This is a genomic window from Sphingomonas sp. T1 (assembly GCF_902506585.1).
Taxonomy (GTDB): Bacteria; Pseudomonadota; Alphaproteobacteria; order Sphingomonadales; family Sphingomonadaceae; genus Sphingomonas; species Sphingomonas aerolata.
Window position 1 is genome coordinate 407889 of record NZ_LR733875.1, and the last position, 112271, is coordinate 520159.

General features: G+C 66.3%; 110 protein-coding genes and 2 tRNA genes (1 of these 112 only partly in view). 50 read left to right on the forward strand and 62 right to left on the reverse strand.

Translation table 11 applies throughout. The annotated features are described in order from the left end of the window. Positions 1–854: 854 nt before the first annotated feature. From lpdA to sdhC, 16 genes are all read right to left on the reverse strand, one after another. On the reverse strand, positions 855–2249 hold the full coding sequence (gene lpdA, locus GV027_RS01750; protein WP_031394829.1) for a dihydrolipoyl dehydrogenase: 1395 nt from the start codon (positions 2247–2249) through the stop codon (positions 855–857). A gap of 127 nt (positions 2250–2376) precedes the next feature. After that, a complete protein-coding gene (gene odhB / locus GV027_RS01755) occupies positions 2377–3621 on the reverse strand; it encodes a 2-oxoglutarate dehydrogenase complex dihydrolipoyllysine-residue succinyltransferase (RefSeq protein WP_159510772.1) in 1245 nt (414 codons plus the stop codon). A gap of 80 nt (positions 3622–3701) precedes the next feature. Beyond that, positions 3702–6641: a 2-oxoglutarate dehydrogenase E1 component gene (locus GV027_RS01760; protein WP_159510773.1), complete on the reverse strand. Its 2940-nt coding sequence runs from the start codon at positions 6639–6641 to the stop codon at positions 3702–3704. 160 nt (positions 6642–6801) lie between these two features. Continuing rightward, positions 6802–7686: a succinate--CoA ligase subunit alpha gene (sucD, locus tag GV027_RS01765; RefSeq protein ID WP_031395407.1), complete on the reverse strand. Its 885-nt coding sequence runs from the start codon at positions 7684–7686 to the stop codon at positions 6802–6804. A 76-nt stretch (positions 7687–7762) separates the two neighbouring features. After that, positions 7763–8053: a GIY-YIG nuclease family protein gene (locus tag GV027_RS01770; RefSeq protein WP_159510774.1), complete on the reverse strand. Its 291-nt coding sequence runs from the start codon at positions 8051–8053 to the stop codon at positions 7763–7765. 87 nt (positions 8054–8140) lie between these two features. Beyond that, positions 8141–9103 (reverse strand): malate dehydrogenase, encoded by a 963-nt coding sequence (gene mdh, locus GV027_RS01775; RefSeq protein ID WP_159510775.1) that lies wholly within the window; start codon positions 9101–9103, stop codon positions 8141–8143. Positions 9104–9352: 249 nt separating this feature from the next. Further along, positions 9353–10444, reverse strand: a complete 1092-nt coding sequence (zapE, locus tag GV027_RS01780) for a cell division protein ZapE (protein ID WP_159510776.1) — start codon at positions 10442–10444, stop codon at positions 9353–9355. Between the two features lie 129 nt (positions 10445–10573). Continuing rightward, on the reverse strand, positions 10574–11044 hold the full coding sequence (locus tag GV027_RS01785) for a PaaI family thioesterase (protein ID WP_201302557.1): 471 nt from the start codon (positions 11042–11044) through the stop codon (positions 10574–10576). Positions 11045–11416: 372 nt separating this feature from the next. Then, positions 11417–12211, reverse strand: coding sequence for a succinate dehydrogenase iron-sulfur subunit (locus GV027_RS01790; protein WP_159510778.1), 795 nt, complete (start codon positions 12209–12211; stop codon positions 11417–11419). Between the two features lie 134 nt (positions 12212–12345). Continuing rightward, on the reverse strand, positions 12346–12927 hold the full coding sequence (locus GV027_RS01795; protein WP_159510779.1) for a ClpP family protease: 582 nt from the start codon (positions 12925–12927) through the stop codon (positions 12346–12348). A gap of 59 nt (positions 12928–12986) precedes the next feature. After that, positions 12987–13184, reverse strand: coding sequence for a type II toxin-antitoxin system HicA family toxin (locus tag GV027_RS01800; RefSeq protein WP_159510780.1), 198 nt, complete (start codon positions 13182–13184; stop codon positions 12987–12989). A 6-nt stretch (positions 13185–13190) separates the two neighbouring features. Beyond that, positions 13191–13439 (reverse strand): DUF1902 domain-containing protein, encoded by a 249-nt coding sequence (locus tag GV027_RS01805; protein ID WP_159510781.1) that lies wholly within the window; start codon positions 13437–13439, stop codon positions 13191–13193. Between the two features lie 112 nt (positions 13440–13551). Further along, entirely contained in the window at positions 13552–13827 is a 276-nt protein-coding gene (locus tag GV027_RS01810) for a hypothetical protein (RefSeq protein WP_159510782.1), read from the reverse strand. Beyond that, positions 13827–15629: a succinate dehydrogenase flavoprotein subunit gene (sdhA, locus tag GV027_RS01815; RefSeq protein ID WP_031440116.1), complete on the reverse strand. Its 1803-nt coding sequence runs from the start codon at positions 15627–15629 to the stop codon at positions 13827–13829. Before sdhA ends, GV027_RS01810 begins: the two co-directional genes overlap by 1 nt. Next, entirely contained in the window at positions 15629–16015 is a 387-nt protein-coding gene (gene sdhD / locus GV027_RS01820) for a succinate dehydrogenase, hydrophobic membrane anchor protein (protein ID WP_031440117.1), read from the reverse strand. The genes sdhA and sdhD overlap by 1 nt, the downstream gene beginning before the upstream one ends. Next, positions 16015–16359 (reverse strand): succinate dehydrogenase, cytochrome b556 subunit, encoded by a 345-nt coding sequence (gene sdhC, locus GV027_RS01825; protein ID WP_031393660.1) that lies wholly within the window; start codon positions 16357–16359, stop codon positions 16015–16017. The genes sdhD and sdhC overlap by 1 nt, the downstream gene beginning before the upstream one ends. Positions 16360–16680: 321 nt before the next feature. On the opposite strand from sdhC, the gene GV027_RS21765 reads away from it, so the two are divergent. The 4 genes from GV027_RS21765 to GV027_RS01845 all read left to right on the forward strand — a co-directional run bounded on the left by GV027_RS21765 (position 16681) and on the right by GV027_RS01845 (position 21147). After that, complete coding sequence (locus GV027_RS21765) at positions 16681–18024, forward strand: methyl-accepting chemotaxis protein (protein WP_031393659.1); 1344 nt, start codon at positions 16681–16683, stop codon at positions 18022–18024. Between the two features lie 21 nt (positions 18025–18045). Continuing rightward, positions 18046–19437, forward strand: a complete 1392-nt coding sequence (locus tag GV027_RS01835; RefSeq protein WP_201302558.1) for a methyl-accepting chemotaxis protein — start codon at positions 18046–18048, stop codon at positions 19435–19437. A 65-nt stretch (positions 19438–19502) separates the two neighbouring features. Continuing rightward, positions 19503–20207 (forward strand): SDR family NAD(P)-dependent oxidoreductase, encoded by a 705-nt coding sequence (locus GV027_RS01840; protein WP_159510783.1) that lies wholly within the window; start codon positions 19503–19505, stop codon positions 20205–20207. Further along, the gene (locus GV027_RS01845) at positions 20197–21147 is read left to right on the forward strand and encodes a 50S ribosomal protein L11 methyltransferase (RefSeq protein WP_159510784.1); all 951 of its coding nucleotides are present in this window, start codon (positions 20197–20199) and stop codon (positions 21145–21147) included. The genes GV027_RS01840 and GV027_RS01845 overlap by 11 nt, the downstream gene beginning before the upstream one ends. Positions 21148–21571: 424 nt before the next feature. Here GV027_RS01845 and phhA read toward each other — a convergent pair whose 3' ends face one another. Beyond that, positions 21572–22447 carry a phenylalanine 4-monooxygenase gene (phhA, locus tag GV027_RS01850; protein WP_159510785.1) on the reverse strand — a complete coding sequence of 292 codons (876 nt, stop codon included), beginning with the start codon at positions 22445–22447 and terminating at the stop codon, positions 21572–21574. Positions 22448–22469: 22 nt separating this feature from the next. Between phhA and GV027_RS01855 the strand changes: the two genes are divergently transcribed. Then, complete coding sequence (locus GV027_RS01855; RefSeq protein WP_159510786.1) at positions 22470–23135, forward strand: TIGR02117 family protein; 666 nt, start codon at positions 22470–22472, stop codon at positions 23133–23135. Positions 23136–23282: 147 nt separating this feature from the next. Here GV027_RS01855 and GV027_RS01860 read toward each other — a convergent pair whose 3' ends face one another. Together GV027_RS01860 and GV027_RS01865 are read right to left on the reverse strand one after the other, a co-directional pair. Beyond that, positions 23283–23561: a hypothetical protein gene (locus GV027_RS01860; RefSeq protein WP_159510787.1), complete on the reverse strand. Its 279-nt coding sequence runs from the start codon at positions 23559–23561 to the stop codon at positions 23283–23285. Continuing rightward, positions 23562–24566 carry a glycerophosphodiester phosphodiesterase gene (locus tag GV027_RS01865; RefSeq protein WP_159510788.1) on the reverse strand — a complete coding sequence of 335 codons (1005 nt, stop codon included), beginning with the start codon at positions 24564–24566 and terminating at the stop codon, positions 23562–23564. A gap of 129 nt (positions 24567–24695) precedes the next feature. On the opposite strand from GV027_RS01865, the gene GV027_RS01870 reads away from it, so the two are divergent. The 6 genes from GV027_RS01870 to GV027_RS01895 all read left to right on the forward strand — a co-directional run bounded on the left by GV027_RS01870 (position 24696) and on the right by GV027_RS01895 (position 32616). Further along, positions 24696–25259 (forward strand): 2Fe-2S iron-sulfur cluster-binding protein, encoded by a 564-nt coding sequence (locus GV027_RS01870; protein ID WP_081874216.1) that lies wholly within the window; start codon positions 24696–24698, stop codon positions 25257–25259. Continuing rightward, positions 25256–26236 carry an FAD binding domain-containing protein gene (locus GV027_RS01875; protein WP_159510789.1) on the forward strand — a complete coding sequence of 327 codons (981 nt, stop codon included), beginning with the start codon at positions 25256–25258 and terminating at the stop codon, positions 26234–26236. The genes GV027_RS01870 and GV027_RS01875 overlap by 4 nt, the downstream gene beginning before the upstream one ends. A gap of 2 nt (positions 26237–26238) precedes the next feature. Next, entirely contained in the window at positions 26239–28470 is a 2232-nt protein-coding gene (locus GV027_RS01880) for a xanthine dehydrogenase family protein molybdopterin-binding subunit (protein ID WP_056679786.1), read from the forward strand. A gap of 367 nt (positions 28471–28837) precedes the next feature. Continuing rightward, positions 28838–31042 (forward strand): xanthine dehydrogenase family protein molybdopterin-binding subunit, encoded by a 2205-nt coding sequence (locus tag GV027_RS01885; RefSeq protein ID WP_159510790.1) that lies wholly within the window; start codon positions 28838–28840, stop codon positions 31040–31042. A 46-nt stretch (positions 31043–31088) separates the two neighbouring features. Continuing rightward, on the forward strand, positions 31089–32012 hold the full coding sequence (locus GV027_RS01890; RefSeq protein ID WP_107932007.1) for an XdhC family protein: 924 nt from the start codon (positions 31089–31091) through the stop codon (positions 32010–32012). Next, positions 31999–32616, forward strand: coding sequence for a nucleotidyltransferase family protein (locus tag GV027_RS01895; RefSeq protein WP_037530012.1), 618 nt, complete (start codon positions 31999–32001; stop codon positions 32614–32616). The genes GV027_RS01890 and GV027_RS01895 overlap by 14 nt, the downstream gene beginning before the upstream one ends. On the opposite strand, the gene GV027_RS01900 is transcribed toward GV027_RS01895, so the two are convergent. From GV027_RS01900 to GV027_RS01920, 5 genes are all read right to left on the reverse strand, one after another. Next, positions 32591–33799, reverse strand: coding sequence for an ABC transporter permease (locus GV027_RS01900; RefSeq protein ID WP_031440131.1), 1209 nt, complete (start codon positions 33797–33799; stop codon positions 32591–32593). The genes GV027_RS01895 and GV027_RS01900 overlap by 26 nt on opposite strands. Positions 33800–33802: 3 nt before the next feature. Continuing rightward, the gene (locus GV027_RS01905) at positions 33803–34225 is read right to left on the reverse strand and encodes an endonuclease domain-containing protein (RefSeq protein ID WP_236559000.1); all 423 of its coding nucleotides are present in this window, start codon (positions 34223–34225) and stop codon (positions 33803–33805) included. A gap of 80 nt (positions 34226–34305) precedes the next feature. After that, complete coding sequence (locus GV027_RS01910) at positions 34306–34962, reverse strand: ABC transporter ATP-binding protein (RefSeq protein WP_081874217.1); 657 nt, start codon at positions 34960–34962, stop codon at positions 34306–34308. A 55-nt stretch (positions 34963–35017) separates the two neighbouring features. Beyond that, a complete protein-coding gene (locus GV027_RS01915) occupies positions 35018–36403 on the reverse strand; it encodes an efflux RND transporter periplasmic adaptor subunit (RefSeq protein WP_031440132.1) in 1386 nt (461 codons plus the stop codon). Then, positions 36403–37836 carry an efflux transporter outer membrane subunit gene (locus tag GV027_RS01920; RefSeq protein ID WP_236559001.1) on the reverse strand — a complete coding sequence of 478 codons (1434 nt, stop codon included), beginning with the start codon at positions 37834–37836 and terminating at the stop codon, positions 36403–36405. The genes GV027_RS01915 and GV027_RS01920 overlap by 1 nt, the downstream gene beginning before the upstream one ends. 430 nt (positions 37837–38266) lie before the next feature. Here GV027_RS01920 and otsB point away from each other — a divergent pair, with 430 nt between their 5' ends. From otsB to GV027_RS01935, 3 genes are read left to right on the forward strand one after another with little or no spacing between them, the layout of a single operon-like run. After that, complete coding sequence (otsB, locus tag GV027_RS01925; RefSeq protein ID WP_159510792.1) at positions 38267–39025, forward strand: trehalose-phosphatase; 759 nt, start codon at positions 38267–38269, stop codon at positions 39023–39025. Then, a complete protein-coding gene (locus GV027_RS01930) occupies positions 39025–40848 on the forward strand; it encodes a glycoside hydrolase family 15 protein (protein ID WP_236559002.1) in 1824 nt (607 codons plus the stop codon). The genes otsB and GV027_RS01930 overlap by 1 nt, the downstream gene beginning before the upstream one ends. Then, positions 40845–42233: an alpha,alpha-trehalose-phosphate synthase (UDP-forming) gene (locus GV027_RS01935; protein ID WP_031394052.1), complete on the forward strand. Its 1389-nt coding sequence runs from the start codon at positions 40845–40847 to the stop codon at positions 42231–42233. Before GV027_RS01930 ends, GV027_RS01935 begins: the two co-directional genes overlap by 4 nt. Positions 42234–42440: 207 nt before the next feature. Here GV027_RS01935 and GV027_RS01940 read toward each other — a convergent pair whose 3' ends face one another. After that, positions 42441–43526 (reverse strand): mechanosensitive ion channel family protein, encoded by a 1086-nt coding sequence (locus GV027_RS01940; RefSeq protein ID WP_159510793.1) that lies wholly within the window; start codon positions 43524–43526, stop codon positions 42441–42443. 258 nt (positions 43527–43784) lie between these two features. Between GV027_RS01940 and GV027_RS01945 the strand changes: the two genes are divergently transcribed. Both GV027_RS01945 and GV027_RS01950 read left to right on the forward strand, forming a co-directional pair. Next, positions 43785–45443, forward strand: coding sequence for an MFS transporter (locus GV027_RS01945; RefSeq protein ID WP_159510794.1), 1659 nt, complete (start codon positions 43785–43787; stop codon positions 45441–45443). After that, on the forward strand, positions 45440–46627 hold the full coding sequence (locus GV027_RS01950; RefSeq protein WP_159510795.1) for an HlyD family secretion protein: 1188 nt from the start codon (positions 45440–45442) through the stop codon (positions 46625–46627). Before GV027_RS01945 ends, GV027_RS01950 begins: the two co-directional genes overlap by 4 nt. A gap of 795 nt (positions 46628–47422) precedes the next feature. On the opposite strand, the gene GV027_RS01955 is transcribed toward GV027_RS01950, so the two are convergent. The 6 genes from GV027_RS01955 to GV027_RS01980 all read right to left on the reverse strand — a co-directional run bounded on the left by GV027_RS01955 (position 47423) and on the right by GV027_RS01980 (position 53975). Then, on the reverse strand, positions 47423–48187 hold the full coding sequence (locus GV027_RS01955; RefSeq protein ID WP_159510796.1) for an MBL fold metallo-hydrolase: 765 nt from the start codon (positions 48185–48187) through the stop codon (positions 47423–47425). Next, positions 48184–48990, reverse strand: a complete 807-nt coding sequence (locus tag GV027_RS01960; RefSeq protein WP_159510797.1) for a TatD family hydrolase — start codon at positions 48988–48990, stop codon at positions 48184–48186. The genes GV027_RS01955 and GV027_RS01960 overlap by 4 nt, the downstream gene beginning before the upstream one ends. Beyond that, a complete protein-coding gene (metG, locus tag GV027_RS01965) occupies positions 48990–50552 on the reverse strand; it encodes a methionine--tRNA ligase (protein WP_159510798.1) in 1563 nt (520 codons plus the stop codon). Before metG ends, GV027_RS01960 begins: the two co-directional genes overlap by 1 nt. Positions 50553–50607: 55 nt before the next feature. Beyond that, a complete protein-coding gene (locus GV027_RS01970) occupies positions 50608–51585 on the reverse strand; it encodes an AAA family ATPase (RefSeq protein ID WP_159510799.1) in 978 nt (325 codons plus the stop codon). 52 nt (positions 51586–51637) lie between these two features. Further along, positions 51638–52807 carry a D-alanyl-D-alanine carboxypeptidase family protein gene (locus GV027_RS01975; RefSeq protein WP_159512679.1) on the reverse strand — a complete coding sequence of 390 codons (1170 nt, stop codon included), beginning with the start codon at positions 52805–52807 and terminating at the stop codon, positions 51638–51640. A 166-nt stretch (positions 52808–52973) separates the two neighbouring features. Continuing rightward, positions 52974–53975 carry a lytic murein transglycosylase gene (locus tag GV027_RS01980; RefSeq protein WP_236559003.1) on the reverse strand — a complete coding sequence of 334 codons (1002 nt, stop codon included), beginning with the start codon at positions 53973–53975 and terminating at the stop codon, positions 52974–52976. A 258-nt stretch (positions 53976–54233) separates the two neighbouring features. On the opposite strand from GV027_RS01980, the gene GV027_RS01985 reads away from it, so the two are divergent. Continuing rightward, positions 54234–54310, forward strand: a tRNA-Pro gene (locus GV027_RS01985). 37 nt (positions 54311–54347) lie between these two features. On the opposite strand, the gene GV027_RS01990 is transcribed toward GV027_RS01985, so the two are convergent. Continuing rightward, on the reverse strand, positions 54348–55052 hold the full coding sequence (locus tag GV027_RS01990; RefSeq protein ID WP_107934277.1) for a DUF4893 domain-containing protein: 705 nt from the start codon (positions 55050–55052) through the stop codon (positions 54348–54350). Beyond that, positions 55049–55834, reverse strand: a complete 786-nt coding sequence (locus GV027_RS01995) for a 3-hydroxybutyrate dehydrogenase (protein ID WP_031393357.1) — start codon at positions 55832–55834, stop codon at positions 55049–55051. The genes GV027_RS01990 and GV027_RS01995 overlap by 4 nt, the downstream gene beginning before the upstream one ends. A 169-nt stretch (positions 55835–56003) precedes the next feature. Here GV027_RS01995 and ypfJ point away from each other — a divergent pair, with 169 nt between their 5' ends. Continuing rightward, positions 56004–56936 (forward strand): KPN_02809 family neutral zinc metallopeptidase, encoded by a 933-nt coding sequence (gene ypfJ, locus GV027_RS02000; RefSeq protein WP_031393356.1) that lies wholly within the window; start codon positions 56004–56006, stop codon positions 56934–56936. 41 nt (positions 56937–56977) lie between these two features. Here the strand turns inward: ypfJ and GV027_RS02005 are convergent, their stop codons facing one another. After that, complete coding sequence (locus GV027_RS02005; protein ID WP_159510801.1) at positions 56978–57979, reverse strand: NADP-dependent oxidoreductase; 1002 nt, start codon at positions 57977–57979, stop codon at positions 56978–56980. 282 nt (positions 57980–58261) lie between these two features. On the opposite strand from GV027_RS02005, the gene GV027_RS02010 reads away from it, so the two are divergent. Then, positions 58262–58337 (forward strand) — tRNA-Ala (locus GV027_RS02010). An 81-nt stretch (positions 58338–58418) separates the two neighbouring features. On the opposite strand, the gene GV027_RS21770 is transcribed toward GV027_RS02010, so the two are convergent. Both GV027_RS21770 and GV027_RS21775 read right to left on the reverse strand, forming a co-directional pair. Continuing rightward, positions 58419–58901 carry a DUF4153 domain-containing protein gene (locus GV027_RS21770; RefSeq protein WP_328799350.1) on the reverse strand — a complete coding sequence of 161 codons (483 nt, stop codon included), beginning with the start codon at positions 58899–58901 and terminating at the stop codon, positions 58419–58421. After that, complete coding sequence (locus tag GV027_RS21775) at positions 58880–59356, reverse strand: DUF4153 domain-containing protein (protein ID WP_328799351.1); 477 nt, start codon at positions 59354–59356, stop codon at positions 58880–58882. Before GV027_RS21775 ends, GV027_RS21770 begins: the two co-directional genes overlap by 22 nt. A gap of 588 nt (positions 59357–59944) precedes the next feature. On the opposite strand from GV027_RS21775, the gene GV027_RS02020 reads away from it, so the two are divergent. The 3 genes from GV027_RS02020 to GV027_RS02030 all read left to right on the forward strand — a co-directional run bounded on the left by GV027_RS02020 (position 59945) and on the right by GV027_RS02030 (position 62952). Further along, complete coding sequence (locus GV027_RS02020) at positions 59945–60562, forward strand: OB-fold-containig protein (protein WP_159510802.1); 618 nt, start codon at positions 59945–59947, stop codon at positions 60560–60562. 26 nt (positions 60563–60588) lie between these two features. Then, entirely contained in the window at positions 60589–62325 is a 1737-nt protein-coding gene (locus GV027_RS02025; protein WP_236559004.1) for a flotillin family protein, read from the forward strand. 300 nt (positions 62326–62625) lie between these two features. Next, entirely contained in the window at positions 62626–62952 is a 327-nt protein-coding gene (locus tag GV027_RS02030; protein ID WP_159510803.1) for a hypothetical protein, read from the forward strand. Positions 62953–62969: 17 nt separating this feature from the next. Here the strand turns inward: GV027_RS02030 and GV027_RS02035 are convergent, their stop codons facing one another. Beyond that, positions 62970–63182, reverse strand: coding sequence for a hypothetical protein (locus tag GV027_RS02035; protein WP_159510804.1), 213 nt, complete (start codon positions 63180–63182; stop codon positions 62970–62972). Positions 63183–63417: 235 nt separating this feature from the next. Between GV027_RS02035 and GV027_RS02040 the strand changes: the two genes are divergently transcribed. From GV027_RS02040 to GV027_RS02050, 3 genes are all read left to right on the forward strand, one after another. Next, on the forward strand, positions 63418–63711 hold the full coding sequence (locus GV027_RS02040; protein ID WP_042466279.1) for a hypothetical protein: 294 nt from the start codon (positions 63418–63420) through the stop codon (positions 63709–63711). A 48-nt stretch (positions 63712–63759) separates the two neighbouring features. Beyond that, complete coding sequence (locus tag GV027_RS02045; RefSeq protein ID WP_159510805.1) at positions 63760–64176, forward strand: secondary thiamine-phosphate synthase enzyme YjbQ; 417 nt, start codon at positions 63760–63762, stop codon at positions 64174–64176. 154 nt (positions 64177–64330) lie between these two features. Next, positions 64331–64951, forward strand: coding sequence for a CC0125/CC1285 family lipoprotein (locus tag GV027_RS02050; RefSeq protein WP_183937588.1), 621 nt, complete (start codon positions 64331–64333; stop codon positions 64949–64951). 139 nt (positions 64952–65090) lie between these two features. On the opposite strand, the gene secA is transcribed toward GV027_RS02050, so the two are convergent. Both secA and GV027_RS02060 read right to left on the reverse strand, forming a co-directional pair. Beyond that, positions 65091–67829 (reverse strand): preprotein translocase subunit SecA, encoded by a 2739-nt coding sequence (gene secA / locus GV027_RS02055; protein ID WP_159510806.1) that lies wholly within the window; start codon positions 67827–67829, stop codon positions 65091–65093. Positions 67830–67926: 97 nt separating this feature from the next. Then, complete coding sequence (locus GV027_RS02060) at positions 67927–68178, reverse strand: hypothetical protein (protein ID WP_159510807.1); 252 nt, start codon at positions 68176–68178, stop codon at positions 67927–67929. 256 nt (positions 68179–68434) lie between these two features. Here GV027_RS02060 and argJ point away from each other — a divergent pair, with 256 nt between their 5' ends. Next, positions 68435–69655: a bifunctional glutamate N-acetyltransferase/amino-acid acetyltransferase ArgJ gene (gene argJ, locus GV027_RS02065; RefSeq protein WP_159510808.1), complete on the forward strand. Its 1221-nt coding sequence runs from the start codon at positions 68435–68437 to the stop codon at positions 69653–69655. 58 nt (positions 69656–69713) lie between these two features. On the opposite strand, the gene trxA is transcribed toward argJ, so the two are convergent. The 7 genes from trxA to GV027_RS02100 form a co-directional block, all read right to left on the reverse strand. Next, entirely contained in the window at positions 69714–70037 is a 324-nt protein-coding gene (gene trxA / locus GV027_RS02070; protein ID WP_031393340.1) for a thioredoxin TrxA, read from the reverse strand. A gap of 65 nt (positions 70038–70102) precedes the next feature. Beyond that, complete coding sequence (gene addA / locus GV027_RS02075) at positions 70103–73531, reverse strand: double-strand break repair helicase AddA (protein WP_201302559.1); 3429 nt, start codon at positions 73529–73531, stop codon at positions 70103–70105. After that, complete coding sequence (addB, locus tag GV027_RS02080) at positions 73518–76460, reverse strand: double-strand break repair protein AddB (protein ID WP_159510809.1); 2943 nt, start codon at positions 76458–76460, stop codon at positions 73518–73520. The genes addA and addB overlap by 14 nt, the downstream gene beginning before the upstream one ends. Further along, complete coding sequence (locus GV027_RS02085) at positions 76453–77208, reverse strand: nucleotidyltransferase family protein (protein ID WP_159510810.1); 756 nt, start codon at positions 77206–77208, stop codon at positions 76453–76455. The genes addB and GV027_RS02085 overlap by 8 nt, the downstream gene beginning before the upstream one ends. Continuing rightward, a complete protein-coding gene (locus GV027_RS02090; RefSeq protein WP_201302653.1) occupies positions 77205–78173 on the reverse strand; it encodes an aminoglycoside phosphotransferase family protein in 969 nt (322 codons plus the stop codon). The genes GV027_RS02085 and GV027_RS02090 overlap by 4 nt, the downstream gene beginning before the upstream one ends. Then, positions 78170–78619 carry a tRNA (adenosine(37)-N6)-threonylcarbamoyltransferase complex ATPase subunit type 1 TsaE gene (tsaE, locus tag GV027_RS02095; RefSeq protein WP_052148991.1) on the reverse strand — a complete coding sequence of 150 codons (450 nt, stop codon included), beginning with the start codon at positions 78617–78619 and terminating at the stop codon, positions 78170–78172. Before tsaE ends, GV027_RS02090 begins: the two co-directional genes overlap by 4 nt. Positions 78620–78662: 43 nt before the next feature. After that, complete coding sequence (locus tag GV027_RS02100; protein ID WP_107045841.1) at positions 78663–81023, reverse strand: PAS domain-containing sensor histidine kinase; 2361 nt, start codon at positions 81021–81023, stop codon at positions 78663–78665. A gap of 337 nt (positions 81024–81360) precedes the next feature. Here GV027_RS02100 and GV027_RS02105 point away from each other — a divergent pair, with 337 nt between their 5' ends. Then, positions 81361–84390 (forward strand): TonB-dependent receptor plug domain-containing protein, encoded by a 3030-nt coding sequence (locus tag GV027_RS02105; RefSeq protein ID WP_056675644.1) that lies wholly within the window; start codon positions 81361–81363, stop codon positions 84388–84390. A gap of 138 nt (positions 84391–84528) precedes the next feature. On the opposite strand, the gene GV027_RS02110 is transcribed toward GV027_RS02105, so the two are convergent. Genes GV027_RS02110 through hisI form a run of 4 tightly spaced genes read right to left on the reverse strand, consistent with a single transcriptional unit; the run spans position 84529 to position 87682 of the window. Continuing rightward, entirely contained in the window at positions 84529–86331 is a 1803-nt protein-coding gene (locus GV027_RS02110) for an acyl-CoA dehydrogenase C-terminal domain-containing protein (protein WP_159510812.1), read from the reverse strand. 3 nt (positions 86332–86334) lie between these two features. Continuing rightward, entirely contained in the window at positions 86335–86787 is a 453-nt protein-coding gene (locus GV027_RS02115) for a MerR family transcriptional regulator (protein WP_031396539.1), read from the reverse strand. Positions 86788–86819: 32 nt separating this feature from the next. Next, the gene (locus tag GV027_RS02120) at positions 86820–87323 is read right to left on the reverse strand and encodes a hypothetical protein (protein ID WP_236559005.1); all 504 of its coding nucleotides are present in this window, start codon (positions 87321–87323) and stop codon (positions 86820–86822) included. Further along, positions 87320–87682, reverse strand: coding sequence for a phosphoribosyl-AMP cyclohydrolase (gene hisI / locus GV027_RS02125; RefSeq protein ID WP_031396541.1), 363 nt, complete (start codon positions 87680–87682; stop codon positions 87320–87322). The genes GV027_RS02120 and hisI overlap by 4 nt, the downstream gene beginning before the upstream one ends. 133 nt (positions 87683–87815) lie before the next feature. Here hisI and purF point away from each other — a divergent pair, with 133 nt between their 5' ends. Beyond that, positions 87816–89273: an amidophosphoribosyltransferase gene (gene purF, locus GV027_RS02130; protein ID WP_037527979.1), complete on the forward strand. Its 1458-nt coding sequence runs from the start codon at positions 87816–87818 to the stop codon at positions 89271–89273. 17 nt (positions 89274–89290) lie between these two features. Next, positions 89291–90001, forward strand: coding sequence for an SDR family NAD(P)-dependent oxidoreductase (locus GV027_RS02135; protein ID WP_159510813.1), 711 nt, complete (start codon positions 89291–89293; stop codon positions 89999–90001). 25 nt (positions 90002–90026) lie between these two features. Here GV027_RS02135 and GV027_RS02140 read toward each other — a convergent pair whose 3' ends face one another. Genes GV027_RS02140 through GV027_RS02150 form a run of 3 tightly spaced genes read right to left on the reverse strand, consistent with a single transcriptional unit; the run spans position 90027 to position 93635 of the window. Further along, complete coding sequence (locus GV027_RS02140) at positions 90027–91274, reverse strand: SAM-dependent methyltransferase (RefSeq protein ID WP_159510814.1); 1248 nt, start codon at positions 91272–91274, stop codon at positions 90027–90029. A 57-nt stretch (positions 91275–91331) separates the two neighbouring features. Next, positions 91332–92696, reverse strand: coding sequence for a cryptochrome/photolyase family protein (locus GV027_RS02145; protein ID WP_159510815.1), 1365 nt, complete (start codon positions 92694–92696; stop codon positions 91332–91334). A gap of 9 nt (positions 92697–92705) precedes the next feature. Next, on the reverse strand, positions 92706–93635 hold the full coding sequence (locus GV027_RS02150) for a histone deacetylase family protein (RefSeq protein ID WP_159512681.1): 930 nt from the start codon (positions 93633–93635) through the stop codon (positions 92706–92708). A 215-nt stretch (positions 93636–93850) separates the two neighbouring features. Between GV027_RS02150 and GV027_RS02155 the strand changes: the two genes are divergently transcribed. From GV027_RS02155 to GV027_RS02175, 5 genes are all read left to right on the forward strand, one after another. Beyond that, positions 93851–94345, forward strand: coding sequence for an RNA pyrophosphohydrolase (locus tag GV027_RS02155; RefSeq protein WP_159512682.1), 495 nt, complete (start codon positions 93851–93853; stop codon positions 94343–94345). A gap of 122 nt (positions 94346–94467) precedes the next feature. After that, a complete protein-coding gene (locus tag GV027_RS02160; RefSeq protein ID WP_236559006.1) occupies positions 94468–95343 on the forward strand; it encodes a DUF481 domain-containing protein in 876 nt (291 codons plus the stop codon). Between the two features lie 38 nt (positions 95344–95381). Continuing rightward, a complete protein-coding gene (locus GV027_RS02165; protein WP_159510817.1) occupies positions 95382–96587 on the forward strand; it encodes a hydrolase in 1206 nt (401 codons plus the stop codon). A 10-nt stretch (positions 96588–96597) separates the two neighbouring features. Continuing rightward, positions 96598–97641, forward strand: coding sequence for an arginine N-succinyltransferase (locus tag GV027_RS02170; RefSeq protein ID WP_159510818.1), 1044 nt, complete (start codon positions 96598–96600; stop codon positions 97639–97641). Then, the gene (locus tag GV027_RS02175; RefSeq protein WP_159510819.1) at positions 97641–98903 is read left to right on the forward strand and encodes an N-succinylarginine dihydrolase; all 1263 of its coding nucleotides are present in this window, start codon (positions 97641–97643) and stop codon (positions 98901–98903) included. The genes GV027_RS02170 and GV027_RS02175 overlap by 1 nt, the downstream gene beginning before the upstream one ends. 55 nt (positions 98904–98958) lie before the next feature. Here GV027_RS02175 and GV027_RS02180 read toward each other — a convergent pair whose 3' ends face one another. Together GV027_RS02180 and GV027_RS02185 are read right to left on the reverse strand one after the other, a co-directional pair. After that, entirely contained in the window at positions 98959–99930 is a 972-nt protein-coding gene (locus GV027_RS02180; RefSeq protein ID WP_159510820.1) for a site-specific integrase, read from the reverse strand. A gap of 22 nt (positions 99931–99952) precedes the next feature. Next, positions 99953–100183 carry a hypothetical protein gene (locus GV027_RS02185; protein ID WP_159510821.1) on the reverse strand — a complete coding sequence of 77 codons (231 nt, stop codon included), beginning with the start codon at positions 100181–100183 and terminating at the stop codon, positions 99953–99955. Between the two features lie 251 nt (positions 100184–100434). Here GV027_RS02185 and GV027_RS02190 point away from each other — a divergent pair, with 251 nt between their 5' ends. Beyond that, entirely contained in the window at positions 100435–100656 is a 222-nt protein-coding gene (locus GV027_RS02190) for a hypothetical protein (RefSeq protein ID WP_146163707.1), read from the forward strand. Positions 100657–100891: 235 nt separating this feature from the next. On the opposite strand, the gene GV027_RS02195 is transcribed toward GV027_RS02190, so the two are convergent. The 7 genes from GV027_RS02195 to GV027_RS02220 form a co-directional block, all read right to left on the reverse strand. After that, positions 100892–101083: a hypothetical protein gene (locus GV027_RS02195; protein WP_159510822.1), complete on the reverse strand. Its 192-nt coding sequence runs from the start codon at positions 101081–101083 to the stop codon at positions 100892–100894. Then, on the reverse strand, positions 101080–101334 hold the full coding sequence (locus GV027_RS02200; protein WP_159510823.1) for a hypothetical protein: 255 nt from the start codon (positions 101332–101334) through the stop codon (positions 101080–101082). The genes GV027_RS02195 and GV027_RS02200 overlap by 4 nt, the downstream gene beginning before the upstream one ends. Further along, positions 101331–101465, reverse strand: a complete 135-nt coding sequence (locus GV027_RS21645) for a hypothetical protein (RefSeq protein WP_268893532.1) — start codon at positions 101463–101465, stop codon at positions 101331–101333. The genes GV027_RS02200 and GV027_RS21645 overlap by 4 nt, the downstream gene beginning before the upstream one ends. After that, positions 101462–101887, reverse strand: coding sequence for a hypothetical protein (locus GV027_RS02205; protein WP_159510824.1), 426 nt, complete (start codon positions 101885–101887; stop codon positions 101462–101464). The genes GV027_RS21645 and GV027_RS02205 overlap by 4 nt, the downstream gene beginning before the upstream one ends. Continuing rightward, on the reverse strand, positions 101884–102345 hold the full coding sequence (locus GV027_RS02210) for a hypothetical protein (RefSeq protein ID WP_159510825.1): 462 nt from the start codon (positions 102343–102345) through the stop codon (positions 101884–101886). Before GV027_RS02210 ends, GV027_RS02205 begins: the two co-directional genes overlap by 4 nt. Then, entirely contained in the window at positions 102342–102695 is a 354-nt protein-coding gene (locus tag GV027_RS02215; RefSeq protein WP_443029548.1) for a DUF968 domain-containing protein, read from the reverse strand. The genes GV027_RS02210 and GV027_RS02215 overlap by 4 nt, the downstream gene beginning before the upstream one ends. A 526-nt stretch (positions 102696–103221) precedes the next feature. Then, positions 103222–104016: a hypothetical protein gene (locus GV027_RS02220; protein WP_159510827.1), complete on the reverse strand. Its 795-nt coding sequence runs from the start codon at positions 104014–104016 to the stop codon at positions 103222–103224. A 134-nt stretch (positions 104017–104150) separates the two neighbouring features. Here GV027_RS02220 and GV027_RS02225 point away from each other — a divergent pair, with 134 nt between their 5' ends. From GV027_RS02225 to GV027_RS21650, 15 genes are all read left to right on the forward strand, one after another. Then, positions 104151–104354, forward strand: a complete 204-nt coding sequence (locus GV027_RS02225) for a hypothetical protein (protein ID WP_159510828.1) — start codon at positions 104151–104153, stop codon at positions 104352–104354. Then, the gene (locus GV027_RS02230) at positions 104338–104781 is read left to right on the forward strand and encodes a hypothetical protein (RefSeq protein ID WP_159510829.1); all 444 of its coding nucleotides are present in this window, start codon (positions 104338–104340) and stop codon (positions 104779–104781) included. Before GV027_RS02225 ends, GV027_RS02230 begins: the two co-directional genes overlap by 17 nt. 53 nt (positions 104782–104834) lie before the next feature. Then, positions 104835–105497, forward strand: a complete 663-nt coding sequence (locus GV027_RS02235) for a hypothetical protein (protein WP_159510830.1) — start codon at positions 104835–104837, stop codon at positions 105495–105497. Continuing rightward, entirely contained in the window at positions 105497–105934 is a 438-nt protein-coding gene (locus tag GV027_RS02240) for a hypothetical protein (RefSeq protein ID WP_159510831.1), read from the forward strand. Before GV027_RS02235 ends, GV027_RS02240 begins: the two co-directional genes overlap by 1 nt. Beyond that, entirely contained in the window at positions 105931–106617 is a 687-nt protein-coding gene (locus tag GV027_RS02245; RefSeq protein WP_159510832.1) for a hypothetical protein, read from the forward strand. Before GV027_RS02240 ends, GV027_RS02245 begins: the two co-directional genes overlap by 4 nt. A 1-nt stretch (position 106618) precedes the next feature. Next, positions 106619–107020, forward strand: a complete 402-nt coding sequence (locus GV027_RS02250) for a hypothetical protein (protein WP_159510833.1) — start codon at positions 106619–106621, stop codon at positions 107018–107020. Then, complete coding sequence (locus tag GV027_RS02255) at positions 107020–107160, forward strand: hypothetical protein (protein ID WP_159510834.1); 141 nt, start codon at positions 107020–107022, stop codon at positions 107158–107160. Before GV027_RS02250 ends, GV027_RS02255 begins: the two co-directional genes overlap by 1 nt. After that, on the forward strand, positions 107157–107918 hold the full coding sequence (locus GV027_RS02260; protein ID WP_159510835.1) for a helix-turn-helix domain-containing protein: 762 nt from the start codon (positions 107157–107159) through the stop codon (positions 107916–107918). Before GV027_RS02255 ends, GV027_RS02260 begins: the two co-directional genes overlap by 4 nt. After that, positions 107902–108402, forward strand: coding sequence for a hypothetical protein (locus GV027_RS02265; protein WP_159510836.1), 501 nt, complete (start codon positions 107902–107904; stop codon positions 108400–108402). The genes GV027_RS02260 and GV027_RS02265 overlap by 17 nt, the downstream gene beginning before the upstream one ends. Before the next feature lie 30 nt (positions 108403–108432). Further along, the gene (locus GV027_RS02270) at positions 108433–109005 is read left to right on the forward strand and encodes a hypothetical protein (protein ID WP_159510837.1); all 573 of its coding nucleotides are present in this window, start codon (positions 108433–108435) and stop codon (positions 109003–109005) included. Between the two features lie 66 nt (positions 109006–109071). Further along, positions 109072–110259 (forward strand): ImmA/IrrE family metallo-endopeptidase, encoded by a 1188-nt coding sequence (locus tag GV027_RS02275; RefSeq protein WP_159510838.1) that lies wholly within the window; start codon positions 109072–109074, stop codon positions 110257–110259. Further along, positions 110259–110693 (forward strand): DUF4411 family protein, encoded by a 435-nt coding sequence (locus GV027_RS02280; RefSeq protein WP_159510839.1) that lies wholly within the window; start codon positions 110259–110261, stop codon positions 110691–110693. Before GV027_RS02275 ends, GV027_RS02280 begins: the two co-directional genes overlap by 1 nt. Positions 110694–110937: 244 nt before the next feature. Further along, positions 110938–111111 carry a hypothetical protein gene (locus GV027_RS02285; protein WP_159510840.1) on the forward strand — a complete coding sequence of 58 codons (174 nt, stop codon included), beginning with the start codon at positions 110938–110940 and terminating at the stop codon, positions 111109–111111. Positions 111112–111237: 126 nt separating this feature from the next. Continuing rightward, entirely contained in the window at positions 111238–111558 is a 321-nt protein-coding gene (locus GV027_RS02290; RefSeq protein WP_128082055.1) for a hypothetical protein, read from the forward strand. Between the two features lie 629 nt (positions 111559–112187). Next, positions 112188–112271, forward strand: partial view of a hypothetical protein gene (locus GV027_RS21650; protein WP_268893533.1) — the 5' portion only. It continues 42 nt past the right edge of the window; only the first 84 of its 126 coding nucleotides appear in the window; it begins with the start codon at positions 112188–112190; its stop codon lies beyond the right edge, outside the window.

A 112271-nucleotide genomic window follows, 5' to 3' on the forward strand; every position in this document is an offset into this window, starting at 1 on the left:
GACCCATGGTAGCGGACCGGGTTATGACGGCACGGTATCGCCGGGTCCGCCGTAACCATGGGTCCCGGCGTTCGCCGGGATGACGGATGGGGTGCGGGTCGTTGCGGGTTTGCCTGCCGCTACGGCCCGGCGATCGATGGCGAGAGACATGTTGCGCCCACCCCCTGCCGTCATCCCGGGCTCGACCCGGGACCCGGGGCCGCGGGCGGGTGCGTTTGGGGCTCTGGGTCCCGGCTTTCGCCGGGATGACGGGGGGTGTGGGTCGTTGCGGGTGAGCCTGTAGCTACGGCCCGGCGGTCGATGGCGAGAGAGACATACTGCGCCCACCTCTTCCGTCATCCTGGGCTCGACCCAGGATCCAGAGCCGCAGGGGGTCACGCTTGCGGCTCTGGATCCTGGCTTTCGCCAGGATGACGGGGATTGGATAGGGCGTGACCGAGAAGTGCGTGCTGTTGCTGGGGCGGGTCGTCGCTAGTTTGCCAGCCGCACCGGCAATGCGACCGATAGCGAAAGCCGCGATGCGCCCACCCCCCATGCCGTCATCCCGGGCTCGACCCGGGATCCAGGGCCGCAGGCGGGTGTGTTTGGGCTCTGGGTCCCGGCTTTCGCCGGGATGACGGATGGAGGTGCGGGTCGCTTATGTGGTTTGGGCTTGAGAGCGGGTATGTTTCGCGCGCGTTCGGCAGACGTGGAGAGGGCGCCGGTGGGGTTTCCACCGACGCCCTTCCGAAACGCAGCTTGACCGTGGCTTGGCCGGACAGGGGCGAAGCCCCTGTCGTCGGACGACGCTGGAGCGCCGCCGGCCGGTCTGACCGCGGGGTGCTCGGCCGTAGCTTCGCTACGGCTTTGCGCGGTCAGATGTGGATCGGTTTGCCCTGTACGGCCATCGCCGCTTCCTTGAGCGCCTCGGCATGCGTCGGATGCGCGTGGCAGGTGTAGGCGATGTCTTCGCTGGTCGCGCCGAATTCCATCGCGATGGCGGCTTCGGCGATCAGCGTGCCGGCCAGGCTCGACACGATCCATACGCCGAGGACGCGGTCGGTCTTGGCATCCGCGATGACCTTGACGAAGCCGTCGGTGTCGCGGTTGGTCTTGGCGCGGCTGTTGGCGGCGAAGGGGAACTTGCCGACCTTGATCTCGGTCATGTCCTTCGCAGCCTCTTCCGTGAGGCCGACGCCGGCGATCTCGGGCATCGTGTAGACGACGGACGGGATGACGTCCTCGTTGACGATGCCGGTCTGGCCGGCGATGTTCTCGGCCACCGCGACGCCCTCGTCCTCCGCCTTGTGCGCGAGCATCAGGCCGGGGACGCAGTCGCCGATCGCCCACACGCCGTCGACCTTGGTCTTGAAGCTGTGGTCGGTCTCGATCTGGCCGCGCTTGTTGAGCTCGAGGCCGATGGCTTCGAGATTGAGGCCGTCGACGTTCGCCTTGCGGCCGATCGAGACGAGCACTGCGTCGGCGGTCATCGTCTCGGACGCACCGCCGGCAGCGGGCTCGACGGTGACGGTCGCGACACCGTTGTCGACGGTCACACCGGTGACCTTGGTCGAGAGCTTCAGCTCCATGCCCTGCTTCTTGAACAGCTTGGCGCTCTCACGGCGGACTTCGCCGTCGAAGCCGGGGAGGATCTGGTCGACGAATTCGACGACGGTCACCTTCGCGCCGAGGCGACGCCAGACGCTGCCGAGTTCGAGACCGATCACGCCGCCGCCGATGACGACCATGTGCTCGGGCACCTTGGGGAGCGCGAGCGCGCCGGTCGAGTCGACGACGGTCGTCTGGTCGACCGCGACGCCGGGGAGCGGCATGACGCTCGAGCCGGTGGCGATGACGATGTTCTTCGCGGTGACGGTCTGGCCGTTGACGTCGACCGTGTGCGCGTCCTGGAACGCGGCCTTGCCCTTGAGCCAGGTCACCTTGTTCTTCTTGAACAGGAATTCGACGCCGCCGGTCAGTTCCTTGACGGCCTTGGCCTTCTCGGCGTGCATCTGGTCGAGGTTGAGCGAGACGCCGGTGAACTCGACGCCGAACTTGGTCATGTGACCGGCCTTGGCCTCCTCGTACAGCTCGGATGCGTGGAGCAGCGCCTTGGACGGGATGCAGCCGACGTTGAGGCAGGTGCCGCCGAGCGTATCGCGGCTCTCGGCGCAGGCGGTGCGCAGCCCGAGCTGTGCGGCGCGGATCGCGGCGACGTAGCCGCCGGGGCCTGCGCCGATTACGAGGACGTCATAGTCATAGTCAGCCATTGTCGCTTCTCTCTTACTTCCCCGGCGCAGGCCGGGGCCCAGTTGGGAGATATATGGGGAGGGCGAGGCGCTTCGTCACCGCGGCCTTCCCCACTGGGCCCCGGCCTGCGCCGGGGTGCTTGGATACTTACAGGTCGATCAGGATCCGCGTCGGGTCTTCGATCGCGTTCTTGAGCGCGACGAGGAACGTCACGGCTTCGCGGCCGTCGATCAGGCGGTGATCGTAGCTGAGAGCGAGGTACATCATCGGGCGGATGACGATCTGGCCGTTCACGACGACCGGGCGCTCCTCGATGCGGTGGAGGCCGAGGACCGCCGACTGGGGCGGGTTGATGATCGGGGTCGACATCAGCGAGCCGAACACGCCGCCGTTCGAGATAGTGAAGGTGCCGCCCTTCATCTCGTCCATCTTGAGTGCGCCGTCCTTGGCGCGCTTGCCGAAGTCGCCGATCGTCTTCTCGATCGTCGCGACCGACATCTGGTCGGCATCGCGGATCACGGGGACGACGAGGCCGCCCGGCGACGAGACCGCGACCGAGATGTCCGCGTAATCGTGATAGACGATGTCGTCGCCATCGATCGATGCGTTGACGCTAGGGATGTCGCGCAGCGCCATGGTCGCGGCCTTCACGAAGAAGCCCATGAAGCCCAAGCGGACGCCGTGCTTCTTCTCGAACAGGTCCTTGTACTTGGCGCGCGCCTCGATCACCGCGGTCATGTCGACGTCGTTGAACGTCGTCAGCATCGCGGCGGTGTTCTGCGCTTCCTTGAGACGCTTGGCGATCGTCTGGCGCAGGCGCGTCATGCGGACGCGCTCTTCGCCGCGGCCCGAGGCTGCGGGCGCTGCGGCCGGTGCGGGCGCAGGTGCTGCAGCAGGCGCGGGCTTGCTCGAGGCGGCGGCGGTCACGTCTTCCTTGGTGATGCGGCCGTCGCGGCCGGTGCCCTTGACGGTGCCGGGGTCGACGCCGTGCTCGAGCACCGCGCGGCGGACCGACGGCGAGAGGGCTGCGGGCGAGTCGCTGGTGCCGGCGCCGGGCTGGTCGCCGTAACCTGCGCCGGATTCGTCCTTGGCGGGTGCGGAGGGCGTTGCGGTTGCGGCGGGCTCGGGGGCCTTAGCAGGAGCCGCTGCGCCGTCACCGGCGTCGATCGTGGCGAGCATCGCGCCGACCTGCACCGTGTCGCCGACCGCGACGGCGTGCTGGCCCATGACGCCGGCGACCGGCGAGGGCACCTCGACCGAGACCTTGTCGGTCTCGAGGCTGGCGATGGGCTCGTCGACGGCGACGGGATCGCCGGGCTGCTTCAGCCACTCGCCGAGGGTGGCTTCGGTGATCGATTCACCCAGGACGGGGACGGTGACTTCGGTTGCCATGGTTTCTGCCTACTTCCTTGTATCCCCGCGAAGGCGGGGACCCAGACTGGGCCCCCGCCTTCGCGGGGGAACAGAGTTGATTACGATGCGCGGGTGCGGCGGATTTCGTCGCGGACGCTGTGGCCGAGCGCGTCGGCGACGAGCGCGCCCTGCTCGGCCTGGTGACGCTTCATCAGGCCGGTCGCGGGCGAGGCCGAGGCGCTGCGCCCGGCGTAGCGCGCACGCTTGACCGGCGAATTCACGCTGGCCAGCGCCTCCTCGATCAGCGGCTCGACGAAGAACCAATAGCCGTTGTTCTTCGGCTCTTCCTGCGCCCAGACGATCTCTTCGAGGTTCGGCATCTTCGCGACGCGCTCGGCGATCGGGTTGCCGGGGAAAGGATAGAGCTGCTCGACGCGGACGATCTGCGTGTCGGTGTCGCCCGCCGCATCGCGCGCCTCGATCAGGTCATAGGCGACCTTGCCGGTGCACAGGACGAGACGCTTGGTGTCAACGTCGGCCGCACCATTGGTGTCGGACAGGAGGCGACGGAAGTGGCTGTCGCCCTGGAAGTCCTCGGCGTTCGACACCGCGAGCTTGTGACGGAGCAACGACTTGGGCGTCATCACGATCAGGGGCTTGCGGAAGTTGCGGTGCATCTGCCGGCGGAGCAGGTGGAAATAGTTCGCCGGGCTGGTGCAGTTCGCGACCTGGATATTGTCGTCCGCGCAGGACTGGAGGAAGCGCTCGGGACGCGCCGAGCTATGCTCGGGCCCCTGCCCTTCATAGCCGTGCGGGAGCAGCATCACGAGGCCATTGGCGCGGAGCCACTTCGACTCGCCGGACGTGATGAACTGATCGATCATGATCTGCGCGCCGTTGACGAAATCGCCGAACTGCGCCTCCCAGAGGACCAAAGTCTTCGGGTCGGCGAGCGCATAGCCGTACTCGAAACCGAGCACGCCATATTCGGACAGCGGGCTGTCGAGCACCTCGAAATTGCCGTGCTCGATCTCCTGCAGCGGCACGTACTTGTGCTCGTCGGTCTGGTCGACCCAGACCGCGTGACGCTGCGAGAAGGTGCCGCGGCCCGAATCCTGGCCGGACAGACGGACGCCGTATCCTTCGGAGAGCAGGCCGCCGAACGCGAGCGCCTCGCCGGTAGCCCAGTCGAAGCCCTTGCCCGACTTGAACATCTCGCGCTTGGCGTCGAGCACACGCGCAAGCGTCTTGTGGATCTTCACGCTCTCGGGAACGGTCGTCAGCGTGCGGCCGAGCGAGTCGAACAGCTTCTGGCTGAGACCCGTCTCGACGTTGCGGCGCGCGGACGCACCATCGGTCGGCGCGCTGAGGCCGGTCCAGCGACCGCCGAACCAGTCCGCCTTGTTCGGCTTGTACGACGCGCCCGCCTCGAACTCGCCCTCGAGACGGAGCGTGAGCTGCTTCACATTCTCGTCGATCCAGGGCTGGTCGATGACGCCTTCCTTGATCAGGCGGTTGCCATAGACCGAGCTGACGCCGGGGTGCTTGCGGATGATGTCGTACATCAGCGGCTGGGTGAAGGAGGGCTCGTCACCCTCGTTGTGACCGAAGCGGCGATAGCACCACATGTCGATGACGATGTCGCGGTGGAACTTCTGACGGAATTCCATCGCCATCTTGGTGGCGAAGGTCACCGCCTCGGGATCGTCGCCATTGACGTGGAAGACCGGCGCCTGGACGCCTTTGGCGACGTCCGACGGATAAGGCGACGAGCGCGCGAACTGCGGCGAGGTCGTGAAGCCGACCTGGTTGTTGATGATGAAGTGGACGCAGCCGCCGGTGTTGTAGCCGCGGATGCCCGAGAAGCCGAGGCACTCCCAGACGATCCCCTGCCCCGCGAACGCCGCGTCGCCGTGGATCAGCACGGGGAGCGAGGCGACATGGTCCTTGAGGTCGTTGTTGAGCGTTTGGATCGCGCGCGTCTTGCCGAGCACGACCGGATCGGCCGCCTCGAGATGCGAGGGGTTGGCGACAAGGCTCATATGAACCTTGTGGCCGTCGAACTCGCGGTCGGTGCTGGTGCCGAGATGATACTTCACGTCGCCCGAGCCGCCGATGTCATCGGGGTTGGCCGAGCCGCCGGCGAATTCGTGGAAGATGACGCGGAGCGGCTTGGCCATCACGTTGGCGAGCACGTTCAGACGACCGCGATGCGCCATGCCGATGACGATCTCGCGCACGCCCATCTGGCCGCCATACTTGATGACCGATTCGAGCGCGGGGATCATCGACTCGCCGCCGTCGAGCCCGAAGCGCTTCGTGCCGACATACTTCTTGCCGAGGAATTTCTCCCACTGCTCGGCTTCGATGACCTTGTTGAGGATCGCCTTCTTGCCGTCGACCGAGAATTCGATCGCCTTGTCCTGGCCTTCCATGCGCTCCTGGAGGAAGCGGCGCTCCTCGACATCGGCGATGTGCATGTATTCGAGGCCGACATTGCCGCAGTAATTCTTGCGGAGCGTGTCAACGAGCTCGCGGATGGTCGCCCATTCGAAGCCCATCGTGCCGCCGAGATAGACCTTGCGGTCGATGTCGGCGTCGGAGAAGCCGTGATATTCGGTCTTCAGATCCTCGGGCATCTCGCGCTTCGAGAGGCCTAGCGGATCGAGATTGGCGGCGAGGTGACCGCGGACGCGGTAGGTGCGGATCAGCAGCTGCGCGCGGATCGCGTCGGCCGCGGCCTTGGCGATCTCGTCCTTCGAGACGGGCGCGGGCGCGGCGGCTGCGGGCGCGGGCTTGCCGCCACCCTTTGCGGGCTTGGGCGCGGGCTCCATCTGGGTCGGGTCGAGCGCCGCGGTCAGATCGTCCGTGGTGGTCAGCGGCCAGCGCGCGCTTTCCCAGCTCGGGCCCTGCGCGGAGCCTTCGAGCCCCTCGAAGAACGTCCGCCAGCCGGATTCGACCGAGGCCGGATCGGCGGTGAACTTGGCGTAGAGCGTCTCTACGAACGCCGGGCTGACGCCGGCTGCGATATCGCTGAAATCCTGGCCTTCGTAGCCCATGTCGTTCGTCCTCAGTTTCCCTCTCCCCCGCGGGGGAGTGGGAGGGGCCCGCCCGCACTTGCGGGTGGGAGGGTGAGGGCACGGGCGGTCACGTGCCCTCACCCTTCCGCCGCCAAGTGGCAGCTCCTTCCCTCTCCCCGAAGGGAGAGGGATAGTAAGATCAACCCTTCAGCACGCTCAGCAGCGTCTCGCCGAGCAGGCTGGGGCTTTCCGAGACCTTGATCCCGGCAGCTTCCATCGCCGCGATCTTGCTCTCGGCATCGCCCTTGCCGCCCGAGACGATAGCACCGGCATGGCCCATGCGACGACCCGGAGGTGCGGTGCGGCCCGCGATGAAGCCGGCCATCGGCTTCTTGCGGCCACGCTTGGCCTCGTCGATCAGGAACTGTGCGGCCTGCTCCTCGGCGTCGCCGCCGATTTCGCCGATCATGATGATCGACTTGGTCTCGTCGTCCGCGAGGAACAGCTCGAGCACGTCGATGAAGTTCGTGCCGTTGACCGGATCGCCACCGATGCCGACCGCGGTCGTCTGACCAAGGCCTGCGTTCGAGGTCTGGAAGACCGCCTCATAGGTGAGCGTGCCTGAACGGCTGACAACGCCGACCGAGCCCTTCTTGAAGATCGAACCGGGCATGATGCCGATCTTGCACTCGCCGGGGGTCAGGACGCCGGGGCAGTTCGGGCCGATCAGGCGCGACTTGGAGCCCGCGAGCGCGCGCTTGACCTTGACCATGTCGAGCACGGGAATGCCCTCAGTGATCGCGACGATCAGCTCGATCTGTGCGTCGATCGCCTCGAGGATCGAATCGGCGGCGAAGGGAGGCGGCACGTAGATCACGGACGCGGTCGCGCCGGTGACCGACTTCGCCTCGGCGACGGTGTTGTAGACGGGGAGGTCGAGGTGAGTCGTGCCGCCCTTGCCGGGGGTGACGCCACCGACCATCTGCGTGCCGTATTCCAGCGCCATCTTGGTGTGGAAGCTGCCGGTTTCGCCGGTCATGCCCTGCGTGATGACCTTGGTGTTCTTGTCGACGAGGATGCTCATCTTGTCTCGTTCCTTACCACCCCGGCGAAGGCCGGAATTCAGCTTGGGCGCCCGTGTTAGCGGGTGAACAAGCTTGCTAAAATAATGACTCGAACAGATCGTTCCAGTCGGGGTTCATTCGTTCGATCTCGGACAGTTTCCACTGCCGGTTCCACTTCTTCATCTGAAGTTCGCGCAGCCGCGCATTCTCCAGATCGTCGTGCACTTCATACCAAACCAGCAGTTTGCAACCGTAGGTTCTGGTGAAGCCCTCGATCACGCCGTTACGATGTTGATAGGCTCGTGCGGCGAGGTCGCTGGTGACACCGAGATAGATCGTTCCGTTACGCCGGCTAGCCATGATGTAGACATAGCCGGGCTTGTTCACCGCACTGCTCCTTGTTCCCCCGCGAAGGCGGGGGCCCAGACTGGGTCCCCGCCTTCGCGGGGACACAAGGCGGCAGCGCGGCTCAAATCAGTTCAGGCTACCGTCGATACCCTTGCAGGCCACGATCAGTTCCTTGACCGCGTCGACCGAGACCTGGAGGTTGCCCTTGGCTTCGTCGTCGAGCTTGATCTCGACGATCTTCTCGACGCCGCCGGCACCGATCACCACGGGCACGCCGACATACAGGTCGTCGAGGCCATATTCACCCGAGACGTACGCCGCAGCCGGCAGGACGCGCTTCTGGTCGTAGAGATAGGCCTCGGCCATCGCGATGCCGCTGGTGGCGGGCGCGTAATAGGCCGAGCCGGTCTTGAGCAAGGCGACGATCTCGCCGCCGCCGCCGCGCGTGCGCTTGACGATCGCGTCGATCTTCTCCTGGCTCGACATGCCCATCGCGATGAGATCGGGGACGGGGATGCCCGAGACGGTCGAGTAGGAGATGACCGGGACCATCGTGTCGCCGTGGCCGCCGAGCACGAAGCTGGTGACGTCCTTGACCGAGACCTTGAACTCGTCGGCGAGGAAGTGGCTGAAGCGTGACGAGTCGAGCACGCCGGCCATGCCGACGACCATGTGATGCGGGAGCCCTGAGAATTCGCGCAGCGCCCACACCATCGCGTCGAGGGGATTGGTGATGCAGATGACGAACGCGCCCGGTGCGTTGGCCTTGATGCCCTCGCCGACGGCCTTCATGACCTTCAGGTTGATGCCGAGCAGGTCGTCGCGGCTCATGCCGGGCTTGCGCGCGACACCGGCGGTGACGATGATGACGTCCGCGCCGGCGATGTCGGCATAGTCGTTCGAGCCGGTGATCGTCGAGTCGAAGCCTTCGACCGGGCCGCACTGCGACAGGTCGAGCGCCTTGCCCTGGGGGATGCCCTCGGCCACGTCGAACAGGACGATATCGCCCAGACCCTTGAGTGCTGCGAGGTGCGCGAGCGTGCCGCCGATGTTACCGGCGCCGATCAGCGCGATCTTCTTGCGAGCCATTCCAATCCGTCTCCGTCTGATGTGCGGGGTGATTGGTGACGCCGGTTACGCGCATTATGGCGCTACGGCAACCGTTAAAGCGGAAAAGTCGTCTCGTTATTGCAACTCGTTCGCAGGAGCAATAAGGTCATCCCCCACCCCGGCGGAGGCCGGGGCCCAATTGGGGAACGTTGCTAACTGAGCACCGCGCCCTGTTACTACGACCTCTCCATTTGGGCCCCGGCCTTCGCCGGGGTGGTGCTCGGAGGGTCAGATATGCCCTTCCGCCAGATACTCCTCGGAGCGCATCTCTTCCAGCCGGCTGATCGTGCGGTCGAATTCGAACCGGCCGTCGCCGCTCGCGTAGAGATCGCCCGGCTCCGCGTCGGCGGCGGCGAGCAGCTTGACCTTGTGCTCGTAGAGCGCGTCGATGAGGCCGACGAACCGTGCCGCCTCGTTGCGGTTCTCGGGCCCGAGCTTGGGGATACCGACGAGGATGATGGTGTGGAATTTGCGCGCGATGGCGAGATAGTCGGCGACGCCCCTCGCCTCGCCGCACAGCTTTTTGAAGCTGAACACCGCGACGCCTTTGAGCGACTTGGGGACGCGCAGGGCCCGGCCCTGGACGATCAGCTCCTCGGACGGGACATGCTCGCTGTCGTCGGGCGAGAAGTCGGTGAGGCGGAAGAAGGCGGCGGAGAGCTGCGCGGTCGCCTCCGGCCCATTGGGGACGAGCCAGGTGTCCTGGCTGCCGAGCCGGTCGCGGCGGTAATCGACGGGGCCGTTCAGCGGGAGGACGTCGAGCCGCTGCTCGATCGTCGCGATGAAGGGGAGGAAATGCTCGCGGTTGAGGCCGTTCTTGTAGAGATCGGCGGGCGGGCGGTTCGAGGTGGTGACGATCGTCACGCCGGAATCGAGCAGCGAGGTGACGAGCCGCGACAGGATCATCGCGTCGGGGCTGTTGGTGACCATCATCTCGTCGAACGCGAGCAGCCGGGTCTCCTCGGCGATCGCGGTGGCGACGGGGACGATCGGGTCGCCGACCTCCTTGCGACGCTCGGCGGCGATGCGCGCATGGACCTCGAGCATGAACTCGCCGAAATGGACGCGGCGCTTCCGGTCGACCGCGACCTCGGCGAAGAACAGGTCCATCAGCATCGACTTGCCGCGGCCGACACCGCCCCAGAGATAGACGCCGCGCGGGGCCGGCCTCTTCGAGAAGCGCGCGAAGAAGCCGGTCGCGACGGGTGCGGCGAGTTCGGTGGCGAGCGTGTTGAGGCGCGCGGCGGCGGCGGCCTGTTCGGGGTCGGGGCGGAGTTCGCCCGAGGCGACGAGCGCTTCGTAGGCGGCGAGGACGGTCATTGGTCTTTACCACCCCGGCGGAGGCCGGGGCCCAGGGGGGAAGGTTGCCGGAATAGAGCGCTACGCTTGAACAATGATCGTGTCCCAACTGGGCCCCGGCCTTCGCCGGGGTGGTGATAGCGGTCGGGGTCAGCCCTTCGGCGGCTTAGGCGACGGCTTGCGGATCGTCGCGGAGAAGGCCGCGATCTTCGCTTCGTCCTCGCCTTGCACCACGAGGCCCCGCAGGAACAAGAGGCGGCCGGTTTCCTTGAGCACCTCGACCTGCGCCTCGATCGGCGCGCCGATGCGGCCGCCACCGATGAACTGGGTGTTGAGGTCGAGCGTCACCGCGGTGCCGGCGGTGATCAGCCCGAAGCCGCGCGCGGCGGCGAACAGCGCGACGTCGATGAAGCCGAGCAGCGCGCCGCCGTGGACATTGTCCTGCAGGTTCGAATGGCGACGCTCTGGCGTGATGCGGACGCGGACGAGGTGGCCGTCGACGCGGTAGAGCATGGGGCCGAGCAGCGTGTTGAACCGGGTCGGGTCGGACAGGGTCCAGCTGCGCCAGCCGGGGTTTGCGGGGTCTTCGGCGTCGAGGAAATGGGGGGTGGTCAACGGCATGTCCTTCGAAGCTTGCGAACGGCTCCCCTTTTCGCCCCGCCTCCGTCCCCTCTCCGTTCGTCCTGAGCGAAGTCGAAGGACCTTGGGAGGCGTCGTCCCTGGCCCCACGCTTGTGCTTCGACTACGCTCAGCACGAACGGGGTTTGGGGGAGCGTAGTCCCTGGCCCCGGGTCTGTACTTCGACTTCGCTCAGCACGAACGGGGTTGGGGGAGCGTCGTCCCCGGCCCCGGGCCTGTGCTTCGACTTCGCTCAGCACGAACGGGGTTGGGGGAGCGCCGTGCCCGGCCCCGGCCTGCGCTTCGACTTCGCTCAGCACGAACGGGAGGGGGAGGGATCAGGGGTTGGGCGAAGAAGCTCCCCCCCCCCTCAAATCAGACGATCCGTTCGGCTTCCATCTTCTTGATCTCGGCGATCGCCTTGGCGGGGTTGAGGCCCTTGGGGCAGGCGTTCGCGCAGTTCATGATCGTGTGGCAGCGATAGAGGCGGAACGGATCCTCGAGCTCGTCGAGCCGCTCGCCGGTCATCTCGTCGCGGCTGTCGGCGAGCCAGCGATAGGCCTGGAGCAGGATCGCGGGGCCGAGGAACTTGTCGGCGTTCCACCAGTAGCTCGGGCACGAGGTCGAGCAGCAGGCGCACAGGATGCACTCGTACAGGCCGTCGAGCTTCGAGCGGTCTTCGGGAGACTGGAGACGCTCCTTGCCCGAGGGCGGCGGGGTGACGGTCTGGAGCCAGGGCTTGATCGACGAATATTGCGCGTAGAAATGCGTGAAGTCGGGGACGAGATCCTTGATCACGTCCATGTGCGGCAGCGGCGTGATCTGGACCTCACCCTTGCAATCCTCGATCGCGGTGGTGCAGGCGAGACCGTTCTTGCCGTCGATGTTCATCGAGCAGGAACCGCAGATCCCCTCGCGGCACGAACGGCGGAAGGTCAGCGAGCTGTCCTGCTCGCCCTTCATCTTGATCAGCGCGTCGAGCACCATCGGGCCGGTCTCGTCGAGGTCGAGCTCGAACGTGTCGTAGCGGGGATTTTCGCCGCTATCGGGATCGTAGCGATACACCTTGAACGATTTCAGCCGCTTGCCCCCGCTGGTCCCATGAGTCACTGGGGCATGCTTGACGCCCTTCTTAACGACGCTGTTTTTCGGGAGCGAGAATTCGGCCATTGCGAGCGGTCCGTCCGTGGTGTGATGACAAGGTTGTCAGAGCCGATACATGACAGGGGCCCTGCCCGCAAATCCTTAGCTTCGCGGGTGCAACATGAGTCATATGTGGGGCGGGGCACGGACCGCCGCAACCGTCAGATGATGTCGAGGATCAGCCCGAGATCGCGCGCTTCCTGCGCCTCGATATACCAGTTGGACGGCGCCTTGGCCTTCAGCTCCTCGATATCGACCTTGGTGCCGCGGACGAGATCGCGAAAGCCCTCTTCCTGGATGTTGATCGAATCCTCGATCTCGTGGAGCTTGGCCTTCAGCGTGTAGGACAGCGCGTTGAGCGGGCCGTTGAGCTGGATCGTGCTCGTCATCTGGCGCTCATGGATCATCAAGCGGCTGTTGCGCGTGAGGAAGCGGCTGTCGGCGGGGAAGGCCGACATGAAGGTGGCGCCCGCCGAATAGACCGCGACCTTGCCGAGGAACAGCGTCTCGCGATCGGTATATTCGCGCAGCAGGCGAATATGGTCGCCCATCGCGCGCGCCATTTCGGGATCGCCACCGAGCGTGGTGATCGAGACGACGAGCGGTCCTTCAGTGGGCGCGGCCGCGACCTGCGCCTTGAAGCTGTCGTACATCGCGTCGTCGACGGGGCCGTGCAGCTGGACATGGGGGACGGCGAGCAACGGATAGTTGCGCGCGTTCGAAGCGGGGGAGGTGTCGGTCATGCGCGGGCAAACTTTCGCCGGGGGCGGCGAGTTCCGCGCAGCGGTACAAAAGGCGGCGTCTAAAGCTTGGTCGTTATCCCCGCCTGCTTCAATATCGCATTGGCCGTATGGCGGGACAGGATCGTACCATCGACGACGATCGGACGTGGCGCGAGCGGACTACGCCAGATCTCGTGATCGCCCTTGCCGCTGCGTACGAAGACGCACCCGTTTGCCGTCAGGATTTCACGAACCTGCGCGGCATAGCCCCGGACCACGATCCGTCAGGCCGCAATCTCGAAGTCGCGCTCATGGTGCGCGATGATGCGGATGCGATGCGGTCCGGAGAGGCGCGCGGGGTCGGCGATATCGTCGGCGTGGATGTCGAGAAGATCGGGCAGCATGGCGCCTGCCTTTGCGGCCAGTGCCTCGAGCGTCGTAGCGTCCGCGGCGAGTCCGGGGATGTCGCCGTCTACCGAATACCAAACGCCGGCTTCAGGATCATAGTCCGCCCGGATCGTCCAATGCGCCATGGCCAGCCTCGTCTTGCCGCAGGGTGTGCGAGGGGGTTTTACGCGGGATCGCGGGTTTGCGCCATCGTGCGGTGTTGCAGGACCGGACGTGGACGGTGATCGGACGGTGGTGTCAGCCCGGCTGCTTGTTCCCGCGCTTGTGCTGGAGGATCCAGCCGACCAGGCCGCCGGGGACGCCGCCGGCGAGCGAGAAGAGCGCGAAGAAGGTGATGGCGATCTTCTGCGGGTCTTCGCCGGGGGCGCGCGTTTCGATGCCGTAGATATAGATCGCGGTGCCGATCGCGACGATCGCCGGCCAGAGAAAGCCGGCGATCATCGGCGGGAACCGCGTCAGCAGCCCCACCGCGACGGGTACGAGGAACCCGATCGCGATGATGGCCCAGATCATCAATAGACCCGCTTCTTGGGCTTGATGTAGTCGACGTCGTCGGTGAGCGTGTAGTCGTGCACCGGGCGGAAATCGATCTTGGTCTGACCGCCCTTGCCACCCCAGCCGTCGAAGGTCGTGATGGTGTGCTTCATCCAGTTGGCATCGTCACGCTCGGGGAAATCCTCGTGCATGTGCGCGCCGCGCGACTCGGTACGGTTGGCGGCCGAGTTCATCGTGACGACGGCCTGGCCGATCAGATTGTCGAGCTCCATCGTCTCGACTAGATCAGTGTTCCAGATCATGCTGCGATCCTTCACGGCGACGTCGGTCATCCGGTTGTAGATGCCCGCCATCTTCTCGACGCCCTGGTTGAGCAGTTCGGTATCGCGGAACACCGCGCAATGCTTCTGCATCGTCTGCTGCATGTCGAGACGGATCTGCGCAGTCGGCGACCCGCCGCTCGCGTTGCGGAACGTGTCGAGACGCGTCAGCGCGAGGTCTTCCGACCCCTTGGGCAGCGGCGCGTGCGCGGTGCCGGGCTTGAGCGTGTCGCGGATCCGCAGACCGGTCGCACGGCCGAACACGACGAGATCGATCAGGCTGTTCGAGCCGAGACGGTTGGCGCCGTGGACCGAGACGCAGGCGGCCTCACCGACCGCGAACAGGCCGGGGACGACCGCGTCGGGGTTGCCGCCGACGAGGTTGACGACCTCGCCGTGGAAGTTCGTCGGGATGCCGCCCATGTTGTAGTGCACGGTCGGCGTGACGGGCAGCGGCTGGCGCGTGAGATCGACGCCCGCGAAGACCTTGCCGGTCTCGGTGATGCCCGGCAGGCGCTCTGCCAGAACCTTCGGATCGATGTGATCGAGGTGCAGGAAGATGTGGTCGCCATTCTTGCCGACGCCGCGGCCTTCGCGCATTTCAAGCGCCATCGAGCGGCTGACGACGTCGCGCGAGGCGAGGTCCTTCGCCGACGGGGCATAGCGCTCCATGAAGCGCTCGCCCTCGGAGTTGGTCAGGTAGCCGCCCTCACCGCGCGCGCCCTCGGTGATGAGAACGCCCGCGCCGTAGATGCCGGTCGGGTGGAACTGGACGAACTCCATGTCCTGGAGCGGCAGCCCGGCGCGGAGCACCATCGCATTGCCGTCACCGGTACAGGTGTGCGCCGAGGTCGCCGAGAAATAGACGCGGCCGTAACCGCCGGTGGCGAGCACGGTCTGGTGGCTCCGGAAGCGGTGGATCGAACCGTCTTCCATGCACAAAGCGATCACGCCGCGGCAGACGCCGTTCTCCATGATCAGGTCGAGCGCGAAATACTCGACGAAGAAGTCCGTATTGTACTTCAGGCTCTGCTGGTAGAGCGCATGGAGCATCGCGTGGCCGGTGCGATCGGCGGCAGCGGCGGTGCGCTGGACCGGGGGGCCCTCGCCCATGTTCTGCATGTGGCCGCCGAACGGACGCTGATAGATCGTCCCGTTCTCGTTACGGCTGAACGGCATGCCGGCATGTTCGAGCTCGTACACCGCCTGCGGCGCCTCGCGGCACAGATATTCGATCGCGTCCTGGTCGCCGAGCCAGTCGGAACCCTTGACGGTATCGAACATGTGCCAGGTCCAGTGATCCGGCGAGTTGTTGCCGAGCGACGCGGCGATGCCGCCCTGGGCGGCGACGGTGTGCGACCGGGTCGGGAAGACCTTGGTGATGCACGCGGTCTTCAGCCCGCTCTCGGCGATGCCCATCGTGGCGCGCAGGCCCGAGCCGCCGGCCCCGACGACGACCGCATCATAGGTATGATCGATGATCTTGTAGGCAGCTGACATTACGCAGGAGCTCCGGAGAAGGCGACCTTCAGGATCGCGAACAGGGCGATGCCGCCCAGCGTGAAGGTGAACAGGTTGAGCAGGATCATCGTCACGACGCGGCTTTCGCCGTGCATGTAATCCTCGATCACGACCTGAAGACCGAGACGAAAGTGGTAGAAGACCGACAGGATCAGCAGCGCCATCGGTATCGCCGCCCAGGACGACTGGAGCCACAGATGCACCGAGGCATAGTCATAGGCGGGCATCCGCGCGACCGCGACCATCAGCCAGGCCATCAGGAAGATGTTGGCGCCGGCGGTCAGCCGCTGCTGCCACCAATGCTGCGTGCCGTGCTTGGCGCTGCCCAGACCGCGGACGCGGCCGACTGGCGTACCCGAACCCATTACTTCATCCCCATGTAGAGCCAGAAGGCGACCGTCAGCAGCGTGCTGGCCAGGATCGTCGCGCGCGCGCCCATGCGGTTGCGCTTAAGTTCGAATCCGGCGCCGGTGTCCATCACCAGATGGCGGATGCCCGTCATCATGTGCTGGAGCAGCGACCAGGTCAGGCCGATGCCGATGACATAACCGAGAATGTTGAGCCCGCCCGTATCGGTCGTGAACACGTCGACAAAGGTCGCATAGGCCTGATCCCCCGAGGCGATCGCGGCAAGCCACCAGACGAGCAGCAGGCTGCCGACGGTCGCCATGCCGCTGCCGGTCGCACGGTGCAGGATCGAGACCAGCATGTGCGGGCCCCATTTATAGACCTGCAGATGGGGAGAAAGCGGGCGTGCCGGGTTGCGCGATGCCAAGGGCTGTGTCCTCGAGTACGAAGGGCGAGTAACGAACGGTTTGCCGGTCTATTAGACGCCATGTGCTGCGATGCAACCCATCGCCGCCCGGCTTGATAACCCAGGGCAATGCGCAGGGGCTGCCGGACGGTTGGTCGGGCGGGGCGGCGGGCGCCCCCTGCCCCGCGGCATCGATCCCTAACCTGGCCTTAAGGAATCACCGTTAGCGCTGGCCGGGCAACGCGATCCGGAGTTTACCCTTTGACCTCACTCGACATGCCGGCCCCCGGGTCGATCGCCACCCAGATCGACCTGGCCGCACGGCTGCGCGCGTTCGACTTTGACGGCTCGCTCGCGGCGGCCAGCCGCGAGCTCTGGGCGCTGATCGAACCGCATGTCGTCACGATCTCCCAGGCCTATTGGGAACAGTGGCAGCGCTGTTTCAGCAACGAGCGCATCTGGTCGCCGCACGAGGCCGACGCGATGATCGAGGTCGGCTGCAATTTCCTGCGCGACCGCTTCCTCAACACCAATGCGCGCGGCTGGGTCGAATCGGTCGAGCGGTCGGTCGCCGCGGCCTATGCCGCCGACGTGTCGCCGATGGCGCTGCTGTCGATGATCAGCGCGAGCGACCGTGCCGCGCTCGGCGTGCTGATGCAGAGCGTTGCGCGCGACAATGACCGACTTTCCTTGTATATCGACACGCTGATGAGGCTGTCGGCGCTGGAAGGTGAGATCACCGTGGCGATCTATACCAAATATCGCAACTTCTCGGCGCAGGGCGCGCGCGACACGCTGGCGGTCGAATTCCGCGACGGAATCGCGACGATGGTCGAGACCGCGACCGACGAGGGGCATGTCCTGCGCGAACAGGCGGTCCGCAGCTCGGCCTCGACCCGCGCGGTGCTGGGCAAGGCGAGCGAGGTAGCCGCCGCCGCCGAACAGTCCGCGGTCGCGATGCGCGAGGCCGCGCAGACCGCCGCGGGGCTGATCCGCGCGATCGAGGATGCGCGCAGCGAGGTCGAGGCCGCAGCCGAGATCGCCAATCGCGCATCCGCACAGGCGACCGACGCGGTCGGCATGTCCGAGGCGCTGAGCGATCACGCCAAGTCGATCGAGTCGATCCTGGGGCTGATCCGCGACATTGCCGGCCAGACCAACCTGCTCGCGCTCAACGCGACGATCGAGGCGGCGCGCGCGGGCGATGCGGGACGCGGCTTCGCGGTGGTGGCGCAGGAGGTGAAGAGCCTCGCCAGCCAGACCGCACGCGCGACCGACGACATCGCCGCCAAGATCGCCGCGATCCAGTCGGCGACGCGCGGCACGGTCGCGACCAATGCGAGCATCAAGGCGACCGTCGCCGAGGTGCAGGACAGCGCCGACCGGATCCGCCACGCGATGGAGGCGCAGGCGCAGACCGTCACCGCGATCACCGCCGCGGTCGACGAGACCGCGCTCGCCGCCGATTCGATGTCGACGACGATCGCGGCGATCAGGGCGGATACCGAAATGGTGGCGACCGAGATCGACGGCGTCGGCCGGGGCTTCGACATGCTCGACAGCCGGCTGAGCAATCTGAAGACCAGCGCGGGCGTATTCATCGCGAAGGTGGCTGCATAACGGACGGCACAAGGGGGGAGCATGACCGCGCCAATCGACCGCATGAGCAATGGCGTGCCACACGGCACGCTGGACTGGGGCAATGATGGCCGGCCGCTGTACGAACGCGTGCGCGACTATGACTGGGACGGCGCGATCGGGCCGAGCTGCGCGACGCTGACCGCGATGCTGGATGCCGCCGACCACCGGCTGATCGCGGAGACGTTCTGGCGGCATTACCTCTCGCTCGAGAGCGCGCTTCATGTCCGGCCCGCCTTCACTCCCGAGCGACTCGAGCGCAGCATCGTCGCGAGCGCGGACTATGTCCGGCTGAAATATCTCTCCCCCTATGACCTGGCGTGGCGGGACATCGCGATCGACCATGCGGTCCAATCGCGCAAGGCGAACATCCCGCTACCCGCCTTGCTCGCCGCGCTGGCGTTCGCGCACAGCGTCACGCTCGGGCTGATCGCCGAACGGGTCGGCACCGACACCGCGTCGATGCGGATGCTGGGCGACGTGATCCAGCGGCTCGCGCTGATCGAAGCGGACATCATGGCGTCGCATCTGAGCGCGTCCGATGCCGAGGCGGCGCGGATCGCCCGCAGCGCGCGGGCGGCTGCGTTCCGTGAGAGCATCGCCTCGTCGATCGAGGACACCGCCGAACTGGGCGCGCGGATCCGCGTCCAGGCGATGGGCGCGTCGACCTCGACCCGCAGCGTGCTGGGCAAGACGAGCGAGGTCGCCGCCGCCGCCGAACAGTCCGCGCTGGCGATGCGTGAGGCCGCGCACACCGCCTCGGGACTGATCTGCGCGATCGAGGGCGCGCGCATCGAGGTCGAGGCGGCGGCGGAGATCGCCAATCGCGCGTCGGCACAGGCGACCGACGCGGTCGGCATGTCCGAGACGTTGAGCGCGCATGCCCAGTCGATCGAGTCGATCCTGGGGCTGATCCGCACGATCGCGGGGCAGACCAACCTGCTCGCGCTCAACGCGACGATCGAGGCGGCGCGCGCGGGCGATGCCGGGCGCGGCTTTGCGGTGGTGGCGCAGGAGGTGAAGAGCCTCGCCAGCCAGACCGCGCGCGCGACCGACGACATCGCGACCAAGATCGCCGCGATCCAGGCGGCGACGCACAGCTCGGTGACGACCAGCGTCGGCATCCGCACGACCGTCGGCGAGGTCCAGGACAGTGCGCTGCGGATCCGCCAGGCGATGGACGCGCAGGCGCGGACCGTCGCGTCGATCACCGCCGCGGTCGACGAAACCGCGCTGGCCGCCGACACGATGTCCGCGACGATCGACATGATCCGCGGCGATGCGGAGGCGGTCGCCAACGAGATCACGCTGCTCGGCCAGGATTTCGGGCTGATCGACGACAAGCTGAGCGTGCTGCGCGGGGCCGCCGACGGGTTTTCGTCCAGCGTCGCGTGAGCGACCTCACCGCCGTGCAATCGGGCAGGTGACGGACCCTTACCGGGCGCGCTAAGGCCCTGGGCATGACCATCCTACTCACAGGGTCGAGCCGGGGCATCGGCGCGGCCATTCACCAGGCGCTGACCGACGCGGGCGCCACCGTCATCGGGCACAAGAGCAGCAACGGGGGCAGCGCGAGCGGGCTCCCCGCCGACTTTGCCGACCCTGCGGGGCCGACCGCTTTGTGGACCGCCGCGCTCGAACAGGCCGGCGGCACGATCGACGTGCTGATCAACAATGCCGGGGTGTTCGAGGCGAGCCCGCTCGAGGATGCGGACTGGACCGATCAGTGGGAGCGGACGATGCGGATCAACCTGACCGCGTCCGCCGAACTCTGCCGGCTCGCGGTGCTGCACTGGCAGGCGCGCGGGTTCGCGGGCCGGATCGTCAACATCGCCAGCCGCGCCGCCTATCGCGGCGATTCGCCCGCGCACTGGCATTATGCCGCGTCGAAGGCGGGAATGGTGGCGATGACCAAGACGATCGCGCGCGGCTATGCCCGCGAGGGGATCCTGGCGTTCGCGATCTGCCCCGGCTTCACGATGACCGGGATGGCGGAGGATTACCTGTCGAGCCGCGGCGGCGATGCGCTGCTCGCCGACATTCCGCTCGGCAAGGTCGCGGACCCCGCCGAAGTCGCCTCGGTCGCGCGCTATTGCGCGCTCCAGGCGCCGCCCTCGATGACCGGCGCGGTGATCGACGTGAACGGCGCCAGCTATGTCCGCTGAGAGCTGGAAACTCACCCTCCCCTGCACGCGCGCGGAGGCGGAGGCGATCGATGCGAGCGGCGATCTGGGCGACGCGATCCCGGGCGACGCGGTGCTGATGACCACCGAGGAGATCGAGGACGACGTCGAATCCTGGCGGCTCGACGCGTATTTCGAGCATGAGCCGGGCGCCGACACGGTCGCGGCGGTGCGCGCGCTGGTGCCGAGCGCGGCTGGGGCCAGAATCGCGGTCGAGCGACTGGCCGCGGCGGACTGGGTGACGATGAGCCAGGCGGGGCTCGAGCCGCTGTCGGTCGGCCGGTTCTTCGTCCATACCCGCGCGCATGCCGACGCCGTGCCCGCGGGCAAGCGCGCCTTCCTGATCGAGGCGAGCCGCGCGTTCGGGACGGGGCATCACGAGACGACCAGCGGGTGCCTGGCGATGCTCGACGGGCTGGCGGATGCGGCGTTCGCCAACGTCATCGACATCGGCACGGGGACCGGGCTGCTCGCCTTTGCCGCGGCGCATCTGTGGCCCGAGGCGGCGGTGATGGGGACGGATATCGATCCGGTCTCGATCGAGGTGACGCAGGAGAATGCGGACCTGAACGGGGTCGTGGGGATCGACCTGGTGGTGGCCGACGGGACGCTCGACGACGCGATCGTCGCGCGTGCGCCCTATGACCTGGTGATCGCGAACATCCTGGCGGGGCCGTTGGTGTCGATGGCGCCGGAGATCGCGTCGATCGCGGATGCGGGGGCGACGATCGTGCTGGCGGGGCTGCTCGAGACGCAGCGCGCGGGCGTGGTCGCGGCGTATGAAGCGTGCGGGTGTTCGCTGGACGCGGTCGCCCGGCGGGGGGACTGGAGCGTGCTGCGGCTGCGCGCGGGGGCGACGCGGTTCGTGGCGGACGGGCCGTTCGATCCCAAGGGGCGCGACGGGTGGGCGCTGGATATTTGATCCTGCTCCGCCGCGAAGGCGGGGGTCCATGAGGGTGCGGCCCGCGCCTTGCCTCACACTCTACACCACCCCGGCGGAGGCCGGGGCCCAGTTGGGATGGCCGTTCGGTTCCATCTCCGGGGTTCGCCCAACTGGGCCCCGGCCTTCGCCGGGGTGGTTTGTGGGTGGTGGGCGTCCGGTTTCACGAGGTGATACGGCTCGGCGCTCAAATTCTGAGAGCGCCTCCCCAGCAAGCCTGTTCCCCCGCGAAGGCGGGGGTCCAGTCTGGGCCCCCGCCTTCGCGGGGGAACATGGGGGTGCGGCCTGCGCCTCGCCTCCTACCCGACACCACCCCGGCGGAGGCCGGGGCCCAGTTGGGTGAACCTTCGCGCATGAATCGCACAGCCTTCCCAGCTGGGCCCCGGCCTTCGCCGGGGTGGTGGCATTATGCGGCGCGTGTTGCCTTGGACTTCGCATAGGCCTGCGTGCCGTGCGTCAGCACGACGTCGTCGGGTTCGATCTGCGCGACGGGGATGTCGGGCAGAGCCTTCAGATCTTCGTACAGCGGTGCGAAATCGGTCTCCACCGTCAGCCGGAGCAGTTCGTCGAAGCTCGGGATGACGAAATAGTTCTGCTGGAAATCGTCGATCCGGTACTCCGTCCGCATGACCCGCGCGAGGTCGAGCGCGATGCGGTTGGGGCTGGGGTCGTCGAGCGCGAAGCGGGTCTCGGCGAAGCTCGAGACGATGCCCGAGCCGTAGATACGAAGCCCCTCGGGCTCTGCAATCAGGCCGAATTCGACCGTGTACCAGTAGAGCCGGCCGAGATATTTGAGCGCGTCGAGCCCGAGCGCGCGCTGGCCGCCGCGGCCATAGGCGGCGAGATAGTCCGCGAAGACCGGGTCGGCGAGCATCGGCACGTGGCCGAACACGTCGTGGAAGACGTCGGGTTCCTGGAGATAGTCGAGCTGCTCGGGACGGCGGATGAAATTGCCCGCGACGAAGCGGCGATTGGCCATGTGATCGAAGAACACGTCGTCGGGGACGAGGCCGGGCACCGCGACGACCGACCAGCCGGTAAGCTTCATGAGCCGTTCGGACAGTTCCTCGAAATCGGGGATGCCGGGCTTCGAGAGTTTCAGCACGTCGAGCCCGCGCAGCCACGCGTTCGACGCGCGGCCGGGGAGCAGTTTCGACTGGCGCGCGAACAGCGTGTCCCAGGTCGCATGATCCTCGGCGGTATAGCTCGACCAGTTTTGCGGGATCGTCCAGTCGGGTGCCCCTTCGGGCGGCGTGCTGAGCACGTGCGTTTCTTCTAGCATGGCCATCGTCTAGCATGACCGAATGACAACGGAAACGCGCTGGATTCATTGGTCGTTAAGGATCCTTGCGGTCGTCCTCGCACTGGCTGCGAGCTATGCGGTGGCGGGGCTGGTCGGCGGGGCGATCCCGACCAACCGGGACTGGCGCCCTCCCCCGCGCGGCATCCGCATCTTCGTCGAGAGCAACGGGGTGCATACCGGGATCATCGTGCCGAAGATCGCGGCCGGGGTGGACTGGCGCGGCTTCGCCCGGCCCGGCGACCTGCGCGACCCGCGTTATGCCGCGTCCGATCACCTCGCGATCGGCTGGGGGGAGAAGGCGTTCTTCCTCGAGACGCCGACCTGGGCGGACGTGAAACTGCGGACCGTGCTGGCGTCGGCGACCGGCAGCGACGCGGTGCTGCTGCATGTCGAGCATCTCGCCGCGCCAGTGGCCGGTGGCGACGTGCGCGCGGTGATGCTGAGTGAGGGGGAGTATCGGCGGCTGGCGGAGTATATCGCGGCGACGATCCGGCCGGGGGGGCGGGCCTATCCGGGCTATGCCGGTTATGACGCGTTCTACGACGCGCGGGGGCATTATAGCGGGGTGGCGACGTGCAATGCGTGGACGGGGGATGCGCTGCGGTTCGCTGGCGTGCGGGTCGGGTGGTGGACGCCGTTTCCGGCTACGGTGATGTGGTGGTTTTGAGCTGAGATTGCAGCGATTTTCTGCTTACCCACCCCGGCGGAGGCCGGGGCCCAGTTGGGGGACGGCGGTAACAGCGCGCTGCCCCTTGCCAGCAGCGGCCCCCAACTGGGCCCCGGCCTTCGCCGGGGTGGTGTTTTTTTTGGGCTATCACTCCCCCGCGCGATACCCCTGATATTGCCCGCATTCGCCACGCCGCGGGTCCTTCCTGCAGCGTTTGGCGAGTTCCTTGCGCTGCTTGCCCTCCTCGGCCTCCTGCTTGCGCATCTTGCGGCCATAGTTGCGGTCCGATTCCTCCTGGCTGGTGGTGGTCCAGTCGACCGCCTTGCCCGCGACCTGAAACGGCGCCTTCACGATCGACGTCGCGGTGCTGATGCAGCCCGTGGTCATCAGGGGCAGGATCGCCAGAACGGGAAGAACCTTACGCATCTACTTCACTCCCGCGCGCAGCCGATCGCGCGCCTGCGCCCCGTATAGCGGAAAATCGGTGAAGAATCCGTCGATACCTTGCGCGAGCCCGGCGTCGATCTCGGCGGCGAGATCGGCGTGCGCGGCAGGGTCGGTGCCGCGGCGGAAGCGGTCGGGGACGAACATGTTTTCCGCACGATAGGTCCAGGGATGGACGCGCAGACCCGCTTCATGCGCGTCGGCGACGAGCGGCGACGGCGTCGTGCCCGCCCACAGCATGCCCTTGTTCGGGCCGATGCCATACGCATAGCCCGCCACCGCCTTCAGCCCCGCGGGCGTGATCATCGCGGCATAGCTCGGCTGCGCTCCGTCGGCGGGACCGCCCTCGCCGTCGATCAGCTGGATCAGCCGCACCCGGGTGACCGCGTGGAGGCGCTGGAGGTTCTTCACCTCGAACGACTGGATGAACACCGGTGCCGTCGCCGAATCCCAGCCTGCCGCCTTGAGCTGCGCGACGAGCAGCAGGTCGGTCGGATGGCCGATGCCGGCGAAATAGGTCGGGTGCTTGGTTTCGGGATAGATGCCGATCGTGCGCCCCGTCTCGGCGGAGCGCCGCTTGGCGAGCGCGATGATCTCGGCGAGCGTCGGGATCTCGAACCGGCCGTCATAGGCGGTGTTGGCGGGGCGGAGTTTCGGCAGCCGCTCCTTCGCGCGCAGGGTCTTCAGCTCGGCGAGCGTGAAATCCTCGACGAACCAGCCGGTGAGGTTGTGCCCGTCGATCGTCTTGGTCGTGCGGCGGCTGGCGAATTCGGGATGGTCGGCGACGTCGGTCGTGTCGGCGATCGCATTTTCGTGCCGTGCGACGAGCACGTCGTCCTTCGTCGGCACCAGATCGGGCTCGATGAAGTCCGCGCCCTGGTCGATCGCGAGGTCGTAGGCGGCGAGCGTATGTTCGGGCCGGAGCCCGCTCGCACCGCGGTGCGCGATCACGATCGGAGGTGTCGAGGGAGGATTTTTCGGTGTCATCGCAACAGATTGCCCGCCGGCGACGCCAAGTACCAGCGCGGCGATTCGTGAGAGCCAATCGCAATAGGAAACCATTCGACGCATCGGCGTTCAGTCCTCATATTTCCCGGATCCAGAAGGGGCGACCCCATGCATTTCACGATCAATGGTCAATCATATGACGCCGAGCCCGATATCCGCACCTCGGTGCTCGACCTGTGCCGCGAGCATCTCGGCCTCACCGGCTCGAAAAAGGGCTGCGACCACGGTCAGTGCGGCGCGTGCACCGTCCTGATCAACGGCCGCCGCGTCAATTCCTGCCTGACGCTCGCGGTCATGCACCAGGATGACGAGATCACGACGATCGAGGGTCTCGGCCAGCCGGGCAACCTCCATGCGCTGCAGGATGCGTTCGTGCGGCACGACGGTTACCAGTGCGGCTATTGCACGCCGGGCCAGATCTGCTCGGCGGTCGGGATGCTCGACGAGGTCAAGAAGGGCTGGGCCAGCCACGCATCGGGCGACCTGACCGATCCAAAGTTCGACGATGCCGAGATTTCTGAGCGGATGAGCGGCAATCTGTGCCGCTGCGCCGCCTATCCGAACATCGTCGATGCGATCCGCGAAGTTGGTGACACCGCGCCCAAGGGCCGGTCCGCGGACGAGAAGGACGCGGCGATGGACGCCGATGCGCGCGGGGAGATGGTGGCATGAAGACCTTCACCTATGAGAAACCCGCGACCCCCGAGGCCGCGGTCCGGGATGCCGGGACGACCGGCGCGCGGTTCATCGCGGGCGGGACCAACCTGCTCGACCTGATGAAGCTGCAGGTCGAGACGCCCGACACGCTCGTCGACATCAGCCGCCTCGATCTGGCGAAGATCGAGGAGCGCGAGGATGGCGGGCTGACGATCGGTGCGCTGGTGCCGAACAGCGACCTTGCCGCCGACCGCCGCGTCGTCGCCAAGTATGAGGTGCTGAGCCGCGCCCTGCTCGCGGGCGCATCGGGCCAGCTGCGCAACAAGGCGTCGACCGGGGGCAACATGCTCCAGCGGACGCGCTGCTATTATTTCTACGACACCGCCGCCGCGTGCAACAAGCGCGAGCCCGGCAGCGGCTGTTCGGCGATCGGCGGCTTCAACCGCATCCTCGCGGTACTCGGCACGAGCGAGCAGTGCATCGCGACGCATCCGAGCGACATGGCGGTGGCGATGCGCGCGCTCGACGCGACGATCGTGACCTTGAAGGCGGACGGCGATCGTCGGCGCATCTCGGTGCACGAGTTCTACCGCCTGCCGGGATCGACGCCCGAGATCGAGACCGTGCTCAAGACGGGTGAGCTGATCACGCATATCGAGCTGCCCGCGCCGCCCAAGGGCAAGCAGGCCTATCGCAAGGTGCGTGACCGTGCGTCCTACGCGTTCGCGCTCGTCTCGGTCGCGGCCGTGGTCGACGTGCAGGATGGCGTGATCGCGTCCGCCTCGCTCGCATTCGGCGGGCTCGGGCCGATGCCGTGGCGCAATCCGGCGGTCGAGGCCGCGCTGGTCGGCAAGGCGCCGTCGGACGAGGCCTTCGAGGCCGCGGCGACCGCGCTGCTCGCCGATGCCAAGGGCTATGGCTCGAACGACTTCAAGATCCCCCTCGCGCGTCGCACGCTTATCGCGACGCTGCGCACCGTAACGGGAGCATAAACATGTTCGGTTTTGGAACCACCAACAGCCTGACGATGGACAAGCCGCATCCGGACAGTCTTCTGGACAGCGGCGTCCAGGGCGTCATCGGCAAGCCGCTCGACCGGATCGACGGTCCGCTGAAGGTCAGCGGCACCGCGACCTATGCGGCGGAATATCAGTTCGACGACATGGCGTATGGCGTGCTCGTCGGCACGAAGATCTCCGCGGGCAAGGTCGTGTCGATCGACGTCGACGCGGTGAAGAGCATCCCCGGCGTGCTCGACGTCGTCACCGACTTCGACCAGTTCATCCGCGTGTCCGCACAGGGCGGCGCGACCGATGCACCGACGCAGGGCGTCAAGGACATCGCGTTCTTCGGCCAGATCGTCGCGATCGTGCTCGCCGAGAGCTTCGAGGTCGCGCGCGATGCGGCGGCCCGCCTGCCGATCGTCTATGACGAGGCGGAGGGCCAGTATGACTTCGCCGCGCACCGCGACGAGACGCGGACGCCCCCCGACGATGCCGCCCCTGCGCATTTCAAGCAGGGTGATGTCGACACGGCGATGGCCAATGCGGCGGTGACGGTCGATTCGACCTATGTCACGCCGAGCCAGAACTCGGCGGCGATGGAGCCGCACGCCTCGACCGCGGTGTGGGAAGAGGACGGCTCGCTGACGCTGTACGGCGCCTATCAGATGCCGACGTCGGACGCGCAGCAGCTGGCCAAGTCGCTCGGCCTGTCGGAGAAGAAGGTCCGGATCGTTGCGCGCTATATCGGCGGCGGGTTCGGGTCGAAGCTCGGCATCGCGCCCGAGAGCGTCGCGGCGGCGATCGCCGCCAAGCAGCTCGGCCGTCCGGTCAAGGCGGTCATGTCGCGCCCGCAGGTGTTCGAGGCGACCGTGCGTCGCTCGAACACCGAGCAGCGCGTCCGGCTCGCGGCCAATGCCGAGGGTAAGCTGACCGCGATCGGGCACGAGACGCTCGCGTCGAACCAGTCGACCGAGGATTATTTCGAACCCGCGGGCATCGGCACGCACCTGCTCTATGGCGGCGAGAACCGGCTGATCACGCATGAGCTGGTCGACGTGAACCTCGTCCTGTCGGGCTCGATGCGCGCGCCGGGCGAAGCGGTCGGGATGCTTGCGCTCGAGGGTGCGATGGACGAGCTCGCCGAAAAGCTCGACATGGATCCGATCGAGCTGCGCAAGCGCAACGATCCGCGGATCGATCCGGAGAAGGACGTCCCCTATTCGTCGCGCAACCTGACGCGCGCGCTCGACGAGGGTGCGGTTCGGTTCGGCTGGGACAAGCGCCAGAAGGCCGGCACGCGCCGCGAGGGCGAGTGGCTGATCGGCATGGGCGTCGCATCGGCGGTGCGCGGCAACATGATGATGGAATCGTCCGCTAAGGTCGAGATCCATCCCGACGGCACCGCGACCGTATCGTCGGCAATGACCGATATCGGCACGGGCAGCTACACGATCCTCGCGCAGATCGCGTCGGAGATCCTGGGCATCCCGGTCGAGAACATCACCATGTCGCTGGGCGATACCAATGATCCCCCCGCGGCAGGTTCGGGCGGGTCCTGGGGTGCGGCCTCTTCGGGGACCGCGGTCTATCTCGCCTGCGAGATGCTGCGCGGCAAGATCGCCAAGGCGATGGGCGTCGACGAGGACGGCCTGACGCTGAAGGACGGCAAGGCGATCGGCGACAACCGCTCGACCCCGATCGGCGAGCTGGTCGGCAAGGGTCTCGAGGCGACCGGGCATATCAAGCCGGGCAAGCAGGAGAAGGAGACGTCGCAGGCAGGCTTCGGCGCGCATTTCGCCGAGGTCGCGGTCAACGTCATCACCGGCGAGACGCGCGTGCGGCGGATGCTCGGGTCGTTCGCGGCGGGGCGCGTGCTCAACGCGAAGACCGCGCGGTCGCAGTGCCTGGGCGGCATGACCTTCGGCATCGGCACCGCGCTGACCGAGGATCTGATCCACGACACGCGCACCGGCAAGCTGGTGAACCATGATCTCGGCGAATATCACGTGCCGGCCAATGCGGACGTGCCGCAGATGGACGTCCACTTCGTCGACGAGCGGGACATCCATGCGAACCCGATCCACGCGAAGGGCATCGGCGAGCTGGGGATTTCGGGCGCGGGCGCTGCGGTTGCGAACGCTGTGTATAATGCGACGGGGATCCGGGTGCGCGAGTTCCCGATTACGTTGGACAAGCTGCTGGATCAGTTGCCGGCGGTTTGACCTTCTGTGCCCCCGCGGAGGCGGGGGTCCAGGAGCCACAACGTGCACCCTTAGTAAAGCTGGATCCCCGCCTTCGCGGGGAAACAGGTGGGGGTGGGCGCCACCCTCCTTACTACAACCCCGGCGAAGGCCGGGGCCCAGTTGGGGGACTTTCCTGACAGGGGATCGTCCTTCGTCACGACGGCCTTCCCAACTGGGCCCCGGCCTTCGCCGGGGTGGTGGTTGAGGGGGCGGCACCAGCCCTCGCTTGGGTCGCGGGCTGGCGCTGCGCCATCCTGCATCGGGGCGGCGTTGAGACCACGCCCTCACCCTCGTCAAACACCCCCGCCCCTCCTATCTCAGACCCTCCACACCCGAGGACGAGCCTATGACCGACCACGTAATGGATGCCGCGTTTCGACCGGCGGGGCTCGACCGGGCGACGCAGGGGGTTCTCGGGCGCGGGATCGATCGGGTCGAGGGGCCGGCGAAGGTCACCGGCGTTGCCGATTATGCCTATGAGGGCACGCCCGAGCGGGTCGCCTATGCCGCGATCGTCGGTACGCCGGTCGGCAGCGGCCGGATCCTCAGCATCGACGCGCGTGCGGCCGAGGCGATGCCCGGGGTGATCGCGGTGCTCCACGGCGATCAGCGCATGCCCGCGGGCGAATCCAATTCCAGCGCGCTGCCGCTGTTCGATACCGACACCATCCTCCATCTCGGCCAGCCTGTCGCGGTCGTCGTCGCCGAGGACCAGGCGATCGCGCGCGACGCGGCAGCGCTCGTCCGCGTCGAGACCGAGGCGGGCGCGGACCGGTTCGATGTCGAGGCGCAGCCGGTCGATACCGATCCCGCGATCGGCTTCGTGCCGCCGGTCGACATGGGCGACCTCGATGCGGCGATGCGCGACGCGGCCGTGACGCTCGATGCGACCTATACGACGCCGGTGCATTTCCCCGCCGCGCTCGAGCCGCATGCGACCACCGCCTGGTGGGACGGCGACCGGCTGACGGTGCGATCGAGCAACCAGGTGATCGGTGCCGCGCGCAGGACGATCGCCAAGGTGCTCAAGATCGACGCCGACAAGGTCCGCGTGCTCGCGCCCTATGTCGGCGGCGGCTTTGGCGGCAAGACCGGCGTCGGCCCCGAGGCGATCCTCGCCGCGATCGCCGCGGAGGCGGTCGGACGCCCGGTCAAGATCGCGCTGCCGCGGCGCCAGACCGCCTATGTCGTCCACCACCGCTCGCACACGACGCAGCGCATCCGCATTGCCGCGGACGAGCGCGGCGTGATCCAGGGCATGGGGCATGAGAGCGTCGCCGCGCAGAATGACGATGCGCCGTTCCTCGAACCCGTGCCGTTCGGGACGATCCCGCTCTACCGCGGGGAATCGCGGCGGTTCAGGACCGACCTCGTCCGCGTCGACCTGCCCGCGAGCGGTGCGGTCCGCGCGCCGGGCGAGGCGGTCGGCACGTTCGGCGTCGAATGCGCGATGGACGAGCTCGCGGTCCAGCTCGGGATCGACCCGATCGAGCTGCGCCGCCGCAACGAGCCCGACTGCGATCCGGGCAGCGGCAAGCCCTTCTCCACGCGACGCATGCTCGACTGCTACACGCAAGGCGCCGAGCGGTTCGGCTGGCCCGCCGCCGTCCCCGCGCCGGCATCGGTGCGCGAGGGCGAATGGCTGATCGGGATCGGCATGGCGGCCAGCCTACGCGGCAATTTCACCGTCCAGGCGCAGGCGCGCGTGCGGCTCGAGGCGGACGGCCGTGCGGCGGTCGAGTGCGACATGACCGATATCGGCACCGGCACCTACACGATCCTGGCGCAGGCCGCGGGCGAGATGCTGGGGCTACCGGTCGCGGACGTCGACGTCCGGCTGGGCGACACCGACTTCCCGCCGACCGCGGGGTCGGGCGGATCGTTTGGCGCAGGGAGCGCGGTGTCCGCGGTGGTGCTGGCGTGCGAGGATATCCTTGCCGAGCTCGCGCTGCGGATGAACGCGGCGCCCGAGGAATTGAGCCTCAAGGACGGATGCGTCAGCGCGGGCGGGCGGCAGGTGAAGCTTGCCGACCTGCTGCGCGGTGCGCCGATCGTCGCGATGGGCAAGACCGGCCCCGGCAAGGAGAGCAAGCGCACCAGCCAGGCGAGCCACGGCGCGCATTTCGTCGAGGTCGCGGTCAACGCGGTCAGCGGCGAGGTGCGGGTGCGGCGGATGCTCGGCGTGTTCGACGTCGGCCGCGTGCTCAACCGCAAGACCGCGACCAGCCAGATCATCGGCGGCATGGCCTGGGGCATCGCCTATGCGCTGACCGAGGAGGGCGTCGTCGACACGCGCACCGGCGCGTTCGTGAACCCCGATTTCGGCGAATATCACGTCGCGGTGAACGCCGACATTCCGCAGCTTGAGGCCTATTTCATCGAGGAGATCGACGATTCGGCGAACCCCGCGGGCGCCAAGGGGGTCGGCGAGCTCGGCATTTCGGGTGCGGGCGCGGCGGTCGCCAACGCGATCTTCAATGCGACGGGCGTGCGGGTGCGTGATTTCCCGGTGACGCTCGACAAGCTGCTCGAAGGCTTGCCCGCGGTATAAAGTCTGTTCCCACGCCGATGCGGAGGAACGAGAAGAGAGAGAAGACATGGCCGAAAACGATAGCGTGATTGCCGCGGCGAAGACCTGGAAGGGCGAGAGGATGGCGATCGCCACGGTCGTCTCGACCTGGGGCTCGGCGCCGCGCCCCAAGGGGAGCCACATGCTGGTCCATGAGGACGGCCGGTTCGAGGGCTCCGTCTCGGGCGGCTGCGTCGAGAGCGACATCCTCGCCACCGCCGCCGACGTGATCGCGGGCGCGCCGTTCCAGGTGCGGAACTACGGTGTCGCGGATGCGGCGGCGTGGGAAGTCGGCCTGCCCTGCGGCGGCGAGATCGCGGTGATGGTCCAGCCGGTATCGGCCGAAGGCTTCGACCCCGAATTGTTCGACCGGATCGCCGATGCGCGCGACCAGGGCGATGCGCTGACCGTCACCACCGACCTCGCCACCGGGCACAGCGACGCTCGGCCGGCGGAGACGGGCGAGGTGTTCGTCAACCGCTATGATCCGCCGCGCCGCCTGCTGATCGTCGGCGCGGTGCAGATCGCGCAGGCGCTGGCGGGCCTCGCACGCGAGCTCGGCATCGCGACGGTGGTGATCGACCCGCGCGCGCGCTTCCTGACCGACGAGCGGTTTCCCGGCGTCACGCTCGACGACCGCTGGCCCGACGAGGCGATCGCCGCGCTGCGCCCGGGTCCGTCGACCGCGGTCGTGACGCTGAGCCACGACATCAAGATCGACGACCCCGCGCTGATCGCCGCGCTGGCGACCGACGCCGCCTATGTCGGTGCGCTCGGCAGCCGCAAGAGCCATGCGGCACGGCGCGAACGGCTGGCCGCGGCGGGGGTGACCCCTGAGAATATCGACCGGATCGACGCGCCCGTCGGGATCGACATCGGCGCGATCGGGCCGTCCGAGATTGCGCTGTCGGTTGCCGCCGCCATGATCGGAGCCTTCCATGATCGCCGCTGAAGACGTCGTCCTCATCCTGCTCGCCGCGGGCCGGTCGCAGCGGTTCGGCATCCCGAACAAGCTCGAGGTGCCGTTCCTCAACAAGCCGGTCGGGCTCCACGTCGTCACCGCGTTCGAGGCGATCCCGTTCCGTGACCGGCTGGTCGTCACCGATGGCTGCACGCTCGACTTCGCGAGCCATGGCTATGCGGTGGTGCATAATGACGATCCCGCGGCGGGGATGGCGCAGTCGGTCAAGCTGGGCGTGCAGCGCGCCAAGGACGACGGCGCGCAGGCGGTGCTGATCGCGCTGGCCGACATGCCGCGCGTCACCGCGGCGCATGTCTACCGGATGCTCGACGCCGCCGACAGCGCGGATGCGGTGGTCGCGTCGAGCGACGGGGTGAAGCCGTCGCCCCCTGCGCTGTTCGCCCGCGACCGGTTCGATTTCCTGCTGTCGCTCGACGGCGATGCGGGCGCGCGCGATCTGGTGAAGGCCGGGCGGCACGTGGTGACTGCGCCGGCCGAGCTGATCGACATCGACACGCCCGAGGATCTGGAGCGACTGCAGGCGCTGGTCCATGACCCGCGCGCGGCGATCACTCGTGCCTTAACGCGTCGATAGGGTTCATCGCGGCGGCGCGGCGTGCGGGGAAATAGCCGAAGACGACGCCGATCACCGCGGAGATTCCGAACGCGAACAGGTTGATCTCGGGCACGAACAGCCACTGAACCTTGATCAACGGCGCGATGATCGCGATCGCCAGCTGCGCGATCACCAGCCCGATCAGCCCGCCCAGGCACGACAGCACGATCGCCTCGACGAGGAACTGCAACAGCACCTCGCGCGCGACCGCGCCGATCGCGAGCCGGATGCCAATCTCGCGCGTGCGTTCGGTCACCGACACCAGCATGATGTTCATGATCCCGATCCCGCCGACGACCAGGCTGATCCCCGCGACCGCCGCGACGATGCCGGTCAGCAAGGTCGTCGTGCCGGTCAGCGTGTCGGAGATCTGTTTGGTGTCGAAGATGTTGAAATCATCCTCCTTGCCCGCGGTGATCGTCCGGCGTTCGCGCAGCAGGTCGGTGATCGACGCCTGCACGGTCGCGGTCGAGAATTTCTGGTCGACGCCCACCAGCATCAGGCGGATGTCGCGATTGCCCGTGAAGCGGCGCTGCACCGCCTTGATCGGCATGATGACCACGTCGTCCTGGTCGCCGCCGAACCCCGCCTGCCCGCGCGTCGACAGCACGCCGATCACGTCGCAGCTGATCGCGCCGATCCGCATGCGGAGGCCGACGGCGTCTCCCCCGCGGAACAGGTTGGTGCGCACGGTATTGCCGATGATGCACACCGCCTTGCCCGACGCCTCCTCGACCGGCGTGAAGATCCGCCCGGTCGCCAGCGGCCAGGGCTGGACCTGGAAATAGGCGCTGGTGGTGCCGTTGATCGTCGTCGACCAGTTCGCGCCTTCATAGATCGCGGTGGCGGTCGCCTGCGCCTGGGGGGCGACCGCGGTGACGCCGGCGATCTGGTTGGCGACCGCGGTGACGTCCTCGGGCTTGAAGTCGGGCGGCCGCGGTCCGCCGCCGCCGCGGCCAAAGCCCTGACCCGGTCGGATCTGGAGGATGTTGGTGCCGAGCGCGGAGATCGACTGCTGCACCGCCGCGGTCGTCGCCTTGCCGAGCGTGACCATCGTCACGACCGCCCCGACGCCGATGACGATGCCGAGAATGGTCAGGAACGACCGCAGGATATGGCGGCGGATCGAGCGCAGCGCGAGCGAGAGGGTGGTGCCGAACATGACTTAAAGCCCCTCCCCTTCAGGAGTGTCGGATCGGCCATGCCCCCGGCATGGCCTGAAGGATGCGGGGCATCCTTCACCCGGCACTGGGTTGGGGTGGGGCAGCCGCCAGTGCGCGCGCGCCGGGAGCCCCTGCGCGACCGAAAGGATGTGGAGCAGAACGCCCTCGGCATTCTCCATCACGTCGGTGTTGCCGACCCGTATGGTCGTGAAGCCCAGTTGCTGCATCAGGGCGTCCCTGTTTCGATCGATTTCGGGGTCGTGGGTGTGGCCATCGACTTCGACGATCAGCCCGGTGGCCGGGCAGAAGAAATCGACGATCCTCGTGCCGAGTACGGCCTGGCGGCGGAACTTGAAGCCGCCGAGCTGGCTGTTCGAGAGGCCGCGCCACAGGCGTTTTTCGGGTTCTGTTGGGTCGCGACGCATGTGCGTTGCTCGCTTGGCGAGTGTGGTTCCCCACCCCAACCCCTCCCCTGAAGGGGAGGGGCTTGTTGGGGGGTGGGCCATCACGACTCGACTCTTTCGCCTTGCTCGTGGCGGCTTTCGATGCGTTCGACCAGGCCGTCCTTGAAGTGGACGACGGTGCGCGCGAAGGCGGCCATGTCGGGTTCGTGGGTGACCATCAGGACGGTGATGTTCTGTTCCGCGTTGAGCCGCGTCAGCAGCTGCATGATCTCGACCGAGCGTTCGCTGTCGAGGTTGCCGGTCGGTTCGTCGGCGAGCAGCACGTCGGGGTTCGTCACCAGCGCGCGCGCGATCGCGACGCGCTGTTGCTGGCCGCCCGACAGCTCGGCGGGGGTGTGGTCCCACCAGTCCGCGAGCCCGACCGTGTCGAGGCTTGCCATCGCCGCCGCGCGGCGCGCGCGCTTCTCGTCGCCGCGGTACAGGAGCGGCAGCTCGACATTCTCGAGCGCGGATGTGCGCGAGAGGAGGTTGAACCCCTGGAACACGAAGCCGAGATATTTGCGGCGGAGCAGCGCGCGCTGGTCGCGGTCGAGCGTCTCGACATGATGACCGCGGAACAGGAACGTCCCCGCGCTCGGCACGTCGAGACAGCCGAGGATGTTCATCGTCGTCGACTTGCCCGACCCCGACGGACCCATCACCGCGACGAAATCGCCGCCGGCAATGTCGAGGTCGACGCCTTTCAGCGCCTGGAACATCGTCGCGCCCGCGCCGTACGTCTTGGTGACGCCGCGCAGCGAGATCAGGGGCGGATTACTGGCCACCGCCCCCGCCCTTGCTCGCGCCGCCGCCGCGCCGACCGCCGCCACCGCGCTTCGTCTCGTCCGAGCCGCTGGCGAGCTGGCCGGTGATGACCTGCGCGCCGGGCTGGAGATTGCCCGACAGGACCTCGGTCATCGTCCCGTTGGTGTCGCCGGTGGTGATCTGCACCGGCTGCGGCGTGCCGTCGGCGCCCTTCACATAGATGGTCTGCTGCGCGCCGCGGCCGAGCGTCGCGGTCCGTTCCGCCCCGCCGCCGCGCCGCGGCCGGAAGGTCAGTGACCCGGCAATGCCGCCGCCCGCATCGCCCGACGCGGCGGTCGGCTTGAACCGCAATGCGGCGTTGGGGACGAGCAGCACGCGCTGCTTGTCCGAGGTGACGATATCCGCGGTCGCGGTCATCCCCGGGCGCAGCGTCAGCGACGGATTGGCCACGGTCAGATCGGCGGCATAGGACACGACCTGGCCGGTGGTGGTCGTCGTGCTGGTGCTCGAACTCGACGAGGTCGCCGAGCTGACCGTCAGGTTCGAGCCGAGATCGACACGCGTGATCGTCGCGGGGAAGGTCTTGCCGGGAAAGGCGTCGACGGTGAAGTTGGCGCGCTGGCCGATCTTGACCTCGCCGACGTCCGCCTCGTCGATCGCGACCTCGAGCTTCATCTTGGTCAGGTCCTCGGCGATCACGAACAGCGTCGGCGTGTTGAACGACGACGCGACGGTCTGGCCCGGATCGATCTGGCGCGCGAGCACGACGCCGGTCACCGGCGAGCGGATGATCGCACGCGCGCGCTGCGTCTGGCTCTGCGCGAGCGCGGCGCGGCTGGCGACGACATTGGCCTCGGCGACCTTCTGCGCGGCGAGCGCGCGCTGATAATCGGCGCGCCCGGCCTGAAGCTCGGTCTTGGACGGCACGCGCCCGCCCGAGAGACGCGCGACCTCCTCGAGCCGGTTGAGCTGTGCGCGCGATTCGGCGACGGTCGCCTGCGCCTGGTTCACCTGCGCCTGGTTGGCGGCGAGCTGCGCATTGCCCTGGCGGATCTGGTCGTCGAGCTGTTCGGGATCGATCAGCGCGAGCGGCTGGCCCGCGACGACGCGGTCGTTGACGTCGGCGACCACCTTGGTGACCAGCCCCGACAGCTGCGACCCGACCGTCACCTGGTTGGTCGGCGCGAGCTTGCCCGTCGCGGACACCGTCACGGTCAAATTGCCGCGCTCGGCCGCCTGGGTCGAATATTGCGTCTGCTCCTTCGCGCCGAAGCACTTGGCGAGCAGCAGGCAGAGCAGCACGACGCCGACCGCGATCGCGACCCATTTGATATAGCGTTTCCAGGGGGCCTGCGGCCTCACGCCCAGAAAGTCGTCGATCGATGCGTCGGCCATCAGCGTGCCTCTGGATTGGAGATGGGCGCTTGCGGGATCACGGTCGCGTCCCAGCCGCCGCCAAGCGCGGCATAGAGCGCGACCAGCGCGGTCGCGGCGTCGGCGCGCGCCTGGGTCGCGCCGTTGCGCGCGGACAGCAGGGCGACCTCCTGCTGGTTGAGCGTGGTGAAGTCGGTCAGCCCCGTGCGATACTGGCTGCGGCTGAGGATCGCGGAGTTGTTCGCGGCATCGAGCGCGATGGCGAACTGCCGCTCGCGCTCCTGCGCGGTCTGGAGCGCGACGACCGCGTTCTCGACATCCTCGAGCGCGGTCAGCACGGTCGACTTGTAGAAAGCCAGCGCGCCGTCGGCGGCGGCCTCGCTGGTCCGCACCTGGCTGCGCAGGCGGCCGCCGTTGAAGATCGCCTGGGTCAGCCCCGCGAACAACCCGCCGGTAATCGCATCGCCGATATTGCCGATCGAGGTCGCGTTGGTGTTGATGTTGCCGGTGATCGCGAGCGCGGGATAAAGCTGCGCCTTGGCCACGCCGATCCGCGCGGTGGCGGCGGCGAGCGCGCGCTCCGCCGAGCGGATGTCGGGACGCTGGCGCAACGTGTCGCCGGGAATGCCGACGCCGACCGCCTTCGGCCCGACCGGAATCGGCTTGACCGGCGCGAGCAGCGGCCGGAGCGCGCCCGGCGCCTGCCCGGTCAGCACGCCGATCCGCGCGACCGCGGCGGCATATTGCTGGTCAAGGCTCGGGATCGTCGCCGCGGTCTGGGCTCGCTGCGCGCGCGCCTGTTCCTGGTCGAGGCTGGAGACGAGCCCCGCCTGGACGCGGAACCCGGCGATCTCGAGATTGTCGTCCTGGATCGTCAGCGAGGCGCGCGCATTGGCGAGCTGCTGCTGGTAGAGCCGGGCGAGCACATAGTTGCGCGCGACCTCGCTCTCGATCGAGATGAGGACGGTCGCATAGTCGTAGCCAGAGGCTGCGTACTCCGCGCGGCTCGCCTCGATCGTGCGGCGGATCTCGCCGAAGACGCCGACCTGGTAGCTGGCGCTTGCCCCCAGCGTGAAGCTGTTGGTGCCGCCGCCGCCGGTGTCGACGACGGTGCCGTCGGGCAAGGTGAACGACCGGCCGCCGCCGCGCAGATTCTCGTTGCGCTGATAGCCGCCCGAGCCGCTGAGCGTCGGGAGCAGCGAGGCGCGGTTCTGGACCAGGCTCTCGCGCGCCTGGCGGAGGCGGGCGACGCTCTGCGCGATGTCGAGATTGGTCGCCGCCGCCTGCTCGACGAGCTGGCCGAGCACGGGGTCGTCGAACCGCTGCCACCAGCGCGTCAGGTCCTCGGGGCTGGTCGCGGTGGTGACGGAATAGGCGTCGGGCACCCCCAGCTCGGCCGCCGCCTTCGGACGATAATCCGGCCCGACCGAGCAGCCGGCGAGCAGGACGGGCATGAGGAGGAAAGCTCGGACGCGGGACATGGGCGGCAGGCATGACGCAATGCCCCTTCCCTCGTCCAGTGGTTTCGTGTCGCAACCTGTCGCAACCGGGGCGAGCTGTGGGTGGGGGCGTGCGGCCGTGCGGCCTTGCTGCGCTGTCGCCATCCCTCTCTTCCGTCATCCTGACGAAAGTCAGGATCCAGGGTAACACAGGGTGACGCTCGTGGCTCTGGATCCTGACTTTCGTCAGGATGACGGTGGGGGTGGGGTGGCGCTCGTGGCTCTGGGTCCTGACTTTCGTCAGGATGACGGAGGGGATGGGGTTGGTGACGGCCCCGAAGCATCGCCCCGATGCCCAACCCCTGCTATGACGGCAATCGAACCGCACCCGTTCCAATTTTGCACTGCAGCGGAACGGAGCGTCACAGCCGGGGGTTAGACGACCATGCTTGCCGAACGCCAGCCTGCGACTGAAGTCCTCGCACCCCCGCCGCACGTCCGCGACGACGCCAGCCTGTTCTTCGATTTTGACGGCACCCTGGTCGATCTGGCCCCGACCCCAGATGCGGTGGTCGTCGATGCCGGCCTGCTCGACCAGCTCGACCGGCTCGCTCTGCGCTTCCCGGCGCGCGTCGCGATCATCAGCGGGCGGTCGATCGCGCAGCTCGATGCGATGCTCGGCCAGCATGCGCGCCGGTTCGCGGTCGCGGGCAGTCACGGTGCGGAACGGCGCACGCCTGAGGACGGCCATGTCGCCGCCGAACGCCCCGCCTCGCTCGAAACCGCCGCCGAGGCGCTGCGCGCCTATGCTGAGGCGAACGCGCTGGTCTATGAGGCCAAGTCGCTCGGCGCCGGGCTGCATTACCGGATGGCGCCGGCGTTCGAGGCGGATGCGGTAAGCCTCGCCGAAGAGCTCGCCCGCACGCACGGCCTGACGCTCCAGCGCGGCAAGATGATGGTCGAGCTGCGCACCCCCGGCGACAAGGGCGCGGCGCTGCGCGACCTGATCGCCGCGCCCGCGCTGGTCGGCAGCCGCCCGTTCTTCTTCGGCGACGACGTCACCGACGAGGATGGTTTCGTCGCCGCACACGCGCTGGGCGGCGCCGGAATCCTGATCGGCCCCGAACGCCCTACCGCCGCCACCTACCGCCTCGACGATGTCGCGGCCCTTCGCGGCTGGATTGCCGCCATATTGGAATCATGATGACCGCTACCCAGTCCGCCAGCAGCCTGACCCCGTCCGGCCCGACCCCCGACATGAACCTGTGGCCGATCGGCAATTGCCAGGTGTCCGCGCTGATCGACAGGACCGGCACGTTCGTCTGGGGCTGCGTGCCCCGGGTCGACGGCGACCCCGCCTTCTGCGCGCTGCTCGGCGGCGACGCACCCGAGACGGGCCTGTGGGCGATCGAGCTCGAGGGCAGCGCGAAGACGACGCAGGCCTATATCCGCAACACCCCGATCCTGGTCACCCGGCACGAGGACGAGGCGGGCAACGCGGTCGAGGTCACCGATTTCTGCCCGCGCTTCGTGCGCGAGGGGCGGACCTATCGCCCGACCAGTTTCGTGCGGATCGTCAAGCCGGTCGCAGGCAGCCCGCGGATCCGCATCCGCCTGCGCGTCGCGACCAACTGGGGCCAGCCGACCACACATACGCAGGGCTCGAACCATATCCGGTTCCTGATGGACGACCAGACGCTGCGGCTGACCACCGACGCGCCGGTCGGGCATATCGTCGGCGAGCGCTGGTTCCGGCTCGAGCGGCCGATGCACCTGTTCCTGGGGCCCGACGAGAGTTTTGCCGGCGTGCTGCACGAGGCGGCCGAGGCGATGCTGACGCGGACAAAGGACGAATGGCGCCACTGGGTGCGCGGCCTGGCGACCCCGGTCGAATGGCAGGACGTGGTCATCCGCGCGGCGATCACGCTGAAGCTGTGCCAGCATGAGGAGACCGGCGCGATCGTCGCCGCGCTCACCACCTCGATCCCCGAACATGCGGGGTCCGAGCGCAACTGGGATTACCGCTATTGCTGGATCCGCGACGCCTATTACACGGTGCAGGCGCTCAACCGGCTGGGGGCGCTCGACGTGCTCGAGGGGTATCTCGAATATCTGCGCAACATCGTCGATGCGTCGAAGGGCGGGCATGTCCAGCCGCTTTACGGCGTCGGCGGCGAGGCGACGCTGGTCGAGCGCGTCGCGCCCGCGCTGCCGGGCTATCGCGGCATGGGTCCGGTCCGCGTCGGCAACCAGGCGTACGAGCAGATCCAGCACGATGCGTACGGCCAGATCATCCTGTCCGACGTCCAGGCGTTCTTCGACCAGCGGCTGTTCCGCATGTCGAGCCATGAGGATTTCAAGAGCCTAGAGCTCGTCGGCGACCGCGCCTGGGAAACCTATGACAAGCCCGATGCGGGGCTGTGGGAGCTGCGCACCAAGGCGCATGTCCACACCTATTCGGCGGCGATGTGCTGGGCGGCGTGCGACCGGCTCGCCAATGCGGCGGGCGTGCTCGGGCTCGAGGATCGGCGGACGTTCTGGAATGCGCGCGCGGACACCATCCGCAAGACGATCGAGACCTCGGCGTGGCGCGAGGAGACGCAGCGCATCTCAGCGACGTTCGGCGGCGACGATCTCGACGCGAGCCTGATCCAGCTGCTCGACCTGCGCTTCTTCGCACCCGACGATCCGCGTTTCCAGTCGACGCTGAAGGCGGTCGAAGAGGGTCTGCGCCGCGGCAGCCACATGCTGCGCTATGCGACCGAGGATGATTTCGGCCTGCCGCACACCGCGTTCAACGTCTGCACCTTCTGGCTGATCGAGGCGCTGCACGCGACCGGCCGCACCGCGGATGCCTGCGCGCTGTTCGCCGAGATGGTCGCACGCCGCACGCCCGCGGGGCTGCTGTCCGAGGATATCGACCCCAACACCGGCGAGCTGTGGGGCAATTATCCGCAAACCTATTCGCTGGTGGGGCTGATCAACTGCGCCGTCCTCCTCAGCAAACCCTGGAGCGCCGTACGATGAGTCGCCTGGTCGTCATTTCGAATCGCGTGCAATCGGTCGATGCGCCGTCGGGCAACCAGGGCGGCCTCGCGGTCGCGCTGCTCGCAGCCCTGCGTGAAAAAGGCGGGGTCTGGTTCGGCTGGTCGGGCGCGACCACCGAGACCTTTACCGGGCATATCAATTTCCAGCAGGGCAAGGGCGTCACCACCGCGACGATCGACCTCGAGGAACAGGATTTCGACGAATATTATAACGGCTATGCGAACCGCACGCTGTGGCCGCTGTTCCATTACCGGATCGACCTGACCGAGTTCGAACGCGATTTCTCCAGCGGCTATGCGCGCGTGAACAAGCGCTTTGCCGAGACGGTGCTGCCGCTGATCGAACCCGACGATCTGGTCTGGGTGCATGATTATCATCACGTGCCGCTGGGGCGCGAGCTGCGCAAGCTGGGGGTCGAGAACAAGATCGGCTTCTTCCTCCACATCCCCTGGCCGCCGATGGCGATGCTGCTGTCGCTGCCGAGCCACCGCGCGCTTGTCGAATCGATGTTCGCCTATGACGTGGTCGGGTTCCAGACGCAGGACTGGCTCGACAGCTTCCTGCATTACGTCACCAGCCAGCTCGACGGCGTGGTCGGCGAGGATGGCTGGGTGACGGTCGGCGACCGGACGATCAAGGCGATCACGACGCCGATCGGGATCGAGACCGCGGATTTCGAGAAGTCCGCGAGCAGCGACACCGCGCGCCATGCGAAGGAGCGGATGTACATGTCGGCGACCGGGCGCAGCCTGATCGTCGGGGTCGACCGGCTCGATTATTCGAAGGGGCTGGCCGAGCGCTTCTCGGGCTATGAGCGGTTCCTCGCGTCGCACCCCGATCACCGCGGGCTGGTCTACATGCTGCAGATCGCGCCGCCCTCGCGCGAGAAGGTCGACACCTATCAGGAGATCCGCGCGAACCTCGATTCGATGTCGGGGCGGATCAACGGCGAGTTCTCGGACATCGACTGGACGCCGATCCGCTACGTCAACCAGGGCTTCCCGCGCGACGTGCTGGCGGGGATATACCGCGCGGCACGGGTCGGGCTGGTGACGCCGCTTCGCGACGGGATGAACCTGGTCGCAAAGGAATATGTCGCGGCGCAGGATCCCGAGGATCCCGGCGTGCTGATCCTGTCGCAGTTCGCGGGTGCGGCGGCGCAGCTGTCGGACGCGGTGCTGGTCAATCCCTACAGCCCGGAGGAAATGTCCGACGCGATCGCGCGCGCGCTGAAGATGCCGCTGGCGGAGCGCAAGGCGCGCTGGGAGAAGCTGATCGACAACGTCCGCAAGGAGGACGTGATGTGGTGGTGCGAACTGTTCATTACGGCGCTTGAAGATGCGCCGGAGCATGTCGAGGCGTAACTCGCTTCGTCATCCCCGCGCAGGCGGGGATCCAGATTGGCTACCCCTGCGAGTCCCCTGCACGGCCAGCCAATATGGATCCCCGCCTCCGCGGGGATGACGGCTTGAGCGGGGATGGCGGCTTGAGCTGGGATGGTGCTGAGCGGTGACGGGGTCTCCTCATAACCCGTCATCCTGACGAAACAGGTGGCGTGCGCCGCGCCCGCGTTACGGCGCGGTGCCGCGCACCGGGTCCGGAGCCATCAGCAGGCGGCCGCGGGGCATCGCCTCGGGCATTTCCGCCGTGATATACGCCAGCATCGCCTCGCGGACGTCGCAGCGCAGGTCGAACGCGACCGAGGCGTTCTTGGCGGTCATCAGCGCGCGGAGTTCGACCGCGTCCGCCTTCATGTCGGTGACCTGCAGGTTGAAGAACCGCCCGTCCCAGCGCGGATTGGCCTTCACCACCTCGGCGAGCTTTTCGCGCAGGCGGGGCACATCGGTCGACGGATCGACATACCAGAAGACCGAGCCCATCAGCTGGCTGGTCTCGCGCGTCCAGTTCTGAAAGCTCTGTTCGAGGAACTTCGACACGGGCACGACGAGGCGGCGCTCATCCCAGATCTTGATGACGACGAAGGTCAGGTTGATCTGCTCGACGCGGCCCCATTCGCCGTCGACGATCAGCACGTCGTCGAGCCGGATCGGTTCGGTGAACGCCATCTGGACGCCGGCGATCAGATTCTTGAGCGCAGGCTGGGCGGCGGCACCGACGACGAGGCCGGCGATACCCGCCGACGCCATCAGCGTGACGCCGATCGAGCGGATGCCGGGGACGCTCAGGAGCATCAGGCAGACGCTGATGAAGATGATGAAAAAGGTGCCGATCCGGCCGAGGATCGCCGCGCGGGTGCGCTTGCGCCGCGCGCGCAGATTGTCCTCGACGGTGATGTCCGAGCGGATCTCGATCACGTCCTGGAACGCGCGCAGGGCGGCGACCGCGAGCCAGCCGAGCAGAGCGGGGACGAGGAAGCCGAGCAACTGCTTCCACAATTCCTCGATATCGTCGTCCATCGGCAGGATACGCGCGACGAAGGCGACGCTGACCGCGACGAACACCGCGCGCAGCGGCCGGCGGACGCGCGCGAGGACGAGCCCGTCGGTCTTGGCGGTCGACCGCCGCTGCGCATGGCCGGCGATCCGCATCGTCAGCCAGTGTGCGACCAGCGCGAAGAGCACCGCCGCCGAGACCACGGCGACGCTTTCCAGCCAGACCCATTCGGGTGGTATGTGGAGCGATCTGAATATGCGCATGACAGCGCAACGGTGCGGGTGCGGGGATGTTCCGCTGCGGTGCAGCATGGGGGATCCGCTTTAGATGAGGAGCACCTCCCCGGCGGAGGCCGGGGCCCAGTTGGCAAGTTCGCGGTAATGGAGGGCGGCCCGTCGTTACCGCCGTCCCCCAACTGGGCCCCGGCCTTCGCCGGGGTGGTGATTTCCTTGGAAAATCGCTCGCCGCGACCCGCGTTCCCGGATGACGTGCCCCCGTGATCATGCCACAAGACAGCGACCATGATCGCCCGGAGAATCAGACGCTTCCTGAGCGAGGAAGACTGGACGTTCGCACCGCACGAACTGCCCGTCCTCCCCGGCTCACCGGGCTCGCCCGCGCATCCGCGGCACCGCCAGATCGCCTATGCGCTGATCGGCATTTTGCTCGGGCTGACGGTCGGGTTCGGCAACGCGCTGATCAGTGCGAACACCTACACGCTGCAGGGGGCGCTCGGCCTCGATCCCGCCGAGATCGCGTGGCTGCCGACGGTCTATGTGATGACCAACGTCAGCATCAACCTGCTGATGATCAAGTTCCGCGCGCAGTTCGGGCTTAGGCCCTTCGCGCTGATCTTCCTCACGCTCTACGTGCTGGTGACGCTCGCGCATCTGTTCGTCCACGGGTTCGCCACCGCGATCGCCGTGCGCGCGATCAGCGGGATGGCGGGCGCCGCGCTCAGCAGCCTGTGCCTCTATTATGTGATGCAGTCGCTGCCCGCGAAATGGCGGCTGAAGGCGGTCGTGCTCGGCATCAGCATCCCGCAATGCGCGACGCCGCTCGCGCGGCTGTTCTCGCCCGATCTGCTCGCCATGTCGCAGTGGCGGACCTTGTATCTGTTCGAACTCGGCCTCGCTTTGCTGTCGCTCGCCGCGGTCGCGGCGCTACGCCTGCCGCCGACGACGCGGAGCAAGGCGTTCGAGCCGCTCGACTTCCTCACCTTCGTGCTGTTTGCCGGGTCGACCGCGCTGTTTGCCGCGGTGCTCGGGCTCGGGCGGATCCTGTGGTGGACCAATGCGCCGTGGATCGGCTGGGCGCTGATCGTCGCGATCCCGATGTTCGCCGCCGCAATCGTCGTCGAGCATCACCGCGTCAATCCGCTGCTCAACACCCGCTGGCTCGGCAGCGCGGACATATTGCGCTTCACGGTCGTCATCGTGATGGCGCGGATCGTGCTGTCCGAACAGACCTATGCCGCGGTCGGGTTGCTGACCGTGCTCGGGCAGAACAACGACCAGCTCATCCCGTTCTTCCTGATCATCTTTGTCGCCTCGGTCGCGGGCGTGATCGCGAGCGCGGTGACGCTCGACGTCGAGCGGCTCGGGCATCCGATCATGCTCGCGATCGGGCTGGTCGCGGTGGCGGCGTGGTTCGACTCCTATGCGACCAGCCTGACGCGCGCGCCGCAGATGTACGTGACGCAGGCGATCATCGGTTTCTCCGCGACCTTCTTCCTGGGGCCGGCGCTGCTGTTCGGGATGACGCGCGCGCTGAAGGAGGGCGCGGGGCACATCATCAGCTTCATCGCGCTGTTCGGGATCATCAACTCACTCGGCGGGCTCGGCGGCACCGCGTTGCTCGGCAGCTATCAGGTGGTCCGCGAGAAGGCGAACAGCGCAGCCCTCGTCCAGCAGATCTCGCCGACCGACCCGATCGTCGCGCAGCGCATCGCCGCGGGCGGCGCCGCGGTCGGCCGGGTGATCGTCGACCCGACGCTGCGCAGCGCGGAAGGCGCGGCGATTCTGTCGCAGACCACGACGCGCGAAGCAAACGTGCTTGCCTATGCCGACGTCTTCCGCTTGGTCGCGATTCTCGCCGGAGGGACGTTCGGGTATCTCGTCTTCCTGATGGTGCGACGCCAACGACGCCAACGCCGTGCGCGACTTGAGAGGACGACATGACCGACGCCCGCAGCCCGGTGGCAGAAGGACCCGCGACGGAGGAGAAACAGGCGGAGACGGCCGCCGCCCGGACCGCCGCGCCTGCGCCCGCCCCCGCCGCGACGCCCGCCACCCCGGTCGGCTCGGGCTGGCGACCGCAGCCGCCGAGCCCGCGGGTCATCGGCGTCATCGTCCTGCTCGTGATCGCGGGCGTCTGCGCGGTGCTCGCGGCGTGGCGGCTGCCGCCGTTCGCGACGAGCTACCAGTCGACCGACAATGCCTATGTCCGCGGCCGCACCACGGTGATCAGCCCGCAGGTCAGCGGCTATGTGACGCAGGTGCTCGTCCGCGACTTCGCCGATGTGAAGACCGGCGACGCGCTGGTGAAGATCGACGACCGCATCTATCGCCAGCGGATCGACCAGGCGCAGGCACAGGTCGACGCGCAGGCGGCAACGCTGTCGAACAGCCTGCAGACCGCGCGCAGCCGCCAGGCGAGCCTCGCCGCGCAGGACGCCGCGGTCGCCAATGCCGCCGCGCAGCTGATGCGCGCGCAGGCGGACATGGCGCGCGTCAACGACCTCGTCACCGACGGCTCGGTCAGTCTGCGCGAACGCGACCAGACGCTCGCCGCGCTCCGCCAGGCGGAGGCGCAGGTCCAGCAGGCCAAGGCCGCGCGCGAGATCGCCCGGCAGGACATCCGCACCGTCGAGGTCGGACGCGGCGGCCAGGAGGCGGGCGTCTCGGGCGCAGAGGCGGCGCGCCAGCTCGCGCGGATCGACCTTGCCAACACGGTGATCCGCGCGCCCGAGACGGGGCGGCTGAGCGAGGTCGGCGTCCGGCTCGGCCAATATGTGACCGCGGGGTCTCAGCTGATGTTCCTGGTGCCGCCCGAAACCTGGGTGATCGCGAATTTCAAGGAAGCGCAGACCGCGCGGATGGCGGTCGGCCAGCCCGCGTCGTTCACGGTCGACGGGCTCGCGAATGAGCGGCTGACCGGGCGTGTCGAACGAATCTCGCCCGCGGCGGGGTCGGAATTCGCGGTGCTGAAGGCGGACAATGCGACCGGCAACTTCACCAAGGTGCCGCAGCGGATCGCGGTCCGCATCCGCGTCGATCCGGGCCAGCCGCTGAGCGCGCGGTTGCGGCCGGGGATGTCGGTGCAGGCGCGGGTCGATACCGCCGGCGGGCCGGGGGTGCGGTGATGTTGCGCCGGTTCGACGCGTCCTGTTCTCCCGCGGAGGCGGGAGCCCAGCCTGGGTCCCCGCCTTCGCGGGGAGACATTTTGAGGGAGGGCGCTGCGCCGAACCACGCCGCCGCCGCAATCAAAACCGCTACCTCGGCGAGAACGTCCACCCCGGCGGAGGCCGGGGCCCAGTTGGGGGACGGCGATGACGTAGCGCTGTCCGCCGTTACTGCGGCCTTCCCAACTGGGCCCCGGCCTTCGCCGGGGTGGTGGCAGGGGGTGCGGGCGATACCCGATGCTTCGTTTGCGTCCTGTTCTCCCGCGAAGGCGGGAGCCCAGACTGGGTCCCCGCCTTCGCGGGGAAACATTTTGAGGGAGGGCGCTGCGCCGACGCACGCCGCCGCCCCAATCAAAACCGCTACCCCGGCGAGAATCCCCTCCCCGGCGGAGGCCGGGGCCCAGTTGGGGGGCGATTGTGGCGACGCGCTGTCCGCCGTTACTGCGACCTTCCCAACTGGACCCCGGCCTTCGCCGGGGTGGTCGCGTGTGTGGCGGGGCGTGCGGACGTGGCGGAGGATAGAGGCATGGCGGACAGCCGCCGCCCTCCCCCTCGCGCTGCTCGCCACCGCGTGTATATCGAAACCACCGTCATCTGCGCACACCCTCGTGAACGTGGGCGGCATGACACCGAAGATCCGCCCGGTATGGAACCGTGACATTTCTATCTAGCGGACGGGTGACATTTCTATCTGGCGCTTACAAACTCCTGATCCGATAATATACATTATGTAAAATGCGTTAGTGTTTGTACGTGTCAGGCTTCGAGGATCTGCCCATCAAAGCCTGGCTCCACTGCGTCAGGCAGTTCGGCCTTCAAAGCTGCATAGTCCATGCTATTGTCCATATGGATAAGCGCGGTCCGCCGCGGCTTGAACGTATCGACCCAGCCCAAAACGGCTGAGAGTTGTGGATGCGTCGGATGCGGACGACGGCGCAGTGCATCGACCACCCATACGTCCAGCCCCGTATACAGCGCGGCCATATCGTCGGTCATGATGTTGAAATCGGTCGCATAGCCGATCGCCTTGCCATCGGCCTCGAAGCGCAGACCGGCGGCGTGGATTGATCCGTGCGGCTGATCGGTAACATGAATATCTATCGCGCCGATCGTCAGATGGTCCGGAAGGACCGCCCCGGTGATCGTCGACGGATAACCGCTGCGGCCCCGGAACGCATAGGTGAAGCGATCCTCGAGCGCGGCGAGCGTCGCGGGCCGGGCAAAGCCGATCACGGGCGTGCCCATTGCGTGATAGAGCTGCCGGAGGTCATCAATGCCGTGGCAGTGATCAGCGTGATCATGCGTCCAGATGACCGCATCAACCTCGGAGACGTTCGCCGCAAGCAACTGCTCGCGCATGTCCGGCCCTGTATCGATCAGGATCCGCGTTCCGGCATGCTCGACGAGCGCGGAGACGCGCGTACGTCGGTTGCGCGGTTCGGCGGGATCGCAGGCACCCCAGTCATTGCCGATCCGGGGCACGCCCGAAGACGTACCCGAGCCGAGGATCGTGATTTTCACGCGCGGTGCGCCGCAGCCGGCGTATCGACCAGCCGTGTCTTGGCAAACAGCGTGTGGAAATTCTCGGCCGTCCGCTGGGACAGCTCGCCGACGGAGACGCCACGCAGGTCGGCCACGAACTGCGCGGTATCCGCGACGAAGCCGGGCTCCCCCGTCTTGCCCCGATTGGGCACGGGCGCAAGAAAAGGCGCGTCGGTTTCGATCAGCAGCCGTTCGATCGGCAAGCGCGCGGCGATCGCCTGAAGGTCGCGCGCGTTCTTGAACGTGACGATCCCCGACAGCGATATATAGAGGCCAAGTTCCAGTGCCTTGTCGGCAAATGCTGCGCTTGCTGTGAAACAATGGATGACGCCGCCATAGGCCCCCTTCCCCATCTCGTCCGACAGGATCGCCGCGGTCTCCTCTTCGGCATCGCGGGTATGCACGACGATCGGCAGGCCGGTTTCACGCGCCGCGTCGATATGCGCGCGGAAGCTCAGCGCCTGACGTGCGCGATCGGAGGTCTCGCGGTAATAATCGAGCCCGGTCTCGCCCAGGCCCACGACCCGCGGGTGACGTGCGCGCTCGACCAAATGCGCCGCGTCGATCGCAGGATGGGCATCGGCTTCATTTGGGTGAATGCCGATCGTGGCCCAGACATCGGCTTCACGGTCCGCCGTGGCGATCACCGCATCCCACTCGCTCTCCCGCGTCGAGATGTTGAGCATCGCCGTCACACCGCGCGCCCGCGCGCGATCGAGGACCGCCTGCTGATCCTCGATCAAGCCGGGGTAATTCAGGTGGCAATGACTGTCTGCAAGCATCAGGCGTCGGTCTCCGCGGGCATCTCCAGCCGTGGGAACGCGCCGGTCGGCGCGACGATCCGGAAGTCGCTCGCGGACTGCCGGTCATACCAGCCGTCATCGTCAAGCGCTGCATGGTCGCGGCCCTCTGCACCGATCTGGTCGAGGACCTTGCCCGCTGCGCTCGGCACGACCGGAAGAATCGTGATGGCAAGCATCCGAATTGCGCGCACCAATGTCGCCAGCACCGTGTTCATCCGTGCCGGGTCGGTCTTGCGCAACGCCCAGGGCGCCTGCACGTCGATATACTGGTTGCAGGCGAAGACGCCTCGCATCCAGGCCTCGATGGCGTGCGATAGAGCGAGCTCCGCAAAGCCGGACCTGAACGCCGCACATGCCGCGGTGACGTCGTCGAGCAGCGCCGCGTCGGCCGGCTCGATCGCCGTCGCCATGGGCAACGCACCATCCAGGTTCTTGGCAATGAACGACAATGTCCGCTGGGCCAGATTGCCGAAGCTGTTCGCGAGCTCGGCGTTGACCCGCGTCACGATCGCCTCCGCCGAATAGCTCCCATCCTGACCGAAGCTGACGTCCCGAAGAAAGAAATAGCGCAGCGCATCCACGCCGAACGCATCCGCCAGCACCATCGGATCGACGACATTACCGACCGACTTCGACATCTTCTCGCCGCGGGTTAGGAGAAAGCCGTGGCCAAAGACGCTCTTGGGCAACGGGATGTTGGCGGACATCAGGAAAGCGGGCCAGAACACGGCATGGAAGCGAACGATGTCCTTGCCGATCAGGTGAAGGTCCGCCGGCCAGAAACGCGCCAGATTTGCGTCGTCCGTTCCGGTGTTCGGATAGCCCGTCCCCGTGAGGTAATTTGTGAGCGCGTCGACCCAGACATACATGACGTGGCCGGGGCTTCCCGGCACGGGGACACCCCAGTCGAAGCTCGTCCGCGACACCGAGAGGTCGGACAGGCCACCCTCGACAAAGCGCATCACCTCGTTGCGGCGGCTTTCGGGACGGATAAAGTCGGGGTTCGCGGCGTAGAGGTCGAGCAAGGGCTGCTGATATTTCGACAGGCGAAAAAACCAGGTTTCCTCGGCGGTCCATTCGACCGGCGTGCCTTGCGGAGACCGGCGATCGGCGCCCTCCCCTGTCAGTTCGGACTCGTCGTAAAAGGCTTCATCGCGGACCGAATACCAGCCCTCATAGCGATCGAGATAAAGGTCCCCGGCATCCGCCATCGCCTGCCAGATCGCCTGACTCGCCGCGTAATGATCGGTGTCGACGGTCCGGATGAACCGATCATAGGAGATATCAAGACGGTCGGCCATCCCACTAAAATAGGACGACATTTCATCAGCGAATTCGCGAACGGGGACGCCGCGGTCGCGTGCGGCCTGAACCATCTTCAGGCCGTGTTCGTCGGTACCGGTCTGGAACAGCACGTCGCGTCCCGCCTGGCGCTGAAACCGGGCGATCGCGTCGGCTGCAACCATTTCATAGGCATGGCCGATATGCGGTCGGCCATTGGGATAATGGATTGCGGTGGTGATGTAGTAAGGGTCGGCCATGTCGGCGCTCCTAGAGCATCCCCCCGAGGAGGTGAAGCCCATGTCGCCCGCTTCGTCAGGTGCGCAGCGTCGCGAGAATTCCCGCCAGCTCGAAGACGGTCGCCTGCGCATCGAGCGACAAGCCGATGGCAGCGGCGGACAGGTCACGGGCCGCGGCATGCGCGTCGAGCGCGGTCTTGAGCCGGGCGCCTGACCGGTCCCGCGCCGCACGCGCGATGAACACCGGCACGCGATCGAGAAATGCCTCGTACCGGGGTTGCGACGCCTTGCCAGCCAGGGACTTCGCCAGCCGGAGCCGATGCCCGTTATCGCGATCGCCTTCGTCGGCGATCCGCACAATCGCTTCGTCGAGACTTGCAATATCGAGACCCGCGTAGCGCATCGCCCTGCCCGGCGCTCCCTCACTCGCACGTACGAGGGCAGATATCTCGTCGTGGTCGAGGTCCGGCTGCGCCAGTCGCAACGTCACCGCGACCTCGTCGGGCGTCAGTGCCTCGAACCGTAAGACCCGGCACCGCGACCGGATCGTCGGCAACAACCGTCCCGGCGCATGGCTGACCAAGAGGAAGATCGTGCCGGCGGGTGGTTCCTCAAGGTTCTTGAGCAACGCATTGCTGCCGCCGCGCTCCAGATCGTCGATCGCGTCGATCATGACGACCCGGCGCGGGCTCATCGATGGCGTCGTCGCAAAGAGCGGCTGGAGCGTACGGACCTGCGCGATCGTGATACTGCGCGCGAGATCCTGGTCGGGCTTGTCAGGATCCTTGGGCAGACGCGTCAGCAGCCGGAAATCGGGATGCGAACCCGCTTCGATCAGCGCGCGGGTGGGGTCGCCGGCCGGCACGGCAAACCCGCGCGACGCGGTCGACCCGCCGCGCGCATCGGCCAGCATGCGCATCGCCGCCAGCCGTGCGAAGCTTGCCTTGCCAACTCCCTGCGGGCCCGTGAACAGCCACGCATGGTGAAGCGCGCCGCTTTGCATCGCCGCGGCGAAAGCGGACTGCGCCGCGGCATTGCCGATTATGTCGGTCATGCCGGCGACGGGCTCACCCGAACGATGCGCACGCGCGCCGGCACGCCAAGCCTCAACCGAACAGCCCGGTCAGCCCAGACCAGGCACGCCCGAAGAACCCGGCTTCGGCAACGTCCTTTTCCGCGACAAGCGGCATACGCTGCTCGACCCCGTCAGGCATCGACACGACGAGATCCGCGATGTGCTGGCCCGCCTTGATCGGCGCCTTGACCGGCCCCTGATAGACGACCTTGGCGTTCAGGTTCGGCGATGTCCCCGCCGGTACGGTGACGGTCAGCGCCTTGGGCGCGATGAGGCCGACGCTCGATGAGCCGCCCATCTGCACACTGGCCTCCTCGACCTTCCGACCCTTGGCGACGATCGGCTTGGACTGCCACGCGCGGAAGCCCCAGTCCATGAATCGTACGGACTCGTTCGCGCGCTCTGTCGAGCTCTTCAGGCCTGCGACGACCAATACCAGACGGCGACCATTCTGCTCGGCCGACCCGGTGAATCCGTATCCGGCTTCCTCGGTATGTCCGGTCTTCAACCCATCGGCACCCGCGACGCGTCCTAGCAGCGGATCACGATTGGCCTGGGTGATCGCGCTGCCGCCCATGGTCTTGCCCCAGGTGAAATCGCGCTTTGCATAGAATTGCTTGTAGAGCTGGGGGTGGTTGGTGATCGTCGCCGATGCCAGCTTGGCCAGGTCATGCGCAGTGACATAGGTCACGCCGTTATCGGGCCACCCGTTCGAGGTGCCGAAATGACTGTCCTTGAGGCCGAGCTGCGCAGCGACGCGGTTCATGCGCTCGGTAAAGGCGGGCTCCGAACCCGAGATCGACTCCGCGAGAACGACGCAGGCGTCATTGCCCGACAATGTCACGATGCCATAAAGCAGGTTGGCCACGCTGACGCTCTCGTTCGCCGACAGGAACATCGTCGAACCCGCTGACGGACCATGCCATTTTGCCCAGGTCTCGGGTCGGACGGTGACCATGTGATCGAGCTTGAGCTCGCCCTTCTTGATCATGTCGAACGCGACATACACCGTCATCATCTTGGCCAGTGATGCAGGCGGCATGCGGCGGTCGGCATCGCGCGCGAACAGGACCGCGCCCGACGACAAGTCCTCCATATAGGCGATCGGTGCGCTGGTCTGGAACTGTGGCGCAGCCGCGATCGACGGCGTCGCAAGCGCGATCATCGCCAGCGGCGCGACGGCGATGCGGCGCCGGACCATTTGAGTAAAGGGCAGCGTGTTCATGGGCAGCTTCGTCATGATATCCGTTACGTCAAAGAGGAACGCGATGGGAGGCAGGCTCGCGGCGCCGCCGGGACCTTATCCAAGTCATAGCCGGGCTTGGCAACCGCGTCACGCCTGGCTTTGAGTCTATCGGGCACACCGGTCAGCGCTCGACTGCATCCGCCAGCAGCCCCACCGACAGCGCATAAAAATTCGAGCAATTATAGTCGAGGATCACGCGGTAATTGCTCGTGAGCAGATACGCCGTGGCGCCGGGACCGTCGGGTTCGAGCAGCGTCGCCATGACATTGTCGGCCGGCCACGAGGCGCCTTGTGTCATCACCCCCAGACCGCGCCACTCCGCGATCGTTCGCCAGCCGCTATGCCGTTCGAACACGCGCGGGCACCGCGGCGACACGAGCCGATTGCGTACCTGCGACCGATCGAATCCCTGCGGCACGGAGACCGCGACGCCCCAGGGTTGGCCACTGCGCCAGCCGGCATTGGTGAAATAATTGCCGATCGACGCCAGCGTATCGGCCGGACTGTTCCAAATATCCGCGCGGCCGTCGCCATCCCCGTCACGGGCCAGTCGAAGATAGATGGACGGCAGAAATTGGGGATTGCCCATCGCGCCTGCCCAACTGCCCTTGAGTTGTTCGCGCGAGATGCCCCGGTCGACGATCTTCAAGCCGGCAATGAACTCGCCCGCAAACAGTGATCGCCGACGCCCCTCATAAGCGAGGCTCGCGAGTGACCGCAGAATGTCGAAATTTCCGGTATAGCTACCGTAATTGGTCTCATGCCCCCAGATCGCGACCATGATCGATTCGGGCACACCTGTTTCGCGCTCGATACGCTGCAGCCTGCCCCGCTGCGCCCGATAGGTTTCCCGACCGCGTCCGATCCGCGCCGCGTCGACATGCTGCGCCTTGTACGGCGCGAAGGCCGGAATGGCGCTGCTCGTGCCGCTGCCCGGCTGTGCACGATCGAGCGCGATGACACGCTCGTTCAGCGTCAACGTAGGAAAGACGGAGTCCACCGTACGCGCCGTGACTCCGGCCTCAAGCGCCTGCGTACGAAGCTGGGCGAGATAGGCCTGAAACCCCGCCTCGTCCTGCGCACATGCGGGGGTGGTGACCGCGGTCATCGCCGCGATGGTCAAAGCGCCACGTCGCAACGCACTCGATAGGATAGATTTTGCCCACATGCCGACCGCTCTGCCATAGGGGCGTCCGCATCGGAACCTCGCCCTGACGCAAGCACGGCTCGCACCGACGCGTGGACCGCCCGCCGCGATGCTTGCCTCCCCCGCCAGGCTATCGTTCGAGTGCCCGCCCCGTCCTACAGTGACGACTTTCCCAGCCCGCCGACACGAAGCTGCTTGCCTTTCGTCAACCGCACCCGCTAAGGGCTGCGGCGTCGGGGAGTGGCGCAGGCTGGTAGCGCACCTGGTTTGGGACCAGGGGGTCGCAGGTTCGAATCCTGTCTCCCCGACCATGTTGCGCAGTGTCGCAGCGATACGGAGATGCCGGGTCTACTCCATCGGTACGATCTCGACGATGTCGAGTAGAGATTCGAAGCGTGGATGCGGCAGTATCAGCCGCCAGCGCCGGTCACCGATGCGCTCCATCACACCCGCCAGGTCGCGATTTGGGTCGGTGCCGTAGCGCATCGGACGCTGTTCGTCGCCCAACGCCATGCTGCCGAGGAAGATCGCACGCGGTCGCGGAGCCGCATCTGCCCGCGATTCGCGGTATAGCGTCCCGGACGGACGTTGCGATCCCCCCAGCCGCTTGAACGTCAGTTCCCCGTCTCCCCCCGTGCGTGCAGGCTGTTCGATGCGGCACGAGAACCAGCCATAGGCAATGAAGCGTGACGCGCCCGCTCCCGGCGCCCCGAGCTTGATCGTGCGACACCGATAGGTGCCGATCGGTGGCAACGGATCGGGGAGTGCCCGGTCCGGATCGAACAATTGAGGATCCGCGGCAATTTCACGCTGCGGGATCTGCGCAAGCGCATCCATCCACGCATCGCGCCAGTCGCGCAGCCTTGCGCGGTCGGCAACCGTTGCTGCCGTGCGCCATCCCGCCCCTCGTCCGGTGGGATCGGTTCGCTCGACTTCGGGGGGCGGCGCGCTGGCGATCCGTTTTCCGCCCCCGCAGGCGACGAGCAAGACGCATGTCGCCAACGCCCCGATCGCGCGTCGCGCGTCGACACGGGCACCGCCGACACCTGTCATGCTGCCGTCCAACCGCCGTCCATCGACAGATTTGCGCCGGTCATCGCGCTAGCCTCGTCGCGGCACAGGAAGAGTGCGAGCGCTGCGACCTGCTCCGGCGTGACGAAGGCCTTGGTCGGTTGCGCGGCGAGCAGAATGTCGTTCACGACCTGCTCGCGTGTCATCCCCCGCGCCGCCATCGTGTCCGGAATCTGATCCTCGACCAGCGGCGTCCAGACATAGCCGGGCGAGATGCAGTTGACCGTGATGTTGTCGGTCGCGGTTTCGAGTGCGATCGTCTTGGTCAGTCCGGCGATGGCATGCTTTGCCATGACATAGGCCGACTTGTTCGGGCTAGCGACCAGCGAATGCGCCGACGCGGTCGAGATGATCCGGCCCCAGCCTCGGCGCCGCATATGCGGAATCGCCGCCCGCATCATGTGCCAGGCCGACGCCATGTTGATCGCGATGATCCTATCGAAGGTCGCGACGGGAAAATCCGCAATTCCCGCGACATGCTGGATGCCCGCATTGTTGACGACGATATCGCAATTCCCCGTTTCCGCGACCGCGCGCTCGACCAGTGCGGCAATCTCGTCGGGGCGGGTCATGTCAGCGGCATCGTAAAGCGCGGTCGCGCCGCTGATCGTGCTCAGCGCCACACGCTCCGCCTCGATCGTCGCGGCGTCGCCAAAGCCGTTGAGAACGACGCAGGCCCCCTCCCCCGCAAAGGCTCGCGCATAGGCAAGACCGATCCCCGATGTGGATCCGGTGATGACCGCCGTCCTGCCCGCCAGAAACATTGTCTCGTCCCCCATCTTGACGCGGCCGGAACGCCCCGCTCGCCGTACAACGCTTTGTCATGCCTTCCAAAGGTCGGCAGAATACGATTAGACCCGGCAAGCCAATCGGATGCAACTCCGCATCGTCCCATGCATTTCGTTACCACTCCAGAATGAAAGTCTTAAGACCATGCGGCTCGATGATTTCGACCCTAACATCAACGTCGAGGATCAGGGCCGCGGCGGCGGTTCGGGCGGGGGAGGCGGCGGCCTTCTGTTCGGCCTTCTGCCGCTGATCGGCAGCCGTTTCGGGTGCGGCGGCATCGTCGTCGTGTTGATCGTGATGGCGCTGTTCGGCGGCCTCGGCAATATCGGTGGCATGCTGGGGGGCGGCTCGTCGCCCAGCGCGCCCTCCGGGCAGATAACGCAAGGTGGGGCCGGCCGCGGCGGCGAACAGGGTTCCGGCACCGACGCGCAGTCGATCTGCACGCTGAACCCCGAACGACGCGCCGCGTGCAACGCGTTCAGCTCGGCGCAGAAAACCTGGGCCGCGATCTTCGCGAAAAACGGCGAGCAATTCCAGGCGCCCAAGCTCAGCTTCTTCGACGACAATGGCCGTTCGGGCTGCGGCGCGGCACAGGCGGCGATGGGCCCCTTCTACTGCCCGACCGACAACGGAATCTTCCTCGACACCAGCTTCTTCGACGAGCTGGCCAACCGGTTCGGCGCGCGCGGCGACTTTGCGCAGGATTACGTCATCGCGCATGAATTCGGTCACCATATCCAGAATCTGGTCGGCACGTCGAGCCAGGTTTCACGCGCGCAGCAGCGCGCTGGTTCGAGCGAGGGCAATGCGCTATCGGTTCGGCTGGAGCTCCAGGCTGATTGTTTCGCCGGTGTCTGGGCGGCCGCCAATCGCGACCGTCTCGAGCCCGGTGACATCGAGGAGGGCATGACCGCTGCGCAGGCGATCGGCGACGACACGCTTCAGAAGCAGGCGCAGGGCCGGGTCGTACCGGACAGCTTCACGCACGGCACCTCGGCGCAGCGTCAGACCTGGCTTCGCCGTGGTCTCGACAGCGGGGACCCGAAGGTGTGCGACACCTTCTCCGGCGCGATCTGAATAACTGCCCCCTCCCGCATTACCGGGAGGGGGCTAAATGCTCAGAGCTTGACGAGCATCTTTCCGGTATTTCCACCCGAAAACAGTCCGAGAAACGCGTCGGGCATTGCGTCGAGGCCATCATGCACGGTTTCCTGCCGCTGCAACGTGCCCGCCTTCAGCAGGGCGCCCATGTCCGTATAGAACTCCGCAGCCCGATCCATGAAATCGCTGACGATGAAGCCGCGGATCTGGATACGGTTACCGATCAGCCTTGCGAGATAGCGCAGTTCGGTTGCCGCGCCGCTGTTGTAGACGTCGATCATGCCGCAGATCGCGAACCGGGCGTGCATCTTGGCATGCGCCAATGCCGCATCCAGATGTTCGCCGCCGACATTATCGAAATACACGTCAATGCCGCCCGACCCGACCGCGGCCACGGCTTCGCCTAGAGCTTTCACGACCGGCGTACCAGACTTGTAGTCGATCACGGCATCAGCGCCGAGCGACTTGACCCAGGCACATTTGTCCGCGCCGCCTGCCGAGCCGATTACCGTCATGCCCTTGGCCTTGGCGACCTGAACGACGGTCGAGCCCACCGCGCCCGCCGCGGCCGAAACGAAGACGGTATCGCCGGACTTGGCAGCGGCAACCTCGAGCAAACCGAAATAGGCGGTCATGCCCGGCATGCCGAGCTGCCCCAGAAACGCCTGCGGATCGACCGCCAGATCCGGCAGCTTCTGGACCTGGTTTGCCGGCAGCGTCGCTTCGTCGCGCCACCCCGCCATATGCTGGACGAGATCACCCGCCTTGAGACCCTCGGCCCGGCTTTCCACGACTTCGCCGATCGCACCGCCCTGCATCGGCTTGCCCAGCTCGAACGGCGGAGTGTAACTTTTCACGTCGTTCATGCGACCGCGCATATAGGGATCGACCGAGAGCCAGCGGTTGGCGATGCGCACCTCGCCGTCGGCCAGTTCGGACTGTGAAACGTCGATCATCTCGAAGTCGGTATGCTTGGGCATGCCTTGCGGACGCGTCTTCAGGCTCCATGCACGGGACATTCTTCACTCCTGTCGTTGAGGTTTCATGACTCGGGTATGGCGCAGAACGGATCCCGCGCCAAGCGGCAGAGGCACAGATGACGTGCCCGTCTGCAGCGAGCCTGCCCGTCAATCGCCCGCGCCCTGATCGAAGTTCCGCCGGCCGTTGCCGGGTGCGCCCGTGCGAGCCACGTTCGGGATGAATGTCCCGTGTTCAAAACATGAGGGAGAGCGCGCGGCGGTGGATTGCATGCCGGCGGCGCCATCGCTAATATCGCAATATCCGGCGTCGCCGGACCGCGCGGGGCCGTAGCTCAGATGGGAGAGCGCTGCAATCGCACTGCAGAGGTCAGGGGTTCGATTCCCCTCGGCTCCACCAGCGCGACCTATTTAATACTGTTACCGTCTTCGATAAAGCGGCAAGTGAGGGCGTGTTCGGCGTCGGAGCGGACGGCGGCACTTATAGAATCTCTATCCTGGGCGGCGGCAGGATCAGCCCGTCACAGCGCCGTCCGTCCGGTGCAGACCGCAAACGCGGCGTCTTGGTGCCGAACATTCCGCCGACGGTCGCAAGCCGTCGCGCGTTGCGCGGGGTCCACAGACGCCAGTCGGCCTGCGCACCTGCCGTTTCGGTCTGACGTTCCCACCGCAGATACGTCAGACGATCGCGGAGCCGTGGCTCGCGTGCATGCTGCTCCAGCGTCGCCAGCGAGACGAGCGACGATGGCCCCAGCCGCCCCATATAGCAAAGGTCACGCGGCGGCCCCGCCTTACCCATTTCGAGCGCTGTGCGAACATTCCAAGCCGCCGCAACCGCGCCAAGATCCACAACGCTCGCCGTCACCAACGCAGTCACAGCCGCCAGCGCATTGGCGTTGATCAGCCACGCCGCCGACCTATCGACAAGCAATCGCCAGCCGATCAGCGCCAGGCCCGTGGCCACGAGCCCCATCCATGAAGTGCCGACAGTCGCAGCACCGTCATCACGTAGGCGTCGACATAATCGAGCGTTCGCAATGCACTCGACGCGACCAGCAGCAGGTTCTGGACGAGCCAGACCGTCACCAGCCGCCGCACCAGCGGACGCGACGCGGCTGTACTGCCCGGACGTAATGCCAACAACACGAACACGCCGGCGAGCGCTGCCGTCACGATCAACGAATACGCGCCACGGTGCGCATAGTCCGCCATCGTCACACCCGAGCGCAGTCCCGCGCCTCTCCACAGGAATACAATGTAGAGCACATTCTCAACCGCGAAGATCGTATTGAATGTCACGAGCGACAGGATCAGCGTCACCGCGCCTGGCTCGAACACCGTACCGATCGAGCGATCGTCGAATCGCGATCGACCCGTCGTGTAAGGACTTGGCCGCAGGCTTGCCCAGATGGTGCGCATCGTCGAACCGGTGCCGCGGCAGGAGTGCGGCAAGCGAGACAGCCGTCCAGAACAGAACCCAGCCGAGGAGGCTTGGATCGTCGACGAGTACCACCGCCAATCCGGCGCCGGAAAGCAACGCCAGTCGCGCCGATCCGTCTTTCCAGATCCCCCGTCGCGTCAGGAACAGGGCGGTAATCCAGGCCAAAGCGAACCCACCAACCACCGCGCCATTGCCGTCGTCGATCGGTATCTCCGCCAGGAAAGGCAGCGCCGATCTTGGCCATCAGTCTTCCATGACGACTCATCTTCGCGCTCCCCGATTGTCGAGGTTCTGCTTTGCAGCGGTCCCGTGAGCGTCAGATCGCGAGGTCCGCGTACGATCCGTTCGCTTGTCGTGCAGATCCCGTGCAGATGATGAATCCAAACTCGGGCGGTGTCCTCAGCGCGCGTTGCGAATGTCTTGGCGCAGGGCTAGCCTCCCTTCGGGGAGCATCGACACATGGAGTTCAAAATCCGGATCGGCCGGCGTTTCGTAACGAAGCGTTGTCGTCTGTCCGATACCAGTTCGCCGATGCACAAGCAGAGCCCCCAACAGCGCCACGGCTTATGTTCGCGATTTTCCTGACGCCCGCTTACGCGCCGTTCGCGATCGCGTTCGTGATAATGGTCGGGATCGGGCTGATCGAGACGATCGGCCTTGGGCTCGGCCATCTCGATCTCGACGCGGACGTTTATGCCGAAACCGATAGCGGCGTGCTTGATTGGCTCGGGCTCGGTCACGAACTGCCGATCCTGATCTGGCTGACCTCATTACTCGGCTGCTTCACGCTGACCGGGATAGCCATTCAGCAGGGCGCGACCGCGTTGACCGGCGGCCCACTGCACTGGGGTCTCGCCTCGGGTGGTGCGCTGGTCGCTGGCAGCCTGCTCAACACTCTGGCCGCCAACGGGCTTGCCCGGATCATGCCCGGCTTCGAAACCAGCGTGATCTCCACCGACGACTTTCTCCGCCGCCGCGGCACAATCCTCGAAGGCACCGCCCGCCGGGGATCGCCGGCCCGCGCAAAGATTGTCGATCAGTATGGTCAGGCGCATTTCATCATGGTCGAGCCGCACGACGACGCCGACGTGATCGCCACCGGCGAGACCGCCCTGATTGTCCGCCGCGACGGCAAACTCTTCTACGCGCTGCCCGACGCCAACGCGCTCCTGCAGTCGATCTGACCACAATCATAACCGGGGAGGGTTTCATGCCCGCACAGCTTCTGAACGTCCTTATCTACGCCGGTATCGTGCTGTTCGCGCTTGTCGTGATCGGCATCATTCTGACCCGGCTCTACCGGCGCGCGACCAAGGACGTTGCGCTGATCCGCACCGGTTTCGGCGGCGAAAAAGTCGTGCTCAACGGCGGCATCATGGTGATCCCGGTGCTCCACGAACTGATGCAGGTCCGGCTGACGACGGTGAAGCTGGAGGTCTCGCGCCTCAACAAGGATGCGCTGATCACGCTCGACAAGCTGCGCGTCGATGTCGTCGGGCTGTTCCACATCAAGGTGAAGCCCGACGCGGAATCGATCGCCGCCGCGGCGCAGACGCTTGGCGATTCGGTCAACAGCCCCGACGCGGTGAAGTCGCTGCTCGACGGCAAGCTCGTGTCCGCGCTGCGATCGGTGGCCGCGACGATGACGATGGAGCACCTCCACGCCAACCGCGCCGACTTTATCCAGAAGGTGCAGGAGGCGCTGATGACCGACCTGGACATGAACGGGTTTCAGCTCGAATCGGTCAGCATCACCCATTTCGACCAGACCGCGTTCGAGCATTTCAACGAGAACAACGCGTTCGATGCCGAAGGGCTGACCGTGCTCACGCGGACGATCGAGGAGCGCAAGAAGATCCGCAACGACATCGTCGCGACCAACCGCGTCGAGATCGAGCAGCGCAACCTCGACGCCAACAACCAGTCGCTCGAGATCGCGCAGGCCGCCGAACAGGCGCGCCTGACACAGGAGCAGACGCTGTCCGCGCGCCGTGCGGAACAGGCCACCGCGATTGCCACCGCCGAGGCCGAGCAGACCCGCCTCGCCGAGATCGCCCGCATCACCGCGGGCCAGGCGCAGACCGTAGCGCAGACCGAAGCCGACAAGGTGATCCAGACCGCCACGATTGCCCGTGACGGCGCGATCCAGACCGCAACGATCGAGCGCGACAGGACGATCGAGATCGCACGTATCACAACTGCGGTGCAGACCGCACAGAAGTCCGAGGAGGAGTCGACCGCCACTGCCGCGGCCAACGAAGCCCGTGCGCTCGCCGTCCGAGCCGAGGAAAGCGTCGCTACTGCCAAGGCTACCGAGATCGCCAACCGGAACAAGAACGTCGCGGTGATCGCCGCCACCCAGCGCGCGCAGGAAGAGGCCGTCGGCATCACCGTCGCTGCGACCGCCGAAAAGGAAGCCGCGGAAGCTCGTGCGAGCGCCCTGCGTACTGAAGCAACCGCCGAAGCAGATGCAGAGAAGGCGCGCGCGGAAGGCCGCGAGGCGGCCTTCAAGGTCGACGCGGCAGGTCAGGCGTCGCTGAACGAGGCGACCAACTTGCTGAGTGACTCGCAAACCGCACTGCTGATCCGCCGCGCAATGCTAGAAGCGTTGCCCGCGATTATCGCTGCGGCGAGCAAGCCGATGGAGAACATCGACAAGATCAGCATCCTGGACGCCCGGGGCCTGCACGGTGACAGTGGCAGCGATGGCGCCTCCGGGGGCGGCCAAGGCAACCTTGCCGACGCTGCGGTCGCAGCCGCTATGCGCTACCGCGTCGGCGGCCCGCTCATCGATGGCCTGATGGCGGAACTCGGCATGACCGGCAGTTCGTTGAACGGCATGCTCGCCGGGAGCAGCGCGGATGCGGCGCCTGCCCGAGCCTCCTCCAACGATGCCCACAAACATTCCGCTTCACTTAATGGTGGGAGGGGCAACCCGCCGGCCTGATCGGAGGCACTCGAAGGCCCAGCCCTTGAAAATCGATCTGCGCTTCAAAGAAGACGGAGCGCAGATCTTCGCCAGAAACGCCCTGAGTGTAAGGACCGGGTCCGCCCCTGCCCTGCGCCCCATGCGCGCGATCGACGGCCCATTGGCAACATTGCCGCATCGGCCTCGGGCTCTACCGCGGGTGCCGTTCAAGACGTGCTGTTCGACCCCAGTTCGCAACGACAACGCCAAACCCAACCGTATCGGACGGATCGTGCGATTCGTCGCGTGGGATGCCGCGATCGGCGCAGGCATGCGGCGATGGTCTGGACCATTGGCGCAACCTGCGGCATCGCGGTCGTGCCAGGGGGCTGGAGCGTAAACGTGTTCAAGACAATGTGGAAAATGCCGGCAAAACTGCTCCGACGCGCGGCTGCCGAAAGCCCTGTCGACGGTGAGGACGCGGTGCCGGTCACGGATGAGCAGATCGCTACGGGCTCGCTCGAAGACATGATCAAGGCCGCGGACGAACTGGCCGCGAAAGATGCCGACTCATTGATCATCGAATGCGTCGGTCGCGACCGGCCCATCACCTGGGCAGAAATTCAGGGACTGCGCCATGCGACCACCTTCCCGGTCGACGCGTAGCTATCATTCGACCCCTTTTAGCGGCGAAACTTGCCGATCAGTCGTTCGAGCAGGCTTGGCTGCATCGCGATCATCTGCTGCTGGCGAAACCGGTCACGATCGGCCGCGGCACGCCGGTAAAGGGCGTCAAGCCGGTCTGCGCCATAGCGGTCTGACAGGCGTGGCGGAGACTGATCGACGCGGTGAAACGAGGGCTGGTCGCGCTCGGGTCGGTGAGACGTAACAGGCATTGATCGGGTTCCGGTGACAGGATGGCAGTCAAAATACACACGCTTTTTACCACCTTTTCAACACGCTTGGTCGTGAACGGTTCCCGAAAGCGTGCTGAATCAAGGCGTTTTGGCGAAAACCGGCGGAACTTTCCATCCTTCCACAAGACCCGTTTCCCGGGTCGAGACTCCGGCATTCGGGACCATCGGCAACGTCTGCTGTACAAGCACGACGCTGGTCGGGTAGGCGCCGACCATGGGTGAAATCGACAGACTCGTTCCTTCCGGCGTCATCGAACAATGGGTATTCCATCTGCGGCGGCAGCGGGCCCGTGCGGCGGATACCATCTGGTTAATCGATCAGGGTTTCACGCTTCACGATGGCAAGTGCGGCACACCGACGCACGACGCGACGGCACGCTGGCGCGCCGAGCAGGAAACCGTCATCGCGGAGGTCAGCGATCTTCTCAAACTCTATGACGAGATCAATTTGGGTCGCGACGTCCCGGCGGATGCCGATAGCGACCAAGGCCGTGCCGACAGGCGTTGAGCACCGTCACGGACCTGACCGGCTAGGCAGTTACATAGGAGCGCAGCGATGCGGCAGTCCACGACCCAGATCACGATCGATACCCGCCGGCAGGGGCTGGTCGACATTACCGCCCCGATCCGGCGCTGGGTCGATGCGCAGGCGATGCAGTCCGGGTTATTGACGGTGTTTTGTCGCCATACCTCCGCATCGCTGCTCATCCAGGAAAACGCCGCGCCCGAGGTCCGAACGGATATCGAGGCTTATTTCGCGCGCATCGCACCGGAATCAAGTTCGTATCTGCACGACGACGAAGGGCCCGACGACATGCCGGCGCATCTGCGCGCCGCTCTCACACAGGTACAATTGTCGATCCCAGTGATCGACGCCACGCTCGCGCTTGGCACGTGGCAGGGAATCTACTTGTTCGAGCATCGCCGTCGTCCCCATGGTCGCTCGCTGGCGCTTCATCTGATCGGGGAATGATCCTGCGTCGCGGACGACGGCCTATGACGGCGCCGAGGTGGTTTATTCAATCACCGTCATAGACCCGTGGACCAATCCCGTTCATCAACCGTTCCACCACTGAAGGCTAATGTGAGGCGTTTCGCCGCATTCGCCGCGAACGGAGACGACAATCATGTTCATCATGCCTGGTCGCAAGGTCCTGCTGGCAGCTCTCGCCACGAGCACGTTGCTGGTCGCGGGTTGTGCGACCGAAACCACCTACCGCCCGGCCACTGGCCAGGGGTTCAACCGTACCGGCTATAGCGATCGCCGGATCGAGGATAACCGCTTCCTCGTCAGCTTCGCGGGAAACAGCGTCACGTCGCGCGACACCGTCGAACGCTACCTCTTCTTCCGCGCGGCGGAACTCACGCTCCAGCAGGGATATGATTATTTCCTGATGGCGGATCGCGATACCAATCTTCAGTCGCGCACCTATTCGACTCCCGGAATCGGCGGTGGGTTCGGTTATGGCGGCTTTGGTGGCTATTGGGGCCCGTCGTGGCGCTATCGCGGCCGCGGCTTCGGCTGGCGGAGCTGGGATCCCTATATCGGTGGCGGCTTCGGTGGCTTTGGCGGCGGCGGTTTCGGCGGCCCATGGGGCAACGATTTCGACGTCCGCACGATCGACCGCTACGAAGCGACGGCCGAGATCGTGATGCGCAAGGGGCCGATCCCGCGCGACAACATCCGTGCGTTCAATGCCAAGCAGGTCGTCGACAATATCGGGCCGAGCGTCATCCTGCCAAAGTAAGCAGCGTCGCGGCCGCACTGCCGCAACCAAGCTTACAAGCAAAAGCCGGACCGTCCATGTGGGACGGCCCGGCTTTTTATTGCCTGCCATGCTGCCACCCTGGCGCAGCCGCTAAACGGCCGGCCCGTCAAAGCAGCGTTCAGACCGCGCCGTGACACTGTTTGTATTTGCGCCCCGACCCGCATGGGCATGGCGCGTTACGGCTGACCACGCCTTCCCAGTTCGCCGGATCCTCGCCGATATCCGCGGCCTGGGGCTGCGGGATCTGCATCGGCGGGAGCTGCGACGTGATGTGCCCCGACATGCCACGTGCCTGGTCGAGGCTATCGTTCTCGCCGGTGAACGGGTCGAAATGCGTCGTGATGAAATCGGGCAGCTCGGGCAGGCCGACCGGCGCCTGGATCTGGAACTGCGCGTGGGCGATCGTCTTGGTCACGTCCTCGCGGATCGTCTCGAGCATCCGCTGGAATAGCGAGAACGCCTCCTGCTTATACTCGTTGATCGGCGTCTTCTGCGCATAGGCGCGCAGATGGACGACCTGGCGCAGCGCGTCGAGCGTTGCCAGATGCTCCTTCCAGTGATGGTCGAGATTCTGCAGCAGGATCGACTTCTCGACCGACGTCCACGTCTCGGTGTCGAGATCTGCGGATTTCGCCGCGATCGCCTCGTCCGCCATCGCGCGGATGCGTTCCTCGACGATCTCGGGATCGATCGCCTCTTCGAGCAGCCACGCCTCGATCTGCGGCTCGAGGTTGAGCACCTCGGTCAGCCGCGTCTTCATCCCCGCAATGTCCCATTGTTCGGGATAGGAATTGGGCGGGCAGGCTTCACCGACGATGACGTTGACCGTCTCCGCACGCATGTCCGTCACCACGTCGCCGACGGTGTCGGCATCCATGATGTCCGCGCGCTGCTCGTAAATGACCTTGCGCTGCTCGTTCATCACGTCGTCATATTCGACGACCTGCTTGCGGATGTCGTAGTTGCGCGCCTCGACCTTCTTCTGTGCGGTCTCGATCGCCTTCGACAGCCACTTGCTCCCGATCGCCTCGCCATCCTCGATATTGTTGCGCATCATCTTGGCGAACAGCGTGTCCGGCCCGAAGATGCGCAGCAGATCATCGTCGAGGCTGAGATAGAAGCGCGACAGGCCGGGATCGCCCTGACGACCCGAGCGCCCGCGCAGCTGGTTGTCGATGCGCCGGCTCTCGTGGCGCTCGGTACCGAGCACGAACAGGCCGCCCGCGGCGAGCACAGCCTGCTTCTCGGCCTCGATCTCGGTCTCGATCCGCGCCGCCTCGGCGGCATATTCGGGCGTGCCCTCGACCAGGTCGGGATGTTCGTCGAGCATGCGGAATTCGAGGTTGCCGCCGAGTTTGATGTCGGTGCCACGGCCCGCCATGTTGGTCGCGATCGTCACCGCGGACTTGCGCCCGGCCTGCGCGACGATGTGCGCCTCCATCTCATGGAAGCGCGCGTTCAGCACCTTGTGCTCGACCGCCTCGCCGACGAGGAACTCGCTGAGCAGCTCGGACTTCTCGATCGATACCGTGCCGACGAGCACCGGCTGGCCGAGATCGGCGTGATGCTTGATCTTCTTGGCGATCGCCGCGAACTTGTCCTTGGTGTCCTTGTAGAACTCATCTTCCTCGTCGACGCGCTTGACCGTGACGTTGGTCGGGATGCTGACGACGTTGATCTTGTAGATGTCGTAGAACTCGGCCGCCTCGGTCGCAGCCGTACCGGTCATGCCGCCGATCTTGGGGTACATGCGGAAATAGTTCTGGAACGTGATCGAGGCCATCGTCTGGTTCTCGGGCTCGATCTGGACGCCTTCCTTGGCCTCGACCGCCTGGTGCAGGCCGTCCGACCAGCGCCGGCCGTCCATCATGCGACCGGTGAACTCGTCGATGATGATGACCTTGCCGTCCTTGACGATGTAGTCGATGTCCGACTTGAACATCACGATCGCGCGCAGCGCCTGGTTGAGATGGTGGACGACCTGCGTGTTCTCGAAATCGTATAGGTTGGCGCCTTCGAGCAGCCCCGCGGCCTCGAGCATCCGCTCGACCTTCTCGGTGCCGTCCTCGGTGAGGATGATCGTCTTCTGCTTCTCGTCCTTGTCATAGTCACCGGGGACGAGCTGCTTCACGACCGCATCGACCTGGATATACAGCTCGGACTTGTCGTCGGTCGGCCCCGAGATGATCAGCGGCGTACGCGCTTCGTCGATCAGGACCGAATCGACCTCGTCGACCACCGCGAAGTTGAAGCGGCGCTGCACCATCGAACTGCGCTCGTACTTCATGTTGTCGCGCAGATAGTCGAAGCCGAACTCGTTGTTCGTGCCGTAGGTGATGTCGGCGGCATAGGCTGCGCGACGCTCCTCGTCCGACAGGTTCGGCACGATCACGCCGATCGTCATGCCAAGGAAGGTATAGACCTGCCCCATCCACTCCGCGTCGCGCGCCGCCAGATAGTCGTTGACCGTGACGACGTGGACGCCGTCGCCCGGCAGCGCGTTCAGGTAGGTCGCAAGCGTGGCGACGAGCGTCTTGCCCTCGCCGGTACGCATCTCGGCGATCTCGCCGCGGTGAAGGACGATGCCGCCTACCATCTGCACGTCGTAATGCCGCTGGCCAAGTACGCGCTTGGCTGCCTCGCGCACCGTGGCAAATGCCTCTGGAAGCAAGTCGTCGAGCTTCTCGCCGTTAGCGAGTCGGGCACGGAACTTCGCGGTCTGCCCGGACAATTCCTCGTCCGACATCGCGACGAGCGAAGGCTCGAACGAGGCGATCTTCGCGAGGATCGGGTTGAGCGACTTGACGTAACGGTCGTTGGACGATCCGAACAGCGATTTGGCAAAGCCACCGAACATGGGCTGATTTCCTGATTATAGGGCGCGACGGCACGCGGGGGCACGCACGCGCAAAGAGGAGGAGTGGCCCGCAGGCCGAGAGATCAGGCGCGCGACGCTATTCGCGCCGACGGTCCATCCAGATAGGAGCAGTGATGATCGCGACGACGGGCAGCCTCGCCGAGGCGGCAACGTTGTCGAGCGAGGGAAGCGCAGCGACCGGTCGTACCGCGACCTTTGCCACCGCCACCGCGGCGGTCTGCGCGCAAACGCTACCCTGCGCTACTGCCTGTGCGGACTGTCCACGCACACCCGGCACCGCGCCGGTCAGCGCGGACAGGAGGGCAGAAAGGAGGAGCAGCAGGTTCATGCGGGACCGGCTGTATGCGAGCTTGCGTGTAAAATCTACCATTCGTCGGACGGACGCACCCGGCGAACGCGCGGACGCTCGATCCGTAACGAGACGGCGTCGTGCGTAGGAATGACGACCCTGACGGAGCTCGCCGACCGCCGAAGCACGCCGATGTCATTCTATAGCCCCAACCGCACGGGACACCGGTCAACGGGCGGCCGTCAGACGCAACCCGCGATCTTGCGGGCCGGACCGCAGCGACTATGAAGGCAGGATGCAGATCTCGCCGCTCGCCTTGCCCTTCCCCGCCGCCCCTTTGATCGACGGGGTCGTGCCGCATGTCGCGCGTGCCGGCTACAAGACCTGGGACCGGTGCGACCTGACGTTCGTGACGCTCGATCCGGGGACGGTCGTTGCGGGCGTCCTTACGCAGAGCAAATGTCCGTCGCCCGAGGTCGAGTGGTGCCGCGCGGCACTGACTCTCGGACAGGCGCGCGCGCTTGTCGTCAACGCGGGCAATTCGAACGCCTTCACTGGTGCGCGTGGCCGTGCCGCGGTCGAGGCGATCGCCGCACGAACGGCCGCGCATCTCGGCTGCCAGCCCTCGGACGTGTTCGTCGCCTCGACCGGCGTGATCGGCGTGCCGTTGCCGATCGACAAGGCCGAAGCAGGGCTCGACGCCGCGTTCGCCGCCGCACCGTGCGGCTGGGAGGACGCCGCCGCGACGATCATGACCACCGATACCTTCACCAAGGGTGCGGTGACGACCGCGGTGATCGGCGATCGGACCGTGACGCTGGTCGGCATCATCAAGGGCTCGGGTATGATCGCGCCGGACATGGCGACGATGCTCGGCTTCATCTTTACCGATGCCGCGGTCGAGCCGGCGTTTCTCCAGGCGGCGCTATCCAAGGCCAATGCGCCGAGCTTCTCGTGCATCACCGTCGACAGCGACACCTCGACCAGCGACACGGTGCTCGCATTCGCGACGGGCAAGGCCGGCAACGCCCCGCTCAACGACGACGACAGCATCGGCGCCGACGCGTTCCGCGCGGCACTGGTAGATCTATGCCATCAGCTTGCCCTGCTCGTCGTCCGCGACGGCGAAGGCGCGCAGAAGCTGATCGAGGTCCAGGTGACCGGCGCGGACAGCGACCGCAGCGCACACCGGATTGCTATGAGCATCGCCAACTCGCCTCTGGTCAAGACGGCGGTCGCCGGCGAGGACGCCAATTGGGGTCGTGTCGTGATGGCCGTCGGCAAGGCGGGAGAGCCAGCCGACCGCGACACATTGTCGATCCGCTTCGGCAATACGCAAGTGGCCGAGGGCGGGCTGGCGCTCAGCGGCTATGACGAGGCGCCCGTTGCGGACCATCTTAAGGGGCAGGACATCGAGATCGGCGTCGATCTCGCGCTGGGCGACGGTGCGGCCACGGTGTGGACCTGCGACCTGACGCACGGCTATATCTCGATCAACGCCGACTATCGAAGCTGAGCTCGCCTCTAACCGCCACCTCAAAAGATCTGAGGTGGCGGTAACGGCGCGTACCGTCTTAGGCGAGCTCGCCTTCAAGCCACGCCTTGAGCTGGCCCTTGGGTGCCGCACCAACCTTAGTTGCTGCCGGGGCGCCGCCCTTGAACAGGATCATCGTCGGGATCCCGCGCACGCCATACTGGCCTGGCGCATCGGGGTTCTCGTCGATGTTGAGCTTGGCGATGGTCACCTTCTCGCCCAGTTCCTCGGACAGCTCCTCGAGGCTCGGCCCGATCATTTTGCACGGCCCGCACCATTCGGCCCAAAAATCGACGAGCACGGGGCCGTCGGCGTTCAGCACGTCGGCATTGAAGCTCGCATCGGTGATCTGCTTGGTCGCCACTGAAATATCTCCTTCGTTATACCGTAATCTAGGGTCCGGCTGCACGCGTCTCAACCGTCGACAGCCTAGCTTTGCTCCGTCATCGCATAGCGCGGCTTGTGCCTGTCGAGCATATCAGCCGATATCGCGATCAATCGGGGTGCGGCGGTGTAGAGCAACGCCGCCTCGACCGTCCGCCCCGGAAAGATCACCCGCAACGCCGCGGCATAGGCCGCCATCTGCTTGAGATGATAGTCCGGCACCTCGTCGAGGCCGCGCGGCGCACGCCGCCCGGTCTTGAAGTCGATCACCCGGATGGTCTCCGCGCCGATCAGCAGCCGGTCGACCGTTCCAGACACCACGATACCGTCCGCCAGCGTGGCCGCGATCGGCGCTTCGGCAAGCGAGTCGATACCGAACAGATCTGCGAAGCGTGGATCCTCGATCACGCCGATCGCGCTCGCTGCGATTTCTGCACGCACTGCGGGGTCGAGAACACCGCCGGCCTGGCCGAGCCATCTATCCGCCGCCGCCGCACGCGAACCGCCGTCGACAGCGGGAAGGCGCTCGAGCAGCTTGTGGATCAACGCGCCGCGTTCGGCCGCAAGCCGCATCTCCGGGGTCGGCGGCGGGTCGGACACCGCATCCTCGCCGAGCGCAGATGGCGACAACGGGCGCGACGGGCGCGACTCCTTCGGTGCCGCGTGCCGGGCCCAGTCGGGTATCGTCTGGGAAGGCACGGCCACGTCGTTCGCCGCGGGCTTGACCGGTACCGGAAGCTCCGTCCCGTCGCCGACGAAGACCCGCTCGCCCTCCACGTCCGCCACGCCCAACGCCGTCAGTGCACGATCCGCGGCGCCATACCAGCTCGTCACCGGCGCAACGCCCTGCGCCCGCGTACCGAGCGCGCCCGCGATGACCAAACGCTCCTCGGCGCGGGTCGCCGCGACATAGAAGAGCCGCCAATGCTCCTCCAGTTCGCGCCGCTCGGCTGCCGTCACCACCGCATCGAGGGGGCCACCCCGCTCGCCGCTGCGCGGACGGAACACCGGCAACGGCGCCACCATGTCCTCAGGAGTCCATTTCAGGATCGATCGCGGTGCGGCGGCGGGATCGGCGGTCGCATCGGCAAGGATCACCAGCGGTGCCTGCAGGCCCTTGGCGCCGTGCGCGGTCATCACGCGCACTGCATCGAGCGGCGCCGACGGATCGCGGACGATGTCGACATCGCCGCGATCGAACCAGTCGAGGAAGCGCTGCAGCGACGGTGTCGTATTGCTCTCGAACGTCAGTGCTGCGTTGAGCAATTCCTCGATCGGATCGCGCGCTTCGGTCCCCAGCCGCAGGATCAGCTTGCGCCGTCCGTCGAGCGGCCCGGACAGGAGCTCCTCCAGAAACTGATAGGGGGTCGCGATGTCCGCACGCGCGAGCATCGCAAGCAGCGGCGCGAGGCGCTCGGCAGACTGCGTTCGCTGGAGATGCCGCCACAGGGGACCGGCCTCGCGCGGCGCTGCCGCCATCAGCTCGTCCTGCGTCCAGCCGATCAGCGGCGAGACGAGCAGCGATGCCAGACTCAGATCGTCTTCCGGCTGCAACACGAAGCGGATCGTCGCGAGCAGATCCTGGACCGCGAGCGGCGCGTTCAGACGCAGCCGATCGACGCCCGCGACGGGCACGCCCTCGGCATAGAGCCGCGCGACGATCAGCGACGCGAGATCGCCGCGCCGCTTTACGAGGATCATCACGTCCTCGGGGCGCAGCCGTCGCCCCTTGCTCTCGAGCATCAGCCCATCGGGGGCGAGCCAGCGTCGGACCGCCTTGGCGATATCGCCCGCGAGCTTGCGGACCGCGTCGTCGACCCAGCCCTCCTCGTCGTCCTCGCTCCCCCCTGCGATGACCGGTGGCCACAGCGTCACGCTGCCCGGACCCTTGACCTCGCTGGCATGGACCTCGAGCTCGCCGATCGCGCCAAGGCCGGGCTCGCCCGCCGCGGCGACCGCGGCATCGACGAACGCGAGGATCGGCCGGGTCGACCGGAAGGAGTGTGTCAGCGACAGCCGCTCGAGCGGCAGGCCCCGCTCCGCCTCCGGCCATTCGTCGTCACCCGCAACCTCGAGCGCGCGACGCCCGAAATGCAGCTCTGCGGCGGCGAAGTTGAACGGGTCGGTCCCCTGAAAGCCGAAGATCGCCTGCTTCCAGTCGCCGACCGTGAACAGCGTGCGCGTCGACGGGGCATAGATGCCGCGCCCGACAAAGAACTCGTCGGCGAGCGCGCGAACGATCCGCCACTGGTCGGCATTGGTGTCCTGCGCCTCGTCGATCAGGACATGCTCGGTCGCCTGATCGAGCTTGTAGCGGACCCATTCGCCAATGCCGGGCTGGTCTAGCAAGGCCACGGTCGTCGCGATCAGATCGTCGAAATCGACCCCGCCGACACGCCGTTTCGCCAGTGCATAAGCGCGCGCATAATCGCGCCCGACCTCCAGCCCATCCGCGAGAAGATCGGCATAAGCCACGCGCTGGATCATCGATGCAATATCTGCACAGGCCGCGCCGACATCCTGTGCCAGGATCTCATAGTCAGGTTCGAGGTCGATCAGCTTCTTCTGCGCCTTGCGCGGCTCCCCCTTGGCCGTCAGCACGACGCCTGCGAGGTCGGGAAGCATAGCCGCACGGTCCGGCGACGCGAGCCACGCCTCAACCGTGGCCGCCTGCTTCAGGCCGGTCGCGGTTCCCCACGCCCGGTTGGCCGCGCCGATCCGCGTGATGGCATCGATATCCAGCGCCTCGCACCAGTCCGCGACCGCCTCGTCGATATCGCCGGCGGGCAGCTCGAGCGTCCGGCGCAACCAGGGCCGGATACCGGACGGCAACGCCTCGAGCGCGGGCAGCGCGCGGGCGCAGGCCATCAGGAACCCCTCGGCACCGCCCTCCCCCATCCGCAGGGACAAGCGGCCGACGATCTCGACGGGACGCTCCCGCCCCTCACGCTCGGCGTCCGCGAGCATCCCCGCCAGCGCCTCGCGTGCAAGCCCGGCTTCCTCGCGCGCCTCCAGAGGGCGAAAACCCGGCGTCAGCCCGGCTTCGACCGGAAACGCCGCCAGCAGGCCCTGACAGAAACCGTGGATCGTCTGGATCCGCAACCCGCCCCCCGGCGCGTCGAGCACCTTGGCGAACAGCGTCCGCGCACGATCCTGCAACGCTTGGTCGGGCACCTCCCCCAGGGCGATCAGGTCGGCACCCAGCGCGGGGCCGGGCATCCGCACCCAGGCGGCAAGGCGCCCGTTGATCCGCTGCGCCATTTCGGCCGCACCCGCCTTGGTGAAGGTCAGGCACAGGATCGCGCCCGGATCGACACCGCGGAGCAACAGCCTGAAGACGCGCGCCGCCAGAACTTGGGTCTTGCCGGTCCCCGCCGATGCGGACAGCCAGACATGCGCCCGCGGATCGCTGGCCGCCGCCTGCGCGCCCTTGAGGCGGGGCAATGTGCGAAGCTCGCCGCTATTCACGGCCATACCATTCGTCGCGGCGTATCAGCTGGTCATACTCGGCATAGGGGGCATATTCGGGCACGAGCTTGGCGGTGAAGGCGGCGCTGCCGGTCAGCCAGTTCCCCGCGACCTCGGTGAAGTTGTGCGCCGCCGTGGCCGTGAATTCAGCGGTCGGGATCTTGTCGCGCTTGCCCTCGGGATCGACCGGGCTCTCGACATAGCCGAAGGCATCGCGCTTCTTGCCAAGGGACCAATATTCGAACGCGCCCGCCTTGCCCGCGACATCGGCAAACCCACCACGCTCCGCGATCAGGCCCAGCAGACCCAGCTGAAGACTGTAGCCGGCGCGCACCGCGGTCGCCGAGGGTGGCTTGCCGGTCTTGTAGTCGATGATCGCCAGTTCCCCGCCCGGCAGCCGGTCGACACGGTCGTACCGTCCGCGCAGCGTCACCCCCGCAATCGCGATCTCGCCCTTGCCTTCCGCACTGGCAACGACCCGGCCGTCGACGGCCTGCGCCGCGATCGTGCCCGCGATCCAGTCGATCGCCTCGAGCAGCCGCGGCTGCCAGAGCGCTCGCATCATCGGGTGCGTCCGCTCGTCGCGCAGCATCGCCTCGGCACGCGGCCGCAATGCATCGATCGCGCAGGCGTCGTGCTTCCACCATTGTTCGAGAATGTCGTGTACCGCGGTGCCGCGCCACGCCGCGCTCGGATCCGCATCGACCGGGTCGAGCGGCATCAGGCCGAGCACCCTGCGCGCGTAGAAGGCATAGGGGTCGGCCTTCAACCGGTCGACCTCGGTCACCGAAATCAGCCTTGGCCGCAGCGCGGCGATAGGCGACGGCGCCGGACGGTCGGAGGGCCGGTGCGCCCGGGGATCGTCGAGATCGCGTGTCCATGCCTCGAGCGCCTCGGCGCGCTCGAACCTGTCCCCCGCAAGTGCCTGCAACCGCAGCCACAGTCGCGACGCCAATGCCGGCGACTTGGCGTCGCGGCGCGCGCGTGTGACGATCGCCCGCGGCGCGCCGAGTGCCTGGGCGAAATCATGCGCCGACGTCCCCACCTGCCGCTCGAGGCCCGGAAGCCCAAGTTCAGCGCGGATCCGCGGCGCGAGCCACGGGTCCGGCGCAGGACGGCCTGGCCACATGCCCTCGTTCAGCCCGCCCAGAACCATCAGGTCTGCGGTCTGCAATCGCGCCTCGAGCAGGCCGTAGATCGCCAGACGCGGATGCGCGCCCTGCAATGGCCGCACCGCAACCTCGTCGAGCAAGGTCCGCAAGAGCTGCGCAAGTTCGCCCGGATCGACAAGCGGTGGGCCGGCATCAGCCTCGATTTCGAGATCGGCAAGGCATTGCGCCGCGGCACGCCCTGCGGGGCCGGCCCAGAGTTCATCGCTGCACAGCGCCGCGGCCGTCTCGCGAACGATCGCCAGCAACGGGCCGAGCGGCTGAGCGCCGCGTTCGAAAACCGCGGCGATCGGCGTCAGCAGCGCTTGCGCCTCGGGCCACCAGCGCTTCGCCGTTCCGGCGCGCAGGTGTGCATCGACAGCATCGAGCCCTGCTGCGGGCCGCGGTCCGCGCAACGCGCGATCGAGCGCGCGAACGCCGTCGAGCCACGCCAGCCGGGTATCGCCACTGCGGACCAGCGGGTGCTTCAGCAACGCCAGCAACGCGAGCGGTGCGAAACGCTGTGCCGCAGCCTCGACCAGCGCGAGGATGAGAGTCCCGGGCGGGAGGATCGACAAGGGCCGGCCCGCGCTGTCGTCGATAAGGATCTGCCAGCGCCCAAGATGCGCCGCGACACGCCGCGCCAGGGCGCGATCGGGCGTGACGAGCGCGGCTGTCCGTCCCGGCTCCTCCAGCACGCCGCGCAAGGCCAGCGCGATCGCCTGCGCCTCCTCGGCGGGGGTTGCCAGTTCGGCGACCGTCACCCCCTTCAGGCGGCGATCCTCCGCGCCCAGCCGGGTCCACTTTCCGGTGAAATCGGCGGGGGCCAGTGCATTGGCGATCGCGCGGCTTCGCGTCATGTCGGCGTCATGGCCACCGCCCTCGCGCCAAGTCGCGACCTCGGCGCGCCCGACGCCCATGCGTTCGAGCAGGAGCTTCAGATGGAATTGCGGATGCGTTTCGATCGACCGCCGCGTCAGCCCGGTATCCGGGTTTCGCGGGTGGGGGCCCAGCGCATCCCACTCCTCGTCGGGCAGGTGCAGATCGAGATCCGCGAATACCACCATGCCGCCGGGCAGGTCCGCGACGCAGCGCAGCGCGCGCGCGACCGACGGCGCGGAGTCGGTGACGCCCGCGGCGCAGACCAGCCCGGCCGGCGGCGCCGCACGCCATCGCGTCACCAGTCGGTCGAGCAGCGCGGCGCGCCGGGTCGCCGCGTCGATCCGCCCCAGGCGGGCCAGTTCGCCCGGCCATCGCTGCAGCACGACGTCGAACGTCGACAATGCGCGCTGCCAGTGTTCGGTCAGTTCGGGACCGAGTTCGATTTCGTGCAGGCGCGTCGGCGCAACCTCCTCGACAAGCAGCTGGTCGAGCGTCTTGGCGAGTTCGCCGGCAAGTCGGACCGCCTCGGCGGCATCGATCGGATGCCCCCCACGCCGGCGTTCTTCCGACACCAGCCGCGCAAGGATCATCCGCCGCTGATAGGGCGGCACTGCCGGCAGTGGCGGATCGGCATCGTCCGCCGGATCGAGCGCCGCGCCGACAGCTTCGCCCAGCCCCGTGTCCCCCAGCGCGATCATCCGCGGCAGAACCAGCCCCCCGCCGCTCGCCCGCACGAACGCGTCGGTCACGGCCCGGATCGCGCGGTTGTTCGGCAACAGGATCAGCGCGCGGGCGAGCGCCAGCGGATCCTGCCCTGCCCGCCGGAGCAAACCCGCGACCAGCGCATCGGCAAAGGCGCGATGGGCGGGGATGGTGTAGAGGGTCGGCCCCGTCCGTTCAGCCACCGGCCAGGATCGCCTCGGTCTTCGGAATTGCGCCGGGCGTGCCAACGTCGAACCACAGGCCCTGATGGACCTGGCCAAATGCCCGGCCCGCAGCGATCGCACGGTCCCAGAACAGGTTCGTCGAAAACGGTCCCTCGGGCCAATCCGTGATGACGCGCGGGTGGAGAATCTGAATGCCCGTAAAGGCGAAGGGTGCGACCCGCCCCGGCTTGCGGCGTCCGGTGATCCGTCCGTCCGCTGCGAGATGGAAGTCGCCGGGACCGCCATGATTGTGCGCGCGGGCGAGCGGCACCATCAGCAGCAGCGCATCCATCGTCGCATCGTCCCACCGCGACGCGAGTAAACGGATCGCGTCGACCGGTCCGTCAATCCAGAGATTGTCGCTGTTGACCACCAGAACCGGTGCATCGCCGAGCAGGGTACGTGCCTGAACCAGCCCGCCGCCCGTCTCCATCAACCGGCGACGCTCGTCCGAAATCACGACCTCGATATCGGGGTAACGATCGGTGACATGCGCCTGCAGCGTATCGGCAAGATAGTGAACATTGACCACCGCGCGGGCAATCCCGGCACGCTGCAGCCGATCGAAGACATGGTCGATCAGCGCCTTGCCGGCTACTTCAACCAGCGGCTTGGGGCGCGTCGCGGTCAACGGCCGCATCCGTTTGCCGAGCCCGGCCGCCATCACCATCGCGGTCTCGGGCACCGTCCCGCGCGGGATCGGACGGATCATGCGCTGACCGCTCATGCCGCCAACGCCAGCGGGTCGCCGCGCAATGCTGCCGGCACATTGGCATCGAACCAGGCCGCGACCGGCGCCATCACCGGCTGGGCCAGGTCACGCTCGAGATACGTCCAGACGCGGGGACACAAGGTCGGGTAGCGCGGCTTGCCGTCGCGCTTCCACAGCCGCGTGAAGATGCCGAGGATCTTGGCGTTCCGCTGCGCGCCGAGCACGTGATAGGCGTCGAGGAAATCGTCACCGACGCCCGTTGCTTCGCGGTAGCGCGCGAGCATCGCGGCCTCGACCATAGGATCGACGTCCCGCCGTGCGTCCTGCAACAGCGACACGAGGTCATAGGCCGGGTGCCCGGCGAGCGCATCCTGGAAGTCGAGCAGGCCGAGCGCTCCGTCCGGCGCGAGCAGCATCAGGTTCTCGGCATGATAATCGCGCAGGACAGTGACCGGGTCGGTCGCGATCCCGTGATCGAACACGGCGTCCCATGCCGCATCCCAGCCCGCCCGGTCCGGGACGATCCCGATGGCCGGGCAATACCAGTCGACGAACAGCGCGGCCTCGCGCGCCAGGACGGCACGGTCATAGGGTGCGAACGGTCCGGCCGGATACGCGTGAAGACGCCCGAGCAGGTCGATCGCGGGCGCGTAGAGCGCCATGCCCTCATCGGACGATGCGTCGATCGCCTCGCGCAACCGATCATCGCCAAAATCCTCGATCAGCACGAGCCCCTGCGTCAGGTCGCTCGCGAGGATCGCGGGTGCCCGGAACGTCCGCTCGACCAGCCACTGTGCGACAGCGATGAACGGGCGCGGGTCTTCATGAGGCGGCGGCGCGTCCATCAGGATCGCGTGGCGCGGCCCGGCGACGACGCGGAAATAGCGACGGAACGAGGCATCCCCCGCAACCGGCAGGAGCGTCGCCCCCGCCCAGCCATGCGCGTCGAGAAATGCGGCGGCTCCCGCCGGGGGTGTCATATCGGCCATCGCCGCGTCCAACCCTCCGGCACTCCGGCTGTCAAGCCGCGCGTGCCGTCCGGTTCGATCGTGAGGTCGAGCCGAAGCGCGTCCGGCCAATAGTCCGGCCCCGCCCGCTCTGGCCATTCGACGATCAGGACGGAATCATAGCGCGCGTCGTCAAGCGCGAGCTCGACGATCTCGTCCGGATCGTCGATCCGGTACAGATCGACGTGGAGCACGGGCAGACGCACCTCGGGGGGTGCATAGGGCTGGACGATCGCGAAACTCGGCGATGGCGCTTCGCCGACCAGACCGAGCGCCGCCAGCAGCCCGCGTGCCAGGCTCGTCTTCCCCGCGCCGAGCGTCCCCGTCAGCGCAATCACGTCACCCGCCTTGACGTGCGCTGCCAGTTTCGCGCCGAACGCCTCGGTCGCGGCGGGATCCTCTAACCGCAGCACCGTCATGCGCTGGAACCTGCGTAGCGTGCGTGTCTCTTCAAGGCGATGATCATCTCCGCGGCAGTTCGACCGTGATCAGCGTGCCGTTTCCGGGTTCGGATACGAGATCGATCGTGCCGTTATGCGCCTCGACGAACTGCTTGGCGAGCGGCAGCCCGAGCCCGAGCGCACGATCGCCGATCGTCTTGGATTCGGCGAACCGGTCGAACGCATGCGCGACGCCCTCCGCGCTCATGCCCGCGCCGTCATCCGACACGACGATCCGTGCATGCGTCGCGTTGCCGTCGGCGTGCAGGAGGATCCGCCCCCCCTCGGGCGTACCGGCCACCGCGTGACGCAGCAGATGCTCGACGATCTCGCGCAGTCGCTTGGGATCGCCGCAGATGCGCCCTGTCGAGCGCCCGATCTCGATCGCGAAGTCGAGCTTGCGGCGCCGCGCAGTGGCCTGGATCGAGCCTGCCGCGGCGCGGGCGACCACCGCCAGTTCGACGTCGGTGCGCACCATCTCGGTGCTCTCGCTCTCGGTCCGGGTCAGGTCGAGCACGTCGTCGACCAACAGCCCGAGCCGCTCGACCGATTCGAGAATGGCCTCGAGATACCCCCCGGCCTGTTCGCTCATCGGCCCGGCATAGCCACCGTGCAGCATCTCGGCGAAGCCACTGATCGACGTCAGCGGCGTCTTCAGTTCATAGCTCATGTTCGCGACGAACGCCGTCTTCACCTTGTCCGCCGCCTCGAGCGCGTTCGCGCGTTCGCGCAAGGCCTGCTCCGCACGCCGGCTGTCGGTGATGTCGAGCATCGTGAACAGCGCGTTGCCGTCGGGCAGCGGGACACCCGCAAACTCGAAATGCCGCCCGTCGGCAAAGGCCACGCGGCCCCCGCGCTGCTGCCGTCCGGCAGTCGCCGATCGCACGAGATCGGGGATCAGCGCCGACCGGTTGGGCGTCATCAACTTGCCCGCGGCCGCATCGGCAAAGACGTCGACACGCGGATGACCCGCAAGGAATTCCTCTTCGAGGCCCCACAGCACTCTGAATCGGTTGTTCCACAATTGCAGCCGGCCGTCGGCGGCGAACACGCCGAGCGCCTCGAACAGGTTGTCAAAGGTGGCGGTACGGACGCGGAGCAGCGTGTCGCGCGCGCTGGCGAGCTGGACATGCTCGGTGCGGTCCTCGAAGATCAGCAACAGCCCGCCATCGGGCAAGGGCTGGGCGACAACGCGCAAATGCGTACCGCCGCGCAGGTGCCAGATCTCCTCACTCGCGCCGCCGTTCGGCATGGTCCCGGTCTGCATGAACCATGCGCGACGCTCGGCCTTCCATGCCGGAAAGTCGCGGACCTCGGGGAGCCGGTCCGCTTCGCGCATCCGTTCGAGCACGCGGTCGAATTCGGGACGGTCGGCGAGCCACTCCGCCCGCATCGCGAACATGCGCCGGAACGGCTGGTTGCAGAAGACCAGGCCGCGGTCGCCACCGAACTGCGCGACTCCCGCCGACAGCCGGTCGAGCATCGCCCGCTGCGCCTCGGCAAAGCGCTTGGCACCAGAGCGCGCCTGCTCGAGATCCTCGATGTCGATTGCAAAGCCCGCCACCCCGCCGGTCGGCAGCGGCACGTCGTAGATCTGAAGCGACCGACGGGCACCATCGATCGTCGCGGGCAGGACCTGCTGGTGCGGCCGCCCCTGCTCGCGCGCCGCGGCGGCACCCGCCAGCGGCCCGCCGCGCCCCGATCCTTCGACGAGTTCGAGGCCGCGCGCGACCACGTCCTGCGCATCCTGGCCCTCGACCGCCGCGACATAGGCGGAATTGACCATCGACAGCCTGAGATCGCGCGCCCGGTACCACATCGGCAGCGGCGCCGCTTCGATCAGCCCGGTCAGCGCCTCATAGGCGGCACCAAGCCGCGCCGTCTCGGTGCCGAGGCGCTTGATCTCGGATTCGCTGTCCGTTGCATCGAACGCCCAGATCAGGATGCTGCCGGTTGCCCCCATCGCGCCGGGTGCGCGTGCGCCGCGTAACGTGATGGCCCGCGTCGAACCGACGGGGCGGACGGCACGGACGAAGGGCCGGCCCGAACGCTGTGCAGCGGTCACATCGGCGGTCAGCGCGGCAGCATCCTCGGGTGAAAGCCCGGATTCCTCACCCGCCAGATCCATCAGATAGCGTGGCGCCGGAATACCCAGCCAGTCCGCCATGCGCTGCGGCATTTCCACTCGTCCATCCGAGCGGACGACCGTCGCGACGGCCGGCGACCCATCGAGCAACGCGCGCATCGTCGCATTCTCGGCGAGGGTCGTCGCGACACCGGCGCGCGCGCGCAATCCCAGGAACAGCAGCAGCCCGCCGAGCCCGAGCAGCAGCAGCGTCGCAACGCCGGCCAGAACGGTCGCCCATGTTCCGGGGACCGTCATGTCCCGGAGACACTCTTCGCAACGGGATCGGGAAACACGGTAACCGCCATGGCTCCGTCTACGCCAACAGCGCCCCTCGGGGGAAGACGGCGATCGGGAAATCGCATGCGGCTGATCGGGTGCCTCACCTGCACGCTTGGCGGCTCCGGCGCGTCAGCCCGAGGCGCTGGAAACCCAATCCCTCCAGACTGTTGCAAGGATGAAACACATTGTAAAAAAACGATCCGATTCGTCTCAATCGGGTGGATCGGGCCGCGCCGCGCGGCCTAACGGCGGCGCATCGACGAAGGTCAGCGGCTTTGCCCCTTCGTCGGAATGTTTCAGTCGAGAGTATTAAATGACCCCAGCCTATCGTCGCAGCCTGCTCGCCACGAGCCTCCTCGTTGCGGTTTCCACGCTCCCCGCTGCCGCACAAACCGCGCCCGCGACGCCTGCGGCCACGCCCGAGGCAGCCGCTCAAGCAGAGGCTTTGGAGCCGGCAACCCCGACCCAGACCGCGACGGACCAGAACCCGCAGGGTGCTGCAGAAGCGCCGGCAGGCGAGATCGTCGTGACCGGCTCGCGCATCGCATCGCCGTCGGCCACCGCCGCCTCGCCGCTCCAGAGCGTCGGCATCGAACAGATCCAGCAGGCCGGTGCGATCAACGTGCAGGACGTCCTGCTCCAGAATCCGGCCTTCGGCACGCCGGGCGTCAGCCGCACCAACTCGAGCTTCGCGACGCAGGGCGCGGGCGTAGCGACGGTCAATCTGCGCAACCTCGGCGACGACCGCACGCTGGTCCTCGTCAACGGCCGCCGCTTCGTCGCGGGCCTTCCGGGCAGCAGCGCGGTCGATCTCAACGTGATTCCGACGCAGTTCCTCGAGCGCGTCGACGTCCTGACCGGCGGCGCGTCCGCGGTCTATGGCTCGGACGCCGTCGCGGGCGTCGTCAACATGATCTACAAGACGAAGTTCGAGGGCATCCAGCTCGACGGCCAGATGGGCATTTCGCAATATGGCGATGGCGCCGATCGCCAGGTCAACGCGCTGGTCGGTAAAAACTTTGCCGACGGCCGCGGCAACATTATGCTGTTCGGCGGCTATTCTAAGCAGGGCACCGTCCTGAAGAAGGATCGTTCGACCGAGGCCGGTTCGAGCGCGGTGGACTCGAGCAGCCTCGGCTTGACCACCGGCAACGATGCCGACCTGTTTACGCGTAGCACGCTGCTGTCGGGCTTTGCGCCACAGGGACGCTATGTCACGGGTACCGGCGACAACCGTCGCGGCTTCAGCTACAACCCCGATGGTTCACTCTTCGAATGTTCAAGCGCCGCGTGCCCCGACGCGCCTGGATTTAATCGCTCGGACTTCCGCTATCTTGCGGTGCCGGTTGAGCGTTACACCGCTGCGGGTCGTGCGAACTTCGAGGTTTCGCCCGCGCTCAACCTGTTCGTCGAGGGCAACTACGCCAAGACGAAGGTCAAGACGGTCATCGAGGCATTCCCGCTGAGCTCCGACCTCGTCGATATTCCCAATGACGGCCAGATCGCGATCGAGAGCATCGTTGGTGGTGTTCAGTACCGCAATCCGTTCGTGCCGGATGCGATCTTCAACGCTGCCACCGACACGAATGGCGATGGTCTTCGCGACATCAGCTTCGATCGTCGCCTCAACGACTTCGGTCCGCGCACGAGCTCGTCGAGCCGAGAGCTGTTCCGGTTTGCGGGCGGCGCCAACGGCAAGTTCCTCGAGGACCGCTTCAACTACGAGGTTTATGGCATCTACGGCCAGACGGTCGAGAACCAGACCGGCAACGGCCAGTATAACAGCCTGAACTTCACCCAGGCGCTCAATGCGTATCGCGATCCGACGAGTGGCCAGATCGTCTGCGCCGATCCCGCCGCACGCGCAGCCGGCTGCATTCCTGCGAACATCTACGGTGCGGGCGCACTCACACCAGCCGCCTCGTACCTCGCGGTGCCGACGACGTTGTCGACGAAGGTCACGCAGACGGTTGGCGGCGCGAACGTCTCGGGCAAGCTGTTCTCGCTGTTCGGCGCGGATCCGATCGGCGTCAGCATCGGCACCGAATATCGTCGCGAGACGAGCAGCAACGTGTTCGATCTTCTCACGCAGCAGGGCCTGAATGGTAACAACGCACTGCCGTCCACGCGCGGCAGCTTCGACCTGATCGAAGGTTTCGCCGAGACGATCGTGCCGTTGCTCCAGGATCGCCCGTTCTTCCATTCGCTGTCGGTGCGCGGTGCGATCCGCGTGTCGAACTACTCGACGATCGGAACGACCTACAGCTATAACTACGGCGGCGAGTGGGCGCCGATCGAGGACGTCCGCTTCCGCGTGATGCAGGCACGCTCGGTTCGCGCCCCCAACATTAACGAGCTGTTCCAGCCGAACCAGCAGGACTTCCCGAACGGTCTGGTCGACCCCTGCGCAGGCGTGACCGCGGCCGCGACCGGCACGCTCGCCGTCAACTGCCGCGCAGCCCCCGGTGTTGCCGCAAACATCGCACAGAACGGTCAGTTCACGATCGGGCAGGCGGATCGTCAGGGCATCACCAGCTTCGCCGGCGGCAATCCTGACCTGCAGGAAGAGAAGGGTGACTCGTTCACCGCCGGTGTTGTCGTCAACCCCCGGTCGATCGATGCGCTGCGCAATCTGGTCGTGACGGTCGATTACTTCAACATCCGGATCAAGGGTGCGATCACCACGACGCCGCTGCAGTTCATCCTCAACCAGTGCTACAACGCGGAAAACTCGGACTTCTGCAATCTGGTGGTGCGCCGCGCTGCCGCGCAGGGTGCGAACAGCGCCGGTTCGCTCGACGAGGTCAACAGCAGCCCGCTCAACAGCGGCGGCATCAAGACGTCGGGTATCGACACGACCGTCGCCTATCGCCAGAATCTCGAGAGCCTCGGCCTTGGCGGGACGCTCGGCATGAAGGTGTCCTACACACACCTGATCAGCGGGTTCACGGTGCCGCTGCCGGGTTCGGAGCGCGACTATTTCGCCGGCGAAATCGGCGCATCGCGGGATCGCTTCACGACGAACGCGTCATACGACATCGACGGCGTCGGACTGACGATGACGGGCACATGGATCAGCCAGGCAAGCCTCGACGACCAGCTGACGGGCGCCCGCCCGGGCAGCAACCCCGACTACCGCGTGAAGCCGCAATTCTACCTCGACTCGCAGCTCCGCTTCCAGGCCGGCGAAGGCTTCGAATTCTATGTCGGCGGGTCCAACCTGCTCAACAACAAGCCGCCATACCTCGCCGATATCGGCGCGTCGGCCGGCCAGGATACCGATGCGGGCACCTATGATCCGCTCGGCCGCCGCTATTACGCCGGTGTCCGCGTCAGCTTCTGACCGGACCACCATCGATAGAGCGACAGGGGAGCCGGCAACGGCTCCCCTTTTTTTGTCCGAGCGACATGGACAAAAAAAGGGCGCGGGCAGCGGGAAGATATCCCGACGCCCGCGCCCTTCACGCCTTGAGGATGGCGATCACGCCGCCATGAACATCTCCGGGGGCAGCGCCATCAGCGACTCCGCGCCGCCCTCGATCTTGCGACGCAGCGCGCCCGCGTCCGGCAGGATCCGCTCGGCATAGAAACGCGCGGTGATCAGCTTGGCGTCGAGGAACGCCGCCTCGCCCTCACCGGCCGCCTTCAGCTTCGTCGCGGCAACCGCCATCCGCAGCCACATCGCGCCGACTGCAACGATCCCCATCAGATGCATGTAGCTGACCGCACCGGCGCCGACATTCTCGGGGTTCTTCATGCCGTTCGCCATGAACCACATCGTCGCCGCCTGAAGCTGGCCGTTCGCCTTTTCCAGCGCCTCGGCAAAGCCCGCGGTGGCTGCGTCGCCCTTCGCGGCAGCGACGTCGTCCGCGACCAGCTTGAAGAACGCCTGGATCCCGCGACCACCGTTTTGCGCCAGCTTGCGGCCGACCAGATCCATCGCCTGCACGCCGTTGGTGCCTTCGTAGATCATCGCGATCCGCGCATCGCGGACATATTGCTCCATGCCCCATTCGGCGATGTAGCCATGACCGCCATAGACCTGCTGCGCGTTGGTCGCGATCTCATAGCCCTTGTCGGTGCCATAGCCCTTGATGACCGGGGTCAGCAGGCTGATCATGTCGCCCGCCAGCTGACGCTCTTCCTCGGTCGCGGCGTTATGCTCGAGATCGCCCTGCAGCGCGGTCCACAGGATCAGCGCGCGCAACCCCTCGGTCATCGCCTTCCCCTCCATCAGCATGCGACGCACGTCGGGGTGGACGAACAGCGTGTCGGCCTTCTCCTGCGGCTCCTTCGGCCCGGTCAGCGCCCGGCCCTGGCGACGGTCCTGCGCATATTGCACCGCATTTTGGTACGCGACCTCGGCCACGCCCAGCCCCTGAAGGCCGACGCCCAAACGCGCCGCGTTCATCATGATGAACATCGCGGCAAGGCCTTTCATCTCCTCGCCGACCAGCCAGCCGGTCGCCGAGTCATAGTTCATCACGCAGGTCGAGTTGGCGTGGATCCCCATCTTGTGCTCGATCGACCCGCAGGTGACGCCATTGCGATCGCCGAGCGACCCGTCTTCGTTGACGAGGAACTTCGGCACCACGAACAGCGAGATGCCCTTCGAGCTGTCGGGTGCGCCCGGCGTCTTGGCAAGGACGAGGTGGATGATGTTCTCGGTCAGGTCATGCTCGCCGCTCGAAATGAAGATCTTCGTACCGGTGATCGCATAGGATCCGTCCGCCTGCGGCTCGGCCCTGGTGCGGATCAGGCCCAGATCGGTGCCGCACTGCGGCTCGGTCAGGTTCATCGTGCCCCCCCATTCGCCCGACACCATCTTCGGCACGTACATCGCCTTCTGCGCGTCCGATCCCTTGGCGACCAGCGCGGCGATCGCGCCATGCGTCAGGCCGGGATACATCGCGAACGCCATGTTCGACGAGATCATGTACTCCTGGAAGGCCGTCGACACGACGTGCGGCATCCCCTGCCCGCCATATTCCGGCTGGTTGCCAAGCGTCGCCCAGCCGCTCTCGACATACTGCTTGTACGCCTCCTTGAAGCCGTCTGGCGTCGTGACCGAGCCGTCCTCGTGGCGGGTGCAGCCCTGCTGATCGCCCGACAGGTTGAGCGGGAACAGCACTTCGGCGACGAACTTGCCGCCCTCTTCCAGCACCGCGTCGACGACGTCGGGGGATGCCGCATCGAAGCCCGGCAGGTTGCTGTAGCGGTCGAGGCCGACGACCTGTTCGAGGACGAAGCGCGTGTCGCGGACGGGGGGCGTGTATTGGGGCATGGTCTATCCTTGCTGGTCGTTGGCGCGGCCGACTTCGAGAAGGGCCACGAAATTGGTAAGCTCATCGATGGCGGCGTCGATATCCCGCTTCTGCGCGGTCAGGAGTGCTATCCGCGACTGGCTGCGCTCGATCACGACCTGACGCTGCGCACGACGCCCGTCGCCGACGTCGTAAAGGTCGATCATCTCGCGGATCTCGCCAAGGCTGAAGCCGACACGCTTGCCGCGCAGGATCCATGCGAGCCGTGCACGGTCACGGTGCGAGTAGATACGCTGCGTGCCGCGGCGCTCGGGCGCGATCAGCCCTTCGTCTTCGTAGAAGCGAAGCGCGCGTGCGGTCACGTCAAACTCGCTCGACAGATCCGATATCGTGAAATGGTCGCGATCATGCCGCGGTTCGATCACCGCATAGGATTCGGGAGATGCCCGTTCTGCCGGGGATGCTCTGGTCGCCATGCCGGAACATTTAGCTCTCGTTTACGTCAACGTCAATCTCGGCAGAGAAATTTGCCCGCCTTCGAGCGGAGCGTGGCCGCCTCGGACCGCGACTCGCTCAACCGATCGACCGTCACCGCGGCAAGCGAGGCACGTCCCGCACACAGCGCTTCGCACGCTTCGGGCATGTCGGCGGGGAACGTGATGCGATCCCCGTCGAACCGCGCATCGAATGCGCATTTGCCGAACGTCATCTGCAGCCGCTCGCCGGAGCGCTCGACTGTCCCCGATGCAGCGCAGCTCTGAGCTTCGCCATAATCGACGCTGACGCCGATCCGGCTGACCCGCTCGGTCCCGATGATGCAGATCCGGTCGGTATCGCGCGCCCAGGAGCCCTGAAGCGCGGCACCGGGATCACCAACGATACCCGCGCTCCGCGCCGCCGACTCGAGCCGCGAACCGGGCGTGCTTTCGGTATTGGTGATGCTGGTCGACGCACCGTCGCATCCGGCCAGCAGCGACAGCAGGAGCATGAGCCCGCCACGCCAGTGGCTCATTCGGCGGTCACCAGGCCATCACCCTCTATACGCCGGAAAAAACAGGTACGTTCGCCGGTGTGACAGGCCGGGCCCGCGGCATCGGCGATCACCCATATCGCGTCCTGGTCGCAGTCGATCCGGAGTTCGGCGACGCGCAGCACATTGCCCGACGTCTCCCCCTTGCGCCACAAGGCCTGCCGGCTCCGCGACCAGAAATGCGCTTCTCCGGTCGCCTGGGTCTGCGCCAGCGCGTCGGCATTCATGTGCGCCACCATCAAGACATCGCCCGACACGCGGTCGGTGACGACCGCCGTCAGCAGGCCGGAGGAGTCGAACTTCGGATCGAGCGTCAGGCCCGTGTCGCGGCTGTGTGTCATGCTCGGGGACATACCAGAAAGCGGGCGCGAAGCGACGCGAGAGATCAAACCCATTGCGCAATGTTATTACAAGGAGGCGACAAACGCGTGAACCGCGACTATAGGGCATGCTCCGCACGACGTGAGACCCGGCATGCTGACCACAAACCCTTATGATGACGACAAACTCCGTGAAGAATGCGGGGTGTTTGGCGTCTCGGCCACCGACGGCGCGGCGGCGCTTGTCGCCCTGGGCCTCCATGCGCTGCAGCATCGCGGCCAGGAAGCCGCCGGCATAACGACGTTCGATGGGGCGCATTTCCATACGCACCGCGCAATGGGCCATGTCGCCGGGAACTTCGATCGCGACGACGTGATTCGCGCACTGCCGGGCACGGTCGCCTGCGGGCATGTCCGCTATTCGACGACCGGCGAAACCGCGCTCCGCAACGTGCAGCCGCTGTACGCCGAGCTGTCGACGGGTGGTTTCGCGATCGCGCATAACGGCAATATCTCGAACGCGATGCGGCTGCGTCGTGAACTCGTCCGTCGCGGTTCGATCTTCCAGTCGACCAGCGATACCGAGACGATCATCCATCTCGTCGCGACTTCGAACTATCGCACGCTGCTCGATCGCTTCATCGATGCGTTGAAGCAGGTCGAGGGTGCCTATTCGCTCATCGTGATGACGCCCGAGGGCATGATCGCCTGCCGCGATCCGCTGGGCATCCGGCCGCTGGTCATGGGCAAGCTAGGCGACGCGGTGATCTTTGCGTCCGAAACGGTCGCGCTCGACGTCGTTGGCGCAACCTTCGTCCGCGCGGTCGAGCCGGGCGAACTTGTGATCGTCCAGGGGTCCGAGATCCGCTCGATCCGCCCGTTCGCGCCGATGGCGGCGCGGCCGTGTATCTTCGAATGGGTCTATTTCTCGCGCCCCGATTCGATCGTCGACGATCATTCGGTCTATTCGGTGCGGAAAGCGATCGGGGCGCAGCTCGCGATCGAATCGCCGGTCGATGCCGATCTCGTCATCCCGGTCCCCGATTCGGGCACACCCGCGGCGATCGGCTATGCCCAGCAGTCGGGGATTCCGTTCGAGCTCGGGATCATCCGCTCGCATTATGTCGGTCGCACCTTCATCTCGCCGGGCGACAAGGTCCGCCATCTCGGCGTGAAGCTGAAGCACAACGCCAACCGTGCGCTGATCAAGGGCAAGCGCGTCATCCTTGTCGATGATTCGATCGTCCGCGGCACGACCTCGCTCAAGATCGTGCAGATGATGCGCGAGGCGGGCGCGGCCGAAGTCCATATGCGCATCGCCAGCCCGCCGACCCGCCACTCCTGCTTCTACGGCGTCGACACGCCGGAGCGCGCCAAGCTGCTCGCAGCCAAGCTCGATCTGGGCGGCATGACGGGCTTCATCCACGCCGACAGCCTTAACTTCATCTCGATCGACGGGCTGTACAAGGCGCTCGGTGAGGCGAAGCGCGCGGATATTCGTCCGAAATATTGCGATGCCTGCTTCACCGGCGATTACCCGACCACGCTGACTGATCACGACGAAGGTGCCGAGGTCGATCAGTTCGCGATGCTCGCCGAACGCGTCATCTGACAAGTCCTGGAGCTAGAATGACCGACAAGCCTCTCGAAGGCCGGCTTGCGCTGGTCACCGGTGCAAGCCGCGGCATCGGCGCCGCCACCGCGATCTCGCTCGCTGCAAAGGGCGCGCATGTGGTTCTGACTGCGCGCACGCCGGGCGGCCTCGAAGAGGTCGAGACGGCGATCCATGACGCCGGCGGCTCCGCGACGATCGCGCCGCTCGACCTCGCCGAGAGCGAAGCGATCGGCCGGCTCGCCAGCGCGATCGGGGATCGCTGGGATGCGCTCGACATCCTCGTGCTGAATGCGGGCATGCTGGGATCGCTGTCGTCGGTCCCGGCGATCGATCCGAAGGAAATGGCGCAGGTCCTCACGCTCAACGTCAGCGCGCAGGCGGCGATGATCGCCGCGTTCGATCCGATGCTGAAAAAGGCGAAGTCGGCGCGCGTGATCGGTGTCACGTCGAGCGTCGGCCGCAAGCCGCGCGCTTATTGGGGGCTCTACGGTGCCTCGAAGGCGGCGTTCGAGACGCTGCTCGGCGCTTACGGGGACGAGATGGCCGAGATCAGCGGCATCCGCACCGCGATCGTCGATCCCGGCGCGACCCGCACGAAGATGCGCGCGCGTGCCTATCCGGGCGAGGATCCGAACTCGGTCAAGGATCCGCAGGTCGTCGCCGACCGCATCGTCGCGCTGGCTGTCGACGGGTTCGCACCCGGGCATTTCGAACGCGTGGCCTGAGTCCCTCCCCTTGCGGGGCGGACTATCAGCGTCGCTTCACCAGCGTCACCTGTGCGACGTCGATACCGCCACCGCGGAACCCGCCCTCGCAATACATAAGGTAATAGCGCCATAGCGCGACGAACTTCGCGTCGAGCCTTGCCGGCAGGCGCCCCTGCGCGACAGCGGCGTCGAACGCGGCCCGCCAACGCCGGCATGTCTCTGCATAGTGCAGCCCGAAGCTGCGTTGATCCTCCCACGTCAACCCGCGCGCCTCCGCCAAAGTGCGGAACCGCGGCTCGGACAGCAGCATGCCGCCGGGAAACACGTAGCGCTGGATGAAATCGACGCTCGTCGAATAGGCATCGAAGATCGCATGGTCGATCGTGATATATTGAAGCACGGCACGGCCGCCGGGTTTCAGCGCTCGCGCGACAGCGTCGAGATAGGCCGGCCAATAGGCCTCACCCACCGCCTCAACCATTTCGATACTGGCCACCGCGTCATAGGTGCCGACGACGTCGCGGTAATCGGTCAGCGAGACGGTCACCCCGGTCAGCCCCGCCTCGGCCATCCGCGCGTCGACCTGTCGCTTCTGCTCGGTCGACAGGGTGAGACCATGGACGTCGACACCGGACTGCGCGGCGAGGGCTGCGAAGGACCCCCAGCCGCAGCCGATCTCGAGGATGCGATCGCCGGGCTGCGTACCCGTCCTGTCCAGAATCGCCTGGAGCTTCGTCGTCTGGGCATGCTCGAGCGGTTCGGCCTCGCTGATCGGCTCGGCAAACAACGCGCTCGAATAGGTCAGGCTGGGATCGAGCCACGTCTCGTAGAAATCGTTGCCCAGATCATAGTGCGCGGCGATATTGCGCCGTGATCCCGTCCGGTGATTGCGCCGCATCCAGTGCCACGCGCGAGCCGAGAGCCGCGCAACCCCGCCGGATCGCGCCGTCCTCCCGAGCGATGTCCGGTTGCGCATGAACAGGTCGAAGAGCGGGACCGGATCGGGACTGGACCAGTCGCCCGCGGTCCAGCCTTCATACCAGCCGACCGATCCAGCCGTTGCCAGCCTTACCAATGCCCGCCAGCGATGGACGGTGACGATCGGCATCGGCCCGGGTGCACGCCCTCCCAGCAAACGGCGGGTGCCGTCTGGCAAGCTTGCCTCGATACCGCCGCTCTCGAGTCCTGCATCGATCCGGTCGAGCAGGCGGTGGAATATCGGCGCGGTCAGGCGTGCGGCGCTGGTTGCGCGCCCTGTGGCGGCGTCGTCAAAGGCATGGGCGGCGGTCATCGCGGCGCTCCATGCAACAGCGTCGCCACCTAGGAAAGAGGCGCGTGCCAAAAGGCGTCAGCGCGCGTGGCGCCCGGCCTCCAGCGCGCGCTCGCGTGCCTCGCGGTGACCGATGATCTTGGCGGGATAGTCGCGCGGCCGGCATCCGGACTCGTCCGGGTCATGGATCGCGTCGCCCGTAACCTTGGCGAGCTCCGGCACCCATTGGCGGATATAGTCGCCCGCATCGAATTTTTCCGACTGCGACAGCGGCGCCATGATCCGGCCGAACATGTTCGAATCGACCCCCGTGCCCGAGACCCATTGCCAGTTGACCGAATTGTTGCCGTAGTCCGCATCGACCAGACAGTCCCAGAACCAGCGTTCGCCCTCGCGCCAGTCGAGCAGCAGATGTTTGACGAGGAAGCTCGCCGTGATCATCCGGACGCGATTGTGCATCCAGCCCGTCGCCCAGAGCTGCCGCATCCCTGCATCGACGATCGGATAGCCCGTCCGACCGGTCTGCCAGGCTTTCAGATCGGACGCCGCCGCCTTGCCGGTGCGCCATGGCAGCGCATCGAACGCCGGCCTTCCGTTGCGGCGGGCATAATCGGGCAGCGCCAGCACCACGCCTTGCGTGAAATCCCGCCACGCCACCTCTTTGCGGAACGTCGTGACGCCGTCGCCGTGTCCCGATACGGCATGCCAGACCTGGCGAGGACTGATCTCGCCGAAATGAAGATGCGGCGACAGCCGGGACGTCCCCTCGGTCGAGGGTATGTTGCGGTCGTGGTCGTAATCGTCGGCGACGTCCGCAAACCGCGCCACCGCCTTCCGCGCGGCATCCTCGCCGGGGCGCCAGTCGGAAAAGCCACCCGACCAGTCGGGCTTGGTCGGCAACAACTCCCAGCTCTCCAGTGCGTCCGATTCCGGCCACCTCTCCGGCGCATCGATCTTGCGCGGCATCGCCACCGGTTCCGGCGGCGGCATCATCTGCGACAATGCTTTCCAGAACGACGAATAGACGCGGAACTGCCCGCCTGCTCCGGTCGTCACGCTCTCGACCCGGGCAAGCTGGTTGCCATCATGGAGGCAGATCGCGTCGCCGAGCGCATCCTCGGCCTTGCGCCACCATGGCTCATACTGGCGTGTCGCGAACACCCGCTCCGCGCCCGTCTCCGTCATCAGCGACTGCAGCGTCGCAACCGCATCGCCCCGCCGCAGGATGAGGCGGGAGCCCTTCTTGTCGAGCGACTTGGCGAACGCCTCGAGGCTGTGATGGAGCCACCAGCGCTGGGCACCGCCGATTGCCCAGTCGCCGGGCGCGTCGTCGTCGAGGATATAGACGGGGATCACCGGCCCTTCCTGCGTGGCGGCGACGAGCGCCGGGTGGTCATGCAGGCGAAGGTCCTGGCGAAGCCAGAGAAGTACGGGTGTTGTCATCGCCTGCTGCTACACTTTGGAGGCCATTGCGGTTCCCTTGGCATCCTCGAATGCCGCACCAAGTGTCATGATCGCAGTGACATGGCGCTCGGCAATGGCGAGCGCATCGTCGCCATAGCCGCCGCCGACGGTGCTCGCGAGCGGGATGCCGCGCTCGATCGCCAGCCGCGCGATCAGGCGTTCGCGTCGTACCAGTCCGTCGAGCGTCAGCGACAGCCGGCCGAGCCGGTCTCCTGCAAAGGGATCCACCCCAGCCTGATACAGGATCAAGTTTGCGCCAAAGGAATCGAGCAACGGGACCAGCGTCTCTTCCAGCGTCGCCAGATACTGGTCATCGTCGACGCCGTCAGGCAGCGGTACGTCGAGCGTCGACTGCGCTTTTCGCACCGGAAAATTCTTGTCCGCATGGATCGAATAGGTGGCGATTCCCGGCCGGCCCGCGAGCAGCGCGGCTGTGCCATCGCCCTGATGGACGTCGCAATCGACCACCAAGCCCCGCTCGACACTGCCCTCCTCGATCAAGCGGACCGCAGCAACGGCGAGATCGTTGAACACGCAATAGCCCGCACCCGTATCGGCAAGCGCATGGTGACTGCCGCCCGCGGTGTTGGCGGCAAAGCCGTGGCGCAGCGCAAGCACCGCAGCGACCCAGGTGCCGTCGGGAACGATCGCGGCGCGGCGGGCAACGGCGGCGCTGACCGGAAAGCCGATCCTGCGTTCCTTCAAGGGCGGCACGCGGGCTTCGAGAACCTCGGCGACATAGTCCGGCTCATGGACCGCCTCGAGCCATTCACGCGGCGTCGCGCGCGGCTCGTGCCAGGCAACCGCGCTGCCATGCGCGCGCAGCAGATCGCGGATGAGCCCATTCTTGTTCCAGCGATAGGTCGACCGGGCGGGCGCCGGGGTGACATAATCGGGATGGTGGACGACATGGATCATCGCGACCGACCGTACGATTGATCCGCGCCGATCGCCGACGGCGCGGACAAACCCCGCCACTTCACCAAGGTCCGCCTCATCCCCCTGCTCCTATCATACGCCACCACCATGTCCTTCGCTCAACGCGGAGTCCTTTCGGAGGATGCATGATCGCGTGGCGCGGCTCGACCGTCTTCGGGCTTGCAGACGGTCAGGAAACACCCGAATGGGTAGGGATGTCCGATCCGACCACCCTGCCCTATCGTCCCTGCGCGGGCATCATGCTGATCAACGGAGCGGGCCGGGTGTTCGTCGGCCGCCGCAGCGACTCGACGCTCGACGCGTGGCAGATGCCGCAGGGCGGGATCGACCCCGGCGAGGACCCGGAGACCGCGGCCCTTCGCGAACTGAGCGAAGAAACCGGCGTCTCACCCGACAACGTCACGCTGATCGCGCAGGCCCCGGGCGAGTTCGTCTACGATCTTCCCCCCGAACTTCTCGGCAAGGTCTGGAAGGGTCGTTGGCGGGGCCAGCGGCAGCGCTGGTTCCTCTACCGCTTCCACGGCGATGACCGCGATATCGCGATCGACACCGAGCATGCGGAATTCGATGCCTGGCGCTGGATCGACCCCGCCGAGCTCCCGGCAGTGATCGTCCCGTTCAAGAAGCGCCTCTACGAGGAGGTACTTGCCGCCTTCGCGCCACATCTCGGCGCAAGCGGACCGCGCTGAACCGTTCCCAATGCGGCGTGGTGACGCTACGGAACCCTGTGTGCCGATCCAGCCCCTCCTCCTGTCGCGATTTTGACCCGATTATGCGCTGTTTCCGTCTCCCGCTTCTCGCCGGTCTCCTGGTGACGGCATTGGCCCCCGCGCCCGCCATCGCCCAGACCGTGATGATTCCGGAAAATATCCGGGCGATGCTCGATGCCGCACTCGATGCGGGTAACGAGAACGATGTCTCGACGATCGTCAAATATGCCCGCGCTGCCGATCCGCTCAGCGGCGACGCGGTTCTGGCAATCGCGGAAAAATGGAAGGCCGATCGCGCCGCCCAACGCACGCAGGTCATCCGTCAGGCGAGCTTCCTCGACCTCTGGAGCGGCCGCGCCGAAGTCGGCGGCTATCTCACGACCGGCAATTCGGACACGGCCGGCGGTACTGCGGTCGTCGACCTGACCCGCGAAGGCCTGCGCTGGCGCCAGAAGTTCCACGCCCAGGCGGATTACCAGGAAAATCAGAATGTCGCCGTGCGAGAGCATTATCTCGCGTCCTACGAACCCAACTACAAGATCGACGACCGCGCCTATATCTATGGCGCGGCGCAGTATGAAGGGGATCGGTTCCTCGGCTATAACAACCGCTATTCGGTCTCGGTCGGCGGCGGGTACAGCGTGCTGAAATCGGCACGGACCAAGCTCGATCTCGAATTGGGGCCGGCATATCGAAACACCGAGTTCACCGACGACACGAACCAGAGCGCGATCGCCGGGCGCGGGACGCTGAACTTCAGCTGGCGGATCACCAACGGCCTGTCGGTCACTCAGGTCGCATCCGCCTATGTCCAGCGGTTCAACAGCACGCTCGGTGGAACCACGTCGCTGACCGCGAAACTGATCGGTCCGCTATCGGCTTCGCTGTCCTATGCCGTTCAATATGAAAGCGAACCGCCGGCGGGATCGATGACGACCGACACGACCAGCCGCGCCGCGCTGGTTTACAGCTTCTGACGGTTCCCCCCCGCGCCGCGCGAGGCTAGGGTCGGGGGATGAGAGGACTTTCGCACGACGAAACCGGCGCGGTCGCCAGGCTTGATGCGGCCGCGATGCTGCAGCAGGTGGAAAGCTGGACCGCGGTCAACAGCGGCACGCGCAACCTTGAGGGGCTGGCGACGATGGCGGGGCTGCTCGCCGACGCGTTTTCGTGTCTTCCCGGCGATATCACACTCGTCGAGCCCGAACCGGCCGATAGCGTGGCGACCGATGGCACCATAAACCCGCTGGAGCACGGCCGGCATCTCCATCTTCGCGTTCGCCCGGATGCCGCGATGCGCATGCTGTTCACCGGTCACATGGACACGGTCTATCCGCGCGACCACATGTTCCAGACATTGCGGCATCTGCCGGATGGCACGCTCAACGGACCGGGCGTCGCCGACATGAAGGGCGGGCTGGCCGTGATGCTGGCCGCGCTCAAGACGATCGAGGCCAGCCCGCTGGGTCGGCGGATCGGGTATGACGTGGTGATCAACTCGGACGAGGAAACCGGCTCCTTCTCGTCCGCCGCTCTTCTCGCACGCGCGGCGCAGGGAAAGATCGCGGCCCTGACCTACGAGCCGGCGCTTGCTGACGGCACGCTGGCCGGCGCACGCGGTGGCACGGGCAATTTTTCGATCACCGTCCGCGGCCGGAGCGCACACGCCGGCCGCAATCCTGAAGAGGGCCGCAACGCGCTGGTCGCCGCGGCCGACATCGCGGTCCGGCTCTCAAAGGTCCGCAGGCCCGGGCTGTCCGTCAATCCCGCAAGGATCGATGGCGGCGGACCCAACAACGTCGTTCCCGACGTCGCCGTCCTTCGCATCAACTTCCGCCCGGCGACGCGCGACGACATCACCCAGGCCCGCGCGCATATCGACGCCGTCGTCGCGGCGGTGGCGGCCGAGCATGACGTCCAGATTGCGGTCCATGGCGGGTTCAATCGTCCGCCCAAGCCGATCGATACGGGGGCCGCGGACTTGTTCGCGCTGGTCAAGGCGAGCGGCGCGGACCTGGGCCTGGACATTGCCTGGAAAGCGACCGGGGGCGTGTGCGACGGCAACAACATCGCGGCCGCGGGTGTGCCGGTCGTCGACACCATGGGGGTGCGCGGCGGCGCGATCCATTCGCCGGACGAATTCATGATCCCCGAGAGTCTGACCGAACGGGCGGCGCTGTCCGCGGTCACCATCCTGCGAATCTGCGAGAACGGCTTATGAGGACGCATCTGTGAGTTTCCGGATCCGCGCGGCGGTCGATAGCGACCTCCAGCCCTTGTACGAGATGGCCAAGCTGACCGGCGGGGGCTTTACCAACCTGCCCCCCGACCGCCGCGCGCTGCGCGCCAAGCTCGAACGCAGCCACGCCGCTTTCGCAACGACCGCGCCTGCCGAGGACGGCGTGGTCAGCGACGAGCTGTTTGTCCTGGTCCTCGAGAATTGCGAGACGGGGGAGGTCCGCGGCACGTGCCAGCTGTTCACGCATGTCGGTCAAAGCTGGCCCTTCTACAGCTACCGGATCGGCACGTTGACGCAGCACAGCCGCGAACTCTCGCGAACCTTCCGCGCCGACATGCTGAGCCTCGCCACCGATCTCGAGGGGTCGAGCGAGGTCGGCGGCCTGTTCCTGCATCCCGGCGAGCGGGCCGGCGGGCTCGGCCTGTTGCTCGCGCGCAGCCGCTATCTTTTCATCAAGGCGCATCGCGCGCGGTTTGCCGACCGAATTCTCGCCGAGCTTCGCGGGATCATCGACGAGGCGGGTGGTTCGCCGTTCTGGGACGGTCTGGCGGGGCGGTTCTTCGGGATGAATTTCCAGGACGCCGATCAGTTCAATGCGATCAACGGGCATCAGTTCATCGCCGACCTTATGCCCAAGCATCCGATCTACACCGCGATGCTGTCCGAGACCGCGCGTGCCGCGATCGGCTTGCCGCACCCGTCCGGCCGGGCGGCGATGCGGATGCTCGAGAATGAGGGGTTCGCGTTCGAGAATTATGTCGACATCTTCGACGGCGGACCGACGATGACCGCGCGCACCGACAAGGTCCGGTCGATCGCAGATGCGCGCACGGCCCAGGTCGTGACGATCGCCGACACCTCGCCCGCCAGCGAAACCACGACCGAAGCGCTGGTCGCGACGGGCACGCTGGCGGACTTCCGGTGTGCGTTCGGCGACATCCGCCCGGTGGCCGATGGCATCGCCCTCTCGCAAGGCTGTGCAGCGGCGCTGGATGTCAGCGAAGGCGCGTCCGTCCTCCACGTGGCGCGCCTCTGATGCGCGGCGCCAGCCTCGTCGAGATCAACTTCGACGGCCTGATCGGTCCCAGCCACAATTACGCAGGGCTGAGCCCCGGCAATCTGGCCGCGACCCGCAATGCAGGCGCTGTCGCACGGCCTCGCGCCGCCGCCCTGCAGGGGATCGCGAAGATGCGCGCGAACCTCGACCTCGGGCTGGTGCAGGGGATCCTCCTCCCCCACCCCCGCCCCGATCATCGCTGGCTCGATTCGCTCGCGACCCGGTATGCGGACGCACCAAGGCATCTGCAGGCACAGGCGATGTCGGCCTCGGCGATGTGGGCGGCCAATGCCGCGACCGTATCGCCCGCCCCTGATACCGCGGACGGGCGCTGCCACCTGAGCGTCGCCAACCTCGGCACGATGCCGCACCGCAGCCACGAATGGCCAGCAACACTCGCGCAGCTGCGTATCGCCTTCGCCGACCCGGCCTTCGCGGTGCACCCGCCCGTCCCGCTGCCGTTCGGCGACGAGGGCGCGGCCAACCATATGCGGCTGTGCGAAACCCACGGCGCACCGGGCATCGAAATCTTCGTCTATGGCGAAGCCGGCGGCCCGTTCCCCGCGCGTCAGCACCGCGAGGCCAGCGAGGCGATCGCGCGCCGGCACGGGCTCGACCCCGCGCGGACCCTGTTCGTGCGCCAGTCGGATGCGGCAATCGCGGCAGGCGCGTTCCACAACGACGTGGTCGCCGTTGCGAACGAAACCGTGCTGTTCACGCATGAGCAGGCCTTTGCCGACGCTGACAGCTTCTATGAGGATCTGCGACGGCTGATGCCCTCGGTCGAGATCGTCGAAGTGCCCAGCGCCCGCGTCAGCCTCGAAGATGCAGTCAGCTCCTATCTCTTCAACGCGCAGCTCGTCTCGCGCGCCGCGGGCATGACGCTGATCCTGCCCGAGGAAGCGCGGAGCAACGCACCGGTCTGGCGCTGGCTGAGCGAGCATGTCGCGGGCAACGGACCGATCCGCGCACTTGAGATCGTCGACGTCCGCGAATCGATGGCCAATGGCGGCGGCCCCGCCTGCCTGCGCCTGCGGGTCGTCGCCGATCCCGGGACGGTCGATCCCCGCTTCCTCGTCGATCACGCCAGCCTCGACCGTATCGCCGGCCTCGTCACCGAGCACTGGCCCGAGACGATCGACGCGAATGCAATTGGCGACGCGGCGCTCGTCGCTCGGATCGAGGCAGCACATCGTGCCTTGCTCGAGGCCCTCGATCTTGTCGGGTTAATTGACAGATAACCCGAGTTGGCGGAATTGCGCGAGTCGCGAGCAGAGTTTTCCACTGTTTGTACGTTCACGGTTTGCTCTCCCACCGCGCAAGGGCGGCATCGGCGAGCGTCGATTGGTTGCGCTGTCGGGCGTAATGCTCGACCATGTGCAGCGATTGGCCGCTGACCGATGCGGTCTCGGCGGTTGAGCAGCCGGCCTCGAGCAGCGCGATCACGGCGTTCTTGCGCAGGCCGTGCGGTACGCTTGGCGCGCCTGCAGCGGCCGAGAAAGCCTTAAGCATCTTGCGGGCGTTGTCGTCCCGCAGCGCCGCGCCGCGCGGCGTCCGGCATATCGCGCCCTCAACCCGCTCGTGCTTCGCAAGCTCCGCGCTCAGCGCGCTATGGACCGGGATGCTTAGCCGCTTCTTCGTCTTGTCTTGGCGGACCTCGACGCGATCGGTAGCAACATCCGACCATGTCATTCTAAGCACGTCGCCGAGGCGCTGCGCGGTGTAGTAGAGCAGATGCGCGAGCAGGCGCACCGTTGGGTCTTCGGCGGTGAGAACCGCGCGCAGCACATGCTGCGGCCAAGGCTCGTGTTCCCCGCCATCCATCATCGTAATTCCGTCGCACGGGTTCTTCGCGATGTGCTCGCGATCGACGGCCCAGGCGAACAGCGCGCCGCTCGTCCTGAGGAATGCGTTTGCCGCGCCCGGCGTTGCGGCCATCTTGTCCAGCACCGTCCGCATGTCACCGCGGGTGATCCCGTTGACCGGGGCGGTCGGAAGCGCCCGCTCCAGGCGGCGAAGATAGATGTCGTACAGCTTGCGCGACGATGGCGCCAAGGCGCCGTAGGCGGCCCCGCGCTGGTACATGTCGACGAGAACCGGGACCGTCACAAGGGTCGCCTTCGTCTTCCGATTGCGATGGCCCATCAGCGCCGCATAGCTTCCCCCGAACTCCATTGACCGGAGCGGCGGCAGGCGCGTCATCAGCCGCTTGCCGTCAACCACCTTGCCGGTGTCGAAATACAGGTACTCGCGGCCCTTCGACCGCACCCGCTTTACATATTTGGGCAGGTCATGCGGCAAGGCCCGGCTGATCCTTCCGCCAGTCGTTGACCCCGCCCGACATCTCGTCGAGGCTCACGTCGAGTGCGGCGCGATCCCAACGCGGCCCGCCCGACATCGCGACCGACCCCGGCAGCCGGCCGGCGAACACCTCAGCGTCGAACTGCTGCGGCGTGAGCTCGCAGTATTTCGCGGCGTTCGCCCGCTTGAGCATGCGCGGCCAATACGGAGCTACGCTCATCGGTTATGTCCTCCCTGATCTGTGAGGTGGGCTTTCACGACGAGGCCAGCGTTTGCGGGACCCAGCTGCGAGGGTTTGTGGACGACATCAATGAGAGCCGCCTTCCGAGGCGATAAGTGCACCTTGTCAACTGCGCGCGACGCGGCGGCGCTTCGCAAACGGCCGCGGCCGCAGCGTGACGCTCGACGGACGCTGACGGGGCGGTTCCGCTGCGCTAGAGCGGCTCCGTGGACGACCAGAGAGGCACTACCATGGCAGCGACGATCATCACTCCCAGCGGCACTGGTGCGATGGAGGCCGGGCTCGTACTTGACGAGGAAGGCAGCCGGTTCGTCGTCCTGACGTTCAAAGAGCCACAGGGCGAACCGACGCTCGTCACGTTTACAGTTCCGGTTTTTCAGAACTACGTCGAGCATCTGGTTCGAACGGCCAAGGCCGCTAACGAGGATGCCAACTGGGGCATTCCTGGTTGAGGATATCCGCGGCGGTATCATGCCGCGATTGTTTCGAAACTGCGTGACGGTATCGTGGCTTGGAATGGCCTCCGCAGTACGTTCGCCGTCATCCGGGCCCCCGCAGCCAGTCTTTGCTGCCCGCTCGCCACATTCTCGGCTCTGACCAGCGACGCTGATCGGGATCAGCGCGCGCGCCGCGTGGATGTTGTCCTCGAGCACGACCTCGCCCACATCGTTTGTTCTTTCGGCAATATCAGCCACGGGAAACTCTCCGATCAATGCTGCGCAGCTGGGCGCGGATGGTGGTCAGAGCGGCGCTGCGCTCGGCGGATGGCGGCTGCTGCATGAGGCGGTCGCGGCGGCCGAGAACTTCGGCTTGGTCGAGCACGCGCTGGCTCTCGCGGGGCCCGGCTGAGTTGCGGCCGATCTGGCTGTGCATCCTCATGCGACGCGCTTCGAATGGGTTGGCTGGGCGTCGGCCTCGACGACGGGCAGCCGGGAATGACGAGTCCGGAGGGGACGGACCGAGGCAGTCGGGGACAGGGGCACGAAGCCGGGCCGATCGTTGCCGCGCAGGGCGGTCATGATCTGGGGCCAGCGGCGATAGACGTCCTCGAAGAAGATGACGCCTGCGATGATGGCGATGGCCAAGAGGCTCATCCAGCCGGCACCGTGCATGATGTTGGTCCAGTTCACGGGCGATCTCCGAGGGTGAGGATGGCGATCATCAGGTCGATCAGGATCTCCGTGGAGACGACGCCCATCAGATCGGGAACAGGGGGAAGCGGCGCGCGCGCTGCGGCGCCAGCGGGGTCGAGGTAGCTCATGCCGCGAACCTGCGGCGCGAGCGGCGCGGGCTGGTCCAGCCGTCACCCTCGACGAGCTTCTCGGCACCGCTGGGGGCGATGACGCGGACCCGGCCATCGGCGCGGCGCGAGAGAACCGGGCACTCGAACTGGTAGACCCCGGGAAGCCCGGTGCCGTTGCAGATCTCGTGGTCGCCGGCGTTGCGCTGCACCGTCATGGCTTCCGCGGTCAGGATATCCATGCCGCGGCTGATCAGCGCCTCGTTCTGCTGCTCGGTGAACCGCGCGCCTCCGGTGATGCTGTGATCCCCGAACCCGGTCTTCACCGCGCCGCGGATCGCGCCATACCATGCGCTGGACGTCTTCGACGGGGTGACGAGGATCCGCGCCGGCTGGCGGCCGAGGATCTCGCCCATGGGGCGCGGGCGTTGGGCATAGGTCATGCTGCGCTCAATTCGATGTAGCGGGTGACGGCCTCTGCGGCCGAGACGCGGACAGCGAGGGTCCGCATGCGGAATTCCGTCTCGACCTTGTCGGCCTCGGCTTCGACGCGTTCGCGCTCGGCGAGCTCGCCCATGTCGCGCACCATCGCCTTGATCATCGCCGGGGTTGGCTTGCGGCGCGTGCGGGCATGAAGGATCCACGCGACCTCGGTGACCAGCAGCAGCGCGCGGGCGCCAAGGTGGTGGTCCTCGGGCACAAGCTGCAGCTTCTCAGCCTTGCCCCGCAGATTTGCCCACAGTTCGGCCCGCTCGTGCTTGATCGCGGCGAAGTGCTTGTAGCGGTCGACCGCGGCGGTCAGCATCTGCTGGTCGAGAGTGCGCAGGCGCTGTGCTACATAGCGGAACTCAGCGATTGCGGAATCGAGGTCCGGATCGCAGGTCATGGTCGGGCCGGTCATCGCGGCGCGCCTTCGACATCAGCCCAGCGACCGCGATGCGGCGACTTGGCGGCATAGGCGCGGGCAGCAGCGACGAGGTCGATTTTGTGGGCGGCCTCGAACGTCTTTGCGCCGCGGTGCAACTCGGCGTGGTGATGCTGGCACAGCGGGACCGCCTTATAATCGGCGACCTTCAGGCTGGTGCCCTTCCCTCCTGCATGATCGACATGCGCGGCCTCCATGCGGCCATCGCAATCGGTGCCTGCGATCAGGCACGGGCGGCCGCGGAGCCACTGAACATGCGTCGGGAAGCGACGCTCGGCGTCAGCCTTGCCGCTGTTGCGATGGCGCGGGCGGATGTCGACGCGCATCACGCGACGACCCGGCACGCAACGATGTCGGACAGGGCGCCCTGATGCGTCCAGCAGTCGCGGTAAATGTAAGCAGGATGGCCGTCGGCGGGGTTCGCGCGCTCCGCGGTGCGGCGGTCACGATCGAACCGGAACTGCACCTGGACACGTGCAAGATCCGAGACAGGGCACCCTGTCCCATCGCACTCGATCCAATCTGTGGAAGCCTGCTCGGCCACGTTGGTCTCCTACCGGGCCGGGCTGGCCTGATAGTCGACATGTACGTTTATCGTATGGCTATGTCAAACGGTTTCCGTACACTCCGGCCGACTCGATAAAATGCCGGGCTAAGAAATTTCCTATCGACACACGTCGCCCAGCAGAACACAATGAGAACATGGCGCGCGAATCCCAAATCTTACCGTTGAGCGGCATTAATTCAGAAGGCGCATGCTTTCCGCCAGGCTATCGCTCGCGATGAGATTGGCGCACGAAAATGAGCGTCGCCTATCTGCGACTGAGCGCGATCTGCTGCTGACGTTGCAACTTAAGTGCGAGCTGGCAGGCGCGATCGACGACCATCAAGCCAGCCCTCCGCTCGGTCAAGATTTTCGCCAATCTGAGAAGATGCGGCGAACTCAGAATATGCTCGAATGTCTAGAGCGAGGTCTTCGACTCGCTCATCATCGGGATCGATCCGCACGCCAAGCTGCTGAGCAATATACTGAACCGCCAACCTTGCGACTGGTAGGCTCATCAGCTCAATCGGGCGATCCTCGTCTTGGTTATCCAAGTCGAACGCGGTGATTAAGGCCATACCCTCGTCGAAACTCAGCTTCCGCGTTTTCCCGGTTTTCGGGTCCGGGTTGTAGAGCCGGGTTGCATTGTTCGTGGTTACGTTGAGGACCGACGCGATCCGAGCATGCGTAACATTGCGCTCGCGCAGGGCCGCCAGGATCTTTTCGGACGTGTCCATTTTTAGTTGATGGGCGGCCCACGTGATACGCGCCAGCCGGAAAGTCGCACAATCCCCTTGCCAATTATGTACGGATACCGTACTTGTTAGGTCATGGAAAACGTTGACCAGATCATTGCGACGATCGGCGGGGTTCGCAAAACCGCAGCTGTGCTCGGCATCGCGCCGACGACCGTTCAGCACTGGAAGACGCACAACCGCGTGCCGGCTTGGCGGCAGAGCGACCTGACGGCAGCGTATGACCACGCCGTCAGCCAGAAGAAAGCGGCATAGGTGCTGCTCACCCTCCCATCCATGGAGCCGTCCCGCGTCGCTTGTGCCGCGACTGCGATCATCGCGATCGGCGCGCAGCGGTTCGGTTTCCATGCTGCGTCGGACCCTTCGTACATCGAGGCGCCGGTCCTTGACGTCACGCACTGCACGGCCTGCGGTAGCCGAGCCGCAATTGCGGTTCGGTGCTGCCAGCAGCCGGTTTGCCCCTCCAGAGATCGGGAAGCCGCATGACGATCTTTGGCATCATCATCGTCACGCTCGCCAGCGCGGGCCTCGTCTGGCTGGTGGACCTGTGCTGCCGCCATGAGCTGGCAATGCTCGAGCAGCGCGCGCGCAACGGCGAGGCGAACGGCCTTCGGGGCGGTGATCAGGGTCTCGGTTTCCATGAAACCTCTTTCCTCGGTCTGGAGGGCAATGTCCGTGACGAATAGCTCGATGATTTCGCCGGAAACGGCAGAGGACGAGATCTGCAAGGCGATCGGCCTGTTGATGGGCCGCGGCCGCCAGCACTCGGTCGAAGACGTCGCGCTAGGCACGAAAATCCCGGCGCGCACCCTGTCGGCAATGATCGCCAGCGGCGGAGATCGCCGGTGCCCCAGCGGCTGCAATCTCCTGATCCTCGCCAGCTTCTTCGGCGTCGAGTTCACCGACCGGGTCTTGAGCGTCATTGGCCAGGGCGCGCGCGAGCTCGACCCGGCCGCCGACGCCCCCGCCATGGTGATTTCGAAGCTGATGACCGGTGCGGCCGAGTTCGCTCGCGCCGGCGCCGACGGCCGATATTGCCACGTTGATCGCGCCGAGCTGCGCGACGACGCGGTGATGATGATCCAGATCCTGGAGCCATTCGCGGCCCCCTGACGACCTCTACGACTGACGAATAACACGCGGAAAACCCCGCAACGGAGATGACTATGGACGCGCTCAATAGCGCAGTGCCGGTTGAGCCCGGTTCTGCGAGCGAGTTTGCACGTGTGCCTGACACCTCGCCTTCGGTGGCGGGTGGCAAGGCATTCTCGCGTGCGCAGACCGATGATCCGGTCAACCGCGAGACACATGACTTCTATCCGACGTGGCCTGCGGCGACGCGCGCGTTGCTCGAGGTCGAGAAATTCGACGGGGCGATCTGGGAGCCTGCATGCGGCGATGGCGCAATCTCTGATGCGCTGGCTGCCGCCGGCTATACCGTCGTCAGCACCGACCTGATCGATCGCGGCTATGGCGAGGGCGAGCTCGACTTTCTGATGCAGTGGCAGCCTCGCGCGCCGAACATCTTCACGAACCCGCCGTTCCGCGACGCCCTGCAGTTCATCGACCGCGCGCTGATGCTGACCACGGGCAAGGTCGTGATGTTCCTTCGCCTTGCGTTTCTGGAAGGCGTCGAGCGGGGCAAGTGGTTCCCCAGTACGCCGCTAGCGCGCGTCTACATCATGTCGCGGCGTGTGCCGATGGGCCGCGGCAAGCTTGCCGGCGAAGGCGAAGGCCATGGAGTCATCGCCTTCGCGTGGTTCGTCTGGGAGCACGGTCATCAAGGTCCGCCCGCGCTGTTCTTCCTTGATTGGAAGACCTCGGCATAATGACGAAGCCCCGCCGCAGCGCTGCACAGTCCCGCGACGTCGTCTACGATGCACTGCTGCACGCGGCGTGCGCCGGTGCCCGCTGTCCGACGAACCTCGCCCTGGCATCGCTGCTCGGGGTGCGGTCCTCCTCGATCCCGCAGAAGGCTCTGGTCGACCTCGTCGCGGCGGATAAGATCGTGGTGACCACCACGCCGTTCTCGCGCGAGATCTTTATTCCCGAGCTGGGGGCGACGATCCGCGCCAGCAAAGCTCCGGATGGCTCCTTGAGGGAAGTTGAGCGCGCTCACGCAATCGCGCGGGCCGAGCGCCGTGAACCCCTGCCCCCAGTGCTCGATCGTACCCCCTGTTTCCGCTGCGGGATCCGCGCCGACATCGGCTGCGATCATCAGGCCGCATCGGCCCCCTACATCATTGACCTGGAGTTCGCGGCATGACGCGCACCTGCATGGACTGCCCGACCGAGCTCGGGGCGAGGAATCTGACCGGGCGCTGCAAGTCCTGTGCGACCCGCCACAACAATGCCGACCCGGTTGCCGCCGAGAGGCGCCGCCAGGGCATCGCCCGCCGGTTCGCGGATCCGGAATATCGTGCCGCGCATGCCGCGCGCTGCGCAAACATGAATCGGCACATCAGCCCTGAGGTGCGGGAACAGCGCCGCCAGCACGGGCACCGGATGACCGCGACGCTGCGCGCCGCGAACGACAAGATCACGAAGGATCAGCGGATGGCGGCGGGTGCGGCGCGATCGGCAACGGTTCTCGCATGGTGCCCGCCTGAGTGGCGCGAGAAGTACCGTGACCTGAAGCGCCGCGGCCGCCGCGCCGCGGACGCCAAGCGTCTCGTGCTCGACCTGATCGCTGGGAAGCCGATGCCGACGCCGTATGCCAAGCAGCGCGGGGCGCTCAACTGGTGCCCGCCCGCCCGCCGCGCGGAGTACGCCAGCGCGCGTGCCGCCCTGGGTGCCGCCGAGGCCCGCCGCATCATCGAGGCAGACATGACGCCGTTCGAGCGCCAGATGGCCCGCATCGCTGCCGGCGCCCAGCTCGTAGCCGCGCCTGACACCCGCACCGGCGGCCCGGCTTATACGCTCGGCGGCATTTCGTCGGGGATGCTCTGACATGCAGGCCGACACCCTTACGTGCACCGCTAAACCGGCTCACCTCTCCACCGTCGAAGATCTCGACGCGGTCATGCGCGTGCGCGGCGATCTCCGGCGTCAGCAGGAGGCGGCCGACGCGGCCAAGCGATTGGCATCTAAGCGAGCCGCCAAAGCGGCTCACACGTCGCACATGCTGTCTGTGCCGCGGATGGCCGGGCTGATGAAGGCTGGCGTCCTGCTTGGCAGCGCCGCGGCGCTCGCGGAAGCGATGAACATCGAACCCCGTAGCCTGCGCGCGAAGACCGGCGCCGAGCGCGGGATCTCGTGTGACGATCTCCGTGCGGCGGCTGACGCGCTCGACGCGCGCGCTGCGCTGATGATCGAGCATGCCGCCAAGCTACGCGCGGAGGCGCTCGCGTAATGGACAACACCGATAAGCTCTTCGTGATTTTCGTCACGCTGTACGCGGTTTGGCAGCTGATCCGCATCGCGCGCGGCTTGGAATCGATCAGCGCCGAACTCAGCGCCTTGCGCGCCATTGCCGAGCAGAACCGCCGATGAGCGTCCGGATCATGACCGCAGTGTGGAGCGTGACACTGCCAGATAGCGAGAAGATCGTCCTTCTCGCGTTGGCTGACTGCGCCAACGATGAAGGCCTCTGCTGGCCCTCGATGGCGACCTTGGCGGCGAAGTGCAGCAAGAGCGACCGCACCGTCCAGGCTGCCATCAAATCCCTCGTAGCTAGCGGCCACATGAGCCGGCAGGAAATCGCAGGGCGCGGATGTCGGTATATCGTGCACCCAACCCCCGAAGCCGTTTCACCCCCGAAGCAGCTTCACCCCGAAGCCGCTTCACCCCCGAAGCGAACAGCGCTGACCCCCGAAGCCGCTTCGGACAAACCATCAAGAACCATAACCTCTCTGGAGGCTTCGCCTCCTTCGAGGCGCGGGCGGGTGCAGGCCGTGAAGATCAAGCCGTTCCGTCTTCCAGAAGATTGGGCGCCGGTTCGGTTCGCAGACGACACCGTTGCTCGAGCAATCGTCGATCGACGGGGCAAGGATTGGAGCCTGCGCGCACTCGAAAGCTTCCGGAATTGGGCAGCGAACGCCGCCGACAAGGACGGGCTGGGCCGGAAAGCCGACTGGCAGAAGGCGTGGAGCAACTGGATAATCGAACAGGATAACCGAGATGGACAACGATCAGGCAACGGACGTGTGGGCGGAAACGGGCAGTCGCGGAGCGGTCACGGTCGCACGGTCGATGCTGCCGAGCGATTCAAGGCGCGCCGCGGACTATCGGGACTTGGAGCCGGCGTCTGATGACCAGTTCATCACGACCCTGCTCCCATGCCTCCAGCTGGTTGCACCGGTCGGCATGGACGAGGACAGCCAGGATACTTGGTTCGAAGCTGCCCGGATCGCGCTCGACGGCATCCCGATCGGCTTGCTGCAACGCGGTGCGGAAGCAGCGATGCAGAAGGCTGACCACCCTTCGAAGGTCGTTCCTGCCATCATGGCTGAGATTAGCGGGGCTTGGGCTCGTCGCCAGCGGCTGGCCGCGCCGGCTGTCGGCGTTCATGCGCCCGCCTTGCCCGAACCTGACCGGTGTACGCCGGCAGAGGCGGCCGAGATAGTCGAGCGCTTCAAGATTGGCCGCGGCGCGGGCCCGGTTCGCGACGCATCGCGGGCGGTACCAATGCCAGGCGCCTCCGGCGCGCCCAGCCGCAAGCCGACCCGCGCGGATTACATCCGCCTCTTCGGCATCGATCCCGGCGAGTCCTACGACCAGCAGGCTGCGGCATGACACATACCTATAAGAGCGAGGGTTGAGACGATGGGGCGGGCAGCAAAGACAAGCACGAAGATCAAGCGGCAGCCGAAGACGCTGGCGCAGCGCACAGCCGAGGCCGTGACAGCTAAGGGAGAGGCTATTGGTGCCCCAGCGATCCAGATCGCGCGGGGCATGCACGCTATCGTAGACGTGCCGCTGCGGGACGCCGGCCGCGTCGTGACCGAGCACACCCTGATCAACCGAGGCGGCACGCCGGTCGCACGCTGGAAGGCGGCCAAGCTGCTGTCGGATAGCCAGCTTGCTGCGATCGACCACTGCGAGGCGCTATGGGCCCGGCTGGGCGGCAAAGCCTTGGTCATGGATCTGGCGCGGATACCCGGTGTCGGGCAAGGAAACGGATGGGCGGAACAGGAAGCCCTCGACGACCTGAAGCGCATCAAGGAATATGTGCCCGGCAAGTATTGGTCGGTATTCGAGAATGTCTGCAGGTTTGATGAGCCCGCGGGGACCGCGGGATCCAGCCTCGCGTCTAACCCAAGGTCAGCGATCGATGCCGCCCGTACCGTCGTCGCTTTCGTTGCTGACATCGTAGCAATGAAGGAGCGGCTAACTTAGTGGCAAAATCGCCCATAGCCAACTTTCGCCATGACACATTAACCGGTATCGGTGCATGGAGGGCATGTGGCACAGCTTAACCCCGCAATCATGGTATGGGCACGAGAGACGGCCGGTCTCGACTTGGAGACGGCCGCCCGAAAAATTTCCTTGAACGCAGCGCGGGGCGTCAGTGGGGCCGATCGGTTGGCAGCCCTAGAAGCAGGCGACGGATCTCCTAGTCTTGCGGTTTTGCGGAAAATGTCGCAACAATATCATCGCCCGTTGTTGACGTTTTATATGGCAGAACCTCCGGTCGCTGCGGAGTTGGGCCAAGACTTCCGCACATTACTAGATCAGGGCAACCCATCTAACGTGCTTCTTGCGACGCTATTGCGTGATGTCAAAGCACGACAGGCTTTGGTCCGGGAAGCCCTGGAGGACGACGATGATGCAAAGCCTGTCGCGCTCGTCGGGGCCGCATGGAAAATAAAGGACGCGACAGTTCTTTCCGCCGAATTAGTCAAAGCAATAAATTTCGATCGCGCAGTCTTTCGTTCTCGGAAGAGCGTCGATGAAGCGTTTGCATACTTGCGTGCCTTGATCGAAGCCAAAGGTGTGTTCGTATTGCTGGCCGGCGACTGCGGAAATCACATGACGGCAATCGACGTTAACGTATTCCGTGGTTTCGCAATTGCTGATGCCATGGCACCGTTCATCGTCGTGAACGATCAGGATGCGAAATCCGCGTGGTCTTTCACTCTGCTCCACGAGCTGGCACATATCTTGATCGGGCAAGGTGGAGTTAGCGGAGGCGTGCCGCAGGGCGCCGTCGAGCGCCTCTGCAATGATACGGCAGCCGCGACGTTAATCGCGAGCACGGAAATCGATGATCTTCCTCTTACCGGCACCGATTCTGATAAACGGCAGATAGCTACCTTGGCCGACCAGGCGAAGGTCAGCAGAACAATGATCGCCTATCAGCTGTTTCGTGCGGACCGAATCGACCACGATGACTGGGTGATTTATCGCGATCAATTCCGATCCGAGTGGATGGCTAACAAGGCCCGCATAAAAGAAGCTAACCGAGGGTCCGATGGTGGGCCCAATTGGTACGTAGTAAGACGGCACAGGCTCGGTACTGCGCTACTGGCCGTCGCTCGACAAGGCATGGCTGATGGCTCTCTTACGCCAACACGTGCAGCCCGGATGCTCGGGGTCAAGCCGATGAACGTCTACCCGCTTCTTGCCGAAACGCGGCGGGCCGTTGCCTGATGCAGTATCTGCTCGATGCCAACGCGCTAATTACGGCGCATAACACTTGGTACGGTCTCGACCGGGTTCCGGAATTTTGGAAATGGCTTCGGTATCATGGCGCGGTGAACGCCCTGAAAGTTCCGCCAGAGATCTATGCTGAGGTCGAGACCGGCAACGACGTGCTGGCCACCTGGATGAAAGACCCGGTAACTAAGCGTGCGCTTCTTTTGGCCGAGGACAGTGATCCTGCAAAGCTCCAGGTGGTCTTGGCCCGCTATGGCGAGCCATTAAGCGAGGCAGACCTTGTTACCGTCGGCCAAGATCCATTTTTAATCGCCGCGGCGCTCGGTCATGCTGATCGATGCGTGGTCACTGCCGAAGTTTCGAAATCGTCGCGCACAGGGGCGCGCCGGCACATTCCAGATGTGTGTAATGACTGCGGCGTCACGTAGATGCATCCCGTCGAATTCATTGCAACGCTCGACTTCTCGACGACGTGGGACGATGTGGACAAATTGCTACGATAAACCGGCGGCATAACCCCAAACTGCAGAAAGCCGATCTGACCAAGGATCGCGTCCGACGGTTGCAACAATGAAATACACTTGACCCGTGCGCACCTTAGTCTATGCATATCGACAGTTGTTAGAGCCGCGCCCGCAAGGGTTGCGGCTCTTGCTATATGTGGAGGTCTAGATGGCCGCACCGCACTTGCGGCTCACCACAGCTGACCATGTCGAGGCGATCGGCATGCGCCTACTTCGGATCTTTAGAAATGTGCGCAGCCCATCGCGCCATCATGGTCGCAGCGATCCGCTTATCGAGGATGTCGAGCAACTGGCGCAGAATCGTCGAGAGCGCGTTGGCTAGCCACCCTCATCCTCTCACTCTGGAGCTATGTTCCGAGCGATTGTCCTACGGTATGGTGAGACGCGACGTTACTTTGTGCGTTGATGTGGCCTATGCTTATAGGCCCACTACGCTCAGGAACTTTGTATGAAGAACGTCGTCAGTCTGGTTCTCGCATCCATCTTAGTTGCCGCTCCGGCGCACGCGCAGACGGTTAACGACGATGTCCGGTGCCTGGTTGTAACCAGTGCCGTCGGCGAGCAGGCCGAGAACGAGCCAACGCGGAAGGTCGCGAATTTGACGGCGGCGTTCTATATGGGGCGGCTGGATGGACGGGTTCCCGCAACTGTTGCTGCAGCCCTCAAGTCTCAACCGGCTGTCGCTGGAACCGCCGCGCTGGGAATTTTCAAAGCCTGCGCTGCGAGGGCACAGGGCGCACAGGCGCGCTTGCGCGCAGAATCTCGGTGATTTGACGGCACCAAGTAATTGAGCGTGAGATGAGACGCGGAATGGGAGGAGCAGTGTGAGACGCCCTCATGCCCTTACGCAGGAGCCATGCTGCGAGCGATTGTCCCACTGTATGGCGTAAGTCGCATGCTCTCTAAGCGGTTATCAGTACTCAGGGGACTGGCTCTCCAATCCCCTGAGTGGCGGTCTTATCGGGACCTTGTAGCGGATCCGTGATCTGAATAGGCGACTGTATTGTCGCCGACGATGTTGAATAAGCCGTGGTCATTATCTGCGACATGATCGTCGGGCCATGGTGATTGTTCCGAGCCGTGATCGCTATTAGCTTCGCTGGGGCAACGCGCTGATGGCCTATCCCTTTTACGCTCGTACGTACTCAGCATCTCAACTCTCCAATGCTCAACCTCGAGTCGGGTCGTTCTTTGATTGGGAGCCCTGCTTAGAGCGCCGTCAAGTCCCCTCCGGCAAATCTCATAGCTTAACAGCTCGCAAAATCTTGCTGCCAACACCGAAAGCGTCGTGCTGTGTCCCTATTAATCAGAGCAACGTCGCTGAATGTCCCAAGGGCGGGAGATGGCATGGCATTAACTACCCGACCTTCTACAGCTGACCGCGTTGACGCTATCGGCATGCGCGTGCTTCGGATTGCCGAGGAGATGTCGAGCGGGTCGCGCCATCAGGGGCGCAGCGAGCGCCTAATCGAGCAGGCCGAG

Coding starts and splice junctions, on each gene's coding strand:
- GV027_RS02115 (WP_031396539.1), bottom strand. CDS start 86,787: ATGGCGACCAGAGCATCCCCGGCAGAACGGGCATCTCCCGAATCCTAT.
- GV027_RS01885 (WP_159510790.1), top strand. CDS start 28,838: ATGACCGACCACGTAATGGATGCCGCGTTTCGACCGGCGGGGCTCGAC.
- GV027_RS02155 (WP_159512682.1), top strand. CDS start 93,851: ATGTCCGATCCGACCACCCTGCCCTATCGTCCCTGCGCGGGCATCATG.
- GV027_RS02270 (WP_159510837.1), top strand. CDS start 108,433: ATGGGGCGGGCAGCAAAGACAAGCACGAAGATCAAGCGGCAGCCGAAG.
- GV027_RS01900 (WP_031440131.1), bottom strand. CDS start 33,799: ATGTTCGGCACCACCCTCTCGCTCGCGCTGCGCTCGATCCGCCGCCAT.
- GV027_RS02190 (WP_146163707.1), top strand. CDS start 100,435: ATGGCAGCGACGATCATCACTCCCAGCGGCACTGGTGCGATGGAGGCC.
- GV027_RS01790 (WP_159510778.1), bottom strand. CDS start 12,211: ATGGCCGAATTCTCGCTCCCGAAAAACAGCGTCGTTAAGAAGGGCGTC.
- GV027_RS01920 (WP_236559001.1), bottom strand. CDS start 37,836: ATGCCCGTCCTGCTCGCCGGCTGCTCGGTCGGGCCGGATTATCGTCCG.
- odhB (WP_159510772.1), bottom strand. CDS start 3,621: ATGGCAACCGAAGTCACCGTCCCCGTCCTGGGTGAATCGATCACCGAA.
- GV027_RS01845 (WP_159510784.1), top strand. CDS start 20,197: ATGTCCGCTGAGAGCTGGAAACTCACCCTCCCCTGCACGCGCGCGGAG.
- GV027_RS01990 (WP_107934277.1), bottom strand. CDS start 55,052: ATGACAGGTGTCGGCGGTGCCCGTGTCGACGCGCGACGCGCGATCGGG.
- GV027_RS02045 (WP_159510805.1), top strand. CDS start 63,760: ATGCGGCAGTCCACGACCCAGATCACGATCGATACCCGCCGGCAGGGG.
- GV027_RS01930 (WP_236559002.1), top strand. CDS start 39,025: ATGACCGCTACCCAGTCCGCCAGCAGCCTGACCCCGTCCGGCCCGACC.
- GV027_RS01865 (WP_159510788.1), bottom strand. CDS start 24,566: ATGACACCGAAAAATCCTCCCTCGACACCTCCGATCGTGATCGCGCAC.
- GV027_RS02020 (WP_159510802.1), top strand. CDS start 59,945: ATGTTCGCGATTTTCCTGACGCCCGCTTACGCGCCGTTCGCGATCGCG.
- GV027_RS02235 (WP_159510830.1), top strand. CDS start 104,835: ATGGACGCGCTCAATAGCGCAGTGCCGGTTGAGCCCGGTTCTGCGAGC.
- GV027_RS02245 (WP_159510832.1), top strand. CDS start 105,931: ATGACGCGCACCTGCATGGACTGCCCGACCGAGCTCGGGGCGAGGAAT.
- GV027_RS02140 (WP_159510814.1), bottom strand. CDS start 91,274: ATGACCGCCGCCCATGCCTTTGACGACGCCGCCACAGGGCGCGCAACC.
- GV027_RS01870 (WP_081874216.1), top strand. CDS start 24,696: ATGCATTTCACGATCAATGGTCAATCATATGACGCCGAGCCCGATATC.
- GV027_RS01935 (WP_031394052.1), top strand. CDS start 40,845: ATGAGTCGCCTGGTCGTCATTTCGAATCGCGTGCAATCGGTCGATGCG.
- GV027_RS02120 (WP_236559005.1), bottom strand. CDS start 87,323: ATGAGCCACTGGCGTGGCGGGCTCATGCTCCTGCTGTCGCTGCTGGCC.
- hisI (WP_031396541.1), bottom strand. CDS start 87,682: ATGACACACAGCCGCGACACGGGCCTGACGCTCGATCCGAAGTTCGAC.
- GV027_RS01970 (WP_159510799.1), bottom strand. CDS start 51,585: ATGACCGACATAATCGGCAATGCCGCGGCGCAGTCCGCTTTCGCCGCG.
- GV027_RS01785 (WP_201302557.1), bottom strand. CDS start 11,044: ATGCCGTTGACCACCCCCCATTTCCTCGACGCCGAAGACCCCGCAAAC.
- GV027_RS01905 (WP_236559000.1), bottom strand. CDS start 34,225: ATGCGTCGCGACCCAACAGAACCCGAAAAACGCCTGTGGCGCGGCCTC.
- GV027_RS01835 (WP_201302558.1), top strand. CDS start 18,046: ATGACCGCGCCAATCGACCGCATGAGCAATGGCGTGCCACACGGCACG.
- otsB (WP_159510792.1), top strand. CDS start 38,267: ATGCTTGCCGAACGCCAGCCTGCGACTGAAGTCCTCGCACCCCCGCCG.
- GV027_RS02205 (WP_159510824.1), bottom strand. CDS start 101,887: ATGACCTATGCCCAACGCCCGCGCCCCATGGGCGAGATCCTCGGCCGC.
- GV027_RS21765 (WP_031393659.1), top strand. CDS start 16,681: ATGCCGGCCCCCGGGTCGATCGCCACCCAGATCGACCTGGCCGCACGG.
- GV027_RS02215 (WP_443029548.1), bottom strand. CDS start 102,695: ATGCGCGTCGACATCCGCCCGCGCCATCGCAACAGCGGCAAGGCTGAC.
- sdhA (WP_031440116.1), bottom strand. CDS start 15,629: ATGTCAGCTGCCTACAAGATCATCGATCATACCTATGATGCGGTCGTC.
- GV027_RS01895 (WP_037530012.1), top strand. CDS start 31,999: ATGATCGCCGCTGAAGACGTCGTCCTCATCCTGCTCGCCGCGGGCCGG.
- GV027_RS02150 (WP_159512681.1), bottom strand. CDS start 93,635: ATGATCCATGTCGTCCACCATCCCGATTATGTCACCCCGGCGCCCGCC.
- GV027_RS01975 (WP_159512679.1), bottom strand. CDS start 52,807: ATGGTCCGGCGCCGCATCGCCGTCGCGCCGCTGGCGATGATCGCGCTT.
- GV027_RS02255 (WP_159510834.1), top strand. CDS start 107,020: ATGGACAACACCGATAAGCTCTTCGTGATTTTCGTCACGCTGTACGCG.
- GV027_RS02290 (WP_128082055.1), top strand. CDS start 111,238: ATGAAGAACGTCGTCAGTCTGGTTCTCGCATCCATCTTAGTTGCCGCT.
- sdhC (WP_031393660.1), bottom strand. CDS start 16,359: ATGCTGGTCTCGATCCTGCACCGTGCGACCGGCAGCGGCATGGCGACC.
- GV027_RS02135 (WP_159510813.1), top strand. CDS start 89,291: ATGACCGACAAGCCTCTCGAAGGCCGGCTTGCGCTGGTCACCGGTGCA.
- GV027_RS01795 (WP_159510779.1), bottom strand. CDS start 12,927: ATGACCGACACCTCCCCCGCTTCGAACGCGCGCAACTATCCGTTGCTC.
- GV027_RS01890 (WP_107932007.1), top strand. CDS start 31,089: ATGGCCGAAAACGATAGCGTGATTGCCGCGGCGAAGACCTGGAAGGGC.
- GV027_RS02030 (WP_159510803.1), top strand. CDS start 62,626: ATGGTCTGGACCATTGGCGCAACCTGCGGCATCGCGGTCGTGCCAGGG.
- GV027_RS01875 (WP_159510789.1), top strand. CDS start 25,256: ATGAAGACCTTCACCTATGAGAAACCCGCGACCCCCGAGGCCGCGGTC.
- GV027_RS02225 (WP_159510828.1), top strand. CDS start 104,151: ATGACGATCTTTGGCATCATCATCGTCACGCTCGCCAGCGCGGGCCTC.
- GV027_RS02240 (WP_159510831.1), top strand. CDS start 105,497: ATGACGAAGCCCCGCCGCAGCGCTGCACAGTCCCGCGACGTCGTCTAC.
- GV027_RS01880 (WP_056679786.1), top strand. CDS start 26,239: ATGTTCGGTTTTGGAACCACCAACAGCCTGACGATGGACAAGCCGCAT.
- GV027_RS02195 (WP_159510822.1), bottom strand. CDS start 101,083: ATGAGGATGCACAGCCAGATCGGCCGCAACTCAGCCGGGCCCCGCGAG.
- addA (WP_201302559.1), bottom strand. CDS start 73,531: ATGGCCGTGAATAGCGGCGAGCTTCGCACATTGCCCCGCCTCAAGGGC.
- GV027_RS02175 (WP_159510819.1), top strand. CDS start 97,641: ATGCGCGGCGCCAGCCTCGTCGAGATCAACTTCGACGGCCTGATCGGT.
- GV027_RS02145 (WP_159510815.1), bottom strand. CDS start 92,696: ATGACAACACCCGTACTTCTCTGGCTTCGCCAGGACCTTCGCCTGCAT.
- GV027_RS01805 (WP_159510781.1), bottom strand. CDS start 13,439: ATGGCGCATTGGACGATCCGGGCGGACTATGATCCTGAAGCCGGCGTT.
- secA (WP_159510806.1), bottom strand. CDS start 67,829: ATGTTCGGTGGCTTTGCCAAATCGCTGTTCGGATCGTCCAACGACCGT.
- argJ (WP_159510808.1), top strand. CDS start 68,435: ATGCAGATCTCGCCGCTCGCCTTGCCCTTCCCCGCCGCCCCTTTGATC.
- GV027_RS01960 (WP_159510797.1), bottom strand. CDS start 48,990: ATGCTTGCAGACAGTCATTGCCACCTGAATTACCCCGGCTTGATCGAG.
- GV027_RS02220 (WP_159510827.1), bottom strand. CDS start 104,016: ATGGAAACCGAACCGCTGCGCGCCGATCGCGATGATCGCAGTCGCGGC.
- GV027_RS21645 (WP_268893532.1), bottom strand. CDS start 101,465: ATGAGCTACCTCGACCCCGCTGGCGCCGCAGCGCGCGCGCCGCTTCCC.
- GV027_RS01945 (WP_159510794.1), top strand. CDS start 43,785: ATGATCGCCCGGAGAATCAGACGCTTCCTGAGCGAGGAAGACTGGACG.
- GV027_RS02250 (WP_159510833.1), top strand. CDS start 106,619: ATGCAGGCCGACACCCTTACGTGCACCGCTAAACCGGCTCACCTCTCC.
- sdhD (WP_031440117.1), bottom strand. CDS start 16,015: ATGGGTTCGGGTACGCCAGTCGGCCGCGTCCGCGGTCTGGGCAGCGCC.
- GV027_RS02185 (WP_159510821.1), bottom strand. CDS start 100,183: ATGAGCGTAGCTCCGTATTGGCCGCGCATGCTCAAGCGGGCGAACGCC.
- GV027_RS01760 (WP_159510773.1), bottom strand. CDS start 6,641: ATGGGCTACGAAGGCCAGGATTTCAGCGATATCGCAGCCGGCGTCAGC.
- GV027_RS02260 (WP_159510835.1), top strand. CDS start 107,157: ATGAGCGTCCGGATCATGACCGCAGTGTGGAGCGTGACACTGCCAGAT.
- GV027_RS02060 (WP_159510807.1), bottom strand. CDS start 68,178: ATGAACCTGCTGCTCCTCCTTTCTGCCCTCCTGTCCGCGCTGACCGGC.
- GV027_RS01810 (WP_159510782.1), bottom strand. CDS start 13,827: ATGATCTGGGCCATCATCGCGATCGGGTTCCTCGTACCCGTCGCGGTG.
- GV027_RS01860 (WP_159510787.1), bottom strand. CDS start 23,561: ATGCGTAAGGTTCTTCCCGTTCTGGCGATCCTGCCCCTGATGACCACG.
- GV027_RS01995 (WP_031393357.1), bottom strand. CDS start 55,834: ATGTTTCTGGCGGGCAGGACGGCGGTCATCACCGGATCCACATCGGGG.
- GV027_RS02280 (WP_159510839.1), top strand. CDS start 110,259: ATGCAGTATCTGCTCGATGCCAACGCGCTAATTACGGCGCATAACACT.
- sucD (WP_031395407.1), bottom strand. CDS start 7,686: ATGAGCATCCTCGTCGACAAGAACACCAAGGTCATCACGCAGGGCATG.
- GV027_RS02100 (WP_107045841.1), bottom strand. CDS start 81,023: ATGACGGTCCCCGGAACATGGGCGACCGTTCTGGCCGGCGTTGCGACG.
- mdh (WP_159510775.1), bottom strand. CDS start 9,103: ATGGCTCGCAAGAAGATCGCGCTGATCGGCGCCGGTAACATCGGCGGC.
- GV027_RS02210 (WP_159510825.1), bottom strand. CDS start 102,345: ATGACCGGCCCGACCATGACCTGCGATCCGGACCTCGATTCCGCAATC.
- ypfJ (WP_031393356.1), top strand. CDS start 56,004: ATGCGGCTCGATGATTTCGACCCTAACATCAACGTCGAGGATCAGGGC.
- GV027_RS02230 (WP_159510829.1), top strand. CDS start 104,338: ATGTCCGTGACGAATAGCTCGATGATTTCGCCGGAAACGGCAGAGGAC.
- GV027_RS01940 (WP_159510793.1), bottom strand. CDS start 43,526: ATGCGCATATTCAGATCGCTCCACATACCACCCGAATGGGTCTGGCTG.
- GV027_RS02035 (WP_159510804.1), bottom strand. CDS start 63,182: ATGCCTGTTACGTCTCACCGACCCGAGCGCGACCAGCCCTCGTTTCAC.
- phhA (WP_159510785.1), bottom strand. CDS start 22,447: ATGCTAGAAGAAACGCACGTGCTCAGCACGCCGCCCGAAGGGGCACCC.
- GV027_RS02105 (WP_056675644.1), top strand. CDS start 81,361: ATGACCCCAGCCTATCGTCGCAGCCTGCTCGCCACGAGCCTCCTCGTT.
- purF (WP_037527979.1), top strand. CDS start 87,816: ATGCTGACCACAAACCCTTATGATGACGACAAACTCCGTGAAGAATGC.
- GV027_RS02285 (WP_159510840.1), top strand. CDS start 110,938: ATGGCCGCACCGCACTTGCGGCTCACCACAGCTGACCATGTCGAGGCG.
- GV027_RS01950 (WP_159510795.1), top strand. CDS start 45,440: ATGACCGACGCCCGCAGCCCGGTGGCAGAAGGACCCGCGACGGAGGAG.
- GV027_RS02025 (WP_236559004.1), top strand. CDS start 60,589: ATGCCCGCACAGCTTCTGAACGTCCTTATCTACGCCGGTATCGTGCTG.
- GV027_RS02110 (WP_159510812.1), bottom strand. CDS start 86,331: ATGCCCCAATACACGCCCCCCGTCCGCGACACGCGCTTCGTCCTCGAA.
- GV027_RS02090 (WP_201302653.1), bottom strand. CDS start 78,173: ATGACACCCCCGGCGGGAGCCGCCGCATTTCTCGACGCGCATGGCTGG.
- GV027_RS02040 (WP_042466279.1), top strand. CDS start 63,418: ATGGGTGAAATCGACAGACTCGTTCCTTCCGGCGTCATCGAACAATGG.
- GV027_RS02005 (WP_159510801.1), bottom strand. CDS start 57,979: ATGTCCCGTGCATGGAGCCTGAAGACGCGTCCGCAAGGCATGCCCAAG.
- GV027_RS01840 (WP_159510783.1), top strand. CDS start 19,503: ATGACCATCCTACTCACAGGGTCGAGCCGGGGCATCGGCGCGGCCATT.
- zapE (WP_159510776.1), bottom strand. CDS start 10,444: ATGACCGTCCTCGCCGCCTACGAAGCGCTCGTCGCCTCGGGCGAACTC.
- GV027_RS01910 (WP_081874217.1), bottom strand. CDS start 34,962: ATGTTCCAGGCGCTGAAAGGCGTCGACCTCGACATTGCCGGCGGCGAT.
- GV027_RS21775 (WP_328799351.1), bottom strand. CDS start 59,356: ATGCGCACCATCTGGGCAAGCCTGCGGCCAAGTCCTTACACGACGGGT.
- GV027_RS01915 (WP_031440132.1), bottom strand. CDS start 36,403: ATGGCCGACGCATCGATCGACGACTTTCTGGGCGTGAGGCCGCAGGCC.
- GV027_RS01855 (WP_159510786.1), top strand. CDS start 22,470: ATGACAACGGAAACGCGCTGGATTCATTGGTCGTTAAGGATCCTTGCG.
- GV027_RS02085 (WP_159510810.1), bottom strand. CDS start 77,208: ATGAGCGGTCAGCGCATGATCCGTCCGATCCCGCGCGGGACGGTGCCC.
- metG (WP_159510798.1), bottom strand. CDS start 50,552: ATGGCCGACCCTTACTACATCACCACCGCAATCCATTATCCCAATGGC.
- GV027_RS02050 (WP_183937588.1), top strand. CDS start 64,331: ATGTTCATCATGCCTGGTCGCAAGGTCCTGCTGGCAGCTCTCGCCACG.
- lpdA (WP_031394829.1), bottom strand. CDS start 2,249: ATGGCTGACTATGACTATGACGTCCTCGTAATCGGCGCAGGCCCCGGC.
- GV027_RS02165 (WP_159510817.1), top strand. CDS start 95,382: ATGAGAGGACTTTCGCACGACGAAACCGGCGCGGTCGCCAGGCTTGAT.
- tsaE (WP_052148991.1), bottom strand. CDS start 78,619: ATGACGGTGCTGCGGTTAGAGGATCCCGCCGCGACCGAGGCGTTCGGC.